We start from the raw sequence: 115,343 nt of genomic DNA, 5'->3' as shown, positions 1-115,343 counted from the left end.
GCCAGGTGCCCGGCTGGCAGCTGGACCAGTACGTCGCCCGGCCGGTTGAAGCCGCCCGTGCTGTCGCGGTCGACCTCGCAGGAGGTCCAGCCCTCGGCCGTCCACGCCTCCCAGGCCAGCGGCGGGTGTTCGGGGTCGATGCCGTGGCCGGCTACCGGGAAGTCCAGCCGCAACGCCACCACACAGGAGGGCGCGGCCCGGGAGAGGCCGAAGAGCACGGCGTCGCCGGGGCGCGGCACGGCGGAGAAGCAGGGCACTCCGTGGCCTCCGGCCAGCTCGGGCCCTTGGTCGGCGGCCACGGAGCCCGATTCTCCGGTGACGACGGCGAGGGCGGTCAACTCCACGGGGACGACGACCAGTTCCCGGACCGTCGAGAAGACCACCGCCTCCTCCGTCTCGGTGCGGTGCGTGGCGACTTCGGTCCCCTCCCGCACCTGCACGGTCTGGTCCTGCGGCGCCGAGAGCCAGAAGGTGACGTCGGTACGGGCCGCCGTGGGCGGGTGCAGGGCGAGCCCGATCAGGTCGAGGAACGCCAGGTGGTTCTTGTCCGGGACCCGGTTCAGCCGATAGATCAGCTGATCGGTCATGTGTGCGAAGGCCTCGATCAGCGTGACGCCGGGGTCGGAGACGTTGTGGTCGCTCCACTCGGGGCAGCGCTGCTGCACCATCCGCTTGGCCTCGTCGACGAGGTCCTGGAAGCGCCGGTCATCGAGATGGGGTTCGGGCAGGCTCACCGGTCACCCGCCTCCGCGGAGCTGTTCTCGTGTGCGGGGATCACATAGAACGGAAACACCAGGTTCCGGGGGTCGTTCGTGCCCCGGGGCGCGTACCGGATGTCGATGTAGAGGGTGCCCTCGTCCTGCGCGTCGAAGGTGACGTTGACGTCGACCAGATCGATCCGCGGCTCCCAGCGCTCCAGCGACAGCCGCACCTCGTACGCGAGGTGTGCGGCGGTGGCCGCGTCGGCGGGCGCGAAGACGTGGTCGTGGATCGCGCACCCGAACTCCGGGCGCATGGGCCGCTCGCCGGGCGCGGTGCCGAGGATCAGTCGCATGCTCTCCTCGATCTCCCGGTCCCCGCCGACCAGGGCCACGGCCCCGGTCGCGTCGGTCCGTACCGGAAAGGCCCAGCCGGAGCCGATGAACTGCTCCCCCACAGCCCTCAGCCCCCGATCAGCACGGTGACCGCGCCCATGACGATCGGCGCCCCGCACGCGGCCAGGTCGCCTACGCGCGCGGCCGGCATGCCGCCGATGAGAACGGTGGGGCAGCCGGGCGGGGCGATCGCGGACGGAGGGTGCACGGCCGGGGGCGGGAACGAGCAGATGTGGGGGGTCGAGACGACGGCGGCGGGCATCCCCGCGATGAGCACGGTGGGCACCCCGGGCGGCCCGATCACCCCCGGGTGCCCGGTGGGGTCACCGACGCGTGCGGCAGGCGGCATCTCGTACGACTCCTCAGGCTGGTTGATTCGTTGGGTTGATTCGGTTGGTTGTCACGGCTGGTCGACACGGCTAGTTGATGCGGACGAGGGCGGCGCTGATCGAGCAGCTGGCACCGCCCTTGATCTCGGTGCGCACCTTCCCGTCGACCCCGACGGTGGTGCCCTTGACCTCGACCTGGCCGTTGGTCTGCAGCTTCACCGCGCCCGCACCGCCGTCGACGTCGACCCCGGTCTGGGCCTTGACCTGGACGGACTGACCGGACAGTTCGAGCTTTCCCGTGCCGGCGTCCATGCTGATGCCCTGCTCGGCCTTGACGGTGACCTTCTCCTTGGCTGTGATCTCGACCTTGCCGTCGCTGTGCACGGTGACGGAGGTGGCCTTCTGGTCGAGATGCAGGGTGAGTTTGCCGTCGCCGGTTGCCAGGCGTACGCCCTTGGGCCCGTTCGCGGCGTCCAGCAGCTCCAGCCGGTTGCCGGAACGGGTCACCAGGGAACGGCGGTTGGTGGCCCCGCTCGTGGAGTCGACAAGCGGACAGTCGTGCTCTGACGGCTTGTCCTGGCCGTTGTAGAGCCCGCCGAGAACATAGGGACGGTCCACCCGGCCCTGTTCGAAGCCGACCAGCACTTCGTCGCCGACCTCCGGACCGAAGATGCCTCCGCCTCCCTTGCCGCCGAGGTCCGCGGTCCTGGCCCAGTCGCTGACGTACTCCCCGTCCAGCCAGGGGAAGGCCAGCTTCACCCGGCCCCGGCCCTCGGGGTCCCGGGTGTCGGTCACCGTCGCGTTGACGAGCCCGCCGATTCGGTCCTGGGGGAGTCCGCCGCCCGCGCCCGAAGCCAGCCCGTACAGCGAGCGGTTGGAGCGGCCGCCCACCGTGATCCATGTCTGGTAGCCGGTGTCCGGATCGAAGACGTGCCGACTGCCGGAGATCGTGTACTTCCCCTCGAAGGGGGCCCCGACGTTGGCGAGAGTGACCGCCGTCCCGGCGCGCAGCTGCGGAATGCCCATGGCGACCGCGTCGAGCTCCGCGAACGTGGCGGCGAGGTCGGCGGCGAGTGCCTTCGCGGCCTGGTCGGCCTCGGCCTGCGTGCCGTGCGGGGTGTCCGTGGCCAGGAAGACGGCCATGCCGAAGGGACCGGCGGCCTGGCCCGGGGTGAGCCCGAGTTGGAGCCGTTCGCTGCGGTCGGCGGGAGCCCGGCCGACGACGGCGGCCTTGGCCTGCACGTCCCAGCCGCGCACCTCGACCTGCTGGACCTGGTCGCTGGCGGTGACCGCGGCATGGCAGCGCAGCAGGTTCCGCCCGAACTCGAGCACGTAGGGGCTGGCCTGTGGCCGGGTGGAGGTGGCGGGCGCCGTCTCGGCCCTCGCCGGATCCCGGAAGGTGAACTTCCCGTCGACGACGGCGACTTCGGCACCCGCGAGATCCGCCAGCCGGTGCAGGAACTCCCAGTCGGTGATGCCCGGCTGGGCCAGGTGCTCGTACACCGTGGTCGTGGAGTCGACCCTGCCGACGGGCAGCCCGGTCCTCTTGGCCACCTGCACGGCGATGTCGGAGGCGGTCATCTGCCGGTACCCGGCGACGCGGCGGCCCCGGAAGAACCGGTGCGCATGGTCGAGCCCGCGGACCACGGTGAAGGTGCCGGTGGCGTCGAGGTCGATCTCGACGGCCGTGACCTCGCCGGACACCAGGAGTTCGCGCTGCGGATCGTCCCCGGCGCGCGCGTACAGCTTCATCGGCGTGCCGATGGTGATGCCCGTCTTGGGCAGCACCAGGTGGTGGGGGTCGCGGAAACGCACGACGAACAGATCGGGCAGCTGGGTGGAGTCGTCGACGTAGGCGGAGACGATCAGTTCGGCGACGGGCGCGGGCAGCGGCTGTCCGTTCACCTCGACGGCAAGGGTGTTGGCGAAGCTCTCACCGGCCATGCGGGACCCCGATCTCCTCGGCGGCGGGCAGCAGCAGCTCCGTCCCGGGCGACAGGCGCATCGGATCGTCGATGCCGTTGGCCTCGGCGATGTCGCGCCAGGCGGCCGGATCCCCGTACTCCCGCCAGGCCAGCAGCGCGAGCGTGTCCCCGGACACCACCCGGTGCACCCGGCGGGCGGCGAGCGCGCCCGAGGTGGGGTTCTGGCCCGGCACGGGCCCGCTGATCTCCTCCAGGGTCACCTGGCAGGTCGCCCGGACGGGCAGGCCGCCAGGCGTGAACAGGGTGTACTTGGCCTGCACTTGGCTGACGTACCCGACGAAACCGGTGAGCCCGCCCCAGTGGAAGATCACCCACGGCGGCACGCCCTGCTGCTTCTGGTGGGTCTGATCGGTGGGCACACAGCAGGACAGCAGCGACTCGACGGCCGCCACCACGCTGTCGTCCTGCTTGCCGGTGGCGTCGAAGAACATCTCCAGGGTGAGCTTGGACGGCCCCGCGCCCTTGAACTCCGCGGGCCCGGCCTTCTTGGCGCCCTTGGCGGTCTTCCGCTCCCACTTGGCGGTCTTGGCGAGGGTGAGTTCCTTCGGGTTGAACTGGAAGTCGATCTGTCCCATGCGCGGGCCGGGTGTCGTCGTCCCGCCGTCGGCCGGGGGCTGGCGCAACTCCAGATAGGCCCGTTCGAGCTTGGGACGGGAGCCGCTGCTCCCCTTCGGATCGGCGGGGCCGGGCGGGGACGCGGAGGCGATGAACGCGACAGGTCGGCCGGCCATGTGCCTCAACTCCCCGCGTGGAGAAAGCCGTGGTGGGCGATCTCCAGGGTCTCGGTGGCCACCTTGACGTTCTCCGGGCTGAGGGACGGCCCGGTCCAGCGCACCGGGACCACGTCCATCAGACTCCAGCGCGCCACGACCGTGCCCTCGACGGTCATCGCGCTGATGTGCGCGGTCTTCCGGGCACCGCCGTTGATCATGCCGGACAGCCAGGCGGTGACCTTTTCGGTGTCCTTGGTGACGGGCCGGCTCAGCTTGATGTTGGAGTACTTGATCCGGGACGGCAGCTGCCAGACGTATAAGTTGTTGCCGCCTTCCTCGCGTTGCTCCATGACCACTTCGCAGCCGAGGCCCTCACAGCTGTTGAACGCCCCGAGGTTGATGTTGTCGATCTCGACCGTGAAGCACACGCTCACGGCCGGGTCCGGCTGCTGGTTCTGAGCCATGTCTTCCCTTCAGGACTTTCGGTGACGTTCAGTGGCGGGGGTCGAATCAGTGACGGGGGTCGAGTCGTACGCCGGCCCGCTCCCGGTCGAGCCGCAGCTCGGCGCGGAGAAGTCGGCTCAGGGGCCCTACGAGCCGCCGGACGAGCTCGTCGGTGGACTCACCGCCGCCGGGAGCGGCGGGGGCGGCCGGGGAGGCAGCCTGTTGCCCTGCCTGGGCAGGGGGTGGCTGTGGCGGTGGGGGCGGCTCAGGTGCCGACGCCGGTTCCGGCTGCGGTGCCGGCTCGGGTGCCGGGGCCGGCTCGGGCGCTCGCTGTACGGGAGCGGGCGCGGGCGCCCATGACACCGGCACGGCCGCGGGCGACGCGGGCGGTGGTTCGGGCAGCGGGACGCGCTGCAGAGGCACGGAAGCGGGTACGGGCCCGAGCTCCCAGGGCACGGACGCGGGTGAATCGGGCGCCGCGGATCGCTGAACGGGCAGAGGCGCGGTCGGGGGCAACGGTGCCCAGGACAGCGGCGTGGCAGTGGGGGGTACGCCCAGAGGCGGTGCCCAGCTCGCCCCGATGCGGCTCGGCACTACCGGCTCCGCCCGCACGGATCGCTGCACGGGTGCCGGAGAGGCGGGCGAAGGTACCCAGCTCACCGGCACGGCCGCAGGTGGCGCGGGCGGTGGTTCCGGGCTCGAGACCTCGGCGTCAGGCCCGGGCACGGGTGCGGACTGCAGCTCAAGTCCGCGCTCCCCCACGAGCCCGGCCACGGTGCCCGGCCCCGGCTCCGGTACCAGGGGTGGCTCCTCCACGGCCCGTTGAAGCGGGGTGGCCCGTACGACGGTCAGCGGCTCCTCTTGGCGCTGAACGGGAACGGGTACCGCGGTCGGTTCCTGCACGGCCGCGGGCAGGGCCTCCGGTCGGGCGGACACGGGCACCGCCGACTCGAGGGCCGGAGGCGGAGCCGATACGTGTGCGGGCGCGGGTGCGGGTACGGGCGCAGGTGCGGGGACGGCGGGCAGCGGCGCCCCGAGTCCCAGCCGCCGAGGCGCGGGGGCGGCGCCCGGTGGGACAGGAGACTGCAGCTCCTGTCGCTGCACGGGCGCGGGTCCCGGCACGGACGGCAGCGGGCCCCCCAGTCCGACCCGCGGGGCCGGAGCGTGCTCCGGCATCCCCGGTGATGGAGCGCCCGCAGGGCTGAGCGGCTGCTCCCCCACCAGCGGGCGCTCCGCCGGCGGTTCGGCAACCGTGGCCGGGATCTCCTCCGTCAAGCGCTGTACCGCGGGCCCGTCGTGGCGGACGTGCCGCCCCATCGGCAGGTGCGGGGACAGCGGCGCGGGCGCCGGAGGTACCGACGGCTCCGGGGCTTCGGGGGCCGCCGGGGGCCGTGCGTCCACGGAGGACATCGGCTGCTCCCCGATCAGGGGCCGCTCCTCCGTCGGCGCCAGCGGATCGGCATCGGCCCCCTCGTCCGTCCGGAGTTCCGGCTGAGGATCAGGCCTCGCATCCGGCGGATCCAGCGGGTCCATGGGAGGCGAGGGCGTGCTCGGCCGCTCCTCGCGCCGGGGGTAACCCGGTGGGTCGTCAGCCACCCTCTGCACATGCTGCACAGGAGCCGGAGCCCGTTCCGGCTCGACCGACGGTCCTTCCGGGACGTGCGGGACGTGACGGTGCTGCCCGCTCCGCGGGGGGCTCGGGAGAGCTGGGGCGATGACCGGCAGGACGGGATGCTGCGCCGGCAACGGCCGCTCCTCTCCCCCGGAAACGGCAACGTCCTGCACCCGCTGCACCGCAGCGGGCGCGACCGGAGCGAGAGCGTCGGCGGGCCCGGTCTCGTAGGCGGGCCGTTCCCCCAACAGGGGGTGCTCCGCATCCGCGGAAGCCGCCATCGGCTCGGGTCCCAGGTCGGGCTGCGGTCCCTCTTCCACCCGCTGGACGGGCACCGCCTCACGCACGGCCGTCACCGCCGCAACCGCCGGCAACGCCCTGACCGGAAGCGTCCGCAGCGGCAGCTCCACCGCCCGGGCCACGATGAGCGACTGCTGCGGCGCGAGCGGAACCACCACAGGAGCCACCGGTGTCACAGGGGCGACCGCCTCCGTGACGGTCCCAGGAAGGGCCGTTTCGACCGACGGAACCGGTCGGTCCGGCTCGACCGGCCGGGTGGCCGCAACCACCTCGTCGCCGGCCGCCTGCCCCAGCGGCCGGCCGTGCGGCGGCACCTCTCCCGCCCCCGACGACTCCCACCTCTGCACGGACGCAGGGCGTGGACGCGGCTCCAGCACTCCACCGACGACCCCCGCCGGCGCATCCGCGCTCACCGCATGCGCCAGTCGGCGCTGCAGCGAAGGATTGCGCCAGGAGGCCAGCGAGTCGCCGAATCCCTTCGAGGCGCTCACCAGCTCCGGCGCACCGAACGTCAGCCGCTGCACCGGTAGTTCACGCCAGCCGCCATCGTCCTCGCGAGGCGGCACGGCGGCCGGCGCCGTGGCCGGCCCCGGGTCGGCCGAAGGCGCGGGGGCGCTTCCCTTGAACCAGCTCCGCAGCGCGTCGAACACCACCGCTCACCGCCCCCCGGCCAGCCGGTTCAGCCGCGCAATCTGGTCGACGTACCGGCGCCGCTCAAGGTGTTCCAGGTCGAGGATCACATCCATCGGCCAGTGGAAGTGGTAGGCGATGTACGCGACTTCGTCGTACAGCTGCTCCGTCGCGTACATCACGATTCCCCCAGGCGCCCACCACCCGCAAGGTCGACCGCGAAGGCCGTGTCACACGACGGGCACGTCACCTGCGCCCGGGTATGCCCCTCGGCGTTGATCCGCCGATAGAAGTCCTGCAGGAACGCCAGGTCCGAGGCGAACAGGTCCTCGATGACACCCGCGTGGATATTCGTCACCGAGCCGATCCGCTCCACCACCCGCCCTATCAGCACCACCGACAGATACGCAGGGTTCTCGCGCACCCTGTCGTCCCGAAGCGGTACGAGTTCGTCGCGCGCAGTGGCGAGCCGCATCACCCCGCTGCGGTGCACCCGCCCTGCCTCGTCGACGTATCCGCGGGGCAGTTCGAAGCTGAACTCGGTCCGCATCGAGTCGGCTCCGCCCCCAGCCGGGGCCTGGACCGCCTCGGCCGCCTCGACCGTTTCGACCGCCGCCTCGGCCTTCTCCCCGGCGGCCGCCGTCGGCGCAATCTTCCGTCGCATCAGGCGATCACGCCACGTCCATCTGCTCGTACGTGATGACGAGCTTCTCGGTCAGGACACTGGTGTCGCCCGCCTTCAGCGAGCTGATCTCCAGGCTCTTGGGCCAGGCGTTCACCAGGGTGTAGCGCTTGATCGCCTGGCCTTCGTAGTCGAAGACGATGATCGCGCCGCCCTTGCGGGCCGTGCCCATCTTCCCGAACCGGGCGTCCTTGATCCATTTCTCGAAGTTGTTGTCCGCGGTCAGACCGCGCGTCAGCGTGACCTCGCCCGCCTTCGGCCGGCCCGGCAGCTTCTTGATGACGTACTTGCCGTCAGCCGTGTTCTGCTTCAGCTCGATGACGTCCTGCTCCATCTTCAGGCCCGTCACCTCGTTGATCTGCTTGATGACGACCCCGTCGATCTCCAGCCCGAAGGAGTGACCGACCGAGGTGTCCATGTCCGGCAGTGCCATGCCATCCGCCCCTTACCTGCTCATGCTCTGCTTGGCTGCTCTACTCGTTGACGAGGCTGGTGCCGCCCGAGAACTGGGCCAGCCGGAAGATCACGAACTCGGCCGGCTTCACGGGCGCGATCCCGATCTCGCAGACCACCTGACCGGCGTCGATCCCCTCGGCCGGGTTCGTCTCGCGGTCGCACTTCACGTAGAAGGCCTCGTCGGGCGTCAGCCCGAACAGGGCGCCCCTGCGCCACTCGTTGACCAGGAAGGCCGAGATGGTCCGCCGGACACGGGCCCACAGGGCGTCGTCGTTCGGTTCGAAGACCACCCACTGGGTGCCGATGAGGATCGACTCCTCGATGTAGTTGAACAGCCGCCGGACGTTGAGGTAGCGCCAGGCCGGGTCGGACGACAGGGTCCGCGCGCCCCACACCCGGACTCCGCGTCCCGGGAAGCTGCGGATGCAGTTCACACCGATCGGATTGAGCAGATCCTGCTCGGCCTTGGTCAGATGGACCGCCAGGTCCACGGCTCCTCGCACGACCTCGTTGGCCGGGGCCTTGTGCACGCCGCGGCTCTCGTCGTTCCTGGCCCATACGCCCGCCATGGCCCCGCTCGGCGGGACGAACTTCGTCTGGTTCGGGGCCGTGGGGTCGGCCACCTTCACCCAGGGGTAGTACAGGGCCGCGTACTTGGAGTCGTATCCGGCGCCCGTCATCCGCCAGTCCTTGACCCGCTGCGGCGAGAGGTCCGGCAGCGGGTCGAGGATCGCCACGCGGTTCCCCATCAGTTCACAGTGCGCGATCATCGCCAGCTGGACGGCCTTGACGCCCTCGGCATCCAGCGCGCCCTGCTGGTAGGCGCTCATCAGGTCCGGCACGGCCAGCATCGTGATCTCGTCGATGGTCTCCAGGCCGCCGAACCCGGTGCGTTCGTCGGTGCTGCCGACGTAGTCGGACGGGCTGAGGACCGCCGGAACGGCGGCCGGAGCGGCGGGCGCGGGCGCCGGGGCGAGACCCACCGTCTGGTTCTCGGGCCGGTCCAGCGCCTGCGCGGGACCGGCGTCCTCCACGGTGATCAGCCGTGACTTGTCCCGTACCACCGTCACCACGTAGTTGCGCTGGCTCCGCTTGGCGGAGACCTCCCAGGTCTCCTCGACCCGGTCCCCCCGCTTCACGTTCAGCGTGAAGGCGTCCTCGCCGGGGGAGTCCCCCTTGGCATCGGCCACCTCGACAGCGATCCCCTCGCCCGTCCCCTCCAGGGCGGCGACCTGAAACCCCCCGAGCGCACTGCGCGGCCCCGCGGGCAGCGACCCTGCCTTCCCCCGCTTCCCGGCAGCGGCCGCGGGCCGCGACTCCTGGGCGGCAGGCGCGGCGTCCCCGCCGATCCGTACGACGTAACAGGTCCCGCCCCCGTTGAGGAAGTAGCCGTAGACGGCATGGGCAAGGTACGACCCCTCCAGGAAGTCCCCGAAGGTGGAGGTGAACTGGCTCCAGTTCGTCACCAGGGTCGGCGTGTTGTACGGCCCCTCGGCCGCCAGCCCGACGAAGGCGGCCACGGCGGTCCCGACGCCTTCGATCGGGCGCGAGCCGGCCTCGACCTCTTCGACGTAGACGCCTGGTGACAGGTACGACGGCATCCTGGCCCTCCCCTGGGACGTAACGGTCGCCCCAAGCGTGCGCCGCGTGCGCCTTCAAGGTCATGACCTGTCGTACGGCCCTGGGGGAATCCCGGGGTGCCCCTTCGGGCAAGCGGCTACTCCAGCTTGGCGGCCAGCTTCTTGCCGTTCACTTCCCACTGCCCACCGAGCAGGGTCTCCGCGGCGTTGGTTCCAGTCCCCTCCCAGCCCTTGTGCTCCTTGGCGTCGTAGCTGATCGAGGCGGCGACTGCGCCACCGCCACCGAGCCGGGCCAGCAGCTCGTTCAGGGTGCCCGTGCAGCCCGGGCAGGGCCCCTTACCGACGACCCGCAGGCTGAGCTCGGTCACCTTCGAGCCCCGCTTCACCGTCTTTTCCAGCCATGTCGCGAACTGGTACTCGGCATGGCTCTTGTGGGAGTCCTTGACAGGGTCCCGGGTGTTCCACGTCTCCACCTTGGCGACCTTCGCACCCGGCTTCATGGGGAGGATCTGGCCACCGATCTGAGTACCGCGCCTGGTCGTGCCTCCATGCCCCTCGATCGCCGCCGGGAGGGAGTTGGGGACCATGACCGGGCTGCCGTTCTGCATGACGACGCGGCCATTCCCGTCCTTCAGGGCCTGCGAGCCGAACCGCTCGTCGATAGCGGGCGGCTCCTCGAAGGTGACGGTCGCCTCGCAGCGGACCGTGGCCTGCTGCTTCAGTGTCACCTTGCCCGCGCCGCTGGTCGGACTCGCCGTGGCCAGGACCTCGAAGCCCTCATCCCCTCGCTTGACCACCTCTAGCCTCTTCAGGCCCTGCCCCCGCAAGTCGCCGGCGATGCCCGCCACGACCCGGTGCAGTCCGGCCTCGTCGTGGACGGTCGGCCAGGCCTGCTGCAGCCTGCTGCGGGCCAGCGCCTTGACCTGCCTGCTCTGCTCGGTGTCCGCGCCCCCGCCCCTCAGGGACCGCAGAATCCTCTTTCCCGCGCTGACGATCTTGTCGATGACCCAGTCGACCGCCTTCATCACAGGCGCCTGGACCTTCTGCAGGATCTCCTTGATCTTCGCCGAGATGCCGCCCAGCCCCAGCAGGCTGGCCAGGAAGTCCAGGACCACCGGGACCGCCTTCGCCAGGCTCTGCTCGATCAGGGCCGGGACGCCTCCGCCACCGCCTCGCGCGATGCCTTCGACGGAGTCGAGGACGGAGTCGACGAAGCTCTTGATCTGCGCCGCGCGGTTCACGAAGAACATCACCACGTCGTAGATCGCCTTGCAGGCCCGCACGAACGCCGATGCCGGGTTCAGCATGGAGACGATCCACGTGATGCCCGCCGTGACGATCTTCTCGGTCACGAAGTCCTTGATCGCGCCGATGACCGTGTCCTTGAGGTCGGACAGCTTCTCGACGATCCACTTCCAGAGGCCGCCGACGCCCTCCGTCACCAGGACCTTGACCATCTCGAAGCCGGTCTCCAGGGCCCCCATCGCACGCTCGCCGATCCGGGCCACGATGCGGGCGCGGATGTTGGACCAGGTCAGGCCCAGGATGGAGAGGATCAGCTTGATGATGCCCTTGGCGTCGAAGGTTTCCGGGATCTCGATGCCGCCCGCCGAGAGCTGGCCGAACAGCCACTGCTTGAGGCCGTTCTTGAGGTGTTCACCGATCCGCGCGGCGAAGCCCGTCACGCCCGCTTTGACCGCGTTGAGAAGGTTACCGAGGAAGCCGATCGGGTTGGAAATGATCTTGTCGATCGCACCGGCGGCCCGGGCCAGGACGCCGAGGAGCATGTCCTTCAGCTTCAGAACGGTCGCGGCGGTCTCCGCGATCGCGTCCTTCGCCTTGCTCAGCAGGCCCTTGTTCTCCTCCTGAAGCTTCTTGATCTCCTCGTCGAGGTCATTGCGCGCCGAGACGTACTTGTCCGCCAGGTCCTGCACCAGGCTCTGGGACTTCTCCGAGACCGAGGACTCGAGCTGCTCGAACTCCCCGCCGATGTCGTTCGCCGCCTGCTGCGCGAACTGCCGTAGGTTCTTGGGCTGTTCGGCGACCTTGTCGGCGATCTTCTGCTTGCCTCGTGCGATCGCGTTCGACGCGTCGGCCAGCCGCTTGCCGATCAGGTCCGCGATGTTCGAGATGACCGCCCGCATCTCGCGCTCGTAGACCAGTCGCGCCTCGGCGAAGATCTGGTTGGCGCGCGGCGGCGGGTCCAGCACCGCGTCGGCGAGCCAGCGGGCCGCCCCCGTGATGCCCGAGTAGCGCTCGTCCTTCCAGGCCTTCATCTTGGTCTGGTGGTCGGCGTCGAAGGCGGCCTTCGCCGCCTTCTGCCCGTTGTCGAACGCTGTCTCGACCTCGGTGTCGAGGGCGCCGAGGATGCCCTCGACCTCCTTCTTCGACGTGTCGAAGATCCCCCTGATCTCCGCCGCGACGCGCGCCCGCTCCTGCTCCTCCTTGGACTGCGCGGTGCCCTGGCCCGCCGCGACCTGCTGCGCGGCACCCGCCTTCGCCGTCGTCATGGCCTGGATGCCGGCCGGGCCCGCTGCGGCCGCGCCGCCTTGCTCGGCGGCCACCCGGACCCGCTCCGCCGCCCGGAACTGGTCGGGTGCCGTCGCCGCGTGCGCGTCGGTCGCCTTCTTCGCGTCCAGCGCCTCCTTGAACTGCGGCTCGTTGGAGTGCGCGAGTTGCTCCGGGGTGACCTTGGCCTCCGCCATCATGGCGTCGGTCTCCTTGGGCCCCGTACTCAGGTCGGTCTGCTCGGGCGGGGCCTTGGCCACCGCGGCCGCCTTGGGGTCCGGGGGCGCGGGCGTGGACGGTGTCGGCTGTCCCGGCAGCGGGGTGACGGGCTTCTCGACGGCCTTCGACTCGTCGGGGGCCTTGGCGGTCTTCTCGGTGATGTCCTTGGCCGAGCCCTCCTTGCCCGCCTTCACCTGGCCGGAGACCTGGGACTTGATCTCGTCCGTCTTGCCCGACCGGGTGAACGTGTCGGCCTCGTCCAGGGTCTTGGGCGCCTTCGCCGCGATCGCGGCGGACACGGCCGCGATGAAGGCCTCCTTGTTGAACGTGCCGGGCTTCGCCGCGCCCATCTCCCCGGCCTGCGCTGCCTTGGCCTGCGCCTCCTTGTCGTCCCCGGGCGGCTTCGCCGCGTCCTGGGCGGCCTTCACCTGGGACGACGCACTCGGATGGGCCGCCAGGGCGTTCTTCTTGGCCCGGATGTCCCCTGCGACCTTCTGGAAGCGCGGGTCCGTCTCCGGTGTCAGGCCGGTGGGTGCCACGGGCAGCGCGGAGCCGGAGTCCAGCCGCTGTACGGGTGCGGGCTGCGGCTTCGCCACGAGGCGGGCCACTGCGGCGTTCCCCGCACGGGCCTGCAGCCGCTGCACCGCTCGTGGGTCCAGTGCCCGGGGCCGGGTGACCGCGCCCGGCCCGCCGTCCGGAGCCCGGCGCAGCGGCGCCTTGGTCTCCCGTGCGGGCTCGTCCCCGGCGGCCCGGTCCGCTGTGGCCTTCACCCCTACTCCGCCGGGGCCTCGTCCTCTTCGGCCTCCTCGGCCGCCGCGCGCTGCACGAACATGCCCTGGACGGAAGCCTCCTGGCCCTCTTCGGCCTCCCGCTGCACGGGGGCGGCGGGGACCACGGGAGCCGGGGCGGCCATCACTCGTTCGGCATTGGCCACGGCCTCGCGCTCGAACCGGTCGGACGGATCGCTGACCTTGATGCCCCCGGCGGTCTCCGTGCCGTCCACCGGGCCCGACCGCTGCTGCACGACATGCGTCAGCTCATGCGCCAGAGTCGTACGGCCCTGGTCGGAGCCGGGATCGTACGCGTCCCGCTGGAAGACGACGTGCGAACCCGCCGTGTACGCATGGGCGTTGACCGATTTCGCCGATTCATGCGCGGCGGAGTCCGTGTGAACCCGTACGTCGCCGAAGTCGTGCCCGAGCCGGGCCTCCATGTCGGCACGGACCTCGGCATCGAGCGGCCGGCCGCCCCCGGAGTTCACCACGTCGTGGACGGAAGAGCGCTGCACCGCCGCCCCGACACCGCTGTTGCCGAGCGCGCGTTGCAGTCGCAGCATCCCGCCGGGGCCGAGCACATCGGCCCGCCCGCCGGCTGCCGCCTTGAGCAGCAGGGCATCGGGGGCGCCCGTGTTCTCCTGCTCGGCCTTGGGCCGCGGACCGGCCACGCACTCCGTGTCGTGCTCGTGGCCGTGTTCGTGTCCCTGCATCTCTCCCCCTGACCCGGGTGCCGCTGTGAGGGCTCGGTTCGCCTTGCTCACCCGCCACCATCCGCCGTGCGGCGCCTCTCGGGTAGAGGCCTCCGGTGTCCCGTGGGGGCACGGCCAACTGCCCCTTCGGGCAGACGGCACCGGTCGACGGCTACCGCACAAGGCCCACATACGGCCCGAACTCGCTCTCCAGGCACAGCCGGCCCAGCTTCCGGTACTCCCTCGCCACCGCTGCCACCAGATCCGCCATCGAGACCGGACGCTCAGCCTCCGCCGCCAGGTAGGCCGCCGTGACCGCCGCCGAGCGGATGTCTCCACCCGCCAGCTCGAACGCCCTCCCGCAGAAGGCCAGGTCGATGTCGTCCGCTCGCGGGAGCGCCGTGCCCAGGCAGCGGTCCCACAGCGCCTCTCGCTGCTCCGCGTCCGGCAGCGGGAAGTCCACCACCAGGTCCAAGCGGCGCGTGAACGCCTGGTCCAGGTTCGCCCGCAGGTTCGTCGCCAACACCGCCAGCCCGTCGAAGGTTTCCATCCGCTGCAGCAGATACGCGCTCTCCACATTGGCGTAGCGGTCGTGCGCGTCCTTCACCTCTGAGCGCTTGCCGAAGACCGCGTCCGCCTCGTCGAAGAGGAGCACCCCGTTGACGCCGGCCGCCTCCGTGAAGATCCGCTCCAGGTTCTTCTCCGTCTCCCCCACGTACTTGTCCACGACCGTCGCCAGATCGACCGTGTACAGGTCCAGTCCCAGCGCCCCGGCGATGACCTCCGCCGACATCGTCTTGCCGGTGCCCGAGTCCCCGGCGAAGAGCGCCATCACCCCGCGCCCGCGCCCGCCGCCCGGCCGCATCGCCCAGTCCCCCAGCACCTGGTCACGGTGCCTGGCCCGTGCTGCCAGCTCCCGCAACTGGCGCAGTACGCCCGGCGGGAGTACGAGGTCGTCCCAGCCCACCGCCGGCTGGATCCGGCGGGCGAGCCGTTCCAGACCGGAGGTGTTCTGCGCCCGTGCCCCGTGGAGCAGTTCCGCCTCGCCCGCCGGGCCGCCCGCCAGGACCGCCTGTTGTCGTGCCGTCGACGCCGCGCGCCGCATCTGCTCGGGGGTGAGGACGAAGGCCGCCACGGCGTCCCCCGTGCTCCCGTCACCCAGCACCTTCCGCCACAGAGCCGCTCGCGACGCGGCCCCCAGCCGCCCGACCTCCACCAGCAGGGGCGTGCGGTCCGACCACTGCGGGTCCCAGCCCGCCTGGCCTGCCAGCACCACCGGTACGGGCAGTCCGGCCAGGGCCCGCAGCAGCTCCAGCCGCTCCGTCAACGCCTCCACCGGGGCCGCGATCAGGCCCGCCCCTGCCAGCGCGGCCTCCCGGCCGACCGCCCTGACCAGCGCCTCGGGGCCGGTCTGCCGGGCCAGCCGTGCCAGGTCGAGGACGAACGCCGTGCGCCCCGCCCCGGCCAAGGCGTCGACGGCCAACTCCTGCGCGGTGCCGCCCGCAGGCTCCCGTAGATACACCGGGGAGATCCCGTCCCGTACGGCCCCGGCCAGCCGCTTCGGCAGATCGCCCAGGACACCCTCGGGCAGGGCCTCGGCCCGCGCCGGGCGCATCACGTCCACCAGTACCGGGTCCATGGCGTCATCACCCAGCAGATGGCTGGTGACCCGGTCCGGGACGCGCAACGACCGGCCCAGGAAGGGGCGCTCCGGCTCCTCGACGAGCAGCAGGCCACGCTCCACCAGCGGTGCGTCGGCCGCCAGCCGGGCCCGCGCCCCTGCCGAGACCGCGGCCACCCCGCACAGGCCCAGGGCCAGCCCAGTCGTCGGGCGCCGGCGCGTCACGTCGTCGTTGAGGTAGCCGTACAACTGCTCGAACCGGCGGTCGAGGTCCGGTGCCAGCGCGATCAGCAGCAGTTCCACGTCCAGCGGCGTCAGGCCGAAGTTCCGTTGGAGTGCGGACAGCCTGGAGGACTCGGCAGCCCGCTCCGGGGCCTCCCGGTCGGGCACGTCCACCGGGTCGTCCGGCCATGGCACGGCCGCCGGTTCGTCCAGGATCCGCAGGACCGCGTCCTCCGACAGGTACAGGCCCCGGAAGGGGTCGTCCGCTTCCGGGTCCACGGCCCGTCGTGCCTGCACGGCCCGGCGTACCCGCGCCTCGACGATCCCGAGCCGTCCCAGCAGATGTTCCATCAGGCTCCCGTCCGGTCGCCCGGGCGGCGCGTGCGTCGCGGGCCACGCGGCGCCGGGACCGGCACGGACGCCGGGGGCGTGGTCGGCGCATGGACGTCCGACAGGTCGACCGCCAGCCCCTCCTCCACCGGTGGCCCCGCCGGGTAGACCGGTGCCGTGGTGACCGGCGCGCTCACCACCACATCGAGTGAAGGCTTCAGCTCCCCTCCCAGCGCCGACCACACGTCTGCGAAGGCCCGGTCCTCCGGCGGTGGCAGCGCGATCGACACCGGCACCGGCAGCCCCGTCGCCGTCAGCTCGGGCCCGAGTCGTCCGCCCGGCAGGGCGTCATGCCGCAGGAAGCATGCCAACAGGGCGGACAGCAGCCGGTGTTCGTCCTCCGGCCGCTGCGTCCACGCGCTGATCAGGTACGAGAGTTTGAAGTAGCGCGGCGGCAGGGTCCGGGCCGTGACCCGGCCCTGCTCGTCGTAGATGTTCTGCCGTCCGCGAGAGCGTCGCCGCAGGTCCTCGCGGATGTCGTACAGGTACAGGTTCACGGTGGGAGTGTTGCGCCGGGCCGCCCACTCCCTGGTCGGCGCGTCGAAGACGACCTCGACGTCCGCGCCCTCCCCCAGCGCCTCCCCCCGCACCAGGTCCCGCAGTGCCTCGTCCACTTCATGGATCATGTCCGGTCACCTGCGCCACTGGAAGTCGGACGGCTGCAGCACTCCGGGTACCACCAGGTACTCGGCCTTCACTTCGCGGAACAGCGGCACGGGCACTGCATCGTGCGTCGCCCGCAGGTCCCGCGGCCCCAGCGCGTCCTGTACGAGGACGAGCACCGGGGCCGAGCAGGTCCCGTCCGCCCGGACCACCACCGGCGCAGACGCCGGCGTCACGCCCTCGCTCCAGCGCAGTCGGACCGTGGCCCCGGGCGGGAAGGAACTGCCGCGGGCCTGGGTGACCGCACCGGGCGGTCCCAGCTCGGGGCTGAGCTGCAGCACGGGTCGGCGCACGGTCAGCGGTGCGCTCGCCGTGTTGTTGGCGGGATTGCTGTCCGAGCCAGTTGTCGTGACCGTCGCCGTGATCGTCCCGGTCAGCGCCCGATCCGCCGTCAGCTGCAGTCGTACGGTGGTGGAGGCAGCGGGCGCCAGGTTCCCGAGCCCGCAGCCGTCAGCGGTCAGGCACGGCGGCCGGGACACCGACACGACCCGGAGCCCGGGCGGCACGGCAACCTTCAGTGTCAGCCCGGTCGCGGTGACCGGCCCGCCATTGCGTACGGTCACCTCGGCGGTGATCCGGCCGCCCGAGTACGCGGTGCGCGGCCCGGCGGTCACCGACACGGACGGGTCCGCGGAGCGCCGCGGGGGCGTCGGCCGCTCGTCCACGGTCAGCGGCGCCGAGGCGGAGTTGTTCCCCGGGTCGGTGTCGGGGCCGGGAGTGGTGACCGTGCCGGCGACGGACCCGCGCAGGGCGTTGCTCGCGGTCACCACCCGGGTCACGGTCACCGTGGCTCCTGGCGCCAGGTCCCCGAGGGCGCAGCCGGTTGCGGGGCAGGCGGGTGTGGCGGTGACGACGGTCAGCCCGCTCGGCAGTACGGGCGTCAGCAGCACCGACTTCGCGGGGGCGTCGCCGAGGTTCCGTACGGTGTAGACGACGGTCGACCGGTCACCGGTCAGTACCCGGGAGGGCGTCGCGGTCACGGTGATCGCCGGGTCGGGCATCCGGGGGTCGACGACGGTCAGGTCCACCGACGCGCGGTCGTTGTCGGGGTTGATGTCCCGCGTGGTCGCGGTGACCCTGCCCTCGATGGTCCCCGAGAAGGCGTTCCCGGCTGTGTAGACGAGGGTGACTTTCTTCTCCGCTGCGGGAGCGATACTGCCCAGGTCGCAGCCTGCGGCCGGGCATTCCGTGCCGGACACGAGGGTGAGGCCGGGCGGGACGGTCAGCGTGAGCCGGGCGTTCGCGGCGGTGGCGGTGCCGGTGTTGCGGACCGTGAACTCGACGGTCGACCGCTCGCGGATCTTGATGACCGGCGGGGTGGCCGTGGCGGTGACCGCCAGGTCCGGGACCACGACCTGGACCACCAGCTCGTCGGTGTTGTCCTGCGGCTGATGGTCGGTCAGCCCGCCTTCCGCGGTCGCGGCGATCGTCTGTGCACCCGGCGCCACGCCCTTCACACGCAGCTCGATCCGCACCTTGGTGCCGGACTTCAGCACGCCCGCGTCGCACGCCAGTTGCCTGGCGTCGGCCGGATCGGCCGCGCAAGCCCCCTCGGGGTCGGACGGCGCGACGAAGTCCAGCCCGGTCGGGAGCTCGACGCGGGCCCTGGTCCGGGGCGAGTCGGCGACGCCGTGGTTCCACACGACGAGGACGACCGTGCCGGTGTCGCCCAGCATCAGCGGCGAGTCGTTCGTGGTGAGGTGGACCCGCAGGTCGGAGCTCGGCTTCCAGGTGGGCTGCTGCTGCCCGTTGTAGAGCTTGCCGGGCAGCGTCTCTCCCCGGCCGTCGGCCGGGTTGACCACCCGGATCCGGCGGTCGGTCACCGAGTCCCAGCCGGACACCACCACATCGACGGCCAGCCGTTGGCCGTCGGGCGACCAGGCGGGGTTGTCCGGCATGTCGTGGCCCGGCCCGTCGCCGTCGGGCTCGGGCACGGCGAGGGGGCATGCGTCGCCGAAGGGCACGAGCCCCCGGCAGCGGGTGCCGTCGTCGCCCACCTCCAGCACCATCCGCGGCCCTTCGTAGCCCGAGACGGGTGCAGCACGCAGGACGGGCTCGCTGGGCACGCCGGTCTGGCGGACGAAGGCGATGCTGCCGGTGCCGGGCCGGTAGGCGGGCCGTACGTCGACCACGCGGCAGTCGGGGCTGCCGCACTGCGCGGCGGACACGTCGAACTGCACGCCGCCCGGCTTCGCCTCGGCCGTCCAGATGTGGCGGTCACGCGTGTCGCCCTGGAGCCGGACGGGACCGTCGGAGGTTCCGGCGCCGTCGTCCGAAGACGGCCCGTCGTCGAGGGGCGGCCCGCCGCCGTCCGACGTACCGCCGCTGCTGTCGTCGACGGCAATCCTGGCGCCACCCGGGGCCGCCGCCTTCAATGGTTCCCCCGGAACCGCGTTGATCCTCGCCCGGCAGTAACTCCACCGTGAGAAGGCGAGCTTGCCGCCGTCCGGTGACCAGGCCGGGTCACGGTCGTCCGAGTAGCACACGTAGCCGGGCCTCGTCCGCTCCGGCACCACGTGGAGCAGCCGTGCGTCCTGCGGTCCCCCGGAGATGTCCACGACCACGATCTCCGCAGCCGGATCCGGGACGTCGGGGTCGGGAGGCGCCGATCGTGCGAAGGCCAGCTTGGTGCCGTCCGGGGACCAGGCCGGCCGCTCCTGGTGTTCCCCCTCGTCCATCCCCTCGTACCGGAGCGGCACCGCCCGGGCCAGCCCGAGCTCGTCCCCCACGAGGATCCGCTCGGTGTCCGGTGCTTCCGGCCGCCCAGTGGTCCGTACGAAGGCCATCCTGCGCCCGTCCGGCGCGTACGCGGGGTCGGACAGGGCGCTCTCCTGGCCCTGTGCGGCCCGCAGTTCGAGCCGGTCCAGCGGCACGGCGGCCCGTTGGCTCTCGATGTTGAAGTCCTCGGGATCCTTCCCGGACACCAGGACGACGGGCCGGCCCCCGGCCGGGCTGTACCAGCCGACGTTCTCGGTCTCGTACAGCACCACGTCGTCGGGGTCGAACAACGGTGTGCCCCGGCAGGTGCCGCAGGCCTCGGCCCTGGCATCGACGAGGTACGGCTCACCGGACAGGAACACCAGCTGCTTGCCGTCGGGGTTCCACGCGGCGCCGTGGCGTGCGTCCTGGTAGAGCTCCCCGACGGCCAGGACGTCGGCCGGTGTCTCGCCGCGGCCGGCCGCGGGGACCGTGGCGAGCGCCTGCTGACCCTGGCCGGTGCGGGTGACGTACGCGATCCGGTCCCTGCCGCCCGCGACCGCGGGCTCCCAGACCGGCCTGGCCGCGGGAGTCTGCCCGTACGAGACCGGGACCTCGGCTCCGCCCGCGGCCAAGGTCGTACGGTAGGCCCGCTCGTCCCGTGTGAAGACGAACTCGGTGCCGTCCGGGGACCAGTCGGCCCAGTCCGCGTTCCTGACGGCCTCGCGCAGCCCCGTGCCGTCCGTACGGACGACCCACACGGAGGGCTGCGCACCGCCGAACCGGCCTCGGGAGTCGTCGCAGCGGTCGGCCGACGTGCGGCTGCCCTCGCCGTCGTCGTTCTCCCACGACACGAAGGCGATCCAACGCCGGTCCGGGGACAGCACGGGATCGGCCAGCCGCCCGCCGTCCAGTTGCACAACGGGGGTCACCGGTCCGTCGCCGGTGCGCCGGAACAACCCCTCCCCCGTGCCGCTGCGGTCGCTGACCCAGACCATGTCGTCGCCGCGTGCCGATGCCTGGCAGTCGTTGCCCGCCGCGCCGGGCGGCAGCAGTGACGTCAGGGCGCCGCGCGGGCCGATCGTGGCCACGCTGCGATGGGGGCCGTCTCCGACGTAGGCGATCCGGCCCGGGTCGGGCGGGAGTTCGTCGACGGCCCGCGCAGGCGGGGGGTCGGCAGCCGTGACGTCGGGGCCCGCGGCAGGTGTCGCACTCACGAGCACCATGGCGAGCAGCAGACCCAGCCCTCGCCGCCCCCGAACGGAGCGGAAAACACCTTCAAGCACACGCGTCCGCCGGACGTTTCCCCCGCGCCTCCCGGGCGCACCCCCGGGACGGTGCCGACAGCATCCTGACAGCCCTCCTCAGAACAACCCTGTCCCGAAGCGCATCCCGCAGGCAGCCCGGGAAGGGGCACCGGTCGGGGTAGACCCGACTGCCCTAAGAGGCAGCGCGTCCGGGCTCAGCGCGAACGAGCCGGTGTCCGGCGGCTCGCGGCGACTGCGGCAGGGCTGCGCGCCGGATCCCGTTCCGGGGCTCTGCCGGGCTCACCACGCACGGACCACCGGACCCCGTCGCGAGGAGCACCGGGGCTCGCTGTCCGGCGGAGGCTGCCCGGCTTGCGCCTGGCCGCGGTGGCCCCGGGCCTGTCCAGCGCCCGGCCCGGCCTCCGGCGGGCCGGGGCTCACCTTCGTGCGGGCCCGGTTCGGGCCGGATCAGATGAAGCCCTGCCGCATCGCGTACGCCACGGCGTGCGAACGGTTGCGCAGCTGCAGCCGCGTCGTCACGTCATGGAGGATGTTCTTGACCGTACGCTCCGAGAAGGCGAGCGTCCGCGCGATCTCCGCGGTGTCGCTGCCCTCCGCGATCAGCCGCAGCACGTCGACCTCCCGAGGTGCCAGCCCAGTGAACGCGAGGCCGCGCGGATCCAGCACCTGCCGCTGCAGCCGCCCCACCTGGTCCAGCAGGCGCCCCAGCAGGTCCGCAGGCACGCTGCCCTCGCCGCTCGCCGCGGCCGTGATGACCTGCACCAACCGGTCCGTGGACGCCTCGGCGCGCCGTACGACACCGAGCACTCCGCATTCGGCGGCGGCAACCAGCCCCGCATCATCGATCTCGGTGGCCACGAGCACGGTTCCGCATCCGTCGCCTCGCTGGAAACGGCGTAACGTCTGCATCTCCGTTTCCCCGATCCGGTCCACGGACACCACGGCCACGGCCGGCCCGTCGTACTCCTCCTCACCCAGCAGCTCGAGTTGGGGACAGTTCCTCAACTGCCCCGCAAGCCCGGCGCGCGAAATCGGGTCCTGGGCCATCAGCCGCACCCGGATACGCTCCGCGCCGCTCTCTCCTTGGTATCGCATGTTCAGCATCCCCCTGTTGGGCGCGCCCCCACGCCATGCGAGAGCGGCGCCTGTCGTGCCAGGCACTTCCTCACCGGTCGTCCAGTGAACACCCGGGCAATCAGCAGCCGCTCCACGCCGGCTCAACGGGCAACGCAACGTGCCCCTGGGTGTGTCCGTAGGGGAGCGGAGCCCTCCGGCCCGGGTCCCTACCGTCCCCTCATGACCACTTCCGCTCTTCTGGATGCCTCCCCCGCCTCGGTGCTGCCCGGCGAGGAGGCCCGGATCCCGCTCGAAATCCGCAACGGCGGAAAGGTCGTCGAGGCCTACAGTTTCGAGGTCCTGGGCCCCGCCGCCGGCTGGAGTGTGGTCGAGCCGGCGACGCTGTCCCTGAACCCCGGCACGGGCGGGCAGGTGGAGCTGGTGGTCCGACCGCCCCGGGACACCACTGTCCCGCCGGGTGAACTCACCTATGGCGTAAGGGTGCTGCCACAGGAACAACCGCAGTACGCCACGGTGCCCGAGGGTGTCCTGCACGTCCGGCCGTACGCCGACTTCACTGCGGAACTGAGCCCGCGGCTGGGACAGGGCCGCACCGGTGCCCGATTCCAGGTGGCGTTGGACAACCGCGGCAACTATCCCCTGTCCGTTGCCCTTTCGGGCAAGGACCAAGGTGATCTGCTGAGGTTCGGGCTGCTTCCCGGGCCCACAGTGGTGGAGCCGGGGCGGGCGGCGTTCGTGAAGCTGTCCGTCAAGCCGAAGAGGTGGGTGTGGCGCGGGGTGGCCGTGCCACACGTCTTCCAGGTGATCGCGGCCCCGTCCCCCGGCCCGGAGGGGGCGCCGGAGGTGGCCCCGGAGCCGCTCGACGGCAGTCTGCTACAGCGTCCGATCGTCTCGGCGGGCTTGCTGAAGCTGCTGATCGCGCTGCTGGTGCTCCTCGGCGTGCTGGCGGGTCTGTGGTTCGGGTTGCTGCGGCCGGTCGTCCGCAGCGCCGCCAAGGAGGCGGTGAAGGCCCCGGTCGAAGCGGCGGAGTCCAAAGCGGCCGAGGCGCAGGAGGCGGCGGCCGAGGCCAAGGAGGCCGCGTCGGCGGGTGCCGGCGGCGGCAAGCCGGGCCCGGGCGGCAGCGCGGCGCCGTCCCCGTCGGCCTCGGCAACTCCGGGCACAGGCCCGGCCCCGCTCCCGCAGGCCGCCCTGTTCTCGTACCGCCTGACTCCCTCAGCCGCAGCGCGCGACACAGCCGCGGCGACGTACACGGTCCCGGACGGCAAAGTGCTGCGCCTGACGGATCTGGTCCTGGAGAACCCTCAGGGCGACACGGGCACCATCACGCTGTCGGTGGGCGACAAGACCCTCCTCGCCCCCGCGCTGGAGAACTTCCGCGAGCAGGACTTCCACTGGGCATCGGCGATCCTGGCGGGCCCGAAGCAGAAGATCACGGTGACCCTCACCTGCCGCACAGTGGGCCGCCCGCCCTCCGGCCCGGCCCCCGACCGTTGCAACTCGGCGGTCCTCTTCAGCGGCACGCTGGAGTAGTACGGCCGGAATCGCTACGCGACGGAGCCGACGGGAATCTCGCACCGGGCGTGGTGAGCGACTCTTCTCACAACAGCGACGATGCCGACGCACTCCACGTGACGTTTACCCGGAAACAGGTCAGACAGAGCGCGGAGAACCTGAAAATCGCAGGTCAGTGGCCCTTTTCCGCAGGCTCGAGGATCGCGACGCACTCCACGTGATGCGTCATCGGAAACAGGTCGAACGCCCGCAGCGTGCGCGGCTTGTAGCCGCCCTCGCGGAAGTACGCCAGGTCCCGGGCGAGCGCCGCGGGGTCGCAGGCCACGTAGGCGATACGGCGCGCGCCCAGGGCCGCGAGCTGCTTGACCGTCTGCTTGCCCGCGCCCGCGCGCGGCGGGTCGAGGACGATCAGGTCGACCTCGTTGATCCCCGTCCGGGGCAGGACCTGCTCCACCTTGCCCTGCTCGATACGGACGCGCTCGAAGTGCTGGAGGTTGTGGCGCGCGTCCTCGACCGACCGCTTGCCGGACTCGATGCCGAGCACCGCTCCCTGCTCGCCGACCCGGTCCGCGATCGCGCCGGCGAAGAGGCCGACGCCGCAGTACAGATCGAGCGCCATGTCGCCCTTGCGCGGCAGCAGACCCTGCATCACGGCGGTGACCAGGACGTCTGCGGCCTGCGGGTGCACCTGCCAGAAGCCGCCCATGCCCACGCGGTAGGTGCGCTCGTCGGCGCGCTCGCGGACGAAGGCGCGGCCGTGCACGCGGTGCACCGAACCGTCGCGCTCCTCGACCCGCAGGACCGAGACGGGCCGGTCCAGCTCGACCAGGGGCAGCCGACCGCCGGGCCGGGGGGTGAGAACGACCTGGCGGTCGCTGGAACCGATCGCGGCGATGGCCTCGACCGTCTCCATCTGCGGCCAGTCCTGCTTCTCGATGCCCAGCTCCGTGACACCCGGTGCGGCGATCATGCAGTGGTCGATCGGCTGTACGTCGTGCGAGCGGTGCTTGCGCAGACCGATACGGCCCTCCGCGTCGACCGCGTACTGGACCCGGGTACGCCACGCGGGCACCTCGCCCGCCGGGAGCTTGTCCCCGGGGGCGGGCATGACGGTGCCGTCCCAGCCGGCCTCCTCGGGGGTCAGACCTGCGAGCCGCTGGAGCTGCTCGGCGATCACCTCGCCCTTGAACCGCCGCTGCGCTCCGGGCTTCGCGTGCTGCCAGTCGCAGCCGCCGCACTTGCCGGGGCCGGAGTACGGGCAGGGCGCCTCGACCCGGTCCTTCGACGCCTCGATGATCCGTACGGCGTCGGCACGCAGGAAGCGCGAGTCCTCCGCACCCTCGGTGATGCGGGCGACGATCTTCTCGCCGGGCAGCGCGTGCCGTACGAACAGCACCTGGCCCTCGTCGGTGCGGGCGATGCAGTGGCCGCCGTGCGCGACGGGGCCCACCTCGACCTCGTATTCCTGCCCGACCAGCGAAGACTCGGGGGCGTTCTGCATGGCGGGGTGACTCCAGAGGGTCAAGGGGACAAACGCGGCTACGGCCGGAGGGCCAGCCCACCAGTCTACGTGGCTGTTCTCCGGCCGTTCGCCATGCGCGTGGCTCAGCTCTTGTTGCTGGGCTCCTTGGCCCGCCGGTCGACGGGACCGCGCCGCACCGAGCCCGGTGCGTTCCAGTCCTGGCGCTTCCTCGCCCGCTTCTTCGCGACCTCGGAGGACTCCAGCTGGTACGGCACCGAGGTCACCATGATGCCCGGGGTGAACAGCAGACGGCCCTTGAGGCGAAGGGCGCTCTGGTTGTGCAGCACATGCTCCCACCAGTGGCCGACCACGTACTCGGGGATGATCACGCTGACCGCGTCCCGCGGGCTCTCGCGCCGCAGCCCCTTCACGTACTCGATGATCGGCCGGGTGATCTCGCGGTAGGGCGAGTCGAGGATCTTGAGCGGCACATTGATGCCGCGTCGTTCCCACTCCGCCTTGAGTGCCTTGGTGTCGGCCGGGTCGACGTTGATGCTGAGGGCCTCGAGCTTGTCGGAGCGCATCAGCTGCGCGTAGGCGAGGGCGCGCAGGGTCGGCCGGTGGACCTTGGAGACCAGGACGATGGAGTGGACCCGGGAGGGGCGCACCGTGTCGTCGGTCGGCTGGTCGGGGGCGGCGATCTCCTCCGCGACGCGGTCGTAGTGCCTGCGGATGGCGGACATCGTCCCGTAGAAGATCACCATGCCGAGGAGGGCGACCCAGGCGCCGTGCGTGAACTTGGTGACCAGGACGACCACCAGCACCAGTCCGGTGAAGAAGGCGCCGAAGGTGTTGATCGCCCGGGAGCGGACCATGTGACGCCGTTTGGCCGGGTCACGCTCGGACCGCAGATGGCGGTTCCAGTGCCGGACCATGCCCGTCTGGCTGAGCGTGAAGGACACGAAGACGCCGACGATGTAGAGCTGGATCAGCTTGGTCGAGTCGGCGCCGTAGATCCAGACCAGCAGGATGGCCGCTCCGGCCAGCAGCACGATGCCGTTGGAGAACGCGAGCCGGTCACCGCGGGTGTGCAGCTGGCGCGGCAGGTAGCGGTCCTGGGCAAGGATCGAACCGAGCAGCGGGAAGCCGTTGTACGCGGTGTTGGCGGCGAGGAACAGGACGAGCGCGGTGGCCGCGGCGAGCACGACGAAGAAGAAGGTGCCGTCACCGAAGACCGCGGCCGCGACCTGGGAGATCACCGGGTCCTGGACATAGCTCGAGCCGACCGGTTCGCCGTTGCTCAGCAGATCGTGCGCGGGGTTCTCGGCCATCTTCACGTCGGTGGCCATGGCCAGGCCGATGATGCCGCAGAACATGGTGACCGCCAACGCGCCCATGAGCAGCAGCGTCGTCGCCGCGTTCTTGCTCTTGGGCTTGCGGAAGGCGGGGACGCCGTTGCTGATCGCCTCGACTCCGGTCAGCGCCGCACAGCCGGAGGAGAAGGCGCGCAGCAGCAGGAAGACCAGCGCGAAACCGGCGAGGCCCTGGTGCTCGGGCTTGATCTCGAAGTCGGCGGTCGGGGCCTGCATGGTGTCGTCGAGGACGAGTCCCTTGAACGCGCCCCACGCGATCATCGTGAAGACGCCGAAGACGAAGACGTAGGTCGGGATGGCGAAGAGCTTGCCCGACTCCTTCACGCCGCGCAGGTTCATCAGCGTCAACAGCACGATGATGACGATGGCGCTGAGCACCTTGTGCTCGACGACGAAGGGGACGGCCGAGCCCAGGTTCTCCACGCCGGAGGAGATCGACACGGCGACGGTGAGGACGTAGTCGACGAGGAGTGCGCTGGCGACGGTGAGGCCCGCCCTCGGCCCGAGGTTGGTGTTCGCGACCTCGTAGTCGCCGCCGCCGCTCGGGTAGGCATGCACGTTCTGCCGGTAGGAGGCGACCACGGTGAACATCAGGACCACGACCGCGACGGCGATCCAGGGGCTGAAGTGGTAGGCCGACACGCCCGCGATGGACAGGACCAGGAGCACTTCGCCCGGCGCGTAGGCCACTGAGGAGAGCGGGTCGGAGGCGAAGACGGGGAGTGCGATGCGCTTCGGGAGGAGCGTTTCCCCCAGCTTGTCGCTCCGCAGGGCCCGGCCGATCAGGATCCGTTTGGGCAGGTCGGTCAGTTTGGACACGGAGAGGATCGTAAGCGTTCGATATGAGCGGCGCCCATCCACCACCCGCTCCTGCACCAAATCTCCGGCGACGTCCGGTCCCGTCCGCTGCTGAATCGCCCTTTCATGGAACCGGGACCGCCCGGCAGGAGGTCCATGAGGTGACCGCGCGTGTGTAGCCTCAGCGGTGGTCTGAGACCCTGTAATGCCTTGACACCGAGCCGCAGGGCACTGTGAACACCGACAGCCGGAAGGACGGTCGTGCACATCGTCATCATGGGATGCGGGCGAGTGGGATCCGCTCTCGCGCAGACCCTGGAGCAGCAGGGGCACACGGTCGCCGTCGTCGACCAGGACCCCACGGCCTTCCGTCGCTTGGGGTCCGGATTCGGCGGCCGCCGGGTCACCGGAGTCGGCTTCGACCAGGACACCCTGCGTGAGGCGGGGATCGAGGACGCGGGCGCGTTCGCCGCGGTCAGCAGCGGCGACAACTCGAACATCATCGCCGCCCGGGTGGCGCGCGAGATGTTCGGCATCGAGAACGTCGCGGCCCGTATCTACGACCCCCGGCGCGCCGAGGTGTACCAGCGTCTGGGGATCCCGACGGTCGCCACGGTCCGCTGGACCGCCGACCAGATGCTGCGCCGGCTGCTGCCGTCCGGCGCGGAGCCGCTGTGGCGCGATCCGAGCGGTGCGGTGCAGCTGGCCGAGGTGCACACCTCCACGGCCTGGATCGGTCACAAGGTGAGCAGGCTGCAGGACGAGACGGGTGTGCGCGTCGCGTTTCTCACCCGGCTGGGCGAAGCCGTACTGCCGTCGTCGCAGACCGTGCTGCAGGAGGGTGATCTCGTCCACGTGATGATGCGTACCGACGAGATCGCGAAGGTCGAGGAGGCCTTCGCCGAGGGTCCTGAGGAGGGCGGTCACTGATGCGGGTCGCTATTGCGGGCGCCGGCGCGGTGGGCCGTTCCATCGCGGGTGAGCTGCTGGAGAACGGGCACGAGGTGCTCCTGATCGACAAGGCTCCGACCGCCATCTCGGTGGAGCGGGTGCCGCAGGCCGAGTGGCTGCTGGCCGACGCCTGCGAGATCACGTCGCTGGACGAGGCGGCGCTGCAGCGCTGCAACGTGGTGATCGCGGCGACCGGCGACGACAAGGTCAACCTGGTCGTCTCGCTGCTCGCGAAGACCGAGTACGGGGTGCCGCGTGTGGTCGCGCGCGTCAACAACCCGAAGAACGAGTGGCTGTTCAACGAGTCGTGGGGCGTCGACGTGGCGGTGTCCACGCCACGCCTGATGTCGGCCCTGGTCGAGGAGGCGGTGAGCGTCGGCGACCTGGTCCGGCTGCTGCGCTTCAGCCACGGTGACGCGAACCTCGTCGAGCTGACGCTGCCTCCGGAGTCGGCGCTGGCGGGGACGCGGGTCGGCGATGTGGCCTGGCCCGAGGACACCTCTCTGGTGACGATCATCCGTGGCTCGCGGGTCCTGACACCGGGCCCCGAGGAGTCGCTGGAGGCGGGTGACGAGCTGCTGTTCGTGGCCGCGCAGGCGCGCGAGGAGCAGCTGGAGGATCTGCTCTCGGTCCGCCGCGAGGACTCGGCGACGAGCTGACGCCCGCATCCCGCTGCGCAACAGCGGGATGCGGGACACGGAAGGGCCCGGAACCGTACCGGTTCCGGGCCCTTCCGTGTGTCTGTCCGGCCGGCGAACTACGCCTCGTGCCGCTGCGCCGCGGCCTCGTTCCGGGCCGCCTCTTCCGCGCGTTCCTTCGCCTCCATCTCGGCGAAGACATCGATCGGCGGCGGGGCCTTCGCGAGGAACACCCACGTCAGATACACCGCGAGCAGGAACGGCGGGATCTTCAGCGTCACCAGCACCCAGCCCAGCTGGGCCGTGTCGGCCCACCAGTAGAGCGGGAAGAGGATCGCGCACTTGGCCAGCAGGATCAGGCCCCAGGCCCAGCTCGCCTTGGCGTACGCCTTCTTGCGGCCCGGGTTGCGGGTCCGCCAGGAGAGGTTCTCCTTGAAGACCGGGCCGAGCATCAGGCCGATCAGCGGTACGCCCGCGAGCGTCGTGATGATGTACGCCAGCGCCAGGCCGAGCGTGTACAGCATGCCCGGCAGATAGAAGTCCTTGGCGTTGCCGGTCATCATCGCGAACACGACACCGAAGGCCACCCCGAAGACGCCGCTGAAGGCGTGCTTGACGGTGTCCTTGCGGATCAGCCGGACGGCGACGAGCAACAGGGCCAGCACCAGGGCGGAGATCGCCGAGAGGTGCAGGTCCTTGTTGATCGTGAAGATCGTGACGAAGAGCAGTCCCGGCAGGACCGTCTCCACCATGCCGCGCACGCCGCCGAACGCCTCGAACAGCGCGGCCTCCGTGACGGCTTTGGCGTCGGCGTCGTGCTGCTGCTGGTCGGTCGTCGTGGGGGTCGGCTTGTCGACTGACGTCACCGGCTACTCCTGTCCGAGTGGTCGGAGTTCGTATTTGGGATTGAACAGCACCCGGCGACCGTGGCTCATGGATATCCGGCCGGAAGCGATCATTCTGCGGCCCGGCTCGATGCCCACGATGGAGCGGCGCCCCAGCCAGACGACATCCAGCGGGGCCGAGCCGTCGAAGAGCTCCGCCTCCAGTGCGGGCACGCCGGCCCGCGGACGCAGGGTGACCGTGCGCAAGGTACCAGTGACCCTGACGATCTGGCGGTCACCGCATTCGGAGATGCGGGTGCACCCCGATGCCTGTGCGTCCTCCTGCAGCTCCTCGGACTCGAGGTCCTGCTGGGAGCTGGAGAGCCGGTCGAGCATGCGGCGGAAACGGCCGGCCGGCTTCGCCGCCTTGGTTTCCTTCGACGCCTTCTCGGAAGGGGGTACAGCGCTCATACAGAAAGCGTACCGGCCTCCACCAGGGCCGTATCAACGTTCGAAGCGGTATCCCATGCCGGGCTCGGTGACGAAGTGCCGCGGGTGCGACGGGTCGGCCTCGAGCTTGCGGCGCAGCTGGGCCATGTAGACCCTCAGATAGTTGGTCTCGGTGCCGTACGAGGGACCCCACACCTCCTGGAGCAGCTGCTTCTGGCTGACCAGCCGCCCGGTGTTGCGCACCAGGACCTCGAGCAGATGCCATTCCGTCGGGGTGAGGCGGACATCACGCCCGTCCCGTTGCACCTTCTTCGCGGCGAGGTCGACGGTGAAGTCGTCCGTCTCGACCATGACGACGTCCTCCTCGCCGCCTGCCGGCTCCGCCCTGCGTACGGCGGCCCGCAGCCGCGCCAGCAGCTCGTCCATGCCGAAGGGCTTGGTGACGTAGTCGTCGGCTCCGGCGTCCAGCGCCTCGACCTTCTCGTCGGAGGAGTGGCGTGCGGAGAGCACCAGGATCGGCACCCGGGTCCAGCCGCGCAGCCCCTTGATCACCTCGATGCCGTCCATGTCCGGGAGACCGAGGTCGAGGACGACGACGTCGGGGTGACGGGCCGCGGCGAGCTCCAGCGCGCCGGCACCGTCGGACGCCGCATCCACCTCGTACTTGCGCGCCTTCAGATTGATCACGAGGGCACGTACGATCTGCGGCTCGTCGTCGACCACGAGCACCCGGGTCATGACCGGCCTGCCTTTCTGCCGTGTGGGCTCTTCTGTAGCTGTGGTCATGAGGTGACCTGGGTGGGAAGGCCGGGCTCGGGGACCGTGTGGCCCTGTGCCGCTCTGAGCGTAAGAACCATGGTCATCCCACCGCCGGGGGTGTCCTCGGCAGTGAGCGTGCCGCCCATGGCTTCCACGAAGCCACGCGCGACCGCGAGGCCGAGGCCGACCCCGGCTCCGCGCGGGGCGTCACCGTAGCGCTGGAAAGGCTCGAAGATCCGTTCCTTGGCGTCGTCCGGCACACCGGTGCCCCGGTCGGCGACCCGCAGTTCGACGCGCTCACCGAGCGCGCTGGCGGCAACGGTGACGGGGGTGCCGTCAGGGCTGTACTTGACGGCGTTCTCGACGATGTTCGCGACGGCGCGTTCGAGCAGTCCGCGGTCGACCGCCACCATGGGCAGCGTCTCGGGGATGTCCAGTTCGACGCTGTCGGGCGGGACGGAGACGAGCGCCATGGGCACCACCTCGTCGACGTCGGTCTCGCGGATCAGCGGGGTGACGGTGCCGGTCTGCAGCCGGGACATGTCGAGGAGGTTGCCGACCAGATGGTCGAGCCGGTCGGCGCCTTCCTCGATCCCTTCGAGGAGCTCGGCCTGGTCCTCGTCGGACCATTCGATGTCTTCGGAGCGCAGGGAGGTGACGGCGGCCTTGATCGCGGCGAGCGGGGTGCGCAGATCGTGGCTGACCGCGGCCAGCAGGGCGGTACGTATGCGGTTGCCCTCGGCGAGCCGCCGGGCCCGCTCCGCCTCACCGACCAGCCGCTGCCGGTCGAGTACGACGGCGGCCTGGGCGGCGAAGGCAGCCAGCACCCGGCGGTCCTCGGCGGGCAGGACGCGGCCGGACAGGGCCAGCGCCATCCGGTCGCCGACCGGCATGTCCACATCCGCGTCGTCGGGACGAAGCACCGGGGCGGGACCGACGCTCGCGGTGCGTGTCCACGGTTCGACGTCGCTGGTGCGCTCGAGCAGCGCCACGGACTCCATCGCGAAGGTCTCGCGGACCCGTTCCAGAAGCGCGTCGAGTGCCGTCTCCCCGCGCAGCACGCTGCCGGCGAGGAAGGAAAGGATCTCCGACTCGGCACGCAGCCGGGCCGCCTGATGGGTCCGGCGCGCGGCGAGGTCGACGACGGAGGCCACGGCGACCGCCACCGCGAAGAAGATCACGATGGCCACGAGGTTCCGTGGCTCGGCGACGTCCAGGGTGTGGACGGGCGGCGTGAAGTAGTAGTTCAGCAGCAGCGAGCCTGCGGCGGCGGAGGCGAGGGCGGGCAGCAGTCCGCCGATCAGGGCGGAGATCACCGTGAGGAAGAGGAAGAGCAGGACGTCGTTGGCGAGCCCGGGGCTGTTCTCCATGCCGGTGAGCAGCAAGGTCAGCAGTACGGGGCCTGCGACGCCGACGAGCCAGCCGGCGATGATGCGGGAGCGCCCGAGGCGGGCACCGCGGGCGACGGGCAGTCCGCGCCCCTTGCCCGCGTGGGCGTGGGTGACGATGTGGACGTCGAGATCCGGACCGGACCGGGCGGCGACCGTGGCGCTGACGCCGGGGCCGAGGATGTACTGCCACGTCTTGCGGCGGCTGGCGCCGAGGAGGATCTGGGTCGCGTTGACACCGCGCGCGAACTCCATCAGTGCGGAGGGCACGTCGTCGCCTATGACGTGGTGGAAGGTGCCGCCGAGGTCCTCGACGAGGGTGCGCTGGACCGCGAGTTCCTTGGGCGACGCCGAGGTCAGTCCGTCGCTGCGGGCGATGTAGACGGCGAGGATCTCGCTGCCGGAGCCCTTGGCGGCGACGCGGGCTGCGCGCCGGATGAGCGTGCGGCCCTCGGGGCCACCGGTGAGGCCGACAACTATGCGTTCGCGGGCCTGCCAGGTGGAGTCGATGTTGTGCTCGCCGCGGTACTGCTGGAGGTACTCGTCGACCCGGTCGGCGAGCCAGAGCAGGGCCAGCTCCCGGAGCGCGGTGAGGTTCCCCGGCCGGAAGTAGTTCGACAGGGCCGCGTCGACCTTCTCGGTCGTGTAGATGTTGCCGTGGGCCATACGCCGGCGCAGCGCCTGAGGCGACATGTCGACGAGTTCCAGCTGCTCGGCCCGGCGGACCACCTCGTCGCGGACCGTCTCCCGCTGCCGTACACCGGTGATCGACTCGACGACGTCGCCGAGTGACTCCAGATGCTGGATGTTGACGGTGGATACGACGTCGATACCGGCCGCGAGCAGTTCCTCGACGTCCTGCCACCGCTTGGCGTTGCGGGATCCGGGGACATTCGTGTGGGCCAGTTCGTCGACCAGGGCGACGGCGGGCGCCCGTTCGAGGACGGCGTCCACGTCCATCTCGGTGAAGATGCCTCCGCGGTAGCTGAGCTCCCGCCTCGGGACATGCTCCAGGCCGTGCAGCAGCACCTCGGTGCGGGGCCTGCCGTGATGCTCCACGAAGGCCACGACGCAGTCCGTTCCGCGCTCCACGCGCCGGTGCGCCTCGGAGAGCATGGCGTACGTCTTGCCGACGCCCGGGGCTGCACCGAGGTAGATCCGAAGCTTGCCGCGTCCCATGTCCTCATTGTCTTTCGACCGCTGCACCGCGCCTGTCGTGCGCCTGCTGTGCGCGTCCCCTCCGCGCAGCGTCGACCATACGTCCGAGCGACGGGGCAAATCGGACGGTGCAGCCCTCCAGGGTGCGTATTGACGCGATTCTGATGGCATCGCGGCGGCGCGGCGGCGGCGCGAGGAGGAACGGGCCCGCCCGGCTCGCCGCGATCCTGCATGTGCTGTACCTGATCTCCGACGAGGGGTATGCAAGCAGCGCGCGGCCCGCCCGTCCGCGGCCCGAGAAGCGTGAGCAGTGGCCGCCGGGCGCCACTCGATGCGCAGGGACCCGGTCCGCCCGGGGACCGTCAGTGCTCGGTGATCTCGCCGTCGTTCACTTCTAGCACCCGGTCCGCCAGGTCCAGGAGCTGGGCGTCGTGGGTGGCGACCAGGGCGGTGACGCCCTCGCTGCGGACGACCGCGCGCAGCAGTTCCATCACCGCAAGGCCTGTCTGGGCGTCCAGCTGGCCGGTCGGCTCGTCCGCGATCAGCAGGGCCGGCCGGTTGGCGAGCGCCCGCGCGATCGCGACGCGCTGCTGCTGACCGCCGGAGAGCTCGCCCGGGCGCTGTGCGGCGTGGTCGGCGAGGCCGACCAGGGCGAGCAGCAGCTCGACGCGCTCCTCGCGCTCGCGGGGGTCGGTCTTGCGCAGCCGCATCGGAACGCCCACGTTCTCGGCTGCCGTGAGGATGGGGATCAGCCCGAAGGACTGGAAGATGAAGCCGATCCGGTCCCGGCGCAGCTCCAGGAGTCCGTTCTCGCCGAGGCCGGACAGCTCGGTGCCGTCGATGGTGATGCGGCCCCGGTCCGGGGAGTCCAGCCCGCCGACCAGGTTGAGCAGCGTGGTCTTGCCGGAGCCCGACCGGCCCTTGAGGGCGACCAGCTCACCGCGCGGGATGTCGAACGAGACCCCGCGCAGGGCGTGTACGGCCGCTCCCCCGGTGCCGTACGAACGGTGCACGTTCTCGACCCGGACCATCGGCGCACCGGCCGGGTCGTCGGCGACGGCGGTGCCGGTGCGTGTGCTGCCCCTGGTGTGCGTGCTTTCCTCGGTCATCAGTAGGTCCCCCCGTACCCAGGTGATCGGTCCGGCCACAGTATGTGCAGAGGCCACGCGGCCGGGCAACGGCCGTGCCTGCACAGACGGGTGGGCCGTACTCCTCGCGAGGAGTACGGCCCACATGCCTTGAGGACCGGTCAGCGCACCTCGGTGATCTCCGGTCCGCGCTGGAGCTGGCCCATGCCTCCGGAGAAGCGGGATCCTTCCTGCTCCTCCTGCTGGACGCCCTCGGGCACCATCTGCGCGTCGTCCGGCAGCTTGAGGACGATCGGGTCGCGCGGCGCCATCGGTCCTTCGCCGCGCACGACGACGGTGTCCTGGAAGATCTGCTCAAGCAGCCCGGCGGCCTGCGGCTGCACCGCGCCCTGCCCGGAGATCACTCCGCGCAGGAACCAGCGCGGTCCGTCGACGCCGACGAAGCGCACCAGCTGCACACCGCCGGTGCCGTCGGGCAGCTGTACCGGTACCTGGGCCCGGAGCTCCCAGCCGAGCGGGCCCTCGACCTCGTCGATGATGCCGCCCTGCTGGGTGATGCCGGAGGCGATCTCCTCGCGGACCTCGCCCCAGATGCCTTCCTTCTTGGGCGCTGCGAAGGCCTGCAGCTGGATGGCGCTGTCGCGCAGCACCACGGTGGCCGCGACGATCGCGTCGCCCGCGACCTCGACGCGCAGTTCCATGCCCTCGATTCCGGGCACGAACAGACCGCCGAGATCCACCCGGCCGTCACCGGGCCTGGAAACCTCGGAGACGTCCCACGGGCCGTCGGGCCGCGGCGCCGGCGGCAGGTTCACCCGGCGGGGCTCACCCTCCTCGGCGTCCGTGTCGAGCTCGTCGACGACCTGCTCGGCCTCGCCCGCTGCGTCCGCCATGTCGCTGGCGGAACCACTCTTCTTGCGACGTCCGAACACGTCACTGTCCTTCCCGGTCGGATACGACCGAAGCGTATCGATTCCCACCCGAAGAGCCGTCCACGGCAGCATGACCGCCGGTGGACCCGAAGCCCCCCTCGGCCCGCGCCGAGCCGGGAAGCTCCGCCACCTCGTGGAAGCGCACCTTCTCGACCTGCTGGACAACCAGTTGGGCAATCCGGTCGAACCGTTCGAACCGCACGCTCTCACGCGGGTCGAGATTGACCACGATCACCTTGATCTCCCCACGGTACCCGGCATCCACCGTCCCCGGGGCATTCACCAGCGCCACTCCGCACCGTGCTGCCAGACCGGAGCGCGGGTGCACGAAGGCCGCGTACCCGTCCGGGAGCGCGATGGACACTCCGGTGGGCAGTACGGCCCGCTCCCCCGGGGCCAGCTCGGCGGCCTCGCAGGTCACCAGGTCGGCACCGGCGTCTCCGGGGTGCCCGTACGCAGGGAGCGGCACCTCCGGGTCCACGCGGCGGATCAGTACGTCGACGGGCTCGCGCATCAGGGGTTCACCTCGAAGGCGCGGGCGCGCCGGACCTGGTCCGGGTCGGCCATGGCCGCCCGGATCTCCTCGGGGCGGCCGTTGTCGATGAAGTGATCGACCTTGACCTCGATGAACAGCGCGTTCGCGCGCACCGCGACGGGACCGTCGGGGCTGCCGATCCGGCCGACGGCGGTGCAGTAGATCTTGCGGCCGGCCACCGCGACGACCTCGGCATCGAGGTGCAGCACGGTGTCCACCGGCACGGGCCGTACGAAGTCGGTCTCGAGCTTGCCGGTCACCGCGATCACGCGCAGCAGCCAGTTCAGCGAGCCGAGCGTCTCGTCCATGGCGGTGGCGAGCACACCGCCGTGCGCCAGTCCGGGCGCGCCCTGGTGGGCGGGCCTGACGGTGAACTCGGCGGTGACGCGTACGCCCTCCTCGGCCCGGGCCGCCAGGTGCAGGCCGTGGGGCTGGGCCTCGCCGCAGCCGAAGCAGTGCTCGTAGTGCGCGCCGAGGAGCTCACCAGGAGCAGGGGCGTCGGGATGCCGTACGGGAGCCGTGGCATCGGCCGGCGGGGTCAGCGCGGCCGCGGCGGCGGGGGTTCCGGGGGCCGCCCCCCGGGAGTTCGCAGTACTCACATGCGCAGACCTTACCCGCGGCGCCACCTGCGGGTCGCCCCGTGCCAAGCTTGGCTTCATGCAGCCTTCCGCCCCGCAGTACGCAGAACGTCTGACCGCGCCCCGCTCGTGGTGGGCCATCACCGCTCTGGTGGGTGTCTCGGGCGCTCTGGTGCTGCTGCCGCTGGGGACCCTGGCGAGTCTGGGCGGTCTGATCGCCGCGAGCGCGCTGGCGGGGGCGCTGGTCAGCTCCTACGGATCGGCGCGTATCCGGGTGGTGTCCGGCTCCCTGGTCGCCGGCGAGGCCCGGATCCCGGTGTCGGCGCTCGGCGACGCACAGGTGCTGGACGCGCAGGAAGCGCGGGCCTGGCGGTCGTACAAGGCCGATCCGCGCGCGTTCATGCTGCTGCGCAGTTACATTCCGACGGCGGTACGGATCGAGGTCACCGACCCGGCGGACCCCACGCCGTACGTGTACCTCTCGACCCGGGACCCGAAGGCGCTGGCGGCCGCGCTGGAGGACGTGCGCACCGCCTGAGACGTCAGTCGTGGTCGGGCGCCGGGGGAAGACCGCGCGTCTGGAGCGGCTCCTTGGGCTGCTCCAGCGGCGGGAGTGGGGGCAGCGCCTCCCAGGGAACCTGCCGCGCACGCAGGTCCTTGCGGATCCGTTCCGCGAGTTTTCGGGTGTCACGGCGGTTCATCATCGCGCCGACGGTCGCGCCGACCATGAACGGGATCAGGTTCGGCAGATTGCGGACCATGCGTTTCGTGACCTGTTGCCGCAGCTGGCGCCTGAGCTGCCCGCCCATCGCGGCATTGACCGTCGCCGGCTTGGCGACCTCGATCCCGCGCTCCTGCGACCAGGAGGAGAGGTAGGCGGTGCTGCGGTCGACGAGCGAGCCGGGCGGGCGCACTCCGTAGACCTCATGAAGTTCGGCGATGAGCTTCAGCTCGATCACCCCGACGCCGACGACCTCCGTGGTGAGCTCCGCCAGCATCGCCGGAGGCACGGGCAGCATCGCCGCGGCGCCGATCCCGGCACCGACGGTGGAGGTGGCCAGGGCCGCGCCCGCGACCAGCTTGTCGGCAAGCTGCTCGGGGCCGAGGCCGGGGAACTGGCGGCGCAGTGTCGCCAGGTCACGCACCGGGATACGCGGTGCGTTCTCGATCAGACGGTCCGCGAGGAAGGCGATGGCGCTCTGTGCGCTCACGCCGGTCCTCGCCAGCCGTGACCTGGCTCCCTGACCGGTCCTGGCGAGACCTGCCAGGGCGCTCTCGCCGCCCTTGCGGACGCCCTTCGTGACTGCGGCCAGGCGTGAGGCCCTGGTCGGGGGCCCTGCCTGGCCCGCTGCTTCGAGCGAGGCCGGCCGGCCTCGCTCCGTCTCCCCCGCGCCGTCGTGAGGCGTCAGGGCGGCCGAGTGCTCGGCGGACGGCGTGCCGTCCGGTGCCGGGCCTGTGCCGCTCTGGTTGGCCTGCGACGGTTTGTGACGCCGAAAACGCCGCTTCCTGGACGGTGTCTCGCCTGCCACGGGGCGACCAGCTCTCAGTCGCAGTCGCGGCAGATCGGCTGGCCGTTCTTCTCGCGCGCCAGCTGGCTGCGGTGGTGCACGAGGAAGCAGCTCATGCAGGTGAACTCGTCGGCCTGCTTCGGCAGGACCCGGACCGCCAGCTCCTCGTTGGAGAGGTCGGCGCCCGGCAGTTCCATGCCTTCGGCGGCCTCGAACTCGTCGACATCGACGGTCGAGGTGGACTTGTCGTTCCGCCGGGCCTTCAGTTCTTCCAGGCTGTCCGAATCGACGTCGTCATCGGTCTTGCGTGGGGTGTCGTAGTCCGTTGCCATGTCGCTCTCCCCCTCTGGGTGGTTGCGGTGTCTCCAGCGCACGTAACGCGTGAGAGGCCGGACTTGTGCCCGACCCGAGGCGGAGATTTTGCCTCACATCAAGGTCTGTTACTCAATCGACACCCAACCGGACCCCTCAAGAGTGATCTGGTTGGACGGCGATGGGGACCGTACACGGTCCCGATCGTGCAGTTCACGGGCGCCACCCCGTGTACTTCCCGTGATCTCGACCCTTGGAAACCCGGACTTTTCCCGGCGTTCCGGTCGGTGCCTTGATCACGGAGAGTAGATGGCCTGAAATTCGCTTCTGTGATCGATCGCACACGGACCCGTCGGGCACAAGTCCCGAAAATTCCGCGTAAAGCGAACGTCGTTCACTCTCTCAGACCGGGAGGGTGACACGCATCACGAGGCCGCCGCCGTCGCGAGGCTCCGCGATGATACGGCCTCCATGGGCCCGCGCCACGGAGCGGGCGATCGACAGACCCAGTCCCACGCCCTTGTCGCTGCCCGTACGCTCCTGCCGCAGCCTTCTGAACGGCTCGAAGAGGTTGTCGATCTCGTAAGCAGGAACCACTGGTCCTGTGTTCGAGACCTCGAGGACCGCCTGTCCCTGCTGCACCTCCGTGGACACCTGCACCCATCCGTCCTCCGGGACGTTGTAGCGCACGGCGTTCTGGACGAGGTTCAGCGCGATCCGCTCCAGCAGGACGCCATTGCCCTGTACGACGGCGGGCTTGCACTCACCGACGATTTCCACGCCCTTGGCGTCGGCCTCGGACCGTACCTGATCGAGGGCGCGCGAGGCGACTTCCGCCAGATCCACCGGCTTGCGCTCGACGATCTGGTTGTCGCTGCGGGCCAGCAGCAGCAGGCCCTCGACGAGCTGCTCGCTGCGCTCGTTGGTGGCCAGCAGCGTCTTGCCGAGCTGCTGCAGCTCGGCAGGCGCCCCGGGGTCGGAGAGATGGACCTCCAGCAGCGTGCGGTTGATCGCAAGGGGCGTACGCAGCTCGTGCGAGGCGTTCGCGACGAACCGCTGCTGTGCGGAGAACGCCCGCTCCAGACGGTCCAGCATCTCGTCGAAGGTGTCGGCGAGCTCCTTGAGCTCGTCGTCGGGGCCGTCCAGCTCGATCCGGCGCGAGAGGTCGGAGCCGGCCACCTTCCGGGCGGTGCGGGTGATCCGGCCCAGCGGCGACAGGACCCGGCCGGCCATCGCGTAGCCGAAGGCGAAGGCGATGATGCTCAGGCCGAGCAGTGCGAACAGCGAGCGGCGCAGCAGGTCGTCCAGGGCGTCATCGCGCTGGTGCTGGAGGCAGGCGGAGACGGCCTGGTTGAACTGGTCGCCGGTGACGGACCGGGGCAGCCGGCACCACTCGGTCGTGGGCAGCACCTCACCCTTCACGATCTCGAAGGGCAGATCCGCGACGCTGACGTTCAGCGCCTGGGCGGTGAGCAGATAGATGATCGACAGCAGCAGGATGCCGGCGATCAGGAACATCCCGCCGTACAGCAGCGTGAGCCGTATCCGGATGGTCGGACGCAGCAACGGGCGTACCGGGTCCCTGGGATCCCAGGTCGGTTTCGGAGGCGCCGAGGGCGGCGCCGGTGCAGCGGCCACCGGGGTCAGATCCGGTAGCCGGAGCCGGGCACGGTGACGATCACAGGCGGCTCGCCGAGCTTGCGCCGCAGGGTCATCACGGTCACGCGCACGACGTTGGTGAACGGGTCGGTGTTCTCGTCCCAGGCCTTCTCCAGCAGCTGCTCGGCCGAGACGACCGCGCCCTCGCTGCGCATCAGTACCTCCAGCACGGCGAACTCCTTCGGGGCGAGCTGGATCTCCTTGCCGTCCCGGAACACCTCGCGGCGGTTGGGGTCCAGCTTGATCCCGGCACGCTCCAGGACCGGCGGCAGGGGCACGGTCGTGCGCCGGCCCAGGGCGCGGACCCGGGCGGTGAGCTCGGTGAACGCGAACGGCTTGGGCAGATAGTCGTCGGCGCCCAGCTCGAGGCCCTCGACCCGGTCGCTGACGTCGCCGGCCGCGGTCAGCATCAGCACGCGGGTGGCCATACCCAGCTCGACGATCTTGCGGCACACATCGTCGCCGTGGACCAGCGGGAGGTCGCGGTCGAGCACCACCACGTCGTAGTCGTTGACCCCGATGCGCTCAAGGGCAGCGGCGCCGTCGTACACGACGTCGACCGCCATGGCCTCCCGGCGCAGTCCGGTGGCCACCGCATCGGCGAGCAGCTGCTCGTCCTCGACGACGAGTACACGCACGTCGCTGTTTCCTTCCTCGAAGCCCGTCACCGTGACAGGGCACGTCTGAGCACTGGCTGTGCGCATCCATCCTGCCCTTTACGCGCGTAAACCGGAGGTAAGGCGGATCGCGGGCGACCGGGCACTCGATCGGTGACGGGGAATACAACCGATTCCCGGGCCAGTTGAGGTTTCTCACCAGGGACCCCTGGGGAAGACGACTGCACACCCGCGATCACGCCCTGCATGCGGCGCACCACGGCCTGTTCCAGGGTTGATCACCCCACACCCCTGCGTGCGGCAGGGGAACCCCAGGCACACCCCCGTGCCAACGACCTACGCCGAGGGGGCGCACCATGGACGCTTTCACCGCAGGACTGCTGCAGCGCATCAAGGCCGCCGAAACCGACCTCACGCTGGCTCGCCAAACGGGAGACGACTTCCTCGCGGATGTCGAGCAGGCGGAGCTGGACGACCTCCACCGTCTGGCTGCCGAGCACGGCGTCGAAGTACGCGCCGCGTAGTTCTCGGGCACGGAAAAGGGGGCCCGGACAGGGCCCCCTTTTCCGTGCCCGCCCAGGCAGCGAGAGCCGGCGTCGAGCTCAGTCGTGCCACGCCCCCAGGTCCTCCAGGAGAGCCTGCAGGGGCTCGAAGACACCTGGCGTGGCCGCCACGGTCAGGTCACCCGACGGGCGCTCGCCAGGACGGCCGCCCGTCAGGGCTCCCGCCTCCCGGGCGATCAGGTCGCCCGCCGCGAGGTCCCACTCACTGAGGCCGCGCTCGTAGTAGCCGTCCAGGCGGCCGGCCGCCACATCGCTCAGGTCGATGGCCGCCGAGCCGCTGCGCCGGATGTCCCGCAGCTGCGGGATGAGCCGCTGGGCGACATCCGCCTGGTGGGTCCGCACGGTGGCGACGTAGTTGAAGCCGGTGGAGACCAGCGCCTGGTCCAGCGGGGGCGCTGGGCGGCACCGTACGGGCCGGTCGTTGAGGTACGCCCCGCCGCCGCGGACGGCCCGGAAGGTCTCGCGCCGCATCGGGGCCTCCACGACTCCGACGAGCGTCTCGCCGTCCTGTTCCGCGGCGATGGACACGGCCCAGGTGGGCAGGCCGTAGAGGTAGTTCACGGTGCCGTCGAGCGGGTCGATGACCCACCGCACTCCGCTGGTGCCCGGCGCGGACGCGCCTTCCTCACCGAGGAAGCCGTCGTCGGGGCGGTGCTCGGACAGGAAGCCGGTGATCAGCTTCTCGGCGGCGATGTCCATCTCCGTGACGACGTCGATCGGGCTCGACTTGGTCGCCGCGACGCCCAGGTCGTCCGGCCTGCCGTCGCGCAGCAGTTCACCGGCCCGGCGGGCAGCCTCCAGGGCGAGGGTCAGCAGTTCGGACGTCGATGTGCCGGTCACAGGGATCTCCTTCACGCGTACGGGCTGTCGGCGCCCGCTGCCGCGGGCCGCGGTGCGCGGGTCGGGCAGCAGCCGACCGGGCAGAGGTCGTGGCCGGGTCCCAGTGCCCCCAGCGCACAGCGGTCGACCGTCACCCCCCGCTCGGTCGCCGCCCGCTCCAGGACCAGGTCACGCACCGCCGCGGCGAACCGCGGATCGGACCCCACGGTGGCGGACCTGCGCACCGGCAGTCCCAGCTCGGCGGCCTTGGCGGTGGCTTCGGTGTCGAGGTCGTAGAGGACCTCCATGTGGTCCGAGACGAAGCCGATCGGGACCATGACCACGGCGGGTACACCCGCGCCGTGCAGCTCCTCGAGGTGGTCGCAGATGTCGGGCTCGAGCCACGGGATGTGCGGGGCACCGCTGCGGGACTGGTAGACGAGCTGCCAGGGGTGCTCGGTACCGGTCTCCTCCCGCACGGCGTCGGCGATCAGCCGGGCGACGTCGAGGTGCTGGCGTACGTACGCGCCGCCGTCGCCGTGTCCGGACGCGGGACCGGAGGTGTCGGCCGCGGACGTCGGGACGGAGTGCGTCGTGAACGCGAGATGCGCGCCGGCCCGGACGTCTTCGGGCAGGCCGGCGAGCGAGGCGAGGACGCCCTCGATCATGGGCGTCACGAACCCGGGGTGGTTGAAGTAGTGCCGCAGCTTGTCCACCCGGGGCGGCTCGAGCCCTTCGGCCCGCAGCGTCGCGAGCGCGTCGGCGAGGTTCTCGCGGTACTGGCGGCAGCCGGAGTAGGAGGCGTACGCACTGGTGGCGAGCACGGCGATGCGCCGGTGTCCGGCCGTGACCATCTCGCGCAGGGTGTCGGTCAGAAAGGGCGACCAGTTGCGGTTGCCCCAGTACACCGGAAGATCCAGGCCGTGCTCGGCGAAGTCCTTGCGCAGGGCGTCGAGCAGGGCGCGGTTCTGGTCGTTGATGGGGCTGATGCCGCCGAAGAGGAAGTAGTGCCGCCCCACCTCCTTGAGCCGTTCCTTGGGGATACCGCGGCCGCGCGTCACGTTCTCCAGGAACGGAACGACATCGTCCGGGCCCTCCGGACCTCCGAAGGACAGCAACAGCAGGGCGTCGTAAGGGGCGGGATCGCGCTGATCGGACATGGCACCGATCCTGCCACCCGCCGCATTCACCCCGGAAACCGCTGAGCCCGGGAAACCACTGCGCCCGGGAAATCGCCGTGCGTGCGAGGTCGCGCCGGACGTAAGCTGTCCCAGCCGCCCTTACGCCTTACCGGAGAACCAGTGCCCAGTCCCTATCGTGCGATCTTCGCCGCCCCCGGCACACTCGGGTTCTCGGTCGCCGGCTTCCTCGGCCGGATGCCGCTGTCCATGATGGGCATCGGCATCGTCACCATGATCTCCCAGCTCACGGGACGTTACGGCCTGGCGGGTGCGCTCTCCGCAACCCTCGCGATGTCGGCCGCCGTGCTCGGCCCGCAGATATCCCGGATGGTCGACCGGCACGGTCAGCGCAGGGTGCTGCGCCCGGCCACCCTGGTCGCGGTCGCGGCGGCGACGGGTCTGCTGATCTGTGCCCAGCAGGGCCTGGCCGACTGGACGCTGTTCGTGTTCTCGGCGGCCATGGGCTGCGTGCCGAGCGTCGGCGCGATGACCCGCGCACGCTGGGCGGCCATCTACCGGGGATCACCCCGGCAGCTGCACACCGCGTACGCGCTGGAGTCGATCATCGACGAGGTGTGCTTCATCTTCGGCCCGATCGTTTCGATCGGTCTGTCGACGATCTGGTTCCCGGAAGCCGGCCCGTTGCTGGCCGCACTGTTCCTGCTCGCCGGCGTCTGGTGGCTGACGGCGCAGCGCGCCACGGAGCCCCAGCCGCACCCGGCCGGGGAGCACACCGGCGGGTCGGCCCTGCGCTCCCCCGGTCTGCAGGTCCTGGTGGCCGCCTTCGTCGCCACCGGCGCGATCTTCGGCGCCGCGGACGTGGTCACCGTGGCGTTCGCCGAGGAGGAGGGCCACAAGGCCGCGGCGAGCGTGGTGCTCGCCGTGTACGCGCTCGGGTCGTGCCTGGCGGGCACGGTCTTCGGCCTGCTGCATCTGAAGGGTGGACCTTCCCGCAGGTGGGTACTGGGTGTGTGTGCGATGGCCGTGAGTATGATCCCCCTCCAACTGGCCGGGAGCCTGCCGTTCCTGGCCGTGGCGCTCTTTGTCGCGGGCCTTGCCATCGCACCGACGATGGTGACGACCATGGCCCTCGTCGAAGCGCACGTACCGCGCAGCAAACTGACCGAGGGCATGTCCTGGACCGGTACCGGGCTCGCGGTCGGTGTGGCGCTGGGCTCCTCGGCCGCCGGCTGGGTGGTCGACGCGCACGGGGCCGCTGCGGGATACGCGGTGCCCGGGATCGCGGGAGTGCTTGCGGCCGTTGTGGCGTTCCTGGGGTACAGCCGGCTGCGCAGGCCGGTGCCGACGCGGGAGGGGCAGCGTGAGCGGGACGCGCAACAGTCTGAACAGCCAGACCAGCACGTGGCGTAACTGGGCCGGGAATGTGACGGCCCGGCCGGTGCGGGAGGTCACTCCTGCCTCCCCGCAGGAGCTCGCCGACGCCGTGCGCAGCGCGGCAGAGGACAATCTGACGGTGAAGGCCGTCGGTACCGGGCACTCCTTCACCGCCCTGGCGGCCACCGAAGGTGTGCTGATACGGCCCGATCTGCTGACCGGGATCCGGGAGATCGACCGTACATCGATGACCGTGACGGTCGAGGCCGGCACTCCGCTCAAGCGGCTGAACGCGGCCCTCGCCCGTGAGGGCCTGTCGCTCACCAACATGGGCGACATCATGGAGCAGACCGTCGCGGGCGCGACCTCGACCGGCACGCACGGCACGGGCCGCGACTCGGCCTCGATCGCCGCGCAGATCAAGGCCCTTGAGCTGGTGACGGCGGACGGTTCGCTGCTGCACTGCAGCGAGAAGGAGAACCCGGAGGTCTTCGCGGCGGCCCGGATCGGGCTCGGTGCCCTGGGTGTCGTCTCCGCGATCACCCTCGCGGTGGAGCCGGTCTTTCTGCTGACGGCCCGCGAGGAGCCGATGTCCTTCGACAAGGTCACGGCCGAGTTCGACGCGCTCGTCGCGGAGAACGAGCACTTCGAGTTCTACTGGTTCCCGCACACCGGCAACTGCAACACCAAGCGCAACAACCGCAGTGCGGGTCCCGCCGCGCCGGCCGGCGCGGTCAGCGGCTGGATCGAGGACGAGCTGCTCTCCAACGGCGTGTTCCAGGTGGCCTGTTCCGTGGGCCGGGCGTTCCCCGCGGCCATCCCGGCGATCGCGAAGGTCTCCAGCCGTGCACTGTCCGCCCGTTCGTACACGGACATCCCGTACAAGGTGTTCACCTCGCCGCGCCGGGTGCGGTTCGTCGAGATGGAGTACGCGCTGCCGCGCGAGGCTCTGGTCACCGCGCTGCGCGAGCTCAAGGCGATGGTCGAACGCTCGCCGCTGCGGGTCAGTTTCCCGGTGGAGGTGCGTACGGCTCCGGCGGACGACATCACGCTGTCCACGGCCTCGGGCCGGGACAGTGCGTACATCGCCGTGCACATGTACCGGGGGACGCCGTACCAGTCGTACTTCACCGCGGCGGAGAGGATCATGACCGCGCACGGCGGACGGCCGCACTGGGGCAAGGTCCATACACGGGACGCCGCTTACCTCGGCGAGGCGTACCCGCGGTTCGGCGAGTTCACGGCGCTGCGCGACCGGCTGGACCCGCAGCGGATCTTCCAGAACCCCTATCTGCGGCGGGTGTTGGGCGACTGACTCCCCCTGGCGAATAGTTCTGTTTCTTCCGGTTTCCAAGAACCGCTACACCCGTCCTCCCGGGGCCTCGGAGCCCAACTCCCGCGCCCCGGGAGAAGTTCGGCGGCGCGGCGGTCCACCCCGATGGCCCGAATGGAGTACTGTGGCCAGCCTTGGGTCCGGTCCCCTCGTGACGTCCGGGCCCCGGACAAGGGGGCCGAAAGCGGCACTCGATCCGGCGAAGCCGCGGTGTCGCACGGAAGTCTGTTGCGGAGAGTGACTTCATCGTCACTCTGAGTCGTAAATAGATAACCGTGCCATAACGGCGATCCAGGGCCTGTGCCCGACACGCCGGGGAACTCGGCAAGGTTGTGGCAGGCTGCACCCGGGCAGGCCACACTCGACTAGCGGAAGCAGCGACGCAGGTGACGTCGGCAGGCACCACCCGGGAGGTCCCCATGCCCGAACTGCGTGTCGTGGCCGTCTCCAACGACGGCACACGACTGGTGCTCAAGGCTGCGGACAGCACGGAATACACGCTTCCGATCGATGAGCGTCTGCGTGCCGCCGTGCGCAACGACCGTGCCCGCCTCGGCCAGATCGAGATCGAGGTGGAAAGCCACCTCCGCCCCCGCGACATCCAGGCCCGTATACGCGCCGGTGCCTCCGCGGAGGAAGTCGCGCAGCTCGCCGGCATCCCCGTCGACCGTGTACGCCGTTTCGAGGGACCGGTGCTCGCGGAGCGCGCCTTCATGGCGGAGCGGGCCCGCAAGACTCCCGTACGCCGCCCCGGTGAGAACACGGGGCCGCAGCTCGGGGAGGCCGTGCAGGAGCGGCTGCTGCTGCGTGGCGCCGAGAAGGACACCGCGCAGTGGGACTCGTGGCGCCGCGACGACGGCACCTGGGAAGTTCTGCTGGTCTACCGGGTGGCGGGCGAACCGCACTCGGCGAGTTGGACCTATGACCCGCCGCGGCGGCTCGTCCAGGCCGTCGACGACGAGGCGCGCGCGCTGATCGGCGAGACCGACGACTCGATCGCGCAGGAGCCGAGCTTCCCGTTCGTGCCCCGTATCGCACGGCTGCCCAGGGACCGTCCGCTGGACCGCGCCCTGGACCGCCAGATCGAGCGTCCCGGTACGGCCGTACCCTCGTCCGACACGGACGACACGGGCGAGCGGGACTCGCTGACCAGCCTTCTGGAAGCGGTGCCGAGCTTCCGGGGTGACATGGTCGTACCGGAGCGGCCCGCACAGCCCGAGCCGGCGGCCATCGAGCCGGCACAGGAGCCCGACGAGGCGGAGGAGCCGGTCGCACCGGCGGCATCGGCGGGCGCGGGTTCGGCGTACGCCGATGTCCTGATGCCGCGCTCGGTGGCGGGTCACCGCGAGCGCCTCACAGGCACCACGGACCGCCAGGCAGAGGCGGACGGTGTCCGCCCGGGGCGCCGCGCGGCGGTCCCGAGCTGGGACGAGATCGTCTTCGGCACGCGCCGCAAGAAGCAGGACTAGGGCTCCCTTCCGGATCAGGCCGGACCAGTGAGCGGGGTCTGGCGCTTGGGGTACATCTCCCGTGCCCGAAGGGCAACGGGAGACATCGCAGGCGGTGGAGGGAGGCATGGCGGAGCCATACCGACCGACGACAACGCAGCGCGGGGGTATCACCCACGCCGAAGGCTGTGGGTGACCAGGTCAAGCGAGCCCGGCAGGATCCGGACGAGTGGGCCCTGACTCAGGATGTCCCGAAGGGGCCCGGCACAGTGGACGTGCCGGGCCCGTTCGCGTGCGGGAGGCACCACCGACCGGCTGTCGGCGGGCGACGCGCGCGAAGTCCCGGCACGCGACAAGTCCTGCCCCGGGCAACGAGCTCGAGGCCCCACGGGCGACGCTTCTGGTGGTGCCGGGACGCCGCTGCCTGCGTGTCCGCCTGCGCTGCGGCGCCGTCCGCGGTGCCGTGCAGGCCGTACCTGCTGCGCACGACCGCCTTGGTCCGGTCCCGGACCTGCCCGATCTGCCGCGTCGGGTCCCGGCGCGCCGGCGCCACCGCGTCGGTCCGCCGTCAGCCCGGCTGCGGCCCCGTGGCCACCGGGCGCGCCGGGTCCCCGGACCATTCCGACCAGGAACCCGCGTACAGGACCGGTTCGAAGCCCGCGAGTTCCAGAGCCACCGCCTGCTGCGCGGCCGAAACACCCGAGCCGCAGTAGACGCCGACCGTCTTCGCGTCCTGACCCGCGCCGAGTTCGACGAAGCGCGCGGTCAGCCTTTCGGGTGAAAGGAAGCGTCCGTTCTCGTCGACGTTCTCCGTCGTCGGGGCCGAGACCGCGCCGGGGATATGACCGGCGACCCGGTCGATGGGCTCCACCTCGCCGCGGTAGCGCTCCCCCGCCCGTGCGTCCAGCAGCAGGCCGTCGCGGGCCCATCCGGCCGCTCCGTCCGCGTCGAGCAGCCCGAGCGCGCCCGGCTGCGGGGTGAACGTACCCTCCACGGGCTCGGGACTCTTGGTCTCCAACGGGCCCGCCCAGGCGGCGAGTCCGCCGTCGAGGACACGGACGTTCTCGTGCCCCGTCCAGCGCAGCAGCCACCAGGCGCGGGCCGCGCCCCACCCCTTGTCCGCGTCGTACGTCACGACGGGCGTCTGTGCGGAGATTCCGGCGCGGCGCATGGCCGCGCCGAAGGCCGCCACGTCGGGCAGGGGGTGCCGGCCGCCGGCACCGGGGGGTCCTGCCAGCTCGGCGTCGAGGTCGACGAAGACGGCGCCCGGGATGTGACCGGCCTCGTAGTCGGGCCGGCCGTGCGGCCCGCCCAGTTGGTAGCGGACGTCCAGCAGGACCGGCGGGGTGGGGCCGGCGAGCTCGTTCGCAAGATCGACTGCGGAGATGATGGGATCCATGGAGACCATCCTCGCGCAGCCACCGGCCGATCCGTAACGCCCCGGAAACGGATGAGTGACATCAAAACGGGCATCCTTCGGCAGGAACCCGCCAAAACCGGCGCGGCCGGGGCCCGCCGGACCCCTCGTGGTGGAAGCATCTGCGTGGGCGCGGCCGTTCTTACAGGAACAGCACGCGCCGGTCCCCCCGCACGGCCACCACGATGGTCCGAGGAGAGAGTGACGATGACCGAGGCGACTCGGCGCACACCTGGCACACCCTGTTGGGTGAGCTTGATGGCGCACGGCCTTGACTCGACGCAGGAGTTCTACGCGTCACTGTTCGGCTGGGAGTTCTCCCCCGGCCCGGCACAGCTCGGCCCGTACGTCCGCGCGCTGATCGACGGCAAGGAGGTCGCGGGCATCGGCAGACTGCCGGCCGACCGGCACCTGCCGGTCGCCTGGACACCGTATTTCGCCACGGACGACGCGGATGCGACCGCCGAGGTGATCCGCAGCTGCGGGGGCACCGTCGGGGTGGGCCCGCTGGACGCGGGGGACGCGGGCCGGTTGGCCATCGGCTCCGACCCGGGAGGCGCGGTGTTCGGCATCTGGCAGGTCGCCGCGCACCGGGGCACCGCGGTGCACGGCACCCATGGCACACCGGTGTGGAACGAGCTCTTGACCCGGGAGACCTCTTCCGTCGGGAAGTTCTACCAGGCGCTGTTCGACTACGAGGTGGAGCCTGTCGTCTCGGCCGACTTCGACTGTCTGACCCTGCGCCTCGCCGGACGGCCGGTGGCGTCCCTGCACGGTGTCGGCCATGCGCTGCCCCGCAGCCGGGGCAGCCGCTGGATGACCTACTTCGAGGTCGAGGACACCGACGCGGCCGCGCACCAGGTGCTGGAGCTGGGCGGGAAGGTGGTGGAGCAGCCCCGGGACGGCGCCACAGGGCGGCTCGCCACGGTGGCGGACCCGGAGGGCGCGGTGTTCACGATCGTACGGTCGGAGAGTCCCTGACGATCTCGCCGTCCTCGACGGGGAGGACGTCCGGGGAGAGCGCGGCAGCACGGGCGGTGGCCGCGGTCATCCGTCGGCGGTGGTGGCGCCGGCACAACACCTCGTAACCGATCACGTCCGTCGGCTGGTGGACGTCCCCGACGACGACCTGCGCGCCCTCGACGACCATCACCCCACCCACGGTGCGCGCGTTGTGCGTGGCGCGGGCGCCGCACCAGCACAGCGCCTCGACCTGGAGTACCTCGACGCGGTCGGCGAGTTCGACGAGCCGCTGGGAGCCGGGGAAGAGCTTGGAGCGGAAGTCCGTGGTGATACCGAAGGCGAAGACGTCCAGCTCCAGGTCGTCGACGACCCGGGCGAGCTGGTCGATCTGTTCGGGCGCGAGGAACTGCGCCTCGTCGGCGATCACATAGTCGCAGCGGCCGCCCTTGGAGAGATGGGCGACAAGATACGCGTAGAAGTCGAAGCCCTCCGCGGCCTCGACCGCGTCGGTCACCAGACCGAGGCGCGAGGAGAGCTTGCCCTCGCCGGCCCGGTCGTCGCGGGTGAAGATCATGCCCTGAAGGCCGCGCGTGGAGCGGTTGTGCTCGATCTGGAGAGCCAGGGTCGACTTCCCACAATCCATCGTTCCAGAGAAGAACACCAGCTCGGGCATGGAGAGTTGAGGACCTTTCGGGTCTGTGCGCGCGATCGGGAGCGTGGCGGCGTGGGCGGGCTACGAGCGTACTTCGAGGAGCGGGACGAGCTGCTCGAGAGGGGTCATCGAACCATGCATCCCGACCATCGCCGACTCGTTGGGCTCGTTGACCGAGGCGGTGATCACCACGTCGTCGCAGGCGGCAGCGACAACGTCACCGATCCGCGCGTACACCCGCTCGTCGACACCGGGGCCGAACCAGCCGGCCGCGATCGCCTCGTCGCGGCTTGCCACCCAGAACTGCTCGCCCAGCACCTCGCGCCACACCGTGAGCACATCGGACTCGGCGCCCGGGACGGCGTAGACATGGCGGGCACGGCCCTCGCCGCCCAGCAGGGCGACACCGGCACGAAGCTCCCAGTCCTCGTCGAAGTCGATGCGCGACTGCTCGTCGAACGGGATGTCGATCATGCCGTGGTCGGCGGTGACATACAGGGCGGCGCGGGGGGGCAGCTGCTCGGCGAGGCGCTGCACCATCCGGTCCACGTACATCAGCTGGCCGCGCCAGGCGTCGGAGTCCACGCCGAAGCGATGGCCCTTGCCGTCGACGTCGCTGTAGTACGTGTAGACCAGGGACCGGTCGCCGGCCGCCAGCTGCTCGGCGGCGAGGTCCATGCGCTCCTCGCCCGAGAGCCGGCCGTGGAACGTGCCGCCGCTGAGTGCGACCTTGGTGAGCGGGGTGTGCTCGAACGTCGGCGACGTCACCTGCGCGGTGTGCACGCCTGCCGCGTCGGCGAGCTGGAAGACGGTGGGGTACGGCTGCCAGGCGCGCGGCGAGGTCCACGGCTTCCAGCGCAGCTGGTTCATCAGCTCGCCGGTCTCGGGGTTGCGCGCGGTGTAACCGGGCAGGCCGTGCGCGCCTGGCGGCAGTCCGGTGCCGACGGAGGCCAGCGAGGTGGCGGTCGTGGCGGGGAAGCCGGCCGTGAGCGGGCGCCCGGTGCCGCCGCGTGAGGTGCCGAGGAGCGAGGTCAGATAGGGGGCCTCGTCGGGGTGGGCCTTGATCTGCTCCCAGCCGAGGCCGTCGATCAGGAAGACGCAGTTGCGGTCGGCGGGGGTGAGCTCGGGCAGGCTCTGTATGAGCCCCGGCACCCCCTGTCCGGCGGCGAGCGTCGGCAGCAGATCGGCGAGGGAGCCGCTGCCGTACGCGGGGACGGGCGCGGTGTCGAGAGGCAGCGGGACGGGTTCGTCCGGCCAAACGGCGGGCTGGGCAGGCTGGACCATCAGCGTGTGGCTGCCGTGGCTTCGGAGAGCGCCTGAGCGAAGGCGAGGGTCTGACGGACGGTGTCCGGGCCGTCGCCGGCCTCGCTGACGCGCAGGCTGAGGTCGTCGGCGGTGGAGTTGCCCGTGTAGCCGTGGTCGGCATCGCAGTTCGGGTCGCCGCAGGCGGCGGGCTCGAGGTCGATACGGGAGACGGCGCCCCAGCCGATGGTGAGAACGACCTCGCGCGGCAGGGTGCCGGGGGTGTACGACTCCGGGTTCGCGACGACCCGGCTGACCACGACGGACGAGATCCGGCCGAGCTTGACCGACTCGGTGGAGGTGGTGGCGTACGGCGTCGGGGAGCTGGAGTCGGCGGCCTGCTCGTCGGTGTGGCTGACGATGAAGCGGTTGGCGGTCAGGACGAGGACCGTGACATGGCGGCGCACTTCGTTGGCGTCGAAGGTGGTCTCCTGGTGCACCAGGTACGACGCGATCTGCTCGCCACCGACAGCGGCCTCCACCGCATCGGCCACGAGGGCCGGGTAATAGCCGCTGCGCTCGATCGCCGCGCGCAGCCCCTGGGTCGTCGTACCGGTCTTCGCCATGCGGTCCATCCTACGGGGCCATGGGGACGGTGAGCGCTCAGTAGCTTCAGACGCTGGGGAGCCTGCGGGGACCCAGGTCGGTCCGGGCGGGTGAGGGTGCGAGGCGTACGGATGCGCCCAGCACGGAGAGGCCGCGCTGCGCGACGACGACCGGTTCAAGGCTGATGTCGACCACTTCAGGGTGATCGTCGACCAGCCGCGACACACGGAGCAGGAGCTCCTCCAGCGCGGCGGTGTCGGCCGGCGCGGAGCCGCGCCAGCCGAACAGGAGCGGGGCGGTACGGATGCTCCGGATCAGCTCGGCGGCGTCGCGGTCGGTGGCCGGGACGAGCCGGTGGGCGGTGTCACCGAGCAGCTCGGACGGCGCGCCGGCCAGTCCGAAGGAGAGCACGGCGCCGACGCCGGGGTCGATGGCGGCGCGCACGACGGTGTCCACCCCGCGCGGAGCCATCGCCTGGACGACGGGCTGCAGCTCGGCCGGCTTGCCGAGAACTTCGGTCAACTCGTGGTACGCCTGCCGCAGTTGTACCTCGTCGGCCAGATCCAGCCGCACACCGCCGAGGTCGGCACGGTGGCGCAGGTGCGGCGCGGTGGTCTTGAGGGCGACGGGATAGCCGAGCTGCTCGGCGGCCCGGACGGCGGCGTCGGGATCCGGCGCGGGGAGCGCGGTGCGGACGTCGATGCCGTAGCGGGCGAGCAGCTCGTGCGCGTCGGTGGCGTCGAGGGTGAACCCCCGGAGATCCCCGGGCCCCCCGAGCAGCCGCTCGATCTGTCCGGCTGCTCCTGCCTCGTCGATGTCGTCGTACTCGGGCACCTTGCCGGGCTCGGCGGCGTCGCGACGCCACTGGGCGTAGCGGGCCGCTTCGGCGAGGGCCCGGACGGCGCGCTCGGCGGCCGGGTAGGCGGGAATGCGGTTGCCGCTCGCCGGCCCGTCCACGGCGGCACCCGCCGGCGACTGTGCGGCCCCGGGACCCGCTCCCCCGAACGGTCCCGTGCCGCCGGGAGCGGCGCTGCGGTCGTGGACCCGCGCCGGCTCTGTGTGCGATGCGCCCGCGGCAGCGGATGCCGTACCGGCCGGGCCCCTGCCGGCGCGCAACGCGTCCGCGGCTTCGCCGTGCGGTGCCGTGAAGCGCGGGCCCTGCCCGTCACTCACCGGTCCGGTCGCCGGAGTCGCTTCTCCGGGGGCACCGCCCCGGGAGCCGATGGTGCTGCCGGAGGCCGCACCCCGCGCGCCGGTGCTGCTGCCAGAGGCCGCGGCGTCGGTGCCCTGCGATGACGTACCGGCCCGGCCGGACGCCGGAGCCGCGCCACCGGAGGCCGCACCCCGCGCGCCGGTGCTGCCGCCGGAGGCAGCGGCGTCCGCCGAGGCCGTGCCGGGCGCCTCGGCTTCGACGCGCGGTGCGCCGACCAGGTGCGGGCCGACGGGTGCGGTTCCCGCGCCGGGACGGGGTCGCTCCGGCTCCCTGAGCCGCGGGCTCGTCCCCCCGGGGCGGGATCCGCTCGTGCCGGTCGCCGCCGAGAGCGCCTCCGCCAGGCCGCCCAGCTCCACGTGCACCACGGCCACCGGCTTCGCCGGAGACGTGGCCGCCGCCGCACGCAAGGCCTCCGCCAGGACCTCGCCGTCGCCCGATTCGGTGACCCCGTTCTCACCCACCCAGGGAATCGCGGTGACCACCACGGCATCGCATGCGTCGTCGTGCAGCGCCTCCACGAGCGCGGCGCGGAAGTCCGCGGGTGTCGCCGCCGTCGTGAGGTCGAGCGGCCGGAGCGGACGCAGGCCCTCTGTCAGACACGCGTCGTACGTGAGCAGTCCAAGGGACTCGGAGTTGCCGAGGATGGCCACCCGCGGCCCCTTGGGCAGCGGCTGCCCGGCCAGCAGCAGCCCCGCGTCGACGAGTTCGGTGACCGTGTCGACCCGGATCACGCCCGCCTGACGCAGCAGCGCCCCGACCGTCGCGTCGGGGATCCGGGTCACGGGCACGGCGTGCCCGGGGGGCGTGGCACCGCTGTGGCGGGCTCCCTTGACGACGACGACCGGCTTCACCGCCGCCGTACGCCGGGCGAGCCGGGTGAACTTGCGCGGGTTGCCGAGGGATTCGAGGTACATCAGGACCACGTCCGTGCCGGGGTCCTCGTACCAGTACTGCAGGAAGTCGTTGCCGGACACGTCCGCCCGGTTGCCGGACGAGATGAAGGCCGACAGCCCCGCGCCGCGCCGGTGCAGCCCGGACAGCAGGGCGATGCCGATCGCCCCCGACTGGGTGAACAGGCCGATACGTCCGGGCACCGGCGCCTCGGGGGCGAGCGAGGCGTTGAGCCGTACCGCGTCCGCGGTACTGATGATCCCGAACGAGTTGGGGCCGATGATGCGCATCCCGTACGAACGGGCCTGGCGCACCAGTTCGCGCTGGCGTTCCCGGCCGGCCGCGCCGCTCTCGGCATACCCGGCGGTGAGGACGACCAGTCCCTGGACGCCGTGCTCTCCGCAGTCGGCGACCACCTCCGGCACGCGTTCGGCAGGGACGGCGACGATCGCGAGGTCGACCGGCTCGCCGATCTCCGCGACCGAACGCACTGCGGGGACGCCGTCGATCTCGGTCGGGTCCTCGGGGAAGGCGCGGTTCACGGCGTAGGTGCGCCCGGTGTACCCCCCGCCGAGGAGGTTGCGCAGCGCGGTGCGGCCCACGCCACCGGGCGCGCGGCCCACTCCGACCACGGCGACCGAGCCGGGTGCGAGGAGGCGCTGTACCGAGCGGGCCTCGGCGCGCTGCTCCCTGCCGCGCTGGACGGCGAGGGACCTGGCCGTCGGTTCGAGGTCGAGGGTCAGATGGACCGAGCCGTCCTCGAAGCTGCGCTTCTGGGTGTAGCCGGCGTCCGTGAACACCTTGATCATCTTGTTGTTGGCGGGCAGCACCTCTGCCGCGAACCGCCTGATACCGCGCTCCCTGGCGACCGCCGCGATGTGTTCCAGCAGCGCGGACGCCACACCCCGGCCCTGATGGGCGTCCTGGACCAGGAAGGCGACCTCGGCCTCGTCGGCAGGCGCACTGGCAGGGCGGCCCTGCGCGTTGATCCGGTCGAAGCGGACGGTCGCGATGAACTCGCCGCCGACCGTGACCGCGAGCCCCACCCGGTCCACGTAGTCGTGGTGGGTGAACCGGTGGACGTCCTTGGCGGACAGGCGGGGGTAGGGCGCGAAGAACCGGTAGTACTTCGACTCGTCGGAGACCTGCTCGTAGAAGCTGACCAGCCGGTCGGCGTCCTCGGTGGTGATGGGCCTGATGCGCGCGGTGCCGCCGTCGCGCAGCACCACGTCCGCTTCCCAGTGATCGGGGTAAGCGTGCTCCGACGAGGTCTGCATGGGGCCAGCGTACGGCCCACCCCACGGGTCGCGGAGGCTGTTGCCGACGGGCAGGCTGGACAGCGCCGATCGGCGGCCTCGCACCGGCCCGCCCACCGGCGCGAGGAGCACGCCACCACCCGTGAGAGACTGGTCTAGACAACCCCGAAGACTTGAAGGGCAACACCATGGCTGAGCGCCGCGTCACTGTCGGCTGGGCCGAGGGCCTTCACGCCCGCCCCGCGTCCATCTTCGTCCGTGCCACCACGGCCTCCGGCGTCCCCGTGACGATCGCGAAGGCCGACGGCACTCCGGTCAACGCCGCGTCCATGCTCGCCGTGCTGGGTCTCGGCGCACAGGGCGGCGAAGAGATCGTGCTCGCCTCGGAGGCCGAGGGCGCCGAAGCCGCCCTGGACCGCCTGGCCAAGCTGGTCGCCGAGGGCCTCGAGGAACTCCCCGAGACCGTCTGACGCGTTCGGCCGCGCAACCGGGCGGTCGAATTCATGGCGAAGCCGCGGCATCCCGAATCAGGGACACCGCGGCTTCACTCTTTCCCCTGGCCCTTTAAATACCGCACGGAATTCGGGCAGCAGAAATAGGCCCGCTGCACGGCATTACACATCTTTGTATACGGCGCCCGTGTTAATGACGGACGCTCGCGGTGTTTACGGCATGTTGCGAAGTCCTCACCCACTCGGGACGGCGCAGCCGGTGGGCCACCGCGGCCCGCTCCGCGTGCAGGGCGGTCAGGGTCCTGGCCCGCTCCACGTCCCCGCGCGCCACGGCGTCCACGATCGCGCCGTGCTCGGCCCAGGACTCGACGGGCTTGGCGGGCTGCTCCACGGTGTACATCCACGCGATCTTGTGGCGCAGCTGGGTGAGCAGGGCGGTCAGCCCCGGGCTGCCGCAGGCCTGGGCGAGCGTCTCGTGGAACCAGCTGCCGAGCGAACGCAGATCCTCGCCCTCACCGCGACGCGCCCGCTCCTGCCCCAGCCTGACCAGGCCGCGGAGCACCTTGAGGTGCGCCTCGGTGCGCCGCTGCGCCGCCCGTGCCGCCCCCAGGGGCTCCAGCAGCAGCCGGATCTCCAGCAGGTCGGCCGCCTCCTGCTCGGTGGGTTCGGCGACATGGGCGCCGGCGTGCCGGCGGCTGACGACGAAGCCCTCGGACTCCAGGGTGCGCAGGGCCTCGCGGACCGGGACCCGGGAGACCCCGTAGCGGCGGGCGAGCTGTTCCTCGGTCAGTCTGCTGCCGCGCTCGAACACACCGGAGACGATGTCGTCGCGGATCGCCGTGCATACCGAGTGCGCGGGAATGCGCATGACCGAACCTCCGCTTTAATCCGCGCGAAACGCCGCCGACGGTGCGCGTTCCCACCCCTGTTCCTGGCCGTGACTCTATTGCAATCGGCGTGATTTTCCGATGGCAGACCGAAATTCATGGATATCTTTTGGCCAGTACAAGTAACGCCGAAGGCCCCGGCGGCGGGCCAGGGCCTTCGATGTGGTGCTCGGGTCGGTTGCGGGCGGCGCCGGCGTCAGACCGTGACGCCGCGGGAGCGCAGGTACGCGAGCGGGTTGATGTCGGAGCCGTAGTCCGCGGTGGTCCGGGCCTCGAAGTGGAGGTGCGGGCCGGTGGAGTTGCCGGTGGAGCCCGCCCGACCGATCTGCTGGCCGGGGATGACCCGCTGGCCGACCGAGACGCCGATGGACGAGAGGTGACCGTACTGGGTGTACGTGCCGTCGTTCATCCGGATCACGACGTTGTTGCCGTACGCACCGCCCCAGCCGGCCTCGACGACCGTGCCGGAGCCGACGGCCACGACCGAGGTGCCGGAGGCGGCATGGAAGTCGATGCCGGTGTGGCTGCCGGAGGACCACTGCGCACCGCCGGCCTGGTAGGCGGTGGAGACGTAGGAGCCGGCGACGGGCAGCTGGAAGGAGTTGAGGCGACGGCGCTCGGCCTCACGGGCGGCGCGCTCCTCGGCCTCGCGGGCGGCCTTGACGCGGGCCTCGGCCTTGCGCTTGGCCTCGGCCGCGGCCTTGGCCTGGGCGGCGGCCCTGGCGGCCTCCTCCTTCTGCGCGGCAGCCTGGTCGGCGACCTCGTCGGCGACGGTGTCCACCGCCACGACCTGGGTCAGGCCGGTGTCCTCGGGCGAGGGGGCTTCGGAGTCGGCGGCGAGGGCCGGAGAGGCGAGGGTTCCGATGACGCCGGTGGTGGCGAGGGTCGCGACGGAGGCCATGCCCGCGCTGCGACGCGCCAGCCGGCTCGGACCACGATGTTTCCCGGTGGCACGGGTGAACGCCATGAAAAGGCTGGTCCTTTCCTTCCTTCTCGCCTACCGGGTTAGCTGACGGGTTCGGAGCAGGAAGGTCTCCTACGGGCACCTCCGCACGGGGTGCGAAGGCATCCGATTCACCCCAGGGACTGAGTGGGTCCCCGGCTCCCCAGGCTCGCGCCTGACGGGGACTCGGCGATGACTGTCCGTGCCGCGGATGCGGCGGGCTACGGCGAACAGCCGGATTGACGCTAGGCCGATCTTCATCCGATCGCCAAAAATTCAGCGTCTTTTGTAGCGCATGCCACAGGGCATACTCCCAACTGCCGTATGAAAACGGACAAAAGACGGAACCCCGGCATCACACCTGAAGCCGGGGTTCCACTTGCCGGTTTTGAGTTGTATGTCTGCTGCGCGGGTCGTCCCGCGGCGCAATCAGCCGCTGACGACGGTCACTTCACCGATACCGAGCGCCCGCACCGGCTCCTCGATCTGCGACGCGTCACCGACAAGCACCGTGACCAGCCGGTCCACCGGGAAGGCGTTGACGGCCGCCGCGGTCGCCTCGACCGTGCCCGTCTCGGCCAGCCGCCTGTACAGCTCCGCCTGGTAGTCGTCCGGGAGGTGCTGCTCGACCTGGTCGGCGAGCGTGCCCGCCACGGACGCCGCCGTCTCGTACTTCAGCGGGGCGACGCCCACCAGGTTCTGCACGGCGACGTCGCGCTCGGCATCGGTCAGACCCTCGGCCGCCAGTGTGCGCAGCACCTTCCACAGGTCGTCCAGCGCCGGGCCGGTGTTGGGCGTGTCGACCGAGCCGCTGATGGCGAGCATCGACGCACCGGTGCCGTCGGGCGCGGACCGGAGCACCTGGCCGAAGGCCCGTACGCCGTAGGTGTAGCCCTTCTCCTCGCGCAGCACACGGTCGAGGCGGGAGGTGAGGGTGCCGCCCAGGCAGTACGCGCCCAGCACCTGGGCCGGCCAGACGCGGTCGTGGCGGTCCGGGCCGATGCGGCCGATGAGCAGCTGGGTCTGCACCGCTCCGGAACGGTCCACGATGACCACCCGGCCGGTGTCGTCGGCGGTGATCGGCGGTACCGGACGGGACTCGGTCTTGTCGCCGGTCCAGGCGCCGAGGGTGTCGGCGAGCACGGCGTCCAGATCGACCCCCGTGAGGTCACCGACGATCACGGCAGTGGCGGTGGCGGGCCGCACATGGGCCGCGTAGAAGGCCCGCACCGCCGCGGAGTCGATCCCCGCCACGGTCTCCTCCGTGCCCTGACGCGGCCGCGACATGCGCGAGCTCGCAGGGAAGAGCTCCTTGGAGAGCTGCTTGGCGGCGCGCCTGGCCGGGTTCGCCGTCTCGTGCGGGATCTCGTCCAGCCGGTTGCGCACCAGGCGATCGACCTCGCTGTCGGCGAAGGCGGGCGTGCGCAGTGCCTCGGCCAGCAGCCCGAGCGCCTTGGGCAGCCGGGAGGCCGGGACCTCAAGGGAGACCCGGACGCCGGGGTGGTCGGCGTGCGAGTCGAGCGTGGCGCCGCAGCGCTCGAGCTCGGCCGCGAACTCCTCGGCGCTCCACTTGTCGGTGCCCTCCGACAGGGCGCGCGCCATGATCGTGGCGACGCCGTCCAGACCGTCCGGCTCGGCGTCCAGCGGGGCGTCGAGGAAGATCTCGACGGCCACCACCTGCTGGCCGGGGCGGTGGCAGCGCAGCACGGTCAGACCGTTCTCCAGCGTGCCGCGCTCGGGGGCGGGGAAGGCCCAGGGCCGGGCGGTGCCGGGGGTGGGCTGCGGGTGGAAGTCCATGGTCACGGCAGCGTCACTCACTGGTCCGCGCCCTCCTGCTCGTCGTTGTCGGCGGAGGTGTCCGCCGAGCCGGCCTCGTCGCCTTCCTCGCCCTTGTCCTCGGATGCGGGCTCGTACACGAGGACCGCCCTGTTGGTGGGGTGCAGCCGGGCCTTGGCAACCGCCTGCACCTCCTCAGCGGTGACCTCGAGTACCCGCCGCACGGCGGTCAGCGCGAGCTGCGGGTCGCCGAACAGCACGGCGTACCGGCACAGTTCGTCGGCCCGGCCGGCGACGGTGCCGAGCCGGTCCAGCCACTCACGCTCCAGCTGCGCCTGGGCCCGCTCCATCTCCTCGGGCGTGGGGCCCTCGGCGGCGAACCGTGCCAGCTCCTCGTCGACCGCGGCCTCGATCTGCGGGACCTCGACGCCGCCGGACGTCTTGACGTCCAGCCAGCCCAGCGACGGCGCGCCTGCGAGGCGCAGCAGGCCGAAGCCTGCCGCGACAGCCGTCTGGTCACGGCGCACCAGGCGGTTGTGCAGCCGGGAGGACTCGCCGCCGCCGAGGACGGTGAGCGCCAGGTCTGCGGCGTCGCACTCGCGTGTGCCGTCGTGCGGCAGGCGATAGGCGGCCATCAGCGCGCGGGCCGGGACCTCCTCGACGATCTCCTCGCGCAGCTGCTCGCCGATGTTCTCGGGCAGGGAGCCGTCGCGCGGGGGCTGCTTGCCGTCGTGGCCGGGGATGGAGCCGAAGTACTTCTCGATCCAGGCGAGCGTCTCCTCCGGATCGATGTCGCCGACGACCGACAGCACCGCGTTGTTCGGCGCGTAGTAGGTGCGGAAGAAGGCGCGGGCATCCTCGAGGGTCGCCGCGTCCAGGTCGGCCATCGAGCCGATCGGGGTGTGGTGGTACGGGTGGCCCTCCGGGTAGGCGAGGGCGGTGAGCCGCTCGAAGGCCGTGCCGTACGGCACGTTGTCGTACCGCTGGCGGCGCTCGTTCTTGACGACGTCGCGCTGGTTCTCCATCGACTCGTCGTCGAGGGCGGCCAGCAGCGACCCCATGCGGTCGGCCTCGAGCCAGAGCGCCAGCTCCAGCTGGTGGGTCGGCATGGTCTCGAAATAGTTGGTGCGCTCGAAGCTCGTCGTGCCGTTCAGCGAGCCGCCGGCTCCCTGGACGAGCTCGAAGTGGCCGTTCCCCTTCACCTGGCCCGAGCCCTGGAACATCAGGTGCTCGAAGAGGTGGGCGAGGCCCGTGCGGCCCTCGACCTCGTGGCGTGAGCCGACGTCGTACCAGAGGCAGACCGCGGCGACCGGGGTCAGGTGGTCCTCGGAGAGCACCACGCGCAGGCCGTTGGCCAGGCGGTGCTCTGTCGCTGTCAGGCCGCCGGAGTCGGCCTGCGCTGTGGCCGTGTGACCCATGGGCATGTACGTCCCTTCGATCGCGAAACTGTAATTGCTGCCAGACCTGCCACTGTATGCAAGCGCGCTGACACCTGGCGAAGTTCCCGGGTCGAGGTCGGCGTTGTCAGTGGGACGGTCCACAATGGTCCGCGTCAGATCCAGACCTGGTACGTGAAGGAGCAGCAGCCGCGATGGCCCGCCGCAGCACGAAGACCCCACCGCCGGACGATTTCGAGGAGAGGATCCTCGACATCGACGTGGTGGACGAAATGCAGGGCTCCTTCCTCGAGTACGCGTACTCGGTGATCTACTCCCGGGCCCTGCCGGACGCACGTGACGGCATGAAGCCGGTGCACCGCCGGATCGTGTACCAGATGAACGAGATGGGTCTGCGGCCGGACCGCGGCTATGTGAAGTGCGCCCGTGTCGTCGGCGAGGTCATGGGCAAGCTGCACCCGCACGGCGACGCGTCGATCTACGACGCGCTCGTGCGCATGGCGCAGCCCTTCTCCATGCGGCTGCCCCTGGTCGACGGCCACGGCAACTTCGGCTCACTGGGCAACGACGACCCGCCGGCCGCCATGCGCTACACCGAGTGCCGCATGGCGGACGCCACGAGCCTGATGACGGAGTCGATCGACGAGGACACGGTCGACTTCGAGGCGAACTACGACGGCCAGGAGCGCGAGCCGGTCGCACTGCCCGCCGCCTATCCGAATCTGCTGGTCAACGGCGCGTCCGGTATCGCGGTCGGTATGGCGACGAACATGCCCCCGCACAATCTGGGCGAGGTCATCGCCGCCGCCCGCCATCTGATCCGGCACCCGGGCGCCGACCTCGAGACCCTCATGCGCTACGTACCGGGACCGGACCTGCCGACCGGCGGCCGCATCGTGGGCCTGAGCGGCATCAAGGACGCGTACGAGAACGGCCGGGGCACGTTCAAGATCCGCGCCACGGTCACCGTGGAGGACGTGACGGCGCGCCGCAAGGGCCTGGTCGTCACCGAACTGCCCTTCACGGTCGGCCCGGAGAAGGTCATCGCGAAGATCAAGGATCTGGTCTCGGCGAAGAAGCTCCAGGGCATCGCGGACGTCAAGGACCTCACCGACCGGCGGCACGGACTGCGGCTGGTCATCGAGATCAAGAACGGGTTCATCCCCGAGGCGGTCCTCGAGCAGCTGTACAAGTTGACGCCGATGGAGGAGTCCTTCGGTATCAACAATGTGGCACTGGTGGACGGGCAGCCGCTGACCCTCGGCCTCAAGGAGCTGCTCGAGGTCTACCTCGACCACCGCTTCGACGTGGTGCGCCGGCGCAGCGAGTTCCGCCGCACCAAGCGGCGCGACCGGCTGCACCTGGTCGAGGGCCTGCTGGTGGCCCTGATCGACATCGACGAGGTCATCCGGCTGATCCGGTCCAGCGAGAACTCCGCGGAGGCCAAGCAGCGTCTGATGGAGCGCTTCTCGCTCTCCGAGATCCAGACGCAGTACATCCTCGACACACCCCTGCGGCGGCTGACGAAGTTCGACCGCCTGGAGCTGGAGAGCGAGCGCGACCGGCTCAACGCGGAGATCGCCGAGCTGACCGCGATCCTGGAGTCGGACGCAGAGCTGCGCAAGCTCGTCTCGGGCGAACTGGCCGCGGTGGCGAAGAAGTTCGGCACCGAGCGGCGCACGGTGCTGCTGGAGTCGGCGGCCACGCCGGTGTCCGCGGTGGCGCTCGAGGTCGCCGACGACCCGTGTCGGGTGCTGCTGTCCTCGACGGGCCTGCTGGCGCGTACCGTCACCGGGGAGCCGCTCCCCGACGACGGCGGAAAGCGCAGCAAGCACGATGTGATCGTCTCGGCCGTTCCCGCGACCGCGCGCGGTGACGTGGGCGTGGTGACCTCGGCCGGGCGGCTGCTGCGGCTGTCGGTGATCGATCTGCCTCAGCTGCCGCACACCGCGTCCACGCCGAACCTGTCGGGCGGGGCCCCGGTCGCCGAGTTCCTGTCCCTGGAGGCCGACGAGACCGTGGTGTGCCTGACCACGCTCGACGAGTCCTCGCCCGGCCTCGCGCTGGGCACCCTGCAGGGCGTCGTCAAGCGCGTGGTGCCCGACTACCCGGCGAACAAGGACGAGTTGGAGGTTATCGCCCTCAAGGACGGGGACCGCATCGTGGGCGGCGTCGAACTGCGTACGGGCGAGGAGGACCTGGTCTTCATCACCTCCGACGCCCAGCTGCTGCGCTACCCCGCCTCGCAGGTGCGGCCGCAGGGCCGCGCGGCGGGCGGTATGGCCGGCATCAAGCTGACGGACGGGGCCGAGGTGATCTCGTTCACCGCGGTCGACCCTGCCGCGGACGCGGTGGTCTTCACGGTGGCCGGTTCGTCGGACACGCTGGACGACGCGCCGACGACGGCGAAGCTCACGCCGTTCGACCAGTACCCGCGCAAGGGGCGCGCGACCGGCGGTGTGCGCTGCCAGCGCTTCCTGAAGGGTGAGGACAAGCTGATTCTGGCCTGGGCGGGCGCGGCCCCGGCACGTGCGGCGCAGAAGAACGGCTCACCGGCCGAGCTGCCGGAGCCCGACCCGCGCCGCGACGGTTCGGGGACGCCGCTGACCTCGCCGGTCGCGGTGCTGGCCGGCCCGGCGAGCTAGGGCCCTTCTTCGAGGATCAGGCCCGGTCGTCGCTGTCGAAGGGGTCGGACGGTTCGCCGTCCGGCTCCTTCGGCACAAAGCGCAGGACACCCCACATGCTGCGCTCGTCGGGACGGTCCTCGGGTCCGTTCTGCGCGCAGGCGTCCAGCTCCTTGCCGAGCGCCGGGGCATCGATGCCCGAACCGATGAGCACCAGCTGTGTCATGCGCTCCTCGCCGGGCGGCCAGGGCTGCGGGTAGAACCGCAGAAACCGTCCGACGGCGTGCACGGCGTACCGGTTGCGCGGATCGGCGGCGCCGAAGTCGACGAACCCCTTGATCCGGTACAGCCCGGCGGGCCTCGAGTCGAGGAAGTCCATCAGCCGGCGGGGGTGCAGGGGCAGCGCCGAGGTGACGGCCACGCTCTCGTACGCGGCGTGCAGATGGTCCTCGTGGCCGTGCTCGTGGTCGTAGGCGTCCGCGTACAGGTCCTCGAAGGAGAGCTGTCGTACGTCCGCCTCCTGCTCGGGGCGCCCCGCCGCAGGGTCGAGGAGCAGCTCGGGGTCGACGCGACCGTACTCGGCGCCGATGACCGGGGTGCCTGCGGCGAGTTCGGCCAGCGTGGCGTGCAGTCGGTCCAGTACGGCCGGCGCGACCCGGTCGGTCTTGTTGAGCACGATCAGATCCGCGACGGCCAGATGCCGGTCGATCTCGGGGTGCCGTGCCCGCGTCCGGTCGAACTCGGCTGCGTCGACGACCTCGACGAGCCCGCCGTACACGACGCGCGCATTGTCGCCGGCGAGGATCATCCGCACGAGCTCCTGGGGCTCGGCCAGCCCGCTGGCCTCGATGACGATCACATCGATCCGGGCACCGGGGCGGGTGAGCCGGTCCAGATAGTCGTCCAGCTCGCTCGCGTCGACGGCGCAGCACAGGCATCCGTTGCCGAGCGAGACGGTGGAGCCGACCTGTCCGGCAACCGTCATGGCGTCGATCCCGATGGAGCCGAAGTCGTTGACGACGACCCCGATGCGGTTGCCACCGTTACGTCGCAGGAGGTGGTTGAGCAGCGTGGTCTTGCCGGATCCCAGGAAGCCCGCAAGGACGACGACGGGGATCTGCGACTTGGTCACGCTCACGGCGGCACCTCGGTGGTTCTGGACTGCTCGGGCCGCCCCCAGGATAGGGCGCGGCGCGAGCACCGCACGATGCGCTCGGCCCGCCCCTCTAGGAGCCGCCCGCGGTCCAGCGCTGGTCGCTGTCTCCGTCGGTCGGGTCGAACTCAAGGGAACTGCCTTCGGAGTCTCCCGCGGGCTCAAGGGCGAAGTCCGGTGCGATCCGCGGGTGTATGGCCCCTGATCCGTCGACGGTGAAGAGCAGGTTCAGGCCGTTCCTGCCGTTGACGGAGGCGCAGGACCAGATGCCGACGCCGCGGTCGGTGTCACCGCGCGAGTCGAGGCAGTAATCGGGGTCCTCGTTGCTGCGCAGGAGGCCGTTGGGATCCACGCTCCACTGCTGGGTCCGGGCACCGGTGCAGCGAGCCGTGACGACATCTGTGCGGTTTTCCATCACGCCGTCCTCGATGTCCAGGCACAGTCCGGATTCCGCGTTGACGATCTGGATGAATCCGCCTCCGACGGCGATCGGCACGGCCCGGGGAGGCGCGCTCTTCGTGGGGGCGGCTGCCGGTGATTCGGCGGCGGAGGCCGATGCGCTGGGGCTCGGCGAGCGCGAGGGCTTCTTCGGCTTCTTGGTGGGGCTCGCGGACGGGCTTGCAGTGGTGCTCGCCGACGGCGCGGCTGCCGGCACGGCTGCCGGGGGCCAGGACTCCTGGCGCACGGGCTCCTCCGCGCGGTTGCGGACGGAGTCGGAGTTCTCGGAGGCGGTTGCCAGCAGCGTCCCGGCGACGACGGCGACTGCGACCGCGGCAGCGACAAGGAGAACGGCGCGGGGCTGCCGCACACCGTTCGGTCGCGTGCCGTCGCTCCGGGGCGACTTGGCCAGGGCAGTGAGCCGCGCCAGGCCGGACGCGGGCTTCGTGCTGCCGGGCGGCTGCGGTACGTCGTCGAGCCGCCCGCGCAGCAAGGCGCGGGCCGCGTAGACCGCTCCGCCCCACCGGAGCAGGCCCTCCGCGAACACCGCCCGTGGGTCGTCCGCCATCCGCGTCAGCTCGGTCACCAGCCCTGTACAGCTGGGGCATTCGGCCAGATGGAGCGTCAGATCCTCGCTGTAGCGCCGGTCCCCCGGCCGCGCCGACGCCTCGATGATGCGGCGGAACCCCAGGCACTTCCGGTCCCCGCTGCGCTCCAGATACGCCTGGATGCAGGCCTGGCGCAGAGCGTCCTGTGCCTTGATCCGCAGCTCGGGAACGAGATCCGGGCGGATGCCGAGGTAGGTCGCGACCGTGGCATCGGGTTCCTCGTCCACCACCGCGTACCAGAGGACGCCGCAGGTCAGCTCGGGCAGCCGGTAGAAGCCGGTGAGCATGGCGGACGAGGCCTCGGCCTCGGCGCGCAGGTTCTCGGGAAGACCGGGTGCGTGGCCCTCGGCCGTCCCGTCGATCCACGCGGCGAACTCGGGTGCGAGGAGGTCCCGCCGGCCGCCGGCTGCCCAGGTGGCGCCGATCCGCTGAACATGCATCAGCAGATGGTGACGCCAGGTACCCCTGGGCTCGATCCCCCGGCAGGCCTCCTGGGTGGCGAGGCCGAAGGCCTGGACGGCCAGTTGGTAGCCGGCGACCTGGTCACGCCCGCAGAGCCGGGCGTAGGAGATGACAGCGGCCTGGTGGCGGCGCTTGAGCTCCTGGGAGGCGAGATGGGCGGCCGGGGCACCGGCGCGAATGCGCTCGGTGAGCTCCGCATCCGAAAGGGCGGTACCGACCGGCTTGTCGTACGTGGCGTCCGGACCGACCTGGTGGAGCTCTGACACGCTCGTGACTCCTCGCTCACTACGACAGCCGCCTCGCCTGCTCGTCGGCGAACGAGTCGGAGTTACCAGCCGGAAACAAGAGCCCATGGTGGAGCAGCGAGCCCTGCGGGAAAAGTGTTTCCGCGGGTAAGCCGTGTCCGAAAACGCATCGCGGGGCAACGGTCACCTCGGGGCCGGCTCGAAAGACCGTGCCCTCGTTCATTCACAGCCGGGCGAGGCTCATCGGTCGGCAGTGGGCGACGAGCCTGCGGCGATTGCTCAGTCACCACTGCATCCTCGCAGGCCACACACTCCGCCGGGACGGCGGGAGCGAGCAACCCCGGCCCCCAAGTGAACGATTGTTAGCAGCGCGCAACGGGCACACATTCGACACGGCAAGCGGAAAAACGCCACTGCGTTCCCTCCGTGCGCCGTTCCTCCGCCTCCCCGCCGGTCAGAGCCGCTCGGCACTCTGGGAGTCGGCGCACGCAGTCAACGACCACTGCCACCGGCCCCGCAACGCCCGTCCTCTGCCCGGCCCGGTGATCGGTCGCCTGTGATTCGGGGGCTTGACATGAACACGCAGGGAAATCGGCAGCAGCGGGGGGTGGCGGCCGGCATCGCGCTCGTCCTCGCCTCCGTGATAGGCGTGGTGGGCCTGGTCGCCGCGCTCAGTCTCGCCATCAGCACTTCGATGGAGGCTCTCGCACCGGACACCGACATCTCGCCGGCGAATGCCGTCTTCTCCGGCCTGGCTTTCGGCGCGGTCCTCGTCGCCCTGGTGATCCAGCACGGCCAGCTCCGCCGCCAGAACTCCAACCTCGGCACCCAGCTCGAACACATGGCAGCCGCAAACAGCTACCATCGGCGCGCCGACATCACCAATCAGCACCGCCTGCACTTCGAGCTGCTGTCCAAGGCACTCGACGATCCGGACCTCGCCGCAGTACTGGATGCCTACGAAGGCGACATCCCACCCCTGAAGCAGCGTCAGTATCTGTACGCCAACGCCTTGTACAACAATGTCCTGCACGCCTACCGGATCGGCTCGACGAGCTGGGACGATCTTCCGGCGCACCTGGAGGCACTCAGCAGGAACGAGATCTTCCGTGAGTACTGGTCCGTCACCAGGCCACACCGTGCCCGTCTCCGGTACGAGTCGCAGGAGGCCCAGTTAGGACGCAGGCTCGACCGGCTGATCGCCGATGCGGACGACGCAGCCGACCGCGACGCCGAATGATCGACAACGCTCCCCGTTTCCCCCCGGAACACGAACTGACGGTTCGTCACCAATGTACGCTGATCCCTTTCCCTCATCCGCCCCTCGAGACCCCAGGGAACGGCGCAGTGAAGATCTTGCGTAGGATCGGAGCCTCTCCTCGCGAGCGTGGAAGTTTGTCCGGGCAAACCTGCCCGGACATTTTCGAGCTCAGCGACGGACGCTTCGCCGTGATCGGCACCGAGGCGACAGCCACGCTCGACCAAGAGCTACCGGCCGACGCCGCGCGAGCGGACTACGAACGGATCGTGATCATCAGTCGCGAGACGCTCATCAGAGCCAAGGCGGACATCCCCGACGCTTGACCCGGCACGAAGGGATCAACACGTGCCCGGGGCCCACAGGCGCCGGGCACGTTGTCGTGTCCCGAGGGTGCGCACGGCGCGGGATCAGGTGCTCAGCCACACCGCCGTGTCCTGGGTCAGCCGTCCCTCCGCGTCGAGCGTGCCGCTGGTCAGCAGGACCCCGGTGTGGGGCGGGAGTTCAACCGGGCTCGCACCAAGGTTGACCACGCAGGCCAGGCCGTCCGTGCGGGTGAAGGCGAGGACCGAGGGCCGGGTGTCCAGCCAGGTCAGCGGGCCGTCGCCGAAGCCGGGGGTGGTGCGCCGCAGCCGCAGGGCCTCGCGGTACAGGTTCAGCATCGACCCCGGGTCGTCGCTCTGGCGGTCGGCTGCGTAGGCCTCCCAGCCCTGCGGCTGCGGCAGCCACGGCTCCGTACGCGAGCCGAATCCGCTGAAGGGCGCGTCCGCGGCCCAGGGCAGGCAGTCTGCGCGTGCGGCTACTGATCTTTGCCGGGCATCAGAGTTGCCTCTCCGGCGCACAGCGGTGGCGTCTGCGCACAGCTGTCGGCGACCGCATCGGCGAAGGTCCGGGCAAGCGGGGAGAGCGCGTCCCAGCGGCGTACGGCCCAGCCGACGGACAGTGGCGGCAGCGCGGGAATGGGGATGAGGCGAAGCGGGCCGCCGTCGCCGGGCTTCGGTGGACGCGGCACGGCGGGCACGACGGCGTGCCCCAGGCCGAGTTCGGCAAGCAGTAGGGCCGTGTCCCAGTCGGCGACGCTCGTGTCCGAACCGGCTCGGACGCCCATTCCGGCGAAGACGGCGTCCAGATGGGCGCCGGAGGTCGAATTCGGCGGCAGCCGGACGAGACGGATGTCCATGAGGTCGGAGACGTCGATGCGCGCCCGGGTCGCGAGCGGATCGTCGGACCGCACAGCGAGTACCCAGGGCAGGCTGACAACGGGTCGCTGCTCGATGCCACGCACCGGGGCGCCGATGGTGATCCAGGCCAGGTCGAGGTGGCTGGCCAGGAGGGCGTCGAAGCAGCTGCGACTGGAGGTCTCGGTCTGGAACTCCAGGCTCACCCTCGGGAAGCGCCGGCGGAAGGAGACGATCGCTTCGGCCATGAAATGCCGGACAGTCGTACCGCCCGTCGCGATCCGCACGGAGCCGCTTTCTCCGTTCACAAGATCGCCGAGGCGGCGCAGCGCAAGATCGAGCCCGCCGATCCCCTCGGCGGCGGCGTCGCGCAGGATCCGCCCGGCCGCTGTCGGCACGACCCCGCGCGGCTGACGCTCCAGCAGGCTCACACCGGTCTCCCGCTCCAGGCGTTTGACGTGCTGGCTCACCGCCGACTGCGTACAGGACAGGTCCCGGGCCACGGCGCTGAGGCTTCCCGCCCGGCACACGGCCACGAACACACGCAGGTCATCCAGAGTCACGGCACCCAAGTTATACCTAAGACCAGGAGAGCAATCTCCAGGATTGACTGGGGGGCTGAGGGGCCAGAAGATCGTCGCAGGGCCCAGGCGGCAACCCGTCCGGTGCCTTCGCGCGGATCCGGACCAGCGAAGGCGCCGTACGGGTGCCGACCGACCCGGCACCGAAAGGACACGGACACTGTGCCTGCTCCCCCTGCTGCCGCGGCTGACCGAGCCGTTGCGCTCATGCGCCGGTCCGGCGCCGAAAGCATCGCCCACCCCGGCGGCACTCTCCTTGCCCACCTCCAGCGCGTACAGGCCCGGCTCGCCGCGTGGCGAGCCCGCCCCGCCCTCCAGCTCGCCGGTCTGTGCCACGCCTTCTACGGCACCGACGGCTTCCCAACAGGCCTGCTGCCACCGGATCGCCGTACTGACCTTTCGGCGGTGATCGGCGCGGAGGCTGAGGCCATCGTGTATCTGTACGCCTCATGCGACCGGAAGGCCACCTACCCGTCTCTCAGCCAGGCCGACGCCGCCTTCCACGACCGGTTCACCGGACGCTCCCACATTCCAGGACCCCGGTTGCGTCGGGACTTCGTCGAACTGTCGGCCGCCAACGAACTCGACCTCGCCCACGGCGACCCTGCTTTCCGTGACAAGTGGGGCACTGAGCTGCTTGACCTGTTCACCCGACTCCAGGACTTGCTGAGCGCTGACGCCTGGCTCGACTGCCGTACGGTGCTTGCCGCACCTGCGCACCGGCCTCACCATGAACGAACGCGACGCACCGGTTCCGACCCGTCAGCGTGGACGACCGACCAGCACTGACACGGGGCGGACGATCGGCCACTGCCGCGGTCTTCACTCGTGCGTCTACTGGCATGGCGCCGTCAATCGGGCCTCTGTCGTTCCGCCTGGAGGGCCGACCTCCGGCACACACGAAATTTCGGTAGGGGCCACTGCTCCCCTTAACGTTAGGCATGAGCCGCGTACCGACCGTCCCCGCCCGGCGACGGCGATTCGGCTGGCCGCAGCGGGTGTTCTCCCAGGTCCTGCTGATGCAGCTGGCCATCGCCACCGGAGTCACCGCGCTGGCCACCGGGCTGTTCCTCGCGCCGCTCAGCGCCCAGCTCGACGACCAGGCCATGCGGCGCGCACTTGCGATCGCCGAGACCACCGCGTCACCGGAGCTCGCCGAGGACCTGACCGCCACCCGGCCGACCGCCACCGGTCCCGTGCAGGCCGAGGCTGAACGGATCCGGCAGGCCACGGGCGCCGAGTACATCGTCGTGATGGACCACAACGGCGTGCGGTGGTCCCACACCTCCCCCGGCGAGATCGGACGGATCGTGTCCACGGACCCCAGCGATGCGCTGGCGGGCCGGGAGGTGATGGAGATCGACAGCGGCACTCTCGGCCGCTCGGCCCGCGGCAAGGCGCCGCTGCGCGACGCCGACGGCCACATCGTGGGTGCGGTGTCGGTGGGCATCGAGTACGACAGCGTACGCGCCCGGCTGCTGGCGGCGATCCCAGGCCTGCTCGCCTATGCGGGCGGGGCGCTGGCCATCGGGGCGCTGGCCGCTTATCTGATCTCCCGCAGGCTGCAGCGGCAGACCCACGACCTCGCCTTCTCCGACATCGCGGCGCTGCTCGCCGAGCGCGAGGCAATGCTGCACGGCATACGGGAGGGCGTCGTGGCCCTCGATGCTTCCGGGCGGATCCGGCTGCTGAACGACGAGGCACAGCGGCTGCTGGGCCTCGGCGCGGATGTCACCGGGCGACCGCTGGACGAAGTCCTGGGCGAGGGGCGCACGACCGATGTGCTGGCCGGCCGGGTGAGCGGCACGGACCTGCTGACCGTACGCGGCAGCCGGGTGCTGATCGCCAACCGGATGCCGACGGACGACGGCGGTGCCGTGGCCACGCTGCGCGACCGCACCGAGTTGGAGCAGCTCGGCCGGGAGCTGGACTCGACGCGGGGCCTGATCGACGCCCTGCGCGCGCAGGATCATGAGCACGCCAACCGAATGCACACACTGCTCGGGCTGCTGGAGCTGGAGATGCACGAGGAGGCGGTGGAGTACGTGACCGAGGTGGTCGGGGTGCACCGGGCCACCGCGGAGCAGATCACGGAGAAGATCCATGACCCGTTGCTGGCCGCGCTGCTGGTGGGGAAGGCGACGGTGGCGGCGGAGCGCGGTGTCTCGCTGCGCATCTCCCCCGTGACACTGCTGCCCGACCGGCTGGTGGATCCGCGCGGGCTGGTCACAGTGGTCGGCAACCTCGTGGACAACGCGCTGGACGCGGCCGCGGGCTCCGAGGGCCCGCGGATCGAGGTGGAGCTGCGCGCCGAGGGACGCACGGTGGTGCTGCGTATCGCCGACAGCGGACCGGGCGTCCCGGACGGGCACCGTGAGCTGATCTTCAACGAGGGCTGGTCCACCAAGGAACTGCCGGCCCATGGCAAGCGAGGGCTGGGCCTGGCCCTGGTGCGCCGGTTCGCGCAGCGCCAGGGCGGCAGCGCGCAGGTACGCGAGGCCGCTGCCGGTGGCGCCGAGTTCACCGTCGTACTCCCCGAAGCGCTGACCGAGCCGGAGCCGGCGGCCGCGGAACGCGGAGCGACGGACGCAGTTCCGGGCGGGGTGGCCGCACCCGCGGGCCGAGCAGCCGTGGAAGACGCCTCCGCGGGAGAGGCTGCCCGATGACCCACGTACTGGTCGTGGACGACGACATCCGGGTCGCGGAGATCCACGCGGCCTATGCGTCCGTGGTGCCCAACTTCCAGGTCGTCGCGCAGGCCCACTCGGCCATCGCGGCACGCGCAGGGGTCGGCCGGCAGACGGCGCAACGCACCTGGTCCGCCTGGACAGGGCAGTACACCTAGACCGCGCCGGCGCCTGTGAGCGCCCGTACCTCCGTCTCGGCGTGCTTGGCGGCATCCGGCGGCTCGGACGAGATGACCGTGCCGATCCACCCGGCCAGGAAGCCCAGCGGGATCGAGACGAGTCCAGGGTTCTCCAACGGGAAGAGATGGAAGTCCACGCCGGGGAAGAGCGCCTGGGGACTGCCGGAGACCACCGGGGACAGCACCACGAGCAGCACGGCCGGGACGAGGCCTCCGTACACCGACCAGACCGCGCCACGGGTGGTGAAGTTGCGCCAGAACAGCGAGAACAGCAGCACGGGCAGATTGGCGGAGGCCGCAACCGCGAAGGCCAGCCCCACCAGGAAGGCGACATTGAGATCGCGCGCCAGCAGGCCGAGTGCGATCGCGATCGCACCGATACCCACCGCGGCCACCCTGGCCACCGCGACCTCGCTGTACTGGGCCCGCGCGTGTCTGCCGGACGCGGCTCCGCGCGCACGTCGGCGGTGCAGCGAGGCGTAGAGATCGTGGGCCACCGAGGCCGACGATGCCAGCGTGATCCCCGCGACGACTGCCAGGATCGTCGCGAACGCCACGGCGGCGACCACCGCGAACAGGACGGCGCCTCCGGACGAGCCCGCTCCCCCGCCGAGGTCGAGGGCGAGCAGCGGCACGGCCGTGTTTCCCGCGGCGCTCGACTTCCGTACCTCGTCCGTACCGACCACGGCCGCGGCGCCGAAGCCGAGCACGATCGTCATGAGATAGAAGCTGCCGATGAGACCGATGGACCAGACGACCGAGCGGCGGGCGGCCCGCGCGGTCGGCACGGTGTAGAAGCGCGACAGGATGTGCGGCAGCCCTGCCGTACCGAGGACCAGCGCCAGGCCCAGGCTGATGAAGTCCAGGCGCGCGGTCCAGTCCCCGCCGTACCGGAGTCCGGGTGAGAGGAAGTCCTTGCCGTGGCCGCTGCGTTCGGCAGCGGTGGTGAGCAGCTCGTTGAAGTCGCCGTGGAAGCGGATCAGCACCAGCACGGTCATCGCGACCGCGCCGGCCATCAGCAGCACGGCCTTCACGATCTGGATCCAGGTGGTGGCTCGCATCCCTCCCATCGACACGTAGATCACCATCAGGGCACCCACTCCGACGACGGTCCACGAGCGCGCGGCCTCGCTCGTCCCGCCGAGCAGCAGCGCGACCAGGCTTCCCGCCCCGACCATTTGCGCCACCAGATACAGAACGGACACGGTGACCGAAGAAGTTCCCGTGGCGATGCGGACGGGGCGTTCTCTCATCCGGGACACGATGACATCGGCCAGGGTGAACCGGCCGCAGTTGCGGACCAGTTCGGCGACGAGGAACAGGACGACGAGCCAGGCGACCAGAAAGCCGACGGAGTAGAGCATCCCGTCGTAGCCGAAGAGCGCGATGAGCCCGGAGATACCGAGGAAGGAGGCGGCGGACATGTAGTCACCCGCGATGGCGAAGCCGTTCTCCATGGGCGAGAACAGCCGCCCGCCGGCGTAGAACTCCTCCGCCGAGCCGTGCCTGTTGCGGCTCACCCATGTGGTGATGCCGAGCGTGACCGCGACGAACGCGCTGAACAGCAGCAGCGCCAGGGCCTGGTGATCGCCGTTCAACGCTCGGCCCCTCGCGTCATCTCCTGGGTGTCCCAGCGCAGTTCGAGGGCGGCTCGATCCCGCCGCAGCCGGGCATGGCGGGCATAGGCCCAGGTCAGCAGGAAGGTGGTGAGGAATTGAGCGAGCCCGGCGACCATCGCCACATTCACCGCCCCGGCCACGGGTCTTGCCATCAGGTCCGGCGCGGTGGTCGCGGCGACGACATACGCCAAGTACCAGACGAGGAAGCCGATGGCGCCCGGAACGACGAAGCGCCGGTAACGGCTGCGTACCTCCTGGAACGCGGCGCTGCGCTGCACCTCCAGATAGATGTCGGCCGCGCTGCGGCCGGTGCCGGTGCCGCCTGCGGCCGCGGCGTCCGGCGGTACGGACGCGGGAGTTCCTGTGCCGTCCACATCGCCCCAACCGGAGGCCAGTGCGTCGTACCAAGGGTCCTCGAGCCGCACAGCTGCGGCATCCCGCCCGTCCTGCTTCTCCACCGCTCAACTCTCCTTGCCAGCGAACCGTTTCGGCCGCTTGCCCAAGGATGGACAGATGGGGAAGATCCCGGACTCTTCTCTCCGTGCTCTTCACCCCATCAGGTGATGCGGTTCCGGGGCGGCTGCGCGAGGCCCTCGCGGTAGGCGTAGCGCACTGCCTGGGCCCTGTCGTGGAGTCCGGCCTTGGCGAACAGGTTGTTGATGTGGGTCTTCACGGTGGCGGTCGAGATCTGCAGGCTGCGGGCAATGTCGGCGTTGCCGAGGCCCTCCGCGATCAGGGTGAGCACCTCGCCCTCACGGGCGGTCAGGCCGTCGGGCAGCCGCGGCGTGGCCGGCTCGGTCTGTGCCGTGACCTGCTCGAGCAGTCTTTGCTGCACCACCGGGGAAAGCCCGGCCCGTCCGGCGACGACATCGCGGATGGCCCGCGAGATCTCGTCGCCGTCGGCGTCCTTGGTGAGATAGCCGCGTGCGCCCGCACGCAGCGCCGGGAAGAGGGAGTCGTCGTCCGCATACGTGGTGAGCACCACCACCTGGGTCGCAGGATGCTCACGGCGGATACGGCGGGTGGCCTCGACCCCGTCGCAGCGGGGCATCCGCAGGTCCATCAGGACGACATCGGGAGCGAGTTCGGCGACCAGGGCGAACGCTTCCTCACCGTCCCTGGCCGAGCCCACGACCTGGATGCCGGGCAGCAGTCCCAGCAGCATCACGATGCCCTCGCGCACCACCGCCTGATCATCGGCGACGATCACTCGGGCGATCTGCCCGGTCATGCCGGCACTCGCAGCCGCACCACGAAGCCCTCTCCGTCCGGTCCTGCCTCCAGCGAGCCGCCGAGCAGTTCCGCCCGCTCCCGCATCCCCAGAAGACCGTACCCGCTGCCTGATGCGGTGAGATCACCCTGCGCCGCACCGGCGCCCGAGTCGCGTATGTCCAGGGCGATTTCCTCCTCCTGATAAGCGAGCAGCATCCGTACGACCGCTCCGGGCGCGTGCTTGCGCACATTGGTGAGTGCCTCCTGCGCCACTCGTCGCACGGCCTGCGAAGCCTCGGCGCTCAACGGCCGCCGCTCCCCTGTCACTTCGGCCACGACTCCGTCGGCGGCGGCCAGCTCCGACAGATAGTCCTCGACCGGCGCCAGCTCGCCGCGCAGCGCGGAGAGCGCCTGCCGGGTCTCGGCGAGCCCTTCCCGGGCCATGGCGCGCGCCGCCACGACGCGCTCCAGGATCTGGTTCCGGAATATGCCTTCCGGTTCCTGTTCGATCCGGAGCCTGGCCGCCTCCAGGTGCACCAGCTGGGCGGAGAGGCTGTGTGCCAGCACATCGTGGATCTCGCGAGCGATCCGGGCCCGTTCGGCGAGGGCCGCGGAGGTGGCCTCGGCTTCGCGCGCGGCCCGCTCGTGGGCAAGGAGCCGGAAGCCGGTGCCCCTGGCGGCGGCGTCCAGGCGCAGCGAATAGCCGGCCAGCAGTACGGCCGCCGTGGTGAGCAACGGCCCCAGCTCCGTGTCGTCGGTCAGCACGAACCCCGGGACCAGCACCGCGACGGTGCCGACCGCGGCGCCGAGCGGAAGCCGCTCCATCGCCATGACCCCGGTGCAGACCCACAGCACGGTCGCCGGAACGGCCGCCCCGCCCTTGTACGCCGCCGCACCGATGGCAGCGACGGCCGCGAGCATCCCGAGCGAGGGCAGCAGCCGGTTGGCGAGGGTGGTGGCGCGGTATCCGATGACCGCTGCGGCGCAGCCGAGGAAGCCCAGCAGCGGAAGCACCGCCCGCGGACCGTCGAAGGCCTCCGATGCGTAGGCGCTGTAGCCCGCCCAGCTCGACAGCGAGACGATCAGGACGCCGTCGAGCACCGTCCGGGCCCGGGGGATGCCGACGCGCGTGAGCGACTCCCGCATCGGCCACCCGGCCCACCTGTCACGAGCCACTGCGGCCCCCCTCCGTCGGCTTCGATGCTACGGAGCGGGCGCCGTGGGCGGATCGGCGCAGGGGTGGAGCTCGCGACTCCACCCCTGGGTGGGCAGGGCCCGGTCAGGCGTCGATGCGCGAACGGTCCAGGGTGGCCGCCGAGCTGGTGATGAACTCCTTGCGTGGTGCGACCTCATTGCCCATGAGCAGGTCGAAGACCTGCTCGGAGGATTCCAGGTCGCCGATGTTGATCCGGCGCAGGGTGCGGTGGCGCGGGTCCATCGTGGTCTCGGCCAGCTGGTCGGCATCCATCTCACCGAGGCCCTTGTAGCGCTGGATGCTGTCCTTGAACCGGATGCCCTTGCGCTGGAACTCCAGCAGCGTGGTGCGCAGTTCGCTGTCCGAGTACGTGTACACGTACTTGTCCTGGCCCTTCTTGGGCTGGGTCAGCTCGATGCGGTGCAGCGGCGGCACGGCGGCGAACACCCGGCCGGCCTCCACCATGGGCCGCATATAGCGCTGGAAGAGCGTGAGCAGCAGACACCGGATGTGCGCACCGTCGACATCGGCGTCGACGAGCAGCACGATCTTTCCGTACCGCGCCGCGTCGATGTCGAACGTCCGGCCCGAGCCCGCCCCTATGACCTGGATGATCGCACCGCACTCGGCGTTCTTGAGCATGTCCGAGACGGACGACTTCTGTACGTTCAGAATTTTTCCGCGGATCGGCAGGAGCGCCTGGAACTCGCTGTTGCGCGCGAGCTTGGCGGTGCCGAGCGCGGAGTCTCCCTCGACGATGAACAGCTCGCTGCGCTCGACGTCGTCGCTCCGGCAGTCGGCGAGCTTGGCCGGCAGCGAGGAGGACTCCAGGGCGGTCTTCCGCCGCTGCGCCTCCTTGTGCTGGCGCGCCGCGATGCGCGTACGCGCGGCGGCCACGGTCTTCTCCAGCACCGCACGGGCCTGAGCCTTGGCGTCGCGCTTGGTGGAGGTCAGGAACGCCTTGAGTTCCCTGGCGACGACGTTGGCCACGATCCTGTTGGCCGCCGAGGTGCCCAGAACCTCCTTGGTCTGCCCCTCGAACTGCGGCTCGGCGAGCCGCACCGTGACGACCGCGGTCATGCCCTCGAGGGCGTCGTCCTTGACGATGTCGTCCTCGGCCACGCGCAGCAGCTTGGCGGAGCGGAGCACCTCATTCACCGTTTTGGTCACGGAGCGCTCGAAACCGGTGACGTGGGTGCCGCCCTTGGGCGTGGCGATGATGTTGACGAACGACTTGACCGTGGTGTCGTACCCGGTGCCCCAGCGCAGGGCGATGTCGACGGCGAGTTCGCGGGTGACCTCGGTGGGGGTCATGTGACCGCGGTCGTCGAGGACCGGGACGGTCTCCTTGAAGGTCCCCTGCCCGGTGAGACGCAGTACGTCGCAGACGGCTTTGTCCTGGGCGAGGAACTCGCAGAACTCGCTGATGCCGCCGTCGAAGCGGAAGGTCTCCACACTCTTGCCGTCACCGGCCTCCGCGGCATCGCCGCGCTCGTCGCGGACGACGATGGTCAGGCCGGGCACGAGGAAGGCCGTCTGGCGGGCACGCTGGTGCAGGTTCTCCAGGGAGAGCTTGGCGTCCTTGAGGAAGATCTGGCGGTCGGCCCAGTAGCGCACCCGGGTGCCGGTGCGGGCCTTGGGCACACGCTTGCCCTTGAGCAGACCGTTGGCCGGGTCGAAGGGGGCGTCCGGGCCGGACTCGGTGAAGATACCGGGCACACCACGCCGGAAGCTGATCATGTGGGTGGAGCCATTGCGGTCCACCTCGACGTCGAGGCGGGCCGACAAGGCGTTCACCACAGATGCGCCCACGCCGTGCAGACCGCCGGAGGCGGCGTACGAGCCGCCGCCGAACTTGCCGCCGGCGTGCAGCTTGGTCATCACGACCTCGATACCGGACAGGCCGGTCTTGGGCTCGACGTCGACGGGGATGCCGCGGCCGTTGTCCTTGACCTCGACCGACCCGTCCTCGTGAAGGATGACGTCGATGTGGTCGCAGTGGCCTCCGAGGGCCTCGTCCACGGAGTTGTCGATGATCTCCCAGAGGCAGTGCATCAGACCACGGCTGTCGGTCGACCCGATATACATGCCGGGGCGCTTGCGGACGGCCTCGAGCCCTTCCAGGACGAGCAGGTGCCGCGCGGTGTAGTTGGAACCGTCACGGTCTGCAGTCAGCAGCGCTGTGGACGGCACGGACGTTTCGGCGGTCACGCGGTTCGCTCCTCGCTGAATTTCAGATGTGGCCAAGTGGGGTAAAGGCCCGGGCGTCGGTCGCCGGTCAGAGCGTACCGAGGCCTGGTAGAGCCGATGTAACGCCACCCTCGTGATTTCTTATGCTAGTCCAGCCTCGCATACATGTTCGATCCCTCGATGGGGTGACGTGCACATCACGTTCCCTTCGAGGCATGAACCATTTAGGCTCCGGGCACGTCCTCATGAACAACCGGCAACTCAGCCGGGAGGGCCAAAAGAGACAAGCAACGCGAAATCCGTAGAGCGAAGCAATACGGCTCATTCGCCGCCAACCGGCAACAGACAGCCACCTTGGGAAGAAGTTTCAAGGAGAAGCCACGAGCGGGAACGTTTCCGGCCTGGTTGGATGTTGACCCTGGTACGACAGCTCGTCGAGCTAGAGAAGAGGCGACGTGACTACTGTTCTGACCCCCGCGAGCCCGCTGACGGCGGCAGACCGCTGTGACCGATGCGGCGCCCAGGCATATCTGCGCGTCGTCCTGATCAGCGGTGGTGAACTGCTCTTCTGCGCGCACCACGGGCGCAAGTTCGAGCCGGAACTCAAGAAGATCGCCGCAGAGATACAGGATGAGACGGACCGACTGACGGCCGTGCCCGCAGCGACCGGCGAAGAGGAACGCTGACACCTCGCATCCACGACGAGCCAAAGGCCCGGTCCTGGACCGGGTGACGGGCGGCTTCCCCTGAACACCAGGGGCAGCCGCCCGCTCTCGTTCGGTCACCGCCGCGGCGCGTGACCCGCGGCCGACCAACCCCGGGTCCGGTCGGGCTCAGCCCCCTCCGATGCCGTTCCTGGCCACCGTCCCGACCCTGGTGTACACGCCGGGACCATCGGCCCGCCCGCAGCCGCTGCCCCACGAGACCAGACCGATCAGACGCCCGCGGGCGACCAGCGGTCCCCCGCTGTCCCCCTGACAGGCGTCGTGCCCACCGCGCAAGTCCCCCGCGCACACCATCGTGGCCTTCGCGTACAGCCCGCCGGGGCCGCCCGGATACGCGGTAGCGCACGTCTCGTCCGGCAGCACCGACACCTGCGCCGCCCGCAGCGACGGCGCATAGCTCCCGTCGCCCTTCATGTCGCCCCAGCCGTAGACCTTCGCCGGTGTGCCCGGCTCGTAGGCTGCGTCGCCCTCGCCCGCCAGCGGCAGCACCGCGGACGCGGGCAGCGACTCCGCCAGGGTCAGCACGGCCATGTCGGAGCTGTTGGCCGCCGCGTCGAAGGCGGGCGCGATCCAGGCACTGCGCACGAGGATCTCCCGGCCCTGCGAGCCGGTCAGCTCGGAACGCCCGGAGATCACCCGCAGATCCCGTACGTCACTGACTTCTTTGCCGAGGACGGTCCGGCTCAGACAGTGGGCCGCCGTCATGACCTTGTCGGGTGCCACCACCGCCCCACCGCAGAATTGTCCGGCCCGGGTTCCTCCGAACCGGTCACGGCTGGAGAGGGCGACGACCCAGGGGTTTTCCTCGATCTTCACCGGAAAGCCGCCGACGACGACGCTGTCGGCCACGGCGGGCGGGGGCAGGACCAATGGAGCCGCGAACACCGCGGCGAGCAGGGCCGACACCCGGGCCGGACCTCGGAGGGTGGAACGACGACGCATACAGCCTCCAGCACTCTGCGTGAATCCAGTCCACTCAGAGTCAGCCACTCGGGCCAGGTGCGCACCTGCGGGGCACGCAGAAGGGCCCGGCGTCCTTCGCGGATGCCGGGCCCTTCACCGATGGATCGCTTGCGCCTGCGGCCTAGTCGAGGTAGTCGCGCAGCACCTGCGAACGCGACGGGTGACGCAGCTTCGACATGGTCTTGGACTCGATCTGGCGGATCCGCTCACGCGTCACGCCGTAGACCTTGCCGATCTCGTCCAGCGTCTTCGGCTGGCCGTCCGTGAGACCGAAGCGCATGGAGACCACGCCCGCCTCACGCTCGGACAGGGTGTCGAGCACCGAGTGCAGCTGTTCCTGGAGCAGTGTGAAGCTGACAGCGTCGGCCGGGACGACCGCCTCGGAGTCCTCGATGAGGTCACCGAACTCGCTGTCGCCGTCCTCGCCCAGCGGGGTGTGCAGCGAGATCGGCTCGCGGCCGTACTTCTGGACCTCGATGACCTTCTCCGGGGTCATGTCCAGCTCCTTGGCCAGCTCCTCCGGGGTGGGCTCGCGGCCCAGGTCCTGGAGCATCTGGCGCTGCACGCGCGCGAGCTTGTTGATGACCTCGACCATGTGCACCGGGATACGGATGGTGCGGGCCTGGTCGGCCATGGCGCGGGTGATCGCCTGCCGGATCCACCAGGTGGCGTACGTGGAGAACTTGTAGCCCTTGGTGTAGTCGAACTTCTCGACCGCGCGGATCAGGCCGAGGTTGCCTTCCTGGATCAGGTCCAGGAACAGCATGCCGCGGCCGGTGTAGCGCTTGGCCAGCGAGACCACCAGCCGGAGGTTGGCCTCCAGCAGGTGGTTCTTGGCGCGGCGGCCGTCCTCGGCAATGATCTCCAGCTCGCGCTTGAGCTTGGGGGCGAGCTTGTCGGAGTTCGCCAGCTTGTCCTCGGCGAACAGGCCCGCCTCGATGCGCTTGGCGAGCTCGACCTCCTGCTCGGCGTTGAGCAGCGGGACCTTGCCGATCTGCTTGAGGTAGTCCTTGACCGGGTCGGCGGTGGCGCCGGCGACGGCCACCTGCTGGGCAGGCGCGTCGTCCTCGTCGTCGTCGGACAGGACGAAGCCCTTGCTCTCGCCCTCGGCCTCTTCCTCGTCCCCCTTGCCGCCGGGCTGGACCTCATCGAGCAGCTCTTCGCCCTCGACAGCCTCGTCGGCGTCCTTCTTGCCCGCGGTCTTCTTCGCCGCGGTCTTCTTGGCAGCGGTCTTCTTCGCCACCGTCTTCTTGGCCACCGTCTTCTTGGCGGCCGTCTTCTTGGCAGGAGCGGTCGCCGTGGACTCATCGTCGGCCGGGACGTCGACGGACTCGGCCGCCGGCGCCGCGGTGGCCGCGACAGTCTGCGCCGTGGCGGTCTTGGCCGCGACGGTCTTGGTGGCGGTGCGCTTTGCCGGGCTCTTCGCTGCGACGCTCTTGCGGGCGCGCTTCGGCGACTCCGCTGCACTGACCATCAGCGTCACACCCTCTTCCTCGAGGATCTGGTTGAGGCTGCGCAGAACATTCTTCCACTGGGTTGGCGGAATCTGGTCAGCCTCGAAGGCCCGACGCACGTCATCGCCGGCGATCTGCCCATCAGCCTTTCCCCGCTCGATGAGCGCCATCACAGACTCGGACTCGGCGATCTCCGGCGGGAGCGTACGGGATGTGCTGGCCGACACGAACAACCTCTCGGAACGATGGAAAACGGCTTCCGGCCCCACCCATGAACGGGCCGGAGCCGACGACCACCGCGATGCGGATGAACCGGTGGCGCGGGCTGAGCCTCGGAGCTTCACAGCGCCGCCCATGGCGGCTGTATTCCCTCCTCGGCTGTCACCTCTTAGGTCATCGCGCTGCTCCGAGGAGTGTTACGCCCAATCCACGTGGCCCGAGTCACACCCCATATGGGGCATGACAGGCAAAACGAGGAAATACGCACAATCGTGTCGCCGGATCCCTGTGGAATCCGGCGACGCGCCGTGCGTACGCCCCCTCGGTCCCCGGCTGCGAGTGCCGGCCGGCCACGGTCGGGGGTCAGTGCTCGCGCGGGGCGGGCACCACCCGCTCCACCTCGGGGTGGGCGTTGAGCAACTGTCGCATGGAGGACTCTGCCGCGTGCGAGTCACCGGAGGCGAGGGCGTCGGCGATCCGGGCGTGGTGCGTGAGGGAGGCCTCGGTGGGGCGGTCACAGCCGGTGACCGGACCTCCGGAGACCTGGAGAGCCGCGCCGACGATCCCGGAGAGGTGCTCGAGCATGCGGTTGCCCGCGAGCTGGATGAGCAGGGAGTGGAACTCGGCGTCGGCCCGCGAGAAGGTGATCCCGTCACCCTGCGCAAGGGCATGATTCATGATCTCGACCATGTCCGCGAGGCGCTGCTGGACGTCTTCACGGCCGTGCCCTGCGGCCAGGCGTGCGGCGAGCGGCTCGATGGTCCAGCGCAGCTCGCTCAGCTCCCGGCGCTGGTCGTCACGCTGGGGACCGAAGGCCCGCCATTCGATGATGTCGGGGTCGAGGAGGTTCCAGTCGCTGACGGGGCGGACCCGGGTGCCGACATTGGGGCGGGCGCTCACGAGGCCCTTGGCCTCGAGGACACGCAGCGACTCGCGGACGACGGTGCGGGAGACCTCGAAGCGCTGGCCGATCTCCTCGGGCACCAGCGGGCGGTCGGCGCCCAGGTCCCCGGAAACGATCATCTGGCCGAGCTGCTGGACGAGTTGGCCGTGCAGTCCGCGGCCCCGGCTGCCCGCCGTGCGGCGGCCCACCCGGCCGAGCTCGGCATCGGATCCCTCCCACGAGGGCGGGCCGACGCGGTCGGCGCCGGACGACTCCGCGTAGGGGTATCGGTCGAGTTCGCCCGGACCGGCGAGGCCGGAATCGGCAGAGCGGGCGGCGGTCATCATGGTGTGCGCAAGGGTACTCACGCATCCTTTGTCGGCGCGGCCCACGGACCCCTTGAGGTCTTTGGTGAAAAGCACACGAAAGGGTGATCGGCGTCCACCCTGTAATTGACGCCTTATCGGAAAGAAACGAGCACCCTCACGGGAGTTGTGAACAGTTCACCGATTCCCGGTCGGCGGTGATCACCAACGCGCCCTGCGCCGAAGGCCGATGAGCAGAAACGCGCAGATCAGAACGGACAACGACAAGGCGAGGGCCGCTCCGACGGGTTGGGCCACGACCCGCGCGGCGGCCGCCGGCAAGTGGTCGGTCTGCTTCGGAAGCTGCATCCAGGCCAGTTCCCGCAGCCGGCCCGGAAGTCCGGCGATCGAACGGGCGGCCGGTACGACGAGCGCGCTCTCGACGAGCGGCGCGACAAGGATCGGTACGGCGAGCACGGCGGCGACTCCTGCTGCTGTGACACGGAAGATCCCGGCGGCCAGCAGCCCGGCCCAGGCGCATCCCACACAGAGCCCGCCCCAACCGACGACCAGAACCCTCCAGTTCCGTACGACGGGACTCGGATCCATCCCGTACACCAGACGGAGCGCCGCGGCATCGGCCACCACGACGAGGACCGCCAGCAGCAGGGCGGCGGCCGCGCTCACGGCAAGCTTGGCCAGCAGGAGAGCGAGGCGGCGGGGCACGGTGCCGCGCGTCGCGGCGAGAACCGGGTAGCGGAACTCCTCACCGAAGGAGAGCGCCCCGAGGAGCCCGGCGCACAGAGCGGCGGGCGGCAGTGGCAGGAACGGGGGCCAGGCGGCGTACACGCTCGGCTCCAGGACCGTGCCGGTGCGGGCGAGCAGCACGCACAGGGCGAGGGAGACGGCGAGGGAGGCCGCCGCGACGAGCGGGGCGGTCCGGGTGCCGAGGAGGCGGCGGAGTTCGTAGCGCAGCGGCCGTACGGGGCTCCGGGCAGGGCGCAGTTCCGATACGTCCTCGTCGCCCTGCACGGGCCGGGTCCACGGCTCCGCGGTCTCCGGTGCGGCATCGTCCGCCGCCTTGGACGCGGCCGCGGCGGAGCCGTTCTCCGGCACGGAAACGGCCAGGCTGCCGTCGTCCGGCACGGAAGCGGCCACGCAACGGTCGTCCCGCACGGAGGCGGAAACGGCATCGGGCGCAGCGCTACGTGTCCGGGCGGGGCCCGTGTCGCCGACCTCGTCGGTGAGCCGGTGGACCAGTACGCCGTGGCGGAACGCGGTCTCGCCGATCTCGGCGCAACTGCTGCCATAGACGGACAGCAGGCTGCTGCTCTCGGCGACCACCTCGACCGAACGCCGGTCCACTCGCGCCTCGCGGCTGAGGACCGCGGAGAGACGTGCGGCGTGCGGCGTCCGGACGGCGACGCGGGGGCGGAGCCTGGTACGCGCGAAGTCCGCGACGTCCTGGTCCGCGACAAGGCGGCCGTCCTGGATCGTGACGACGCGGTCGGCGACCCGGGCGGCCTCCTTGGGGTCGCTGGTGGTGCACAGGACGGTGCCGCCCTGGGAGGCATGGCTTCGCAGTAGTCCCGACAACCAACTGCTGTCGCCCGGCGAGAGGCCTTTGGACGGCTCGTCGAGGAGCAGTGACTGCGGATCGCCCAACAGAGCGGCGGCGAGGCCGAGTCTGCGGTCCATGCCCACGGACAGCAGGCCCAGTCGATGCTCGCCGAGCCCTGCAAGTCCGACGACGTCGATCAGCTCGTCGGCGCGGGCCGCGGGCACGCCGGCGACCGCGCTCAGCATGCGCAACTGGCCGCGGACGGAACGGGCGGGGTGGCCGGGTACATCGCCGAGCAGCACCCCGACCTCCCTTGCCGGATTCGCGACGTGATGCAGGGGGCGGCCGCGGAAGTAGGTGACACCTCGGCCGGACCTGAGCCCGAGCATCAGCCGCAGCGCCGTGGTCTTTCCGGAGCCCGGCGGGCCCAGCAGTGCCGTGACGGCACCGGACCGGGCTTCGAAGGAGAGGTCGTCAACCGCGGGCGGCCGGTCTCTGCGGGGGATGCCGGTGAGTCCGACGGCCTGGATCATCGCTTCCCTCGCCTCTCTCCCGGAAGGTGGGACCGCTCAGCGGCAGCACGGGTACCGCAGCACGATAACGCGACATTTCAGACTTTTTGCGCAGCGGTCAAGTGCCCGGGTGTCAGAGGTCCGGCGCCGTGAGTTTCCGGCGGAGTGCTTCAGACCTCAGGGCGCAGCATCGGCGGATTGAGGACCGTGGCCCCGCCGGCCCGGAACAGCTGGGCGGGACGGCCTCCCTGGCGGGTGGTGGTGCCGCCGGCGGGGACGAGGAAGCCCGGAGTGCCCGTCACCTTGCGGTGGAAGTTACGGGGGTCGAGAGCGACGCCCCACACCGCCTCGTACACCCTCCGCAGCTCGCCGACCGTGAACTCGGGCGGGCAGAAGGCGGTGGCCAGGGAGGAGTACTCAATCTTGGAACGAGCCCGTTCCACTCCGTCCGCCAGGATCCGCGCATGATCGAACGCGAGCGGTCCGTGCTGCTCGTCCTCGCGCACCACGCCGTTCTCCTGGCCGAGGAGATCCTCGACAGGAGCCCAGCGCGCACTGTTCGCGTCCCCGCCCGCGCGAGGGGCCGGCAGGTCGGGGGCGAGCACGAGATGCGCGACGCTCACCACCCGCATCCGCGGGTCGCGCTTGGGGTCGCCATATGTCGCAAGCTGTTCCAGATGCGCGCCGTTTCCCGGTGCCGGGGATGCCGGGTCGTGTGCACACAGCCCGGTCTCCTCGGCAAGCTCGCGCGCCGCCGCTGCCGCCAGATCCTCGTCACCCCGGACAAAGCCTCCCGGCAGCGCCCACCTGCCCTGGAACGGAGGCTCCCCACGGCGCACAACGAGCGCACAGAGCGCATGACGGCGCACGGTGAGCACGACCAGATCGACAGTGACGGCGAAGGGCGGAAAGGCCGACGGGTCGTAGGGCGACATGCCGCGATCATAGTCGTCTGCCTGACGATAAACACAGCCTTCGCCACCTGCGGCGACTCTTTTGGGCCCGTGCGCCCCGGCGTTGCGGCCGCGCCGGCTCACACCCCCAGCTGCAGCCCTTCTGCCGCCTGCTCCACCACGGCGAGCCCCCGCCTGCTGATCCGCACGGCGAACGGCTCCCCGGCCACCCGCAGCCCGGAGATCTGTACGGCTCCGAGCGGCACGCAGCGGATGGGCCGCAGCGCAACCATGCGGGCAGGAGCGTCCGGGCGGATCCCGGCGAGCGCGGTCAGCAGAAGGAGCGCACAGGCGGCGGCCACTGCCGCCGGCCGGCACGCCGCGGGATGCGGCACCGGCACACCGTCCGCCGTGCGCTGCCGGCCCGCGTACATCTCGGGCAGGCGGTTACCGAACGCCTCGGACGCGTCGACAAGACCGCGCACCAGGGACGACGCCTCCTTCTCGTGGCCGGCGGCGGCCAGTCCCGCCACGGCGACAGCGGTCTCATGCACCCGCACGGCTCCGGACCGGTGCCCGAAGGGGTTGTGCCCGGGTTCTCCGGTGCCGAGGCTGCGCAGACCCCAGCCGCTGTCGAGTGCCGGCCCGCCCAGCAGCCGGGCGAGTTGCTCGGTCCGGTCCTTGTCCAGCAATCCGGCGGCCGACCGACCGCCGCCCACCAGCCCTGTGTCGAGGAGATGAGCGGCGCTGCTTCCGAGCAGCGACAGCGGTCGGCCGCCGGGCAGCCTGGCCGCCAAGGGACGGCCTCCGGTGCGGTCGTCGATCCAGAAGTCCTCCTGGAAGCGGTCTCTCAGCGCACCGGCCCACTGCCGCCAGTCCTCGGCCCCGGGACGGCCGGTGGCCTCCAGCACATCCGCACCGAGGATCGCGGCCCGGTGCGCGTGCGCCTGGGTGTCGGAGCGCAGTACACCCGCCGCGCCGGGTTCGGGAAGCAGTCCCTCGTCGCCCGCAGCCTGCCGCAGCCATTGCAGACAACGCTCCGCCGCCGGTACGAGCTCCGTGAACTCTTGCTCGGGCATCCCCCAGCGCCAGGCCTCAGCCAGGACCGCGGGGAAGGCGAGGGTCGCTTCCATGCCTGTACAGCTCGGCGGAAGATGCGGGCCCGCGTCCCGCAACGGTCCGGGGATCCGGCCGAAATCCGGCCCCTGGACCGAGAGTTGGGTACGGGCGAGCATGCGCAGGGTGGTTGCGGCCAGCCGGGTGGAGAGCGGCAGCGCCATCCGCACGGCCCACAGCGCCTCTGCCGGCGCGGATCCACACCGCCACGGTGCGCCTGCGCCGGGGAAGATGTCGGCGGGGTGGGAGGGGTCGCGGATCAGCAGTGCTCGCAGATCGCCCAGCGCGGTGCCGAGCAGTGCGGGCAGTCTGCGGTCGTCGCCCGCCGCCAGTGCTTCCGGCAGGAACCTGTCGGCTGCTCGGCCGGCCCGGCTGAGGGGGCGGTCACGCTCGGTCCTGTCGGACGTCACGCGCAGTTCGATGGTCTGGGTGGTGCCCGGCAGCAGCACCAGCTCCCATCGCAACAGTCCGGCCGAGGCAAGGGCGTCGTGCGGCGACGGATCGGCGGTGACGACGGCGTGGCCGCCGTCGTCCGTCGACCAGCGCAGTCCCGATTCATGGACGCTGGCGGCCAGTTCCGGCCCGGACCGGCCGGCGGTGACGGAGCCGAGCTCGGCGAGGTCTGTGCCGAGCGCCACCTCCACGGGGAGCTTGAGCGGCTGGGCCGCAAAGCTGCGCAGCGTGATCCGTTCCGTTCCCAGGGCGTCGCGCATCCGCTCCACGGATACGTCCGGATCGGGTACGCCGTCGGCCGAGGTACGGACGACGGCCACGAACGTCGCGCGGTCCGGTGAGACCAACCTTCCCTGAACCAGGGTTGGTTCACACCCGGAGATCCGCAACTGACTGCGGGAGAGCAATCGCCGGCCCGAGTGGTAGACACCCGCGATCCCATGGCCGTCGAGCTGGCCGTCCTCCGGCAGGATCGCCATGCAGGGCAGGGCGACGCAGATGATCGTGCGGTGCACCGGCGGAGCATCGGCGGGCCGCCCCGGCGCCGGCAGCGGCCTCCGTCCTGCCGGATCCCCACGACCGGGTCCGGGCCGGATGGGCTGTCGGATCTGAGCGGAGAGCGGTCGGCGAGGTGCGGTGGGGGCCATGCGTGATCTGCGCCTTCCGTGCACTTCGAGCAGCCGCCGCAGGACGGGCGGCACGGGTCGGTCGACACCGCCACGACGATGAACGTCGGCACCCCTGCCCGAGTCACGCATCGCCTGGCCGAGGCCCCGCGGGTCATGCCATCACCACCCGTCCCGGCCACCGCGCTGCCCGCCGTGCCTGCCCGAACGCATACCGGCGCGGGCACGCGTCCGAGCGGCGGCGGCACCGGGACGAGTCCGGACCGACGCGCGTTGCCGCTTTGCGGCCGACGCGCGCACCCGCCGGGGACGCCGGCGCGTGGCGCCCGGGAGGGTGAGCGTCGGGAAGGCTCCGGAAGGACCTGGGGAGCCGGTGGGGACAGCAATGTCCGGGGTACCAGGCGCGTCAGGGACCGCGGCGCAGGGCTGCTCATCGCGTGTCCGGCGCAGACAGCTGCGCAGCGTCTCCGGATCCAGCCCCTCGTTGCAGACCTGGTGCAGCAGTCGCGCAAACACGTACTCAGGATCGGCGCGCAGCGCGAGTCCGAGTGCGACCCGTGCGCCGGGCTCGTCACCGGTCGACCAGGAGACCCAGCCGGCAAGGGTGAGCGGAGCCGCCGCGTGCTCGAAGTAGGCACCGCTGCATCGCCGCGACAAGGCGCGCCACAGGCGCAGTGCGGCCGGTGCCTCGGGTCCTTCCATCCACTCCGCCGCCCGGTCCCGGGTCTCCCGGTCCTGCAGACCGAGGATCACCAGGGCAGCCTCGCGGGGTGTGACCAGCCTGTCGTCCGCGACGTCGGCCGCTGCCCCTTCGCCCGCTAGCGGCGTGGAAGCCATCCGTTCGACCAGTTTCCGGGCAAGCTCGAGCGTCTCCACCGCGACCTGCCGCCTGCCCTGCTCTTCGAGGATCCTCGGCACCAGCGCCGCACCCGCGTCGTCCAGAGCCTGGATCTGCTCCTGGGCGACGGACGCGGCCGCCGGCGCGAACCGTCCCTCCAACTCCTTCAGGCTCCCGCGCACTTGAATCCCCGCGTAGGCGGCAGCGGCGGCCATCACCGAGGTGCCGGGCAGCGCCAGGGGGGTGCCTTCGGGCGAGCAGCACCGCGCATCGGGGCAGCAGTAGGACCAGCAGCGCCCGTCGGAGATGCACAGCGCCTCGTACACGGGCACGTCGAGGGCACCGCACGCTGTGCGCAGCCGCTGGGCGAGCGGACGCAGCCGCTCCATGACCTGCAGCCCCGTCTCCTCGCCGGCCGGGTCCTGGCAGAGGAAGACGACGATGCCGTCGGGTCGCGAGCCGCGGCGCTCACAGCCGTGGATCAGGCACTCGGCAAGCTGCCCGGCCACGGGTTGCCATTCGCGCGGCGAGCGCGGAATACCGAGCCGCAGCCGCCCGCCGAAGCGGCCGTGGTCACCGTGCAGGGCGACGAGCACGATGGAATCGTTCGGATGGAAACCCATCATGTACGGCAGGGCATCGGCCAGTTCGGCGGGGCCGCGCAGGGTGATCTGCTGGTCGGTGCCGGGGCCGCTGGGGTCGTGGTGCTGATTCATGGCACGACGGTCTCGCGCGGAACCCGACTGCGCGACCCCTGTGGATATCGTTATCCACAGGCTCACGCCCGCGTTCGCGCATTGTCGGTGCCATCAGGTTGCATGGGGGCATGACCAACCCAGACCCCGCAGAGCTCAGAGCATCCGCCGACTCCGTACTCGCCCGTCTCGTCTCCGACGGGTCGGGCACCGCCCGGCTGCGTGAGGATCAGTGGCGGGCGATCGAGGCGCTCGTCGCCGACAAGCGCCGAGCGCTTGTCGTGCAGCGGACGGGCTGGGGCAAGTCCGCGGTCTACTTCGTCGCGACCTCGCTGCTCAGGGCCCGGGGTGCGGGACCGACCGTGATCGTCTCTCCGCTGCTCGCGCTCATGCGCAACCAGGTGGAGGCTGCGGCGCGGGCCGGCATCCACGCCCGGACGATCAATTCCTCCAACGCCGAGGAGTGGGACACCATCCAGGCCGAGGTGGCCGCGGGCGAGGTGGATGTGCTGCTCGTCAGTCCCGAGCGGCTGAACAACCCCGATTTCCGTGACCAGGTGCTCCCGAAGCTGGCCGCGGCCACGGGTCTGCTGGTGGTGGACGAGGCCCACTGCATCTCCGACTGGGGTCATGACTTCCGGCCGGACTACCGCAGGCTGCGCACGATGCTGGCCGAGCTGCCCGCAGGCGTCCCGGTCCTTGCCACCACGGCCACCGCCAATGCGCGGGTCACGGCGGACGTGGCCGAGCAGCTGGGCACGGGAGCGGGCACGGACGCCCTGGTGCTGCGCGGTCCGCTCGACCGGGAGAGCCTCAGCCTGGGTGTGCTCCGGCTTCCCGACGCCGCGAACCGCCTTGCCTGGCTCGCCGACCATCTCGGCGAACTGCCCGGCTCAGGGATCATCTACACACTGACGGTCGCGGCGGCCGAGGAGGTCACCGCGTATCTGCGCCAGTGCGGACACACGGTGGCTTCGTACACAGGTCGTACGGAGAACGCCGACCGGCAGCAGGCGGAAGAGGACCTGCTCGCGAACCGGGTGAAGGCGCTGGTCGCCACCTCCGCCTTGGGGATGGGCTTCGACAAGCCCGACCTCGGTTTTGTCGTGCACATGGGCTCACCCTCCTCCCCCATCGCCTACTACCAGCAGGTGGGTCGGGCGGGCCGTGGAGTGGAACACGCCGAAGTGCTGTTGCTCCCGGGCAAGGAGGACGAGGCGATCTGGCAGTACTTCGCCTCGGTCGCCTTCCCGCCCGAGGAGCTCGTGCGCCGCACCCTGGACGTGCTGGCCCGTTCGGACAGGCCGCTGTCGCTGCCCGCCCTGGAGCCCCTCGTCGAGCTGCGGCGTACGCGTCTGGAGACCATGCTCAAGGTGCTGGACGTGGACGGCGCGGTGCGCCGGGTCAAGGGCGGCTGGACCGCCACGGGACAGCCATGGACCTACGACGCGGAGCGGTACGCGTGGGTGGCGCGGCAGCGCGAGTCCGAGCAGCAGGCGATGCGGGACTACACACGGTCCACCTCGTGCCGGATGGAGTTTCTGCGGCGTCAACTGGACGACGAGGAGGCAGCTCCGTGCGGACGGTGTGACAACTGCTCAGGTGCGCGTTTCAGCGACAAGGTGTCGGCGGCCGCGCTGGACGCCGCACGAGGGGAGTTGGGCCGTCCGGGCGTCGTTGTGGAGCCGCGCAAGATGTGGCCCACGGGGCTCGCGGCCGTCGGTGTCAGTCTCAAGGGCCGCATTCCGGAAGGCGAGCAGTCGTTCTCCGGGCGGGCACTGGGGCGACTCTCGGACATCGGCTGGGGCAACCGGCTTCGGCCGATGCTCGCCGCGCACGCATCGGACGCGCCGGTCCCTGACGACATGATGGGCGCGGTGGTGACCGTGCTCGCCGACTGGGCGAAGGGTCCAGGCGGCTGGGCCTCCGGAGAATCCGACGCGCCACCGCGACCGGTCGGTGTCGTCACCGTCGCTTCCCGCAGCAGGCCCCGCCTGGTCGGATCGCTCGGCGGCCGGATCTCCGAGGTCGGCCGGATGCCGCTGCTGGGCAGTGTCGAGTACGTGTCCGAGGCCTCGGACGTGCAGACATCACGCACCAACAGCGCACAGCGCGTGCGGGCGCTGCATGAATCGTTCGCCGTGCCGCCGGAGCTGGCCGCTGCGCTGTCCGCCGCCGACGGCCCGGTGCTGCTGGTCGACGACTACGCGGACAGCGGCTGGACGTTGGCAGTCGCTGCACGGCTGCTGCGCAGAGCGGGCGCGAAGGGGGTGTTTCCGCTGGTCCTCGCCGTTCAGACCTGACGCCAGGGTCAGTTGGGCCTGCAGGACAGGGATATCAGCGTCATACCCGCCGATTCTTGCCGGTCATGCCAAATTGCTCGTTGCCGCATTCCCATGCGGCAGGAACAATTGGGGCTGCTCCCCCGCACGGCCCGTTCGGGTCCTGAAGGGCCTTGCCGTGGCGCGCCCTCACCCGACCCTGCCCGCACGTGGGCGCGTATGCGAAGGGAGGAACGTGACCTTCGGATTCGCTCCGTCCTCAGCCACTTCGTTCACCACACCGGCGAACTCCGCGAACCGCCTCGCCAGGATGCTCGAGCCAGCCGAGTGGGCTGCGGCAGGTATCCCGCTCCTGGGCAACCCGCGCGAGGTGGTCAGTGCGCTGCACACGCGGCATCACCCCAAGCCCTCGACGGCTGTCGTCGCCGTGCTCGACCACGAGGAACGACTCGCCGCCAGCGCCTCGTTCTCCCGGCATTCCGCGCCGGCGGACGGCTGGGAGCTGCGCAATGCGCTGCTGGCACACCTGCGCCGCGTCATCCCGCACGACCTGCGCCGCCGCACACCGGTGCGGACGGCCGTGCTGCTCTACTGCCGTGAAGGCGACGAACGCTGGACGGAGGAGGACGGTGCGTGGATGTGGGGGCTGCGGGACGCCTGCACCCTGCATGGGCTGCGCTGCGGCGCGTACATCACGCTGACGAGTGACGGCTGGCAGGTGCTGGGCGAAGGCCGTGGCGGCCGCCGGCCCAGCTCGATGTCGATGCCGGGGCATCCGGCCGACGCCATGGCAGAGGCGGATGCGCTGCCCCTGCGTACCGCGAGTGGTGCCGCCGACGCCCTTCGGCGCACGGCAGCCCGCTGAAGGACGTCATCCACCGGCTGCCCACGACATGGGCAGCCGGGTCACGACCGGACCGTCGGGTCCGTACCGGCAGGACGGCTCAGACGCCGATGCCGAGCACGGCGCTGATCCACTTGGGGTCACCGCACACGATCAGCAGCGCGCCGGCCTTCTGCATGGCGGCCGGCAGCGCGTGGGCAGCCGCGCCGTCCGGGCCCCCGTTGAGCGCGACCACCACGACGGGCCGGGACGAGGCGCGCCCCAGAGCGGCGGCGTCCGCGTAGAAGACATCGTCGCGGGCATCGTGCTGGGCCCAGTAGGCAGTCTCGCCGAAGGACAGCTCGTGAGCTGCCCATGGGTGCTGCTCACCGGTCGTCAGCACCAGCACGTCGCCCGGGGCACGGCCGGTGTCGAGCAGCAGGTCGACCGCCTCGCCGGCGGCGTCGAGCGCGCCGTCCGCGGGAGCGGGAATCACCTGAACCTGCGGCCCGGAACGATTCTCCGGCCGGGACGGCTGGGGCTTCGCGGCAGCCACGTGGGTGCGCTGCGCGGGGGGCGTGGGCCGGGCCGGGCCGGGGCCCGGGTGTCCGGGACGCGGCGAGGCCGCGGAACGCGGACCGGGTACGGGACGAGGGGTCGGCGCGGTACGGCCTGCGGCCGGAACGCGGGGACCCTGGGCACTCTCGTGAATCTGAGGCTCCTCGGGTATGAGAGGCATGAGTTGATATCTATCAAACGTCGGTGCGGATGGCATCGGCGGGTGGGCACATAAGCGCGACCGTGCTGCCGGCAAGGGTGAGTTCAGAAGTCGAAGCCGAGCTGGCCCCCGCTTTCCAGTGCGGCCGCCTCCGGCGAGATCCGGACCTTCTTGAGGTGCCGCCACTGGGGCAGCGCATCGAGATAGGACCACGAGAGCCGGTGGTACGGGGTGGGGCCCAGCGTCCGGAGTGCCGCCTTGTGCACGGGCGAGGGGTAGCCGGCATTCTCCGCGAAGGCGAAATCTGCGCACTCCAGCAGCTCCGCCATCATGGCGTCCCTGCGCACCTTGGCGATGACCGACGCGGCGGCCACCGCGACACACGACTGGTCACCCTTGATCACTGTACGGACCAGCCACGGCGCACCGAGGTAGTCGTGCTTGCCGTCCAGAATCACGGCGTCCGGACGGACCGGCAGACCGTCCAGCGCGCGGACGGCGGCGAGCCGCAGTGCCGCGGTCATTCCGAGCTCGTCGATCTCCTCGGGTGAGGCGTGTCCGAGGGCATGCGCGGTGACCCAGGACTCCAACTGTCCTGCCAGTTCCGTACGGCGCTTGGGACTGATCAGCTTGGAATCGGTGAGCCCGACCGGGGGTCGGCGCAGTCCGGTGATCGCCGCGCACACTGTTACCGGCCCTGCCCAGGCCCCGCGACCGACCTCGTCCACGCCTGCAACGATCTTGGCGCCGGTGGTGGCCCGGATCGAGCGCTCGACTGTGTGGGTGGGTGGTTCGTACGGCATGGCGCCAGCAAGCGTACGCCGCCGGACCCCACCCGCGACAACCGGATTCCGGTCATGGGCGGCGCAGCGTCGATCAGCCGTTGCGCGGGCTGAGCAGCGGAACCATCACCTGATCGATCATGTCGGCGACGTCCTGGTCCGGCCATTCGCTGCCGCACACCTTGGAGCGGTACATCATCAGGCCCGGGATCACGTCGAAGACCAGGTCCCCGGCGGCATCGGGACGCACGTCCCCGCGCATCACCCCGCGGCGCACCACGTCCTGAAGCAGCCGGGTGAACGGCTCCACAACGCGATTGAAGATCACCCCCTGGAAGCGCTGCGCGCTCGCCGTGTCACATTCGTGAAGGACCGATCGCAGCGCGATGCCGGTGGGGGAGAACATGGCGTCACGCACTCGGAGGCAGAGCTGCAGAAGATCCTCACGGATTCCTCCGTGGTCGGGCGCCTGGTCGAGTACCGGCAGTCCGGCCTCGAGAGCGTCCGCGACAAGATCCTGCTTCGACGGCCAGCGGCGGTAGACGGCAGCCTTCCCCGTCTGCGCGCCGGCGGCGACGCGTTCCATCGTCAGCCCGCTCCATCCGACCGTGCTCAGCTGCTCCAGGGCGGCATCGAGGATCGCGCGTTCCAGTACGGCTCCGCGACGGCGCAGCGAGGCCGGGGGCGTCTCGGCGGCTGCTGTCGAGCGCGAAGTGGCCATGGTCATCTCTCCGTTGGGGACAGGACACCTAGTGAACGCTTGCGTTCACAGGCAGGGACTCTCTACGGTTGACGGGACAGTGAACGCCTACGTTCACTAATTCGTTTGTGGGGGACTCATCGTGACAACTTCTCAGTTAACAGCTCCAAGCAGTCCGGGGGCGGCCCGCAGGCAGGGGCGGCCGGGCATTGCGCTTGCCGTCATCGCCGCCCTGCAGCTCATGGTGGTCCTCGACACAACGATTGTGAATATCGCCCTTCCGCATATCCAAGGGGCGCTCGAGTTCACCACGACCCAGCTGTCCTGGGTGGTCAACGCCTACACACTGACCTTCGGCGGACTGCTGCTGCTCGGCGGCAGAGCCGGTGACATACTCGGCCGCCGCCGGGTGTTCATATCCGGCGTCCTGCTCTTCACCCTCGCCTCGCTGCTGTGCGGCTTGGCCCAGGAACCGTGGCAGATACTGGCGGCCCGGGCGCTCCAGGGCGTGGGTGGAGCCATCGCATCGCCGACCGCGCTCGCGCTCATCACCACCACATTCCGCGAAGGCCCGGAACGAAACCGCGCCTTCGGCATCTTCGCCGCGGTCTCCGCCAGTGGCGCGGCGATCGGACTGCTGGCCGGCGGCATGCTCACCGAGTGGCTGGACTGGCGCTGGGTGTTCTACGTGAATCTCCCGATCGGCGTCCTGATCGCGGCGCTCGCGCCGGTGTTCATCAACGAGTCCGAGCGGCACTCCGGCCGGTTCGATGTGGCCGGCGCACTCACCTCGACGGCCGGGATGGCGTCCCTGGTCTACGGATTCATCCGGGCCTCCGAGGACGGCTGGGGCGACAGCCTGACCCTCGGCGCCTTCGCCGCCGCGACGGTCCTTCTCACCGCGTTCGTACTCACCGAGCGGCGGGCGCGGGAGCCGATCACGCCGCTGCGCATGTTCGCCGACCGGAACCGTTCGGGCACCTATGTGATCATGATGAGCCTCGCCGCGGCGATGTTCGGCATGTTCTTCTTCATCGTGCTGTTCGTGCAGAACGTACTGGACTACAGCCCCATCGACGCCGGTCTTGCATTTCTGCCGGTCACCGTGATGATCGTGACCGCTGCGGGAATCTCCTCGAGACTGCTGCCGGTGTTCGGCCCCAAGCCGTTCCTCACAGCGGGCGCCCTGCTCGCCGGGAGCGGGATGGCCTGGCTGACCGTGATCGATCCGGACAGCTCGTATGCGGGCGCGGTGCTGGGACCGATGCTGCTCTTCGGCTTCGGCATGGGCCTGGTGTTCGTGACCGCGACACTCACCGCGGTGTCGGGTGTGGCGCAGCACGAGTCGGGAGCGGCCTCCAGTCTGCTCAACGCCACACAGATGGTCGGTGGTTCCCTGGGACTGTCGATTCTCATGACGGTTTTCACCACCGCCGGCCGCGAAGAAACCGCACGCCAACTGCCCTCGTTCCTTACCGAGTCGACCCCGGCTCAACAGGAGCAGTTCGCCACGACGCATGAACTCCCGCCGCCGTGGGGCCATCAGGTGCTCGCCGAGGGCATCGCCACGGCGTTCTGGGCCGGCGTGGGCCTGGTCGGCCTGGCCGTCCTGACCGCGCTGTTCGTCATGCGGGTACGCGCGAGCGACCTGGAGGCACTCAGCGGGACAGCGGGCGCGGGCGGCCCGGCCTCGTAGCCGCAGCTGCCTGGGTACGGGCCGGCGCGAGGGGACGGCCCGTACCCGCACCCCGCGGCGCCTCAGACCTGCTGCGAGGTGCTCCTTCTCATTGGTCGTACGGGCCGAGCTCGCCCTCCTTCTCCCACTCGCCGCGATCCTCCCGATCGTCGTACTCGTCGAAACGGTCGGAGTCGTACGCGTCGCACGAAGTGTCATCGGCGTGAGCGCCGCGATCGGCCAGGATGCCGCGCGCCTTGGACTCGCCCCAACTCGTCGCGTACCAGGGGTCGTCCGTCTCCTCCAGCGCGCGTGCGATGCCGTCCAGCGCACAGGAGCGCAGCGGCTCGGGCAGCCCGTCGAGGGCCGGAACGGCATCCGCGGACAGCTCCTGGAGGTAGGCGACGTCGATCTTTCCGGTGCGCTCGTAGCGCTGTACGTTGCGTTCCGCGACGAGTCCGTCCGGGGAGGCGAGGCCGAACGCGAGCACGGCGGCCGCGGCACTCGCCGCTACCGCGCGAGGCAGCCACTTCACGCCGTACACCCCAGCTGCCATGATCAGGACGATCACCAGTCCGAGCCACAGCTCCATGGCTGCGACGGACACCCGCAGTCTGGTCAGTCCATAGGCATCGACGTACAGATCCATCCGGCGCAGCGCCGACGCCACCACGACCAGAGTGAGCAGGCACAGCGTCCCGAGGACGGCACGGACCAGGGTGCGGTCGCCCGCCGCGGAGCGAGGTGCCCAGCGCAGCGCAAGCGCGATCACGACGAGTGTCAGCAGGGTGGCGAACAGCAGCTGCCAGAAGCCCTGGCGCGCGTATGCGGAGTACGTCAGTCCCGTCTCGCTGAGCACCTTGTCGTAGCCGCCGAAGAGAACGGCGAGCTGGACAGCTATGAACACGGCGAAGAGCAGGTCGAGCACCACGAGCGGCAGCGCCCACTCCCAGCGGGACCGGGCCCGGCCGGGTCGTATCTCAAGGCGGTCCCAGCGCAGGGGGGCGGCGGCCAGGTGCGCCGCGGCGAGCGCTCCGACCAGGCCGACCAGGAAGAGCAGGAAACGCCAGGGGCCGTCGGCGACCGAGACGTCCGGGATCAGGTTGCCGAGAAGATCGGCAAAGGCTGCGTCCGCTCCCGCGAACAGCGCTCCGAACACGATCACCAGCAGCGCCGCCACCGCGCCGGTGCGCAGGACCGGCGCCACGCGGCCGTTCGACCCGGCAGCGTGGGTGCGCAGTCCGTTCCATCCCCAGACCATGCCGGTACCCAGCGAAGCCGGCAGGCCGAACGGGCCGAGCAGCACGCCCGGCCAGGTACGGCCGCCGTTCAGCGCCAGCGACGCGAGGGCCAGCGCCGACACGACGGCGAGGAACGTCGGCCATCCGGCGTCACGCAGCACGGGCACGGCGAGCAGCGCGATGCCGCCGAGTGCCCACACCAGTGTCCACGGGCGCAGCCTTCGGCCGGCGGCCCTGGCGGCGAAGTACGCGCCGAGTCCGGCGGGCACCGCGACGATCAGCAGATTGAGGCCGGCTCCTTCGCCGAGCAGAAATGCGCTGAGCACCCCGGTGGCCAGTACGCACCACAGTGTCGCAACGCTCGCCGCGGCCGGTTTGCGGGCGCCTGTTCTGCTGCTGCGCCGGGGCGGCTGCGGTGGTGGCGCCCAGGGCCCGGGTACGGACGGTCCTGCCACGGACCTGGACGGCCCGGCACTGGACCTCGGCGGTGGTGTGTCATGTACGTCCGGCACGGGACCCCCTCCCGACCGGATCACCCCGCCACGGCTCTGAGGCGGTACGACCCGGTGTCTCGTCGGCGCGCTCCCGTCCATGATCAGCAGCGCGGCGTGACGGACAGAGTAGCCCTGGCGGCACCGGTCGCCCCCTCTCGTGCGAGGCTGAAGCCGGACCGTGACACATGAGCCGCCCGGCAGGCCCGGGCGGCTTCTCACATGTGGCCTAGTCGAGGGGGCAGGGCTGCTCAGCGGGTGCCGTCGGGCACCCAGTCCGGCAGACCCTCCGTACGCTCCAGCCACTCGGCGGGCGGCTGCCCGGCCTTACCCGCCGCCACCACACCACAGGCGATCGCACAGGTGGTGTCGACATCGCCGCCGACCTGGGCCGTCGTCCAGAACGTCTGCTCGAAGTCACCGAGCGAACGTGCGGCGGACCACAGCGCGAAGGGCACCGTGTCATGAGCGCTGGTGCGCCGGCCGCTGCCGAGCACCGCTGCGACGGTGCCTGCGTCGCTGTAGTCGAGCATGTCCCGGGCCCGCCGCAGACCGGCCCCGACCGCACTGCGCGGCACGAGGTCCACGACGCCGTCGAGCAGTTCCTCGGGCGTGGGCGGTCCGGCGGGGTTCCCCGCCAATGCGGCTGCCGCCGCCACGGCCATGGCGCCGACCACGGCCTCGCGGTGCTGGTGCGTCGTGTACGAGGAGATCTCGGCCTGATGGGTGGCCTGTTCCGGGTCGCCCGCGTACCAGGCGCCGAGCGGGGCGATCCGCATCGCGGATCCGTTGCCCCACGAGCCCTGGCCCTTGAAGAGTTCGGCGGCCAGCTCGCGCCAGTCGCCGCCCTCCCGGATCAGCCGGAGCATCCTGTTGACCGCCGGTCCGTAGCCCCGGTCGAAGTCGTGGTGCTCGGCGAAGGACCGGGCGAGTGCGTCCTGGTCCACGCGATCATGGTCCACGAGCACAGCGAGGACCGAGCAGGCCATCTCGGTGTCGTCGGTCCACTGCCAGGTCTGCGGCGGCAGCTCGCGCCGTTTCAGCAGGGGATAGTTCGTCGGTACAAAGAACTGGGAGCCCAGGGCGTCTCCCACGGACAGCCCACGCAGGCTGTCCAGGGCGCGTTCGAAGCGCCGGTCGCGAGAGGAGTCAGCGGTCATCTTCCTGCCACTCTATCCCGTGACGCCGTACGACTCCGGGGTCCGCCAGTGTTCGAACGGCCGGTCAAGCGTGTACCGCCCGTTCTCCCCCAGTTGCAGTATCCGCATCTCCCCGTTGCCCGGGTTGGACAGCGACTCGAATTCCGCGACCGACCAGTGGAACCAGCGCATGCAGAACAGCCGCATCGTCAGCCCGTGCGTGACTATGAGCACGTTCGGGGGGTGATCGGGGGACTCGAAGCTGCGGTGCAGACTCTCCAGGAACGCGCCCACCCGGTCGTACACATCGGCGCCCGACTCCCCCTGCGCCAGCCGGTAGAAGAAGTGCCCGTACGCATCGCGGTACTGCTTCTGCAGCCGCACGTCCTCCCGGTCCTGCCAGTTCCCCCAGTCCTGCTCCCGCAGCCGGGGCTCCTCTCTGACCCGCACCAGCTCGGGGTCGAGGGCGAACGCCCGGAAGGTGTCGTGCGTGCGGCGGTACGGCGAGACGTAGACGCTCACACGCTCCCGTCCGAACAGTTCCCGCAGCCGTGCCCCCGTCTCCTCGGCCTGCGCCCAGCCGGTGGCGGTGAGCTGGAGTGCATGGTCGGGCTCGCGTTCGTACACCGTGTCATCGGCGTTCCCCTCCGACTCGCCGTGCCGGACGAGGACGATGCGTCGCGGTCGCGCCATGCCACGACCTTAAGTCACACGGTCCAGGAAGGTTCCAGCTCCACCACATCCCCCGCGAGAGCGGAAACGTCGGCCTCGGTCTGCGCGCGCAGCAGCAGCCGCTCGACCCGCTCCGTCCGGTACTTCCCGTGCTCGGCCGCCGACTGCCACATCGACATCACCAGGAACTCGTTCCCTGCCGCCTCCCCGAACAGCCCGCGCACCATCCCCGGGGATCCGGCCATCGCCGGGTTCCACACCTTCTCCTGCATCAGCGTGAAGTGCTCGATCCGGTCCTCGCGGACCCGGCAGTGGGCGACCCGCACCACGTCGGCGTCCGTGAACCGCGGTTCGAAGCCCGTCTTCACATCGAAGCGGTGGTCGAACAGCTTGGCCTGGCTGTCCTTGTACGTCCCCGACTGCCCCGACGCCAGCCGGTCGTGGGAGCGCGCCATGAACGAGTCGTAGAAGGCGCGGCTCTCCCAGAAGCCGAATACATGCGCCACATCCGGCCGTATTCGGCTCCACCCTCCGCCCTGCCCACGGAAACCCGGCTCACCCAGCAGCCCCGCCCACTTCCGCTGTCCCCGCTCGAACCCTCGACGGTCCACCACGGTGCAGCGAATCCACTTGACCAGCACCGCGCCATCGTACGGCTCGGAACGTGGCGCCGGTCACTCTCCGGCACAGACCACCCGAACCGGCTGTGCCGCCTCGCCACAATGATCTGCATGACAGCCCTGCACACCAACCCGCTCTTCGCCCGTCTCGATGCCGCCGAGCGGATCCTCGTGGCGGGCGCGGGCGGCGGCTTCGACGTCTACGCCGGGCTTCCCGTGGCGCTCTCCCTCCTCCATCAGGGAAAGGACGTGCACCTGGCGAATCTCACCTTCAGCTCGATCGAAGGGCTGTCCGTGGACGACTTCCTCGCTCCCGATGTCGCGGTGATCACCCCGGAAACATCGCTGCACCAGACGTACTTCCCTGAGCGAACCCTCGCGCAGTGGCTCGCGCTGCACGGCTATCCCAGCACCGTGCACGCCCTCGCCCGCACCGGCGTCCAGCCGCTGCGCGACGCCTACCGGGCTCTGATCGAGCGGTACGACATCGACGCGGTCGTGCTCGTGGACGGTGGCACGGACATCCTGATGCGCGGCGACGAGTCGGGACTCGGGACACCCGAGGAGGACATGACCAGCGTGGCCGCCTTGTACGGCATCGATGTGCCCGTGCGGCTGGTCGTCTCGGTCGGCTTCGGGGTCGACGCGTACCACGGGGTGAGCCATGGCCTCGTCCTGGAGAACATCGCCGCTCTGGAGACCGACGGCGCCTACCTCGGCGCCTTCTCGGTGCCCCGCTCGACGCGTGAGGGCGCCTTGTTCGTCGACGCGGTGGCTCATGCGCAGGCGCACACACCGGACCATCCGAGCATCGTGAACGGCTCCATAGCGGCAGCGGTGCAGGGGGCGTTCGGCGATGTGCGGTTCACCTCACGCACCCGTGGCAGTGAGCTGTTCATCAATCCGCTGATGTCGATCTGCTTCGCCTTCGAACTGGACGGTCTCGCCCGCCGCTGTCTGTACCTCGACCGGATCGAGAACACCCACCTGATCCGCCAGGTCAGCAGCGCGATTGCGGACTTCCGGGAGGAAGTCCCGCGCCAGAGGCCGCCTCGCCGCATCCCGCACTGACCGGATACGGTCAACGCACCAACAGCTCTTGGCAGTTACGGGGAAGGGAAATCAGGTGAGCAGCCTCAACAAGGGGGTCGGGAAAGCCGAGGTCACACTCAAGTGGGACCCCAGCCCCCTGGGTGAGCCCGACATCGATCTCGACATCGTCGCTGCGACGTACCCGGCGGACGCGCCTCACGGCAAGCCCTCGTACGTCGTGCACTTCGACAGTCGCTCGCCCGACGGCACGATCACCCTGACGAGGGAGAGCCGGACAGGCCAGGGCTTCGGCTCCGACGAGGTGATGACCCTCGAGTTCCACCGGCTGGCAGCGACGTACGGACGCGTCGTCGTGGGCGTGGTCATCCAGCAGCGGGACGGCCGCAGGGTGTTCGGCGATGTGGCGAACACCCTGGTGCGGGTGCTGGAGGGCCATGTCGAGCTGGGGAAGTGCGACTTCGCCGCGGTCTCCGGGTCGAGGGCCGCGGTCATCTGCGAGTTCACCCGGACCGCGGCCGGCGACTGGGAGTTCCGGGAGACCGTGCAGGGCTTCGACGCTGATCCGCAGACCTTCATCACGGTCATGGGCGGCGGCGCCGGCTGAACGCTTCCTCCGGGGCGTGACCCAGGCCACCACGGAAGGGAAGCGCCGAAGCCCCGGTGTTCAGTACAGCCGAGCGGGGAGTCGCGTAACGCGACTCCCCGCTCGATCAGTCATTCACGCCTGGAAGGCGCTCATGTTCAGCTGCAGCCGCTCGTGGAGCCGCAGCCCTCGCAGATGTAGCAGGAGCCTGCGCGCTGCATCTTTGTGCCGCAGGAGAAGCAGAGCGGGGCGTCCGCGCTGATGCCCATCTGCATCTCGACCAGCTCCGCCGAGGTGTGCGCCTGCTTCGGGGCCGGGATCTCCGCCTTGGGAGCGACGACAGCCTTCAGCGTGTCCTGATGGCGCGGAGCGGACTGGGCCAGTCCCTCGACATCGACATCGACATCGTCGACGGACTGCTCGTACGAACCCGTCTCCAGATGACGCTGGCGCTCCTCCGCCGAGTGGATGCCTAGCGCGGAGCGCGTCTCGAAGGGCAGGAAGTCCAGCGCCAGGCGGCGGAAGATGTAGTCGACGATCGACTGCGCCATCCGCACGTCCGGGTCGTCCGTCATCCCGGCCGGCTCGAAGCGCATGTTGGTGAACTTCGAGACGTAGGTCTCCAGCGGAACGCCGTACTGCAGACCGACCGAGACGGCGATCGAGAAGGCGTCCATCATGCCCGCGAGGGTGGAGCCCTGCTTCGACATCTTCAGGAAGACCTCGCCGAGGCCGTCGTCCGGGTAGGAATTGGCGGTCATGTAGCCCTCGGCGCCGCCGACCGTGAAGGAGGTGGTGATGCCGGGACGTCCCTTCGGAAGGCGCTTGCGGACCGGGCGGTACTCGACCACCTTCTCGACCGCGGCCCGGATGGTCTCCTCGGCCTTCTCCGTGACCGCGGCCTTCTCCTTCTCCTTGGTCTTGGCGGAGAGGGGCTGGCCGACCTTGCAGTTGTCGCGGTAGATCGCGAGCGCCTTGACGCCCATCTTCCACGCCTCGAAGTAGATCTCCTCGACCTCTTCGACGGTCGCCGACTCCGGCATGTTGACCGTCTTGGAGAGCGCGCCCGAGATCCACGGCTGGATGGCCGCCATCATGCGGACATGGCCCATCGCGGAGATGGAACGCTCGCCCATGGCGCAGTCGAAGACCTCGTAGTGCTCGGTCTTCAGGCCCGGCGCGTCGATCACATTGCCGTGATCGGCGATGTGGGCGACGATCGCCTCGATCTGCTCCGGCTGGTAGCCGAGGCGGCGCAGCGCCTGCGGGACCGTGCCGTTGACGATCTGCATCGAGCCGCCGCCGACCAGCTTCTTGAACTTGACCAGGGCGAGGTCGGGCTCGAGGCCGGTGGTGTCGCAGGACATCGCGAGGCCGATGGTGCCGGTCGGGGCGATCACGGACGCCTGGGAGTTACGGAAACCGTTCTTCTCGCCGAGGCGGATGACGTCCTGCCAGGCCTCGGTCGCGGCGGCCCAGATCGGCGTGTCCAGGTCGTCCACGCGGACGGCAGCGGTGTTGGCGTCGGCGTGCTGCTTCATGACGCGCTTGTGCGGCTCGGCGTTGCGGGCGTAGCCGTCGTACGGGCCGACGACCGCGGCGAGCTCGGCGGAGCGCCTGTACGAGGTGCCGGTCATCAGGGAGGTGATGGCTCCGGCGAGGGCGCGGCCGCCGTCCGAGTCGTACGCGTGGCCGGTCGCCATGAGCAGGGCGCCGAGGTTGGCGTAGCCGATGCCCAGCTGACGGAAGGCGCGGGTGTTCTCGCCGATCTTCTGCGTCGGGAAGTCCGCGAAGCAGATCGAGATGTCCATCGCGGTGATGACCAGCTCGACGACCTTGGCGAAGCGCTCGGCGTCGAAGGACTGGTGGCCCTTGCCGTCGTCCTTGAGGAACTTCATCAGGTTCAGCGAGGCCAGGTTGCACGAGGTGTTGTCCAGGTGCATGTACTCGCTGCACGGGTTCGAGCCGTTGATCCGGCCGGACTCGGGGCAGGTGTGCCAGTGGTTGATGGTGTCGTCGTACTGGATGCCCGGGTCGGCGCAGGCCCAGGCAGCCTCCGCCATCTTGCGGAAGAGCGCCTTGGCGTCGACCTCTTCGATCACGTCGCCGGTCATCCGGGCACGCAGCCCGAACTTGCCGCCGGACTCGACGGCCTTCATGAACTCGTCGTTCACCCGGACGGAGTTGTTGGCGTTCTGGTACTGGACGGACGTGATGTCGTCGCCGCCCAGATCCATGTCGAAGCCCGCGTCGCGCAGCGCGCGGATCTTCTCCTCTTCCTTCACCTTGGTCTCGATGAAGCCCTCGATGTCGGGGTGGTCGACGTCGAGGATGACCATCTTGGCCGCGCGACGGGTCGCGCCGCCCGACTTGATCGTTCCTGCGGAAGCGTCGGCGCCCCGCATGAAGGAGACCGGGCCGGAAGCGTTGCCGCCGGAGGAGAGCAGCTCCTTGGAGGAGCGGATGCGGGAGAGGTTCAGGCCGGCGCCGGAGCCGCCCTTGAAGATCATGCCCTCTTCCTTGTACCAGTCGAGGATGGACTCCATGGAGTCGTCGACGGACAGGATGAAGCAGGCGGAGACCTGCTGCGGCTGGGGCGTGCCGACGTTGAACCACACCGGCGAGTTGAAGCTGAAGACCTGGTGCAGGAGGGCGTACGCCAGCTCGTGCTCGAAGATCTCGGCGTCGGCGGGCGAGGCGAAGTAGCTGTAGTCCTCACCGGCCTTGCGGTAGGTCTTCACGATCCGGTCGATCAGCTGCTTGAGACCGGTCTCGCGCTGCGGGGTGCCGACGGCCCCGCGGAAGTACTTGCTGGTGACGATGTTGACCGCGTTCACCGACCAGAAGTCGGGGAACTCGACGCCACGCTGCTCGAAGTTCACCGAGCCGTCACGCCAGTTGGTCATGACGACGTCACGGCGTTCCCAGACCACCTCGTCGTACGGATGCACGCCGGGGGTGGTGTGGATGCGCTCGATACGCAGGCCCTTGCTCGCCTTGGATCCCTTGGCTCGGGACCCTCGTGCCGGGCCGCTCGTCGTCTCGGTCATGCCGCCTCCCATATACGGGCGAAAACGCCCTGAAGTGCCCAGTTCTTCCCGTGGCACAGTTCGTGTCTGTTGCCCCGGGCGCCGCACACAGCGCCCGTGACAGGTCTTTCGCCGCTTTGAGCCGGCCGGCAGGGCCGGCCCCCCGACCCGTTCCGTACGGCCGGTCGCTCAGTCGGCGGCAGTGGCGGGCACGGGGACTTCGACGGCCCCGGGGCTTCCGCCTTCCTCAGCAGGAGGCCGCTCATGCCGCAGTTCCGCGATGGCGGCCTCGAAGTCTTCGAGCGAATCGAACGCCCGGTAAACGGACGCGAAGCGCAGGTACGCGACGAGGTCGAGTTCCTGCAGGGGGCCGAGTATGGCCAGACCCACGTCGTGGGTGGTCAGCTCGGCGCTGCCCGTGGCGCGCAGTGCCTCTTCGACCCGCTGGCCGAGCTGGGCGAGGGCGTCCTCGGTGACCGGCCGTCCCTGGCACGCCTTGCGCACGCCTGAGATGACCTTCGTACGGCTGAAGGGTTCGGTCACACCGCTGCGCTTGATCACCATCAGCGAGGCGGTCTCCACCGTCGTGAAGCGGCGGGAGCAGTCGGGGCACTGACGGCGTCGACGGATCGACGTTCCGTCGTCGGTGGTGCGACTGTCGACGACACGACTGTCGGGGTGCCTGCAGAAGGGGCAGTGCATGGCTCCCAACCCTCCCTCACAGACACGACTGAATGGCCTCACAGGTGTGTTGAAGCCCCGTGAAGCAGCCACAAGCATAGGCGATGCCCTCGCCCCTGAAGGACGGGGGACCACAACTTCTGGGTGGCGCACACAATCCAACCACTAGATCTGGTGGTGGGGCGCGTTTTGCGCGGTAGAGCGTGTCGCCTGACGGAAGGACGGCGGCCCGGCCGCACACGGGCCGTATCGCTCATGTGCACCCAGCGCGTCCGAACGCCCGACGAGGCTACGCGGGGCGCGCGGCTCCGCGGAATCGCGGCGGATGAATGCCAGACTGGGAACCACCCCGGCCCACTTCGCGGCGCAGCAACCCCTGCACCCGCATCACCGCTTGAGCACTTCCGCGGTGACGGCACGCTTCACCGCGACCGGCGGTGAAGCGTACCGTGAAGGCGCGAGCCGCCTCGCGGTTCGATCGTTCGCACATACACCCAGCCGAGCGGGGACGTCAGGAAATCTGCGATTTTTCACTCGAACGTGTGTTTGGCGCAACCTTTCGAAACCAACTACCGTTGTCCAGCTAGGGAGACCATTTCGAGAGGGGCCGACGTGACCACCACCGCAGACAGTGCCACCATCACTGCCCAGGACCGCTCCCAGAACCGATTCGAGCCGGTGCATGCCATGAATGACGCAGCCACGACCCCGGAGGGGCCCAAGCCCACCCGCTCGCTGCCCGGCCGACCTCCAGGGATCCGGGCGGACAGCTCCGGCCTCACGGACCGGCAGCGGCGTGTCATCGAGGTGATCCGTGACTCCGTGCAGCGCCGGGGATACCCCCCGTCGATGCGTGAGATCGGCCAGGCGGTCGGGCTGTCCAGCACGTCCTCCGTCGCGCATCAGCTCATGGCCCTGGAGCGCAAGGGCTTCCTGCGCAGGGACCCGCACCGCCCCAGGGCGTACGAGGTCCGAGGCTCCGACCAGCCCAGCAGCCAGCCGACCGACACCACGGGCAAGCCCGCGGCCTCCTACGTGCCCCTCGTCGGCCGGATCGCGGCCGGCGGCCCGATCCTCGCCGAGGAGTCGGTCGAGGACGTCTTCCCGCTGCCGCGGCAGCTGGTCGGCGACGGAGAGCTGTTCGTCCTGAAGGTCGTCGGCGACTCCATGATCGAAGCCGCCATCTGCGACGGTGACTGGGTGACCGTGCGCCGCCAGCCGGTCGCGGAGAACGGCGACATCGTGGCCGCCATGCTGGACGGCGAAGCCACCGTCAAGCGTTTCAAGCGGGAGAGCGGCCACGTGTGGCTGCTCCCCCACAACGCTGCGTACCAGCCCATCCCCGGTGACGAGGCGACGATCCTCGGCAAGGTGGTGGCGGTCCTGCGGCGGGTCTGACGGCCCGCCCGCCCTGACCGGACCCCGGGACCCACTGCGCCGGTCCCGGGGTCCTGCTCTGCCTCAGGACCGGCCACGCACGGCTGCTCACGCAGTCGTCTACGTGCCGTCCGCCCTGGCAGCCGCGTCGATGGCAGCCAGCGAACGCCGCACCTGATTGCGGTCCGTGGTGTACCAGAAGTCGGGCATGGACGCCCGCAGGAAGCTGCCGTAGCGGGCGTTCGCCAGCCGCGGATCGAGCACGGCGACGACTCCGCGGTCGCCCGAGGCCCGGACGAGCCGCCCCGCTCCCTGGGCCATCAGCAGCGCCGCATGTGTCGCGGCGACCGCCATGAACCCGTTTCCACCCGCCTCCTCGACCGCCTTCTGGCGAGCGCTCATCAGCGGATCGTCGGGACGCGGGAACGGGATGCGGTCCATGACCACCAGCTGACAGCCGGACCCGGGCACATCAACCCCCTGCCACAGGGACAACGTGCCGAACAGGCAGGTCTCGGCGTCGGAGGCGAACGACTTGATCAGCTCACCCAGCGTCTCCTCACCCTGCAACAGAATCGGCTTCTCGAGCCGGCCGCGCAGCTCTTCCGCCGCCGCCTGAGCAGCCCGCATGGACGAGAAGAGTCCCAGCGTGCGGCCGCCAGCCGCCTCCACGAGCTCCGCGAGCTCGTCCATCATGTCGCCGCGTGAGCCTTCACGGCCCGGCGTCGCCAGATGACGGGCGACATAGAGGATGCCCTGCTTCGGGTAGTCGAACGGTGAGCCGACGTCGAGGCCCTTCCACTGCGGCACCTCGTCTCCTCCGGTGCCTTCCGGAGCGAGCCCCAGCGAGGCACCCACGCCGTTGAAGTCCCCGCCCAGCTTGAGCGTGGCCGAGGTCAGCACCACCGACCGTTCGGCGAACAGCTTCTCGCGCAGCAGCCCCGAGACGCTCAGCGGTGCGACGCGCAGCGACGCCCCGAAGCGGTCGTGCCGCTCGTACCAGACGACGTCGTACTCGGAGCCCTGGGTGATGCGCTCGGCCACACCGTGCACGTTCTCCACGGAGGCCAGCGCCTGTTTGCGCACCGCGTCCTCGTCCTGGACGGATTTGTCGCGGGTGGCGCCGAGGGCGGAGATCACCGTACGAGCTGCGTCGCGCAGAGCCATGAGCGCGTACCCGAGATCCTCCGGGATCTCCTCCAGGCGGCCGGGCAGCGCCAGCTCCATCAGCCGCTCGAATCCCTCCGCAGCCGTCTGCAGCACGTCCGCGGCCTTTTCGTTGACGAGCTTCGCCGCTCGGCGGACCGCGCGGTTGACCTGGCCGGGAGTGAGCTCGCCGGTGGCGGCGCCCGTGACCCGCGAGACCAGCTCATGAGCCTCGTCGATGATCAGCACCTCATGCTGCGGGAGCACCGGCGCGCCCTCGATCGCGTCGATCGCCAGCAGCGCGTGATTGGTGACGACGACATCGGCGAGCTTGGCCCGCTCACGCGCCGCCTCGGCGAAGCATTCCGCACCGTACGCACACTTGGAGGCGCCCAGACACTCCCGGGAAGAGACCGAGACCTGGCTCCAGGCACGGTCGGAGACACCAGGGGTGAGATCGTCACGGTCACCCGTTTCGGTCTCGTCCGCCCAGTCGCGCATCCGCAGCAGGTCCTGACCGAGCCTGCTCGTCGGCGCGGCCGCCTCGAACTGGTCGAAGAGCCCGTCCTCCTCTTCCTGCGGGACGCCCTCGTGCAGCCGGTGCAGACACAGGTAGTTGGAACGCCCCTTGAGCATGGCGAACTCGGGCCGACGGCGCAGCAGTGGATGGAGCGCCTCGACGGTCCGCGGAAGGTCCCGCTCCACGAGCTGCCGCTGGAGCGCCAGGGTGGCCGTGGCCACGACCACCCTCTCCCCGTGCGCCAGCGCCGGGACCAGATAGCCGAGCGACTTTCCGGTGCCGGTGCCGGCCTGGACGAGCAGATGGGAATTGTCGTCGATGGCCTCGGCGACGGCCTCGGTCATGGTGACCTGGCCTGGCCGCTCCACACCGCCGACGGCGGTCACGGCGGCGTGGAGGAGCTCGGGGAGGGATGGCTTCGTCATAGCGCGACCAGCCTACGGGGCGCCACTGACAGCGCGGTCCGACAGCGGCCCGTCACGTGGGGCAGAGGGGGTTGGCGACGGTTCCGTGCACGGCCGCGTGAGGTCGCTCAGGACGGTCCCGGTAGCCGTCGAGGTGAAGTCTGTTGCGGTTCAGACAGAGCCGCTCGATACGCGCGGTGAGCAGGTCGAACAGCTCGTAGCGCTCCTTGAGCTCCGGGAACCGTGCCTGGTGCCGCAGGATCTCCGCCCGTACCAGCGAGAAGAACTGCTCTTCCGGTACCCCCAGTTGCTCCTCGCACAGGGGCGCGAGATACCGGAACACTCCGACGAAGAGTCCCGAGTGGATGAACTGGGTGAGGAAGGCCGGCTCCTCCGTCAGGAGAGTGCGGCGAACGTCGTCCGGCATCGAGTCGTGCTCGGGCAGCGGCTGCGCGCTGACATTCACGTCGTCGACGAAGTCCTTGATCGCCAGCCGCACCGGGATGTCGTCGCCGTCGAACACGACGATGGCATTCTCCCCGTGCGGTGAGAAGACCGTTCCGTAGCGGTACAGGAAGTGCAGCAGCGGGGGCAGGAGCGCGGAGAACAACCGCTGCAGCCACACGGTGGGAGTGAGCCCTGAGCGGGCGACCAGTTCCGCCGTGAAGGCGCGGCCGTGTGGATCGGTGTGGAGGAGGGAGGCGAGGGTACGTGCCCGCTCTCCGGGCGCGAGGCGCGGCTGGAGCGGCTCGCGCCAGATCGCGCCGAGCAGTTCCTTGTACTGGTACGGCACCTCGGCGAGATGGTCGTAGAGCGGGTGCTCGACGGTCACCGAGGCGACCTCGCCGAGCAGGATCACGCCGCATTCGTCCCGCAGAAAGGGGTCCGCGTCACGCAGCCCGTGCACCCAGCGGGTGACGGCCGGGGCGGCGAGGGTGCGCTCGGTGGGCAGGCCGCGCCAGACGAGGGTGTTGAGGATGGACAGCGGCAGCTTCACGGTGTGCCGCTCGGGACGGTCCAGGTTCACGAAGGTACGAATGGACTGCTGAGGCAGTCGGCGATCGCCGTCGGTCGGCAGCGGCACGATGTCCCCGCGGGCGATGGCGGGGGCAAAGAGGGGGAGCAGCACTTCGTCCCATTGCCAGGGGTGTACGGGCAGGAAGAGATAGCCGGCCGGGTCCAGCCCTTTCGCGCGGAGCGCGGCGGCGAACGACTCTCGCACGGATGCGTCCAGCTCTCGGGTGTACAGCTCGCCGGGCTCGGCGAGGCCGGAAACGCCTCGGTAGGCGGCGATGGCCGAGCTGACCCCGACCCACGGCAGACGGGCGGGGCGGCGGGCCTCGGGTGACCAGTCGGCGGTGTCGGTCGCGGAGAAGCCGATGCGGCCTTTGTTGAGGACGAGCCAGGGGTGCCCGGTCTGGTGTCCTTCGAGTTCGGCGTAGCCGAGGTCGGCGAGTTCGGCGCAGTTCAGCGCCGTGCCGTCGAGTGCGGTGTCGGCGGTGAGGGTGACGGACAGCTCGCGAAGGAGGTGGCCGAGCGTGGCCCCGTCGAGGGCGAGCAGATCCCGGGCCCGGGCGAGGAAGGCGAGCGGGTCTCGGAAGGGCCGGCCGTCGCGCATGACGGAGGCGGGATCGACGCGCCAGCTGCCGTACGCGCCGCGCCGGGCGCGGAAGGTCAGGCCGCCGCCGTTGTTGTCGATCGGGAGGGTGTAGAGGTCCCCGCGGTCCCCCGGTTCACCGGCGTCGTGGCGGGCCGGGAGGGTGGCCGGGACCGGAACCGGCTCGATGATCTCTTCGTAGGCAAACTCACCGAGCATCTTCGCCAGTAGCCGGGCAGCCGCCCGGTCCCAGGCTTCACGGGTCAGTCCGGCCGGGGTGAAGGGGACGGTGGCCGGGTGCGCGGAGTCGCTGGAGTCGTTGTTGGCAGGTGACTTCGGCACGGGGACTCCTCGAGTGGAACCGATGCGGATCGAGCGGTGTAAGTAAGGCAGCGGGCGGCTCACAAAAGGTTCCGCAGGGCGCGGTCACGGACCATGAGGGCCGCTCGCTTGTCGGGAAGGTCGACTTCGGCGAAGAAGCGGAAGCCGGCGCTCAGAAAAGCCGATACGGAGGGGGTGTTGCGCAGGTCAGGTTCTGCGATCACACGTGCGCATCTGGACCGATTCTCAAGTACGAGGTCGGCTGCGGCTTTGAGGACTGCGGAGCCGATCCCGCGTCCGCGGTCGGCGACGCCACCGATCAGTAGATGGATGCCTGTGTCATGCGGCCGGGCGGGGTAGTGACGGGCGAGCGGGTCAAGGTCGGCGCGGTAGATCTCGAAGTAGCTGATGGGGGTGCCGTCCAGCAGCCCTAGGCAGGGAATGCTGCGGCCGTCCCCCTCGAGCTGGGCGTGCAGATGGGCGGCGGTGACGGATTCCGGTCCCGCCAGCTCCCAGAAGGCGGCCACGGCCGGGTCGTTCATCCAGCGAGTGAGGAGTGCGAGATCGCGGTCGATGCGTACGGGCACGAGCTGGAAGAGGCCGACCGACGTGGTTACGGGAGCCCAGTCGGCGAGGTTGTCGAGCAGATCGCCTGAGGAGTCCTCCTCACCGGCCGGCCGGTGAGGCTCCACAGGCATCTCGTCCTTCCGGAACAGCGCGAGGAGCTCCTCGGGCAGCCGTAGATCGAGGGTGTCCTCCACGCCTCCTCCGGGCTGGGGTGCGGGACCGGCTCCGGTGTCGGTGCTCGCATCGGTGGGAGGCACGGTGGCGTTCTCCTCTCGCGGTTCGGTCAGTGATCAGGTGTCGAGGGGCTCCTGGGGAGATCCTCGAGCACGTCCTCAGGAACGAAGGGGGTTGGTGATGGTGACGTACACGGACTGGGTGTCGACGGGTCCGACGAGTTCGTCGAGACCGCGGAGCCGGGTCAGGAGGTTGGCCTTGGACCGCAGCGTGGACGCGTCGAGAAGCTGCGCGGGCAGGGGCGAGCCGAGATCGGCCGCGCCGGCGAGGAACCGCCTGAAGGCTGCGATCAGTACGCGCTCGTCAGCGAGGCGCTGTGCGCCGAAGGCCCCGATCAGGCCCAGCACGTTGTTGATGCCGAGGTAGTAGGCGAACCGCTCGTCGGTGACCTCGTCGGAGACGAAGGTGTCGCTGACGGTGCCGATGCCGGGGAGACGGCGCTCGAGTCGGGCGCGGTGGGACTCGCGGAAGTAGTAGCCCTGGTTGTCGCGGTACCGGCCGCCGACGGGCCATCCCTCAGGGTCGAGGATCACCAGGGTGTTCTGCTGGTGGGCTTCCAAGGCGATGCCCGCTGTGGCATCCAGCCACAGCACGGGGCGCACCACGTGGTCCAGATAGCGCAGGAACCACTCGGCGGCGACCGCGCCGGTGGGCCGGCCGGTACGGGTCGAGAGCCGCTCGACCACATCGGCCAGGCGGGAGTGCATGGCGGGGCGGCCCGGCCAGGGACGGGGGGCGGTCAGTCCCGCGATGCAGACCGCGTCATCGCCCGGTCCGAAGGGGTTGTGGCGCAGGACGACGTCGAGTCCGGGGAGCGGCTCACCGTCCGGGGCGTCGACGGCGAGCCAGGCGGGATCGCGCACGATGTCGAAACCGGGGTGGGCGGCCTGCCACTGCTCGGCCAGCCCGCTGCGGAGCAGACGGTGGACCTCGAGCCCGCGATGGAGTTCCTTGCGGAGGTTCTCACGACGGGAGTTGGTGATGCGTACGCCGAGAGAGAGCTTGAGCATGACCGGTGCGCCAGGGCGGTGCACGGTGCGGACCGAGGAGGTGGGGTGCCAGGGGTCACCGTGAGGCCCCAGATCACGCAGCAGACCGGAGTCAAGGAGCGCGGCGACGGCGGGGCGGTTCATCGCGTCGCGGGCCTGCCAGGGGTGCATGGGCAAGGGGACGGCGTTGTCGGGGAGTTCGAGATTCCCGGCCAACCGGGCGGTGAGCCGCTCGGCCGGCACGGTCCTTCCTTGTTCCGTCCAGGCCGAGCCGGTGGCGAGGACGGAGCGGTCGACAGCCACCCAGTGCAGCGGGAAGGAGCCGTACACCTCGGGTGAGTAGAGCTGGATTTCGGTCTCGGACAGACCCTCGCGGCTCTTGGGCGTCGGATGCAGTGGGTGGCCGAGGATCAGCGACTGCTCGGCGGTGAGGAAGAGGTCCGCCTCGGGCGGAGCGGCGGGCCGCTCGCGGCGGTCGGCGATGAAACCCGCGGTGCGCCGTACGGAGTCGGCGACCCGGGCGACCAGGTCGGCTCCGTCGCTCTGACCGGCTTCGCGGCCGAGCAGGGCGGCCAGGGTCACCGCGTCGACGACGGGGGCGTCCGGCAGGCTCCCCTGCATGCTGGGCGGGCCGAAGCGGTGCCAGCCGGCGGGTGACCAGTAGCGGACCGGGACGATGAGGCCGGCTCCGCTGGCGTCGAGCGGGATGTGCAGGGTGTCGCCATCTGGTTCGGCCAGGTTGTTCTCCCGCACCCAGCAGCGAAGGAGGTTCTCCACGGCCGCCGCGGCCGCCGCGCGGCTCGGGTCGGGGTGGTCGAGGGGCTCGGGTGCGGTGACCGCGACCGGCCGGTCCGTGGCGGGTGTGAGTTGTTCGCGGATGCCCCTGCTCTGCTGGCGGGGCACGGTCGCGGCTTCGACCGTGACGGGGCGGCGTGCTCCGCCCGGCCCGCTGTGGGCTGCGGTGGCACGGGAGTCGGCCTCGGGCGCATCGGGGGTGGGGCTGGAGTTCACGGAGGGCTTCCTTGTGACGTTGTCCGGGGTCAGTGCGGCTGCCGGCAGTCGGCGCGGCCTTGTGCGGAGCGCTCCGCGGCAGCCATGGCGTCGGCGAAGCGCTCGAGGACGGCCATGGCCTGTTCGTCGGTGATGGTGAGCGGCGGGAGGAGACGCACGACACCGGCCTGGCGGCCGCCGAGTTCGACGATGAGGCCCCGGTTCAGGCATTCCTGCTGAACCGCGGCGGCAAGGTCGGGCGCCGGGGGCGGGACCAGCGCGTCCGAGGCTTGCGGATCGACGATTTCCACGCCGATCATCAGGCCCCGGCCGCGTACGTCTCCCATGCAGGGGTGGGCAGCGGCCAGGCCCTGGAGGCGGCCGAGCATCCGGGCGCCGAGTGTTGCGGCGCGGTCGGCGAGGTGGTTCTCGCGTACGAAGGCGAGGGTGGCCGCGCCTGCCGCCATGGCGAGTTGGTTACCGCGGAAGGTGCCGGCGTGGGCTCCGGGCTGCCATGCGTCGAGTTCGGACCTGTAGACGATCACTGCAAGTGGAAGGGAGCCTCCGATGGCCTTGGAGAGGACCATCACGTCAGGCACGATCCCGCTGTGTTCGACGGCCCAGAAGGTGCCCGTGCGCCCCACTCCTGTCTGCACCTCATCGGCGATCAGGGGGATGGACCGCTCGGCGGTGATCTCGCGCATCCGGCGCAGCCAGTCGTCGGGGGCGGGAAGGACTCCGCCCTCGCCCTGCACGGGTTCCAGGATCATGCCGGCCGGTTTCGGCACTCCGCCCTTGGGGTCGTCGAGGAGGTTCTCGGTCCAGCGGGCGCCGAGTTCGGCCCCGCGGCCGCCGCCCACACCGAAGGGGCAGCGGTAGTTCTGCGGGAAGGGCAGCCGGGTCACGCGTACGTCGGTGGCGCCACCGGACGCGTCGAGCGCGCCGGCCGTCATGCCGTGGTACGCG

At 70.6% G+C, this 115,343-nt stretch carries 93 protein-coding genes, 2 pseudogenes and 1 riboswitch (2 of these 96 cut by a window edge); of the genes and pseudogenes, 23 read left to right on the top strand and 72 right to left on the bottom strand.

Annotated features, from left to right (window positions below; genetic code table 11):
- The 17 genes from ABZ208_RS12525 to ABZ208_RS12445 form a co-directional block, all read right to left on the bottom strand.
- On the bottom strand, nucleotides 1-734 hold the start of the coding sequence (locus ABZ208_RS12525; protein WP_356909441.1) for a putative baseplate assembly protein. It extends 1,207 nt beyond the left edge of the window; the window shows 734 of its 1,941 coding nt (coding positions 1-734); the start codon lies at nucleotides 732-734; the stop codon falls past the left edge of the window.
- The gene (locus tag ABZ208_RS12520; protein WP_356909440.1) at nucleotides 731-1,156 is read right to left on the bottom strand and encodes a GPW/gp25 family protein; all 426 of its coding nucleotides are present in this window, start codon (nucleotides 1,154-1,156) and stop codon (nucleotides 731-733) included. The genes ABZ208_RS12525 and ABZ208_RS12520 overlap by 4 nt, the downstream gene beginning before the upstream one ends.
- 5 nt (nucleotides 1,157-1,161) lie before the next feature.
- Nucleotides 1,162-1,443, bottom strand: a complete 282-nt coding sequence (locus ABZ208_RS12515) for a PAAR domain-containing protein (RefSeq protein ID WP_189881482.1) — start codon at nucleotides 1,441-1,443, stop codon at nucleotides 1,162-1,164.
- 70 nt (nucleotides 1,444-1,513) lie between these two features.
- Nucleotides 1,514-3,367, bottom strand: coding sequence for a VgrG-related protein (locus ABZ208_RS12510; RefSeq protein ID WP_356909439.1), 1,854 nt, complete (start codon nucleotides 3,365-3,367; stop codon nucleotides 1,514-1,516).
- Complete coding sequence (locus ABZ208_RS12505) at nucleotides 3,357-4,139, bottom strand: LysM peptidoglycan-binding domain-containing protein (protein WP_356909438.1); 783 nt, start codon at nucleotides 4,137-4,139, stop codon at nucleotides 3,357-3,359. The genes ABZ208_RS12510 and ABZ208_RS12505 overlap by 11 nt, the downstream gene beginning before the upstream one ends.
- A gap of 5 nt (nucleotides 4,140-4,144) precedes the next feature.
- The gene (locus ABZ208_RS12500) at nucleotides 4,145-4,585 is read right to left on the bottom strand and encodes a phage tail protein (RefSeq protein ID WP_356909437.1); all 441 of its coding nucleotides are present in this window, start codon (nucleotides 4,583-4,585) and stop codon (nucleotides 4,145-4,147) included.
- A 46-nt stretch (nucleotides 4,586-4,631) separates the two neighbouring features.
- Nucleotides 4,632-7,127, bottom strand: coding sequence for a hypothetical protein (locus ABZ208_RS12495; RefSeq protein ID WP_356909436.1), 2,496 nt, complete (start codon nucleotides 7,125-7,127; stop codon nucleotides 4,632-4,634).
- A 6-nt stretch (nucleotides 7,128-7,133) separates the two neighbouring features.
- Entirely contained in the window at nucleotides 7,134-7,289 is a 156-nt protein-coding gene (locus tag ABZ208_RS12490; protein WP_328667510.1) for a DUF6760 family protein, read from the bottom strand.
- On the bottom strand, nucleotides 7,286-7,771 hold the full coding sequence (locus ABZ208_RS12485) for a hypothetical protein (protein WP_356909435.1): 486 nt from the start codon (nucleotides 7,769-7,771) through the stop codon (nucleotides 7,286-7,288). Before ABZ208_RS12485 ends, ABZ208_RS12490 begins: the two co-directional genes overlap by 4 nt.
- Before the next feature lie 7 nt (nucleotides 7,772-7,778).
- Nucleotides 7,779-8,222, bottom strand: coding sequence for a phage tail protein (locus tag ABZ208_RS12480; RefSeq protein ID WP_100110404.1), 444 nt, complete (start codon nucleotides 8,220-8,222; stop codon nucleotides 7,779-7,781).
- Nucleotides 8,223-8,262: 40 nt separating this feature from the next.
- Nucleotides 8,263-9,846: a phage tail sheath subtilisin-like domain-containing protein gene (locus ABZ208_RS12475; RefSeq protein ID WP_356909434.1), complete on the bottom strand. Its 1,584-nt coding sequence runs from the start codon at nucleotides 9,844-9,846 to the stop codon at nucleotides 8,263-8,265.
- 116 nt (nucleotides 9,847-9,962) lie between these two features.
- Nucleotides 9,963-13,322 carry a hypothetical protein gene (locus ABZ208_RS12470; RefSeq protein WP_356909433.1) on the bottom strand — a complete coding sequence of 1,120 codons (3,360 nt, stop codon included), beginning with the start codon at nucleotides 13,320-13,322 and terminating at the stop codon, nucleotides 9,963-9,965.
- Nucleotides 13,323-13,324: 2 nt separating this feature from the next.
- Nucleotides 13,325-14,038: a DUF4157 domain-containing protein gene (locus ABZ208_RS12465; protein WP_356909432.1), complete on the bottom strand. Its 714-nt coding sequence runs from the start codon at nucleotides 14,036-14,038 to the stop codon at nucleotides 13,325-13,327.
- A gap of 151 nt (nucleotides 14,039-14,189) precedes the next feature.
- Complete coding sequence (locus tag ABZ208_RS12460; RefSeq protein WP_356909431.1) at nucleotides 14,190-16,211, bottom strand: ATP-binding protein; 2,022 nt, start codon at nucleotides 16,209-16,211, stop codon at nucleotides 14,190-14,192.
- The gene (locus ABZ208_RS12455; protein ID WP_356909430.1) at nucleotides 16,211-16,876 is read right to left on the bottom strand and encodes a DUF4255 domain-containing protein; all 666 of its coding nucleotides are present in this window, start codon (nucleotides 16,874-16,876) and stop codon (nucleotides 16,211-16,213) included. Before ABZ208_RS12455 ends, ABZ208_RS12460 begins: the two co-directional genes overlap by 1 nt.
- Nucleotides 16,877-16,882: 6 nt before the next feature.
- Entirely contained in the window at nucleotides 16,883-20,827 is a 3,945-nt protein-coding gene (locus tag ABZ208_RS12450; protein ID WP_356909429.1) for a hypothetical protein, read from the bottom strand.
- A gap of 498 nt (nucleotides 20,828-21,325) precedes the next feature.
- Complete coding sequence (locus tag ABZ208_RS12445; protein ID WP_356909428.1) at nucleotides 21,326-21,973, bottom strand: response regulator transcription factor; 648 nt, start codon at nucleotides 21,971-21,973, stop codon at nucleotides 21,326-21,328.
- A 201-nt stretch (nucleotides 21,974-22,174) separates the two neighbouring features.
- On the opposite strand from ABZ208_RS12445, the gene ABZ208_RS12440 reads away from it, so the two are divergent.
- Nucleotides 22,175-23,485, top strand: coding sequence for a hypothetical protein (locus ABZ208_RS12440; RefSeq protein WP_356909427.1), 1,311 nt, complete (start codon nucleotides 22,175-22,177; stop codon nucleotides 23,483-23,485).
- A 154-nt stretch (nucleotides 23,486-23,639) separates the two neighbouring features.
- Here the strand turns inward: ABZ208_RS12440 and ABZ208_RS12435 are convergent, their stop codons facing one another.
- A complete protein-coding gene (locus tag ABZ208_RS12435; protein WP_356909426.1) occupies nucleotides 23,640-24,968 on the bottom strand; it encodes a class I SAM-dependent RNA methyltransferase in 1,329 nt (442 codons plus the stop codon).
- A 104-nt stretch (nucleotides 24,969-25,072) separates the two neighbouring features.
- Nucleotides 25,073-27,121, bottom strand: a complete 2,049-nt coding sequence (locus tag ABZ208_RS12430; protein WP_356909425.1) for an APC family permease — start codon at nucleotides 27,119-27,121, stop codon at nucleotides 25,073-25,075.
- A gap of 240 nt (nucleotides 27,122-27,361) precedes the next feature.
- On the opposite strand from ABZ208_RS12430, the gene ABZ208_RS12425 reads away from it, so the two are divergent.
- Together ABZ208_RS12425 and ABZ208_RS12420 are read left to right on the top strand one after the other, a co-directional pair.
- Nucleotides 27,362-28,030, top strand: a complete 669-nt coding sequence (locus tag ABZ208_RS12425) for a TrkA family potassium uptake protein (protein WP_328395523.1) — start codon at nucleotides 27,362-27,364, stop codon at nucleotides 28,028-28,030.
- Nucleotides 28,030-28,710 carry a TrkA family potassium uptake protein gene (locus ABZ208_RS12420; RefSeq protein ID WP_328395525.1) on the top strand — a complete coding sequence of 227 codons (681 nt, stop codon included), beginning with the start codon at nucleotides 28,030-28,032 and terminating at the stop codon, nucleotides 28,708-28,710. The genes ABZ208_RS12425 and ABZ208_RS12420 overlap by 1 nt, the downstream gene beginning before the upstream one ends.
- A 98-nt stretch (nucleotides 28,711-28,808) precedes the next feature.
- Here the strand turns inward: ABZ208_RS12420 and ABZ208_RS12415 are convergent, their stop codons facing one another.
- From ABZ208_RS12415 to ABZ208_RS12380, 8 genes are all read right to left on the bottom strand, one after another.
- Nucleotides 28,809-29,555, bottom strand: coding sequence for a DUF3159 domain-containing protein (locus ABZ208_RS12415; RefSeq protein WP_356909424.1), 747 nt, complete (start codon nucleotides 29,553-29,555; stop codon nucleotides 28,809-28,811).
- Between the two features lie 3 nt (nucleotides 29,556-29,558).
- Nucleotides 29,559-29,984 carry an OB-fold nucleic acid binding domain-containing protein gene (locus tag ABZ208_RS12410; RefSeq protein ID WP_328395529.1) on the bottom strand — a complete coding sequence of 142 codons (426 nt, stop codon included), beginning with the start codon at nucleotides 29,982-29,984 and terminating at the stop codon, nucleotides 29,559-29,561.
- Nucleotides 29,985-30,017: 33 nt separating this feature from the next.
- Nucleotides 30,018-30,701 carry a response regulator gene (locus ABZ208_RS12405; protein ID WP_356909458.1) on the bottom strand — a complete coding sequence of 228 codons (684 nt, stop codon included), beginning with the start codon at nucleotides 30,699-30,701 and terminating at the stop codon, nucleotides 30,018-30,020.
- Nucleotides 30,702-30,745: 44 nt separating this feature from the next.
- Nucleotides 30,746-33,289 carry an ATP-binding protein gene (locus ABZ208_RS12400; RefSeq protein WP_356909423.1) on the bottom strand — a complete coding sequence of 848 codons (2,544 nt, stop codon included), beginning with the start codon at nucleotides 33,287-33,289 and terminating at the stop codon, nucleotides 30,746-30,748.
- A gap of 341 nt (nucleotides 33,290-33,630) precedes the next feature.
- The gene (locus tag ABZ208_RS12395; protein ID WP_356909422.1) at nucleotides 33,631-34,377 is read right to left on the bottom strand and encodes an ABC transporter ATP-binding protein; all 747 of its coding nucleotides are present in this window, start codon (nucleotides 34,375-34,377) and stop codon (nucleotides 33,631-33,633) included.
- A 140-nt stretch (nucleotides 34,378-34,517) separates the two neighbouring features.
- Nucleotides 34,518-35,288: a DUF3710 domain-containing protein gene (locus ABZ208_RS12390; RefSeq protein WP_328395535.1), complete on the bottom strand. Its 771-nt coding sequence runs from the start codon at nucleotides 35,286-35,288 to the stop codon at nucleotides 34,518-34,520.
- A 1-nt stretch (nucleotide 35,289) separates the two neighbouring features.
- Nucleotides 35,290-35,802, bottom strand: coding sequence for a dUTP diphosphatase (dut, locus tag ABZ208_RS12385; RefSeq protein ID WP_356909421.1), 513 nt, complete (start codon nucleotides 35,800-35,802; stop codon nucleotides 35,290-35,292).
- Entirely contained in the window at nucleotides 35,802-36,422 is a 621-nt protein-coding gene (locus tag ABZ208_RS12380) for a PaaI family thioesterase (protein ID WP_356909420.1), read from the bottom strand. The genes dut and ABZ208_RS12380 overlap by 1 nt, the downstream gene beginning before the upstream one ends.
- A 58-nt stretch (nucleotides 36,423-36,480) precedes the next feature.
- Here ABZ208_RS12380 and ABZ208_RS12375 point away from each other — a divergent pair, with 58 nt between their 5' ends.
- Nucleotides 36,481-36,939, top strand: coding sequence for a DUF3093 domain-containing protein (locus ABZ208_RS12375; protein ID WP_356909419.1), 459 nt, complete (start codon nucleotides 36,481-36,483; stop codon nucleotides 36,937-36,939).
- 4 nt (nucleotides 36,940-36,943) lie between these two features.
- Here ABZ208_RS12375 and ABZ208_RS12370 read toward each other — a convergent pair whose 3' ends face one another.
- The 4 genes from ABZ208_RS12370 to ABZ208_RS12355 form a co-directional block, all read right to left on the bottom strand.
- Entirely contained in the window at nucleotides 36,944-37,930 is a 987-nt protein-coding gene (locus ABZ208_RS12370) for a hypothetical protein (RefSeq protein ID WP_356909418.1), read from the bottom strand.
- A gap of 14 nt (nucleotides 37,931-37,944) precedes the next feature.
- Nucleotides 37,945-38,241 (bottom strand): DUF4193 domain-containing protein, encoded by a 297-nt coding sequence (locus ABZ208_RS12365; protein WP_005310959.1) that lies wholly within the window; start codon nucleotides 38,239-38,241, stop codon nucleotides 37,945-37,947.
- Between the two features lie 382 nt (nucleotides 38,242-38,623).
- Entirely contained in the window at nucleotides 38,624-39,859 is a 1,236-nt protein-coding gene (locus ABZ208_RS12360) for a HAMP domain-containing sensor histidine kinase (RefSeq protein WP_356909417.1), read from the bottom strand.
- Nucleotides 39,860-39,864: 5 nt separating this feature from the next.
- Complete coding sequence (locus tag ABZ208_RS12355; RefSeq protein WP_356909416.1) at nucleotides 39,865-40,518, bottom strand: response regulator transcription factor; 654 nt, start codon at nucleotides 40,516-40,518, stop codon at nucleotides 39,865-39,867.
- Nucleotides 40,519-40,853: 335 nt separating this feature from the next.
- On the opposite strand from ABZ208_RS12355, the gene ABZ208_RS12350 reads away from it, so the two are divergent.
- Nucleotides 40,854-41,021: a hypothetical protein gene (locus ABZ208_RS12350; protein ID WP_328395547.1), complete on the top strand. Its 168-nt coding sequence runs from the start codon at nucleotides 40,854-40,856 to the stop codon at nucleotides 41,019-41,021.
- Nucleotides 41,022-41,099: 78 nt separating this feature from the next.
- Here the strand turns inward: ABZ208_RS12350 and ABZ208_RS12345 are convergent, their stop codons facing one another.
- On the bottom strand, nucleotides 41,100-41,900 hold the full coding sequence (locus ABZ208_RS12345) for an inositol monophosphatase family protein (RefSeq protein WP_328395549.1): 801 nt from the start codon (nucleotides 41,898-41,900) through the stop codon (nucleotides 41,100-41,102).
- An 11-nt stretch (nucleotides 41,901-41,911) separates the two neighbouring features.
- Nucleotides 41,912-43,039, bottom strand: a complete 1,128-nt coding sequence (locus tag ABZ208_RS12340; RefSeq protein ID WP_356909415.1) for a ferrochelatase — start codon at nucleotides 43,037-43,039, stop codon at nucleotides 41,912-41,914.
- Nucleotides 43,040-43,180: 141 nt separating this feature from the next.
- Here ABZ208_RS12340 and ABZ208_RS12335 point away from each other — a divergent pair, with 141 nt between their 5' ends.
- The 3 genes from ABZ208_RS12335 to sepH all read left to right on the top strand — a co-directional run bounded on the left by ABZ208_RS12335 (nucleotide 43,181) and on the right by sepH (nucleotide 47,197).
- Nucleotides 43,181-44,431: an MFS transporter gene (locus ABZ208_RS12335; RefSeq protein ID WP_356909414.1), complete on the top strand. Its 1,251-nt coding sequence runs from the start codon at nucleotides 43,181-43,183 to the stop codon at nucleotides 44,429-44,431.
- Nucleotides 44,382-45,710: a D-arabinono-1,4-lactone oxidase gene (locus ABZ208_RS12330; protein WP_356909413.1), complete on the top strand. Its 1,329-nt coding sequence runs from the start codon at nucleotides 44,382-44,384 to the stop codon at nucleotides 45,708-45,710. The genes ABZ208_RS12335 and ABZ208_RS12330 overlap by 50 nt, the downstream gene beginning before the upstream one ends.
- A 437-nt stretch (nucleotides 45,711-46,147) precedes the next feature.
- Complete coding sequence (gene sepH / locus ABZ208_RS12325; protein ID WP_356909412.1) at nucleotides 46,148-47,197, top strand: septation protein SepH; 1,050 nt, start codon at nucleotides 46,148-46,150, stop codon at nucleotides 47,195-47,197.
- Nucleotides 47,198-47,744: 547 nt separating this feature from the next.
- Here sepH and ABZ208_RS12320 read toward each other — a convergent pair.
- Entirely contained in the window at nucleotides 47,745-48,575 is an 831-nt protein-coding gene (locus ABZ208_RS12320; protein WP_356909411.1) for a sulfurtransferase, read from the bottom strand.
- A 225-nt stretch (nucleotides 48,576-48,800) separates the two neighbouring features.
- Here ABZ208_RS12320 and ABZ208_RS12315 point away from each other — a divergent pair, with 225 nt between their 5' ends.
- The gene (locus ABZ208_RS12315; RefSeq protein WP_356909410.1) at nucleotides 48,801-49,574 is read left to right on the top strand and encodes a VOC family protein; all 774 of its coding nucleotides are present in this window, start codon (nucleotides 48,801-48,803) and stop codon (nucleotides 49,572-49,574) included.
- Here the strand turns inward: ABZ208_RS12315 and ABZ208_RS12310 are convergent.
- From ABZ208_RS12310 to ABZ208_RS12295, 4 genes are read right to left on the bottom strand one after another with little or no spacing between them, the layout of a single operon-like run.
- Complete coding sequence (locus ABZ208_RS12310) at nucleotides 49,546-50,229, bottom strand: thymidine kinase (RefSeq protein ID WP_356909409.1); 684 nt, start codon at nucleotides 50,227-50,229, stop codon at nucleotides 49,546-49,548. The two genes, ABZ208_RS12315 and ABZ208_RS12310, sit on opposite strands and share 29 nt — an antisense overlap.
- 60 nt (nucleotides 50,230-50,289) lie before the next feature.
- Nucleotides 50,290-51,492, bottom strand: a complete 1,203-nt coding sequence (locus tag ABZ208_RS12305; protein ID WP_356909408.1) for a nucleotide pyrophosphatase/phosphodiesterase family protein — start codon at nucleotides 51,490-51,492, stop codon at nucleotides 50,290-50,292.
- Nucleotides 51,492-52,076 carry a DUF5998 family protein gene (locus ABZ208_RS12300; protein ID WP_328395567.1) on the bottom strand — a complete coding sequence of 195 codons (585 nt, stop codon included), beginning with the start codon at nucleotides 52,074-52,076 and terminating at the stop codon, nucleotides 51,492-51,494. Before ABZ208_RS12300 ends, ABZ208_RS12305 begins: the two co-directional genes overlap by 1 nt.
- A 46-nt stretch (nucleotides 52,077-52,122) precedes the next feature.
- Complete coding sequence (locus ABZ208_RS12295) at nucleotides 52,123-55,437, bottom strand: GNAT family N-acetyltransferase (protein WP_356909407.1); 3,315 nt, start codon at nucleotides 55,435-55,437, stop codon at nucleotides 52,123-52,125.
- 167 nt (nucleotides 55,438-55,604) lie between these two features.
- Between ABZ208_RS12295 and ABZ208_RS12290 the strand changes: the two genes are divergently transcribed.
- Complete coding sequence (locus tag ABZ208_RS12290) at nucleotides 55,605-55,886, top strand: HPr family phosphocarrier protein (protein ID WP_328395571.1); 282 nt, start codon at nucleotides 55,605-55,607, stop codon at nucleotides 55,884-55,886.
- Nucleotides 55,887-56,058: 172 nt separating this feature from the next.
- On the opposite strand, the gene ABZ208_RS12285 is transcribed toward ABZ208_RS12290, so the two are convergent.
- From ABZ208_RS12285 to ABZ208_RS12270, 4 genes are all read right to left on the bottom strand, one after another.
- The gene (locus tag ABZ208_RS12285) at nucleotides 56,059-56,736 is read right to left on the bottom strand and encodes a GntR family transcriptional regulator (RefSeq protein WP_356909406.1); all 678 of its coding nucleotides are present in this window, start codon (nucleotides 56,734-56,736) and stop codon (nucleotides 56,059-56,061) included.
- A 215-nt stretch (nucleotides 56,737-56,951) separates the two neighbouring features.
- On the bottom strand, nucleotides 56,952-57,722 hold the full coding sequence (locus tag ABZ208_RS12280; protein ID WP_356909405.1) for a M23 family metallopeptidase: 771 nt from the start codon (nucleotides 57,720-57,722) through the stop codon (nucleotides 56,952-56,954).
- Nucleotides 57,723-57,734: 12 nt separating this feature from the next.
- Nucleotides 57,735-57,900, bottom strand: a riboswitch (cyclic di-AMP (ydaO/yuaA leader).
- Between the two features lie 227 nt (nucleotides 57,901-58,127).
- Entirely contained in the window at nucleotides 58,128-59,495 is a 1,368-nt protein-coding gene (locus tag ABZ208_RS12275; RefSeq protein ID WP_356909457.1) for a pitrilysin family protein, read from the bottom strand.
- A gap of 17 nt (nucleotides 59,496-59,512) precedes the next feature.
- Nucleotides 59,513-60,892 carry a pitrilysin family protein gene (locus ABZ208_RS12270; RefSeq protein WP_356909456.1) on the bottom strand — a complete coding sequence of 460 codons (1,380 nt, stop codon included), beginning with the start codon at nucleotides 60,890-60,892 and terminating at the stop codon, nucleotides 59,513-59,515.
- A 173-nt stretch (nucleotides 60,893-61,065) separates the two neighbouring features.
- Between ABZ208_RS12270 and ABZ208_RS12265 the strand changes: the two genes are divergently transcribed.
- Complete coding sequence (locus tag ABZ208_RS12265; protein WP_356909404.1) at nucleotides 61,066-63,516, top strand: DNA topoisomerase IV subunit A; 2,451 nt, start codon at nucleotides 61,066-61,068, stop codon at nucleotides 63,514-63,516.
- A 16-nt stretch (nucleotides 63,517-63,532) separates the two neighbouring features.
- Here the strand turns inward: ABZ208_RS12265 and ABZ208_RS12260 are convergent, their stop codons facing one another.
- Together ABZ208_RS12260 and ABZ208_RS12255 are read right to left on the bottom strand one after the other, a co-directional pair.
- On the bottom strand, nucleotides 63,533-64,633 hold the full coding sequence (locus ABZ208_RS12260) for a GTP-binding protein (RefSeq protein WP_356909403.1): 1,101 nt from the start codon (nucleotides 64,631-64,633) through the stop codon (nucleotides 63,533-63,535).
- A gap of 88 nt (nucleotides 64,634-64,721) precedes the next feature.
- Entirely contained in the window at nucleotides 64,722-66,422 is a 1,701-nt protein-coding gene (locus ABZ208_RS12255; RefSeq protein ID WP_356909402.1) for an RICIN domain-containing protein, read from the bottom strand.
- Nucleotides 66,423-66,975: 553 nt separating this feature from the next.
- Between ABZ208_RS12255 and ABZ208_RS12250 the strand changes: the two genes are divergently transcribed.
- A complete protein-coding gene (locus ABZ208_RS12250) occupies nucleotides 66,976-67,641 on the top strand; it encodes a DUF6082 family protein (protein ID WP_356909401.1) in 666 nt (221 codons plus the stop codon).
- Nucleotides 67,642-67,748: 107 nt separating this feature from the next.
- Nucleotides 67,749-67,985 (top strand): hypothetical protein, encoded by a 237-nt coding sequence (locus ABZ208_RS12245; protein ID WP_328395584.1) that lies wholly within the window; start codon nucleotides 67,749-67,751, stop codon nucleotides 67,983-67,985.
- 84 nt (nucleotides 67,986-68,069) lie between these two features.
- On the opposite strand, the pseudogene ABZ208_RS12240 reads toward ABZ208_RS12245, so the two are convergent.
- Together ABZ208_RS12240 and ABZ208_RS12235 are read right to left on the bottom strand one after the other, a co-directional pair.
- Nucleotides 68,070-68,441: pseudogene (locus ABZ208_RS12240) on the bottom strand (DUF3459 domain-containing protein); the annotation flags it as partial.
- A 17-nt stretch (nucleotides 68,442-68,458) separates the two neighbouring features.
- The gene (locus tag ABZ208_RS12235; protein WP_356909400.1) at nucleotides 68,459-69,400 is read right to left on the bottom strand and encodes a LysR family transcriptional regulator; all 942 of its coding nucleotides are present in this window, start codon (nucleotides 69,398-69,400) and stop codon (nucleotides 68,459-68,461) included.
- Between the two features lie 225 nt (nucleotides 69,401-69,625).
- Between ABZ208_RS12235 and ABZ208_RS12230 the strand changes: the two genes are divergently transcribed.
- From ABZ208_RS12230 to ABZ208_RS12220, 3 genes and pseudogenes are all read left to right on the top strand, one after another.
- Entirely contained in the window at nucleotides 69,626-70,207 is a 582-nt protein-coding gene (locus ABZ208_RS12230; protein ID WP_356909399.1) for a DUF6817 domain-containing protein, read from the top strand.
- Nucleotides 70,208-70,359: 152 nt separating this feature from the next.
- Nucleotides 70,360-72,084, top strand: coding sequence for a sensor histidine kinase (locus tag ABZ208_RS12225; protein WP_356909398.1), 1,725 nt, complete (start codon nucleotides 70,360-70,362; stop codon nucleotides 72,082-72,084).
- Nucleotides 72,081-72,188: pseudogene (locus ABZ208_RS12220) on the top strand (two-component system response regulator); the annotation flags it as partial. The gene ABZ208_RS12225 and the pseudogene ABZ208_RS12220, both read left to right, overlap by 4 nt.
- Nucleotides 72,189-72,259: 71 nt before the next feature.
- Here the strand turns inward: ABZ208_RS12220 and ABZ208_RS12215 are convergent.
- The 5 genes from ABZ208_RS12215 to ABZ208_RS12195 form a co-directional block, all read right to left on the bottom strand.
- A complete protein-coding gene (locus ABZ208_RS12215; protein ID WP_356909397.1) occupies nucleotides 72,260-73,882 on the bottom strand; it encodes a cation acetate symporter in 1,623 nt (540 codons plus the stop codon).
- Nucleotides 73,879-74,361 carry a DUF485 domain-containing protein gene (locus tag ABZ208_RS12210; protein ID WP_356909396.1) on the bottom strand — a complete coding sequence of 161 codons (483 nt, stop codon included), beginning with the start codon at nucleotides 74,359-74,361 and terminating at the stop codon, nucleotides 73,879-73,881. The genes ABZ208_RS12215 and ABZ208_RS12210 overlap by 4 nt, the downstream gene beginning before the upstream one ends.
- 98 nt (nucleotides 74,362-74,459) lie before the next feature.
- Nucleotides 74,460-75,134 (bottom strand): response regulator transcription factor, encoded by a 675-nt coding sequence (locus ABZ208_RS12205; protein ID WP_356909395.1) that lies wholly within the window; start codon nucleotides 75,132-75,134, stop codon nucleotides 74,460-74,462.
- Nucleotides 75,131-76,261, bottom strand: a complete 1,131-nt coding sequence (locus ABZ208_RS12200) for a histidine kinase (protein WP_356909455.1) — start codon at nucleotides 76,259-76,261, stop codon at nucleotides 75,131-75,133. The genes ABZ208_RS12205 and ABZ208_RS12200 overlap by 4 nt, the downstream gene beginning before the upstream one ends.
- Nucleotides 76,262-76,394: 133 nt before the next feature.
- Nucleotides 76,395-78,521, bottom strand: coding sequence for a DNA topoisomerase IV subunit B (locus ABZ208_RS12195; RefSeq protein ID WP_356909394.1), 2,127 nt, complete (start codon nucleotides 78,519-78,521; stop codon nucleotides 76,395-76,397).
- A gap of 434 nt (nucleotides 78,522-78,955) precedes the next feature.
- Between ABZ208_RS12195 and ABZ208_RS12190 the strand changes: the two genes are divergently transcribed.
- Entirely contained in the window at nucleotides 78,956-79,186 is a 231-nt protein-coding gene (locus ABZ208_RS12190; RefSeq protein ID WP_328395600.1) for a hypothetical protein, read from the top strand.
- A 147-nt stretch (nucleotides 79,187-79,333) separates the two neighbouring features.
- Here the strand turns inward: ABZ208_RS12190 and ABZ208_RS12185 are convergent, their stop codons facing one another.
- The 7 genes from ABZ208_RS12185 to ABZ208_RS12155 form a co-directional block, all read right to left on the bottom strand.
- Nucleotides 79,334-80,167 (bottom strand): serine protease, encoded by an 834-nt coding sequence (locus ABZ208_RS12185; RefSeq protein ID WP_356909393.1) that lies wholly within the window; start codon nucleotides 80,165-80,167, stop codon nucleotides 79,334-79,336.
- 142 nt (nucleotides 80,168-80,309) lie between these two features.
- Nucleotides 80,310-81,869, bottom strand: coding sequence for an RNA polymerase sigma factor (locus ABZ208_RS12180; protein WP_328395604.1), 1,560 nt, complete (start codon nucleotides 81,867-81,869; stop codon nucleotides 80,310-80,312).
- 355 nt (nucleotides 81,870-82,224) lie between these two features.
- Nucleotides 82,225-83,112 (bottom strand): FadR/GntR family transcriptional regulator, encoded by an 888-nt coding sequence (locus ABZ208_RS12175; RefSeq protein WP_356909392.1) that lies wholly within the window; start codon nucleotides 83,110-83,112, stop codon nucleotides 82,225-82,227.
- 159 nt (nucleotides 83,113-83,271) lie between these two features.
- The gene (locus tag ABZ208_RS12170; protein WP_356909391.1) at nucleotides 83,272-85,143 is read right to left on the bottom strand and encodes an ATP-binding cassette domain-containing protein; all 1,872 of its coding nucleotides are present in this window, start codon (nucleotides 85,141-85,143) and stop codon (nucleotides 83,272-83,274) included.
- 149 nt (nucleotides 85,144-85,292) lie between these two features.
- Entirely contained in the window at nucleotides 85,293-86,057 is a 765-nt protein-coding gene (locus ABZ208_RS12165; protein ID WP_356909390.1) for an NUDIX domain-containing protein, read from the bottom strand.
- Between the two features lie 98 nt (nucleotides 86,058-86,155).
- Nucleotides 86,156-88,063: a glycogen debranching N-terminal domain-containing protein gene (locus ABZ208_RS12160; RefSeq protein WP_356909454.1), complete on the bottom strand. Its 1,908-nt coding sequence runs from the start codon at nucleotides 88,061-88,063 to the stop codon at nucleotides 86,156-86,158.
- A 309-nt stretch (nucleotides 88,064-88,372) separates the two neighbouring features.
- Complete coding sequence (locus ABZ208_RS12155) at nucleotides 88,373-89,764, bottom strand: DUF4192 domain-containing protein (RefSeq protein ID WP_356909389.1); 1,392 nt, start codon at nucleotides 89,762-89,764, stop codon at nucleotides 88,373-88,375.
- A gap of 110 nt (nucleotides 89,765-89,874) precedes the next feature.
- Here ABZ208_RS12155 and ABZ208_RS12150 point away from each other — a divergent pair, with 110 nt between their 5' ends.
- Nucleotides 89,875-92,046 carry a RecQ family ATP-dependent DNA helicase gene (locus ABZ208_RS12150; protein WP_356909388.1) on the top strand — a complete coding sequence of 724 codons (2,172 nt, stop codon included), beginning with the start codon at nucleotides 89,875-89,877 and terminating at the stop codon, nucleotides 92,044-92,046.
- A gap of 214 nt (nucleotides 92,047-92,260) precedes the next feature.
- Nucleotides 92,261-92,890: a hypothetical protein gene (locus ABZ208_RS12145; RefSeq protein ID WP_356909387.1), complete on the top strand. Its 630-nt coding sequence runs from the start codon at nucleotides 92,261-92,263 to the stop codon at nucleotides 92,888-92,890.
- A 79-nt stretch (nucleotides 92,891-92,969) separates the two neighbouring features.
- Here ABZ208_RS12145 and ABZ208_RS12140 read toward each other — a convergent pair whose 3' ends face one another.
- The 3 genes from ABZ208_RS12140 to ABZ208_RS12130 all read right to left on the bottom strand — a co-directional run bounded on the left by ABZ208_RS12140 (nucleotide 92,970) and on the right by ABZ208_RS12130 (nucleotide 95,069).
- Nucleotides 92,970-93,587 carry a hypothetical protein gene (locus ABZ208_RS12140; RefSeq protein WP_356909386.1) on the bottom strand — a complete coding sequence of 206 codons (618 nt, stop codon included), beginning with the start codon at nucleotides 93,585-93,587 and terminating at the stop codon, nucleotides 92,970-92,972.
- Nucleotides 93,588-93,670: 83 nt separating this feature from the next.
- Entirely contained in the window at nucleotides 93,671-94,369 is a 699-nt protein-coding gene (locus tag ABZ208_RS12135) for a ribonuclease HII (protein WP_356909385.1), read from the bottom strand.
- A 73-nt stretch (nucleotides 94,370-94,442) separates the two neighbouring features.
- Nucleotides 94,443-95,069 carry a TetR/AcrR family transcriptional regulator gene (locus tag ABZ208_RS12130; RefSeq protein WP_356909384.1) on the bottom strand — a complete coding sequence of 209 codons (627 nt, stop codon included), beginning with the start codon at nucleotides 95,067-95,069 and terminating at the stop codon, nucleotides 94,443-94,445.
- 121 nt (nucleotides 95,070-95,190) lie between these two features.
- Here ABZ208_RS12130 and ABZ208_RS12125 point away from each other — a divergent pair, with 121 nt between their 5' ends.
- Nucleotides 95,191-96,744, top strand: a complete 1,554-nt coding sequence (locus ABZ208_RS12125) for an MFS transporter (protein WP_356909383.1) — start codon at nucleotides 95,191-95,193, stop codon at nucleotides 96,742-96,744.
- An 88-nt stretch (nucleotides 96,745-96,832) separates the two neighbouring features.
- On the opposite strand, the gene ABZ208_RS12120 is transcribed toward ABZ208_RS12125, so the two are convergent.
- The 4 genes from ABZ208_RS12120 to ABZ208_RS12105 all read right to left on the bottom strand — a co-directional run bounded on the left by ABZ208_RS12120 (nucleotide 96,833) and on the right by ABZ208_RS12105 (nucleotide 100,907).
- Entirely contained in the window at nucleotides 96,833-98,314 is a 1,482-nt protein-coding gene (locus ABZ208_RS12120) for a DUF4173 domain-containing protein (RefSeq protein ID WP_356909453.1), read from the bottom strand.
- 392 nt (nucleotides 98,315-98,706) lie between these two features.
- Nucleotides 98,707-99,615, bottom strand: coding sequence for an ADP-ribosylglycohydrolase family protein (locus tag ABZ208_RS12115; protein ID WP_356909382.1), 909 nt, complete (start codon nucleotides 99,613-99,615; stop codon nucleotides 98,707-98,709).
- A 12-nt stretch (nucleotides 99,616-99,627) separates the two neighbouring features.
- Nucleotides 99,628-100,287 carry a histidine phosphatase family protein gene (locus ABZ208_RS12110; RefSeq protein ID WP_328395628.1) on the bottom strand — a complete coding sequence of 220 codons (660 nt, stop codon included), beginning with the start codon at nucleotides 100,285-100,287 and terminating at the stop codon, nucleotides 99,628-99,630.
- Nucleotides 100,288-100,301: 14 nt separating this feature from the next.
- On the bottom strand, nucleotides 100,302-100,907 hold the full coding sequence (locus tag ABZ208_RS12105; RefSeq protein WP_356909381.1) for a YdbC family protein: 606 nt from the start codon (nucleotides 100,905-100,907) through the stop codon (nucleotides 100,302-100,304).
- Between the two features lie 90 nt (nucleotides 100,908-100,997).
- On the opposite strand from ABZ208_RS12105, the gene ABZ208_RS12100 reads away from it, so the two are divergent.
- Both ABZ208_RS12100 and ABZ208_RS12095 read left to right on the top strand, forming a co-directional pair.
- The gene (locus ABZ208_RS12100; RefSeq protein ID WP_356909380.1) at nucleotides 100,998-101,957 is read left to right on the top strand and encodes a DUF1152 domain-containing protein; all 960 of its coding nucleotides are present in this window, start codon (nucleotides 100,998-101,000) and stop codon (nucleotides 101,955-101,957) included.
- 55 nt (nucleotides 101,958-102,012) lie between these two features.
- Nucleotides 102,013-102,543 carry a TerD family protein gene (locus tag ABZ208_RS12095; RefSeq protein ID WP_356909379.1) on the top strand — a complete coding sequence of 177 codons (531 nt, stop codon included), beginning with the start codon at nucleotides 102,013-102,015 and terminating at the stop codon, nucleotides 102,541-102,543.
- 137 nt (nucleotides 102,544-102,680) lie between these two features.
- Here the strand turns inward: ABZ208_RS12095 and ABZ208_RS12090 are convergent, their stop codons facing one another.
- Entirely contained in the window at nucleotides 102,681-105,572 is a 2,892-nt protein-coding gene (locus ABZ208_RS12090) for a vitamin B12-dependent ribonucleotide reductase (protein WP_356909378.1), read from the bottom strand.
- A gap of 168 nt (nucleotides 105,573-105,740) precedes the next feature.
- Nucleotides 105,741-106,253: a transcriptional regulator NrdR gene (gene nrdR, locus ABZ208_RS12085; RefSeq protein ID WP_356909377.1), complete on the bottom strand. Its 513-nt coding sequence runs from the start codon at nucleotides 106,251-106,253 to the stop codon at nucleotides 105,741-105,743.
- Nucleotides 106,254-106,844: 591 nt separating this feature from the next.
- Between nrdR and lexA the strand changes: the two genes are divergently transcribed.
- Nucleotides 106,845-107,630, top strand: coding sequence for a transcriptional repressor LexA (gene lexA / locus ABZ208_RS12080; protein WP_328395638.1), 786 nt, complete (start codon nucleotides 106,845-106,847; stop codon nucleotides 107,628-107,630).
- Between the two features lie 99 nt (nucleotides 107,631-107,729).
- Here the strand turns inward: lexA and ABZ208_RS12075 are convergent, their stop codons facing one another.
- From ABZ208_RS12075 to ABZ208_RS12055, 5 genes are all read right to left on the bottom strand, one after another.
- Complete coding sequence (locus ABZ208_RS12075) at nucleotides 107,730-109,700, bottom strand: ATP-dependent DNA helicase (protein ID WP_356909376.1); 1,971 nt, start codon at nucleotides 109,698-109,700, stop codon at nucleotides 107,730-107,732.
- Between the two features lie 52 nt (nucleotides 109,701-109,752).
- Nucleotides 109,753-111,618 carry an IucA/IucC family siderophore biosynthesis protein gene (locus ABZ208_RS12070; protein ID WP_356909375.1) on the bottom strand — a complete coding sequence of 622 codons (1,866 nt, stop codon included), beginning with the start codon at nucleotides 111,616-111,618 and terminating at the stop codon, nucleotides 109,753-109,755.
- Nucleotides 111,619-111,677: 59 nt separating this feature from the next.
- Nucleotides 111,678-112,421: a GNAT family N-acetyltransferase gene (locus ABZ208_RS12065; protein ID WP_356909374.1), complete on the bottom strand. Its 744-nt coding sequence runs from the start codon at nucleotides 112,419-112,421 to the stop codon at nucleotides 111,678-111,680.
- Between the two features lie 75 nt (nucleotides 112,422-112,496).
- Nucleotides 112,497-114,398 carry an IucA/IucC family protein gene (locus tag ABZ208_RS12060; protein ID WP_356909373.1) on the bottom strand — a complete coding sequence of 634 codons (1,902 nt, stop codon included), beginning with the start codon at nucleotides 114,396-114,398 and terminating at the stop codon, nucleotides 112,497-112,499.
- A gap of 29 nt (nucleotides 114,399-114,427) precedes the next feature.
- Nucleotides 114,428-115,343, bottom strand: the 3' portion of a protein-coding gene (locus tag ABZ208_RS12055; RefSeq protein WP_356909372.1) for a diaminobutyrate--2-oxoglutarate transaminase family protein. Its footprint extends 455 nt past the window's final position; the window shows 916 of its 1,371 coding nt (coding positions 456-1,371); its start codon lies off the right edge, out of view; the stop codon is at nucleotides 114,428-114,430.

The sequence above is a fragment of the Streptomyces sp. NPDC006208 genome, assembly GCF_040613775.1.
In the GTDB taxonomy this organism is placed as follows: Bacteria; Actinomycetota; Actinomycetes; order Streptomycetales; family Streptomycetaceae; genus Streptomyces.
This window is presented reverse-complemented; position numbering and strand designations above follow the sequence as displayed.

What these genes read in the sequence shown, in the direction of transcription:
- ABZ208_RS12515 (WP_189881482.1), bottom strand. Translation starts at nt 1,443, where the DNA reads ATGCCGCCTGCCGCACGCGTCGGTGACCCCACCGGGCACCCGGGGGTG.
- ABZ208_RS12510 (WP_356909439.1), bottom strand. Translation starts at nt 3,367, where the DNA reads ATGGCCGGTGAGAGCTTCGCCAACACCCTTGCCGTCGAGGTGAACGGA.
- ABZ208_RS12505 (WP_356909438.1), bottom strand. Translation starts at nt 4,139, where the DNA reads ATGGCCGGCCGACCTGTCGCGTTCATCGCCTCCGCGTCCCCGCCCGGC.
- ABZ208_RS12500 (WP_356909437.1), bottom strand. Translation starts at nt 4,585, where the DNA reads ATGGCTCAGAACCAGCAGCCGGACCCGGCCGTGAGCGTGTGCTTCACG.
- ABZ208_RS12485 (WP_356909435.1), bottom strand. Translation starts at nt 7,771, where the DNA reads ATGCGACGGAAGATTGCGCCGACGGCGGCCGCCGGGGAGAAGGCCGAG.
- ABZ208_RS12480 (WP_100110404.1), bottom strand. Translation starts at nt 8,222, where the DNA reads ATGGCACTGCCGGACATGGACACCTCGGTCGGTCACTCCTTCGGGCTG.
- ABZ208_RS12475 (WP_356909434.1), bottom strand. Translation starts at nt 9,846, where the DNA reads ATGCCGTCGTACCTGTCACCAGGCGTCTACGTCGAAGAGGTCGAGGCC.
- ABZ208_RS12465 (WP_356909432.1), bottom strand. Translation starts at nt 14,038, where the DNA reads ATGCAGGGACACGAACACGGCCACGAGCACGACACGGAGTGCGTGGCC.
- ABZ208_RS12460 (WP_356909431.1), bottom strand. Translation starts at nt 16,211, where the DNA reads ATGGAACATCTGCTGGGACGGCTCGGGATCGTCGAGGCGCGGGTACGC.
- ABZ208_RS12455 (WP_356909430.1), bottom strand. Translation starts at nt 16,876, where the DNA reads ATGATCCATGAAGTGGACGAGGCACTGCGGGACCTGGTGCGGGGGGAG.
- ABZ208_RS12445 (WP_356909428.1), bottom strand. Translation starts at nt 21,973, where the DNA reads ATGCGATACCAAGGAGAGAGCGGCGCGGAGCGTATCCGGGTGCGGCTG.
- ABZ208_RS12440 (WP_356909427.1), top strand. Translation starts at nt 22,175, where the DNA reads ATGACCACTTCCGCTCTTCTGGATGCCTCCCCCGCCTCGGTGCTGCCC.
- ABZ208_RS12435 (WP_356909426.1), bottom strand. Translation starts at nt 24,968, where the DNA reads ATGCAGAACGCCCCCGAGTCTTCGCTGGTCGGGCAGGAATACGAGGTC.
- ABZ208_RS12420 (WP_328395525.1), top strand. Translation starts at nt 28,030, where the DNA reads ATGCGGGTCGCTATTGCGGGCGCCGGCGCGGTGGGCCGTTCCATCGCG.
- ABZ208_RS12410 (WP_328395529.1), bottom strand. Translation starts at nt 29,984, where the DNA reads ATGAGCGCTGTACCCCCTTCCGAGAAGGCGTCGAAGGAAACCAAGGCG.
- ABZ208_RS12405 (WP_356909458.1), bottom strand. Translation starts at nt 30,701, where the DNA reads ATGACCCGGGTGCTCGTGGTCGACGACGAGCCGCAGATCGTACGTGCC.
- ABZ208_RS12400 (WP_356909423.1), bottom strand. Translation starts at nt 33,289, where the DNA reads ATGGGACGCGGCAAGCTTCGGATCTACCTCGGTGCAGCCCCGGGCGTC.
- ABZ208_RS12395 (WP_356909422.1), bottom strand. Translation starts at nt 34,377, where the DNA reads ATGACCGAGGAAAGCACGCACACCAGGGGCAGCACACGCACCGGCACC.
- dut (WP_356909421.1), bottom strand. Translation starts at nt 35,802, where the DNA reads ATGCGCGAGCCCGTCGACGTACTGATCCGCCGCGTGGACCCGGAGGTG.
- ABZ208_RS12375 (WP_356909419.1), top strand. Translation starts at nt 36,481, where the DNA reads ATGCAGCCTTCCGCCCCGCAGTACGCAGAACGTCTGACCGCGCCCCGC.
- ABZ208_RS12365 (WP_005310959.1), bottom strand. Translation starts at nt 38,241, where the DNA reads ATGGCAACGGACTACGACACCCCACGCAAGACCGATGACGACGTCGAT.
- ABZ208_RS12350 (WP_328395547.1), top strand. Translation starts at nt 40,854, where the DNA reads ATGGACGCTTTCACCGCAGGACTGCTGCAGCGCATCAAGGCCGCCGAA.
- ABZ208_RS12340 (WP_356909415.1), bottom strand. Translation starts at nt 43,039, where the DNA reads ATGTCCGATCAGCGCGATCCCGCCCCTTACGACGCCCTGCTGTTGCTG.
- sepH (WP_356909412.1), top strand. Translation starts at nt 46,148, where the DNA reads ATGCCCGAACTGCGTGTCGTGGCCGTCTCCAACGACGGCACACGACTG.
- ABZ208_RS12320 (WP_356909411.1), bottom strand. Translation starts at nt 48,575, where the DNA reads ATGGATCCCATCATCTCCGCAGTCGATCTTGCGAACGAGCTCGCCGGC.
- ABZ208_RS12315 (WP_356909410.1), top strand. Translation starts at nt 48,801, where the DNA reads ATGACCGAGGCGACTCGGCGCACACCTGGCACACCCTGTTGGGTGAGC.
- ABZ208_RS12310 (WP_356909409.1), bottom strand. Translation starts at nt 50,229, where the DNA reads ATGCCCGAGCTGGTGTTCTTCTCTGGAACGATGGATTGTGGGAAGTCG.
- ABZ208_RS12305 (WP_356909408.1), bottom strand. Translation starts at nt 51,492, where the DNA reads ATGGTCCAGCCTGCCCAGCCCGCCGTTTGGCCGGACGAACCCGTCCCG.
- ABZ208_RS12300 (WP_328395567.1), bottom strand. Translation starts at nt 52,076, where the DNA reads ATGGCGAAGACCGGTACGACGACCCAGGGGCTGCGCGCGGCGATCGAG.
- ABZ208_RS12295 (WP_356909407.1), bottom strand. Translation starts at nt 55,437, where the DNA reads ATGCAGACCTCGTCGGAGCACGCTTACCCCGATCACTGGGAAGCGGAC.
- ABZ208_RS12290 (WP_328395571.1), top strand. Translation starts at nt 55,605, where the DNA reads ATGGCTGAGCGCCGCGTCACTGTCGGCTGGGCCGAGGGCCTTCACGCC.
- ABZ208_RS12285 (WP_356909406.1), bottom strand. Translation starts at nt 56,736, where the DNA reads ATGCGCATTCCCGCGCACTCGGTATGCACGGCGATCCGCGACGACATC.
- ABZ208_RS12280 (WP_356909405.1), bottom strand. Translation starts at nt 57,722, where the DNA reads ATGGCGTTCACCCGTGCCACCGGGAAACATCGTGGTCCGAGCCGGCTG.
- ABZ208_RS12275 (WP_356909457.1), bottom strand. Translation starts at nt 59,495, where the DNA reads ATGGACTTCCACCCGCAGCCCACCCCCGGCACCGCCCGGCCCTGGGCC.
- ABZ208_RS12270 (WP_356909456.1), bottom strand. Translation starts at nt 60,892, where the DNA reads ATGGGTCACACGGCCACAGCGCAGGCCGACTCCGGCGGCCTGACAGCG.
- ABZ208_RS12265 (WP_356909404.1), top strand. Translation starts at nt 61,066, where the DNA reads ATGGCCCGCCGCAGCACGAAGACCCCACCGCCGGACGATTTCGAGGAG.
- ABZ208_RS12250 (WP_356909401.1), top strand. Translation starts at nt 66,976, where the DNA reads ATGAACACGCAGGGAAATCGGCAGCAGCGGGGGGTGGCGGCCGGCATC.
- ABZ208_RS12230 (WP_356909399.1), top strand. Translation starts at nt 69,626, where the DNA reads ATGCGCCGGTCCGGCGCCGAAAGCATCGCCCACCCCGGCGGCACTCTC.
- ABZ208_RS12225 (WP_356909398.1), top strand. Translation starts at nt 70,360, where the DNA reads ATGAGCCGCGTACCGACCGTCCCCGCCCGGCGACGGCGATTCGGCTGG.
- ABZ208_RS12205 (WP_356909395.1), bottom strand. Translation starts at nt 75,134, where the DNA reads ATGACCGGGCAGATCGCCCGAGTGATCGTCGCCGATGATCAGGCGGTG.
- ABZ208_RS12200 (WP_356909455.1), bottom strand. Translation starts at nt 76,261, where the DNA reads ATGCGGGAGTCGCTCACGCGCGTCGGCATCCCCCGGGCCCGGACGGTG.
- ABZ208_RS12185 (WP_356909393.1), bottom strand. Translation starts at nt 80,167, where the DNA reads ATGCGTCGTCGTTCCACCCTCCGAGGTCCGGCCCGGGTGTCGGCCCTG.
- ABZ208_RS12170 (WP_356909391.1), bottom strand. Translation starts at nt 85,143, where the DNA reads ATGATCCAGGCCGTCGGACTCACCGGCATCCCCCGCAGAGACCGGCCG.
- ABZ208_RS12165 (WP_356909390.1), bottom strand. Translation starts at nt 86,057, where the DNA reads ATGTCGCCCTACGACCCGTCGGCCTTTCCGCCCTTCGCCGTCACTGTC.
- ABZ208_RS12160 (WP_356909454.1), bottom strand. Translation starts at nt 88,063, where the DNA reads ATGGCGATCCTGCCGGAGGACGGCCAGCTCGACGGCCATGGGATCGCG.
- ABZ208_RS12155 (WP_356909389.1), bottom strand. Translation starts at nt 89,764, where the DNA reads ATGAATCAGCACCACGACCCCAGCGGCCCCGGCACCGACCAGCAGATC.
- ABZ208_RS12150 (WP_356909388.1), top strand. Translation starts at nt 89,875, where the DNA reads ATGACCAACCCAGACCCCGCAGAGCTCAGAGCATCCGCCGACTCCGTA.
- ABZ208_RS12140 (WP_356909386.1), bottom strand. Translation starts at nt 93,587, where the DNA reads ATGCCTCTCATACCCGAGGAGCCTCAGATTCACGAGAGTGCCCAGGGT.
- ABZ208_RS12135 (WP_356909385.1), bottom strand. Translation starts at nt 94,369, where the DNA reads ATGCCGTACGAACCACCCACCCACACAGTCGAGCGCTCGATCCGGGCC.
- ABZ208_RS12130 (WP_356909384.1), bottom strand. Translation starts at nt 95,069, where the DNA reads ATGGCCACTTCGCGCTCGACAGCAGCCGCCGAGACGCCCCCGGCCTCG.
- ABZ208_RS12115 (WP_356909382.1), bottom strand. Translation starts at nt 99,615, where the DNA reads ATGACCGCTGACTCCTCTCGCGACCGGCGCTTCGAACGCGCCCTGGAC.
- ABZ208_RS12110 (WP_328395628.1), bottom strand. Translation starts at nt 100,287, where the DNA reads ATGGCGCGACCGCGACGCATCGTCCTCGTCCGGCACGGCGAGTCGGAG.
- ABZ208_RS12100 (WP_356909380.1), top strand. Translation starts at nt 100,998, where the DNA reads ATGACAGCCCTGCACACCAACCCGCTCTTCGCCCGTCTCGATGCCGCC.
- ABZ208_RS12090 (WP_356909378.1), bottom strand. Translation starts at nt 105,572, where the DNA reads ATGACCGAGACGACGAGCGGCCCGGCACGAGGGTCCCGAGCCAAGGGA.
- nrdR (WP_356909377.1), bottom strand. Translation starts at nt 106,253, where the DNA reads ATGCACTGCCCCTTCTGCAGGCACCCCGACAGTCGTGTCGTCGACAGT.
- ABZ208_RS12075 (WP_356909376.1), bottom strand. Translation starts at nt 109,700, where the DNA reads ATGACGAAGCCATCCCTCCCCGAGCTCCTCCACGCCGCCGTGACCGCC.